110 protein-coding genes, 2 tRNA genes and 1 other annotated feature (2 of these 113 only partly in view) are annotated in these 115,343 nt (G+C 38.0%); of the genes, 15 read left to right on the top strand and 97 right to left on the bottom strand.

The annotated features are described in order from the left end of the window. The 23 genes from IGI79_RS04400 to map form a co-directional block, all read right to left on the bottom strand. Positions 1-692, bottom strand: partial view of a glycosyltransferase gene (locus IGI79_RS04400; protein WP_104775519.1) — the 5' portion only. 292 nt of this gene lie to the left of the window's left edge; only the first 692 of its 984 coding nucleotides appear in the window; the start codon lies at positions 690-692; its stop codon lies off the left edge, out of view. Between the two features lie 11 nt (positions 693-703). Further along, on the bottom strand, positions 704-1,519 hold the full coding sequence (locus IGI79_RS04395) for a LicD family protein (protein ID WP_104775518.1): 816 nt from the start codon (positions 1,517-1,519) through the stop codon (positions 704-706). 12 nt (positions 1,520-1,531) lie between these two features. Beyond that, entirely contained in the window at positions 1,532-2,614 is a 1,083-nt protein-coding gene (locus IGI79_RS04390) for a glycosyltransferase family 1 protein (protein WP_181265045.1), read from the bottom strand. A 62-nt stretch (positions 2,615-2,676) separates the two neighbouring features. Continuing rightward, entirely contained in the window at positions 2,677-3,738 is a 1,062-nt protein-coding gene (locus IGI79_RS04385) for an NAD-dependent epimerase/dehydratase family protein (protein ID WP_066025919.1), read from the bottom strand. Between the two features lie 13 nt (positions 3,739-3,751). Beyond that, positions 3,752-4,468, bottom strand: coding sequence for an IspD/TarI family cytidylyltransferase (locus IGI79_RS04380; RefSeq protein ID WP_010735933.1), 717 nt, complete (start codon positions 4,466-4,468; stop codon positions 3,752-3,754). 44 nt (positions 4,469-4,512) lie between these two features. Then, positions 4,513-5,553 (bottom strand): glycosyltransferase family 2 protein, encoded by a 1,041-nt coding sequence (locus IGI79_RS04375; RefSeq protein WP_104775517.1) that lies wholly within the window; start codon positions 5,551-5,553, stop codon positions 4,513-4,515. Between the two features lie 17 nt (positions 5,554-5,570). Beyond that, positions 5,571-6,962, bottom strand: coding sequence for a sugar transferase (locus IGI79_RS04370; RefSeq protein WP_066025917.1), 1,392 nt, complete (start codon positions 6,960-6,962; stop codon positions 5,571-5,573). A gap of 214 nt (positions 6,963-7,176) precedes the next feature. Then, on the bottom strand, positions 7,177-9,315 hold the full coding sequence (locus IGI79_RS04365; protein WP_438845725.1) for a glycosyltransferase family 2 protein: 2,139 nt from the start codon (positions 9,313-9,315) through the stop codon (positions 7,177-7,179). A gap of 31 nt (positions 9,316-9,346) precedes the next feature. Beyond that, positions 9,347-10,933, bottom strand: a complete 1,587-nt coding sequence (locus tag IGI79_RS04360) for a class I SAM-dependent methyltransferase (RefSeq protein ID WP_438845724.1) — start codon at positions 10,931-10,933, stop codon at positions 9,347-9,349. After that, positions 10,923-12,143: an ABC transporter ATP-binding protein gene (locus IGI79_RS04355; RefSeq protein ID WP_010735938.1), complete on the bottom strand. Its 1,221-nt coding sequence runs from the start codon at positions 12,141-12,143 to the stop codon at positions 10,923-10,925. The genes IGI79_RS04360 and IGI79_RS04355 overlap by 11 nt, the downstream gene beginning before the upstream one ends. Before the next feature lie 11 nt (positions 12,144-12,154). Then, positions 12,155-12,961: an ABC transporter permease gene (locus tag IGI79_RS04350; RefSeq protein ID WP_019722596.1), complete on the bottom strand. Its 807-nt coding sequence runs from the start codon at positions 12,959-12,961 to the stop codon at positions 12,155-12,157. 338 nt (positions 12,962-13,299) lie between these two features. Beyond that, a complete protein-coding gene (locus IGI79_RS04345; RefSeq protein WP_438846063.1) occupies positions 13,300-14,529 on the bottom strand; it encodes an EpaQ family protein in 1,230 nt (409 codons plus the stop codon). A gap of 119 nt (positions 14,530-14,648) precedes the next feature. Next, on the bottom strand, positions 14,649-16,664 hold the full coding sequence (locus IGI79_RS04340) for a DUF7657 domain-containing protein (RefSeq protein ID WP_438845723.1): 2,016 nt from the start codon (positions 16,662-16,664) through the stop codon (positions 14,649-14,651). A 46-nt stretch (positions 16,665-16,710) separates the two neighbouring features. After that, positions 16,711-17,562 (bottom strand): dTDP-4-dehydrorhamnose reductase, encoded by an 852-nt coding sequence (gene rfbD / locus IGI79_RS04335; RefSeq protein ID WP_104871470.1) that lies wholly within the window; start codon positions 17,560-17,562, stop codon positions 16,711-16,713. A 461-nt stretch (positions 17,563-18,023) separates the two neighbouring features. Continuing rightward, positions 18,024-19,052 (bottom strand): dTDP-glucose 4,6-dehydratase, encoded by a 1,029-nt coding sequence (rfbB, locus tag IGI79_RS04330; RefSeq protein WP_438845722.1) that lies wholly within the window; start codon positions 19,050-19,052, stop codon positions 18,024-18,026. A 23-nt stretch (positions 19,053-19,075) separates the two neighbouring features. Continuing rightward, positions 19,076-19,648, bottom strand: a complete 573-nt coding sequence (gene rfbC / locus IGI79_RS04325; RefSeq protein ID WP_010735944.1) for a dTDP-4-dehydrorhamnose 3,5-epimerase — start codon at positions 19,646-19,648, stop codon at positions 19,076-19,078. Positions 19,649-19,661: 13 nt separating this feature from the next. Then, positions 19,662-20,528: a glucose-1-phosphate thymidylyltransferase RfbA gene (rfbA, locus tag IGI79_RS04320; protein ID WP_010735945.1), complete on the bottom strand. Its 867-nt coding sequence runs from the start codon at positions 20,526-20,528 to the stop codon at positions 19,662-19,664. 98 nt (positions 20,529-20,626) lie between these two features. Beyond that, positions 20,627-21,337 (bottom strand): glycosyltransferase family 2 protein, encoded by a 711-nt coding sequence (locus IGI79_RS04315; RefSeq protein WP_023519364.1) that lies wholly within the window; start codon positions 21,335-21,337, stop codon positions 20,627-20,629. Positions 21,338-21,341: 4 nt separating this feature from the next. Next, complete coding sequence (locus tag IGI79_RS04310; RefSeq protein ID WP_065096426.1) at positions 21,342-22,169, bottom strand: glycosyltransferase; 828 nt, start codon at positions 22,167-22,169, stop codon at positions 21,342-21,344. Beyond that, positions 22,169-22,969 carry a glycosyltransferase gene (locus IGI79_RS04305; protein ID WP_065096427.1) on the bottom strand — a complete coding sequence of 267 codons (801 nt, stop codon included), beginning with the start codon at positions 22,967-22,969 and terminating at the stop codon, positions 22,169-22,171. The genes IGI79_RS04310 and IGI79_RS04305 overlap by 1 nt, the downstream gene beginning before the upstream one ends. Next, a complete protein-coding gene (locus tag IGI79_RS04300) occupies positions 22,969-24,099 on the bottom strand; it encodes an MraY family glycosyltransferase (RefSeq protein WP_019722606.1) in 1,131 nt (376 codons plus the stop codon). Before IGI79_RS04300 ends, IGI79_RS04305 begins: the two co-directional genes overlap by 1 nt. Positions 24,100-24,176: 77 nt before the next feature. Further along, complete coding sequence (locus IGI79_RS04295; RefSeq protein ID WP_010735950.1) at positions 24,177-25,100, bottom strand: YihY/virulence factor BrkB family protein; 924 nt, start codon at positions 25,098-25,100, stop codon at positions 24,177-24,179. A 573-nt stretch (positions 25,101-25,673) separates the two neighbouring features. Beyond that, on the bottom strand, positions 25,674-26,438 hold the full coding sequence (gene map / locus IGI79_RS04290) for a type I methionyl aminopeptidase (RefSeq protein WP_019722607.1): 765 nt from the start codon (positions 26,436-26,438) through the stop codon (positions 25,674-25,676). A 162-nt stretch (positions 26,439-26,600) separates the two neighbouring features. On the opposite strand from map, the gene IGI79_RS04285 reads away from it, so the two are divergent. Next, positions 26,601-27,044, top strand: a complete 444-nt coding sequence (locus IGI79_RS04285; protein WP_010735952.1) for a flavodoxin — start codon at positions 26,601-26,603, stop codon at positions 27,042-27,044. A gap of 113 nt (positions 27,045-27,157) precedes the next feature. Here IGI79_RS04285 and IGI79_RS04280 read toward each other — a convergent pair whose 3' ends face one another. Further along, the gene (locus tag IGI79_RS04280) at positions 27,158-27,727 is read right to left on the bottom strand and encodes a TetR/AcrR family transcriptional regulator (RefSeq protein WP_010735953.1); all 570 of its coding nucleotides are present in this window, start codon (positions 27,725-27,727) and stop codon (positions 27,158-27,160) included. A gap of 260 nt (positions 27,728-27,987) precedes the next feature. On the opposite strand from IGI79_RS04280, the gene IGI79_RS04275 reads away from it, so the two are divergent. Then, positions 27,988-29,220: an aminopeptidase gene (locus IGI79_RS04275; protein ID WP_065095678.1), complete on the top strand. Its 1,233-nt coding sequence runs from the start codon at positions 27,988-27,990 to the stop codon at positions 29,218-29,220. 60 nt (positions 29,221-29,280) lie between these two features. Here IGI79_RS04275 and IGI79_RS04270 read toward each other — a convergent pair whose 3' ends face one another. After that, on the bottom strand, positions 29,281-29,445 hold the full coding sequence (locus tag IGI79_RS04270) for a hypothetical protein (protein WP_010735955.1): 165 nt from the start codon (positions 29,443-29,445) through the stop codon (positions 29,281-29,283). A 122-nt stretch (positions 29,446-29,567) separates the two neighbouring features. Here IGI79_RS04270 and IGI79_RS04265 point away from each other — a divergent pair. Continuing rightward, positions 29,568-29,641 (top strand) — tRNA-Arg (locus tag IGI79_RS04265). Positions 29,642-29,932: 291 nt separating this feature from the next. Here IGI79_RS04265 and IGI79_RS04260 read toward each other — a convergent pair. The 12 genes from IGI79_RS04260 to sfsA all read right to left on the bottom strand — a co-directional run bounded on the left by IGI79_RS04260 (position 29,933) and on the right by sfsA (position 40,818). Further along, positions 29,933-30,211, bottom strand: a complete 279-nt coding sequence (locus tag IGI79_RS04260) for a zinc ribbon domain-containing protein (RefSeq protein WP_019722905.1) — start codon at positions 30,209-30,211, stop codon at positions 29,933-29,935. 34 nt (positions 30,212-30,245) lie between these two features. Next, positions 30,246-31,424 (bottom strand): GNAT family N-acetyltransferase, encoded by a 1,179-nt coding sequence (locus IGI79_RS04255; RefSeq protein WP_019722906.1) that lies wholly within the window; start codon positions 31,422-31,424, stop codon positions 30,246-30,248. Between the two features lie 260 nt (positions 31,425-31,684). Further along, complete coding sequence (locus tag IGI79_RS04250) at positions 31,685-32,098, bottom strand: DUF3284 domain-containing protein (protein WP_010735958.1); 414 nt, start codon at positions 32,096-32,098, stop codon at positions 31,685-31,687. Next, a complete protein-coding gene (locus tag IGI79_RS04245) occupies positions 32,098-32,280 on the bottom strand; it encodes a DUF3188 domain-containing protein (RefSeq protein WP_010735959.1) in 183 nt (60 codons plus the stop codon). The genes IGI79_RS04250 and IGI79_RS04245 overlap by 1 nt, the downstream gene beginning before the upstream one ends. Positions 32,281-32,303: 23 nt before the next feature. After that, the gene (locus IGI79_RS04240) at positions 32,304-32,525 is read right to left on the bottom strand and encodes a hypothetical protein (protein WP_019722908.1); all 222 of its coding nucleotides are present in this window, start codon (positions 32,523-32,525) and stop codon (positions 32,304-32,306) included. A gap of 107 nt (positions 32,526-32,632) precedes the next feature. Beyond that, the gene (locus tag IGI79_RS04235; RefSeq protein WP_010735961.1) at positions 32,633-34,093 is read right to left on the bottom strand and encodes a PTS sugar transporter subunit IIC; all 1,461 of its coding nucleotides are present in this window, start codon (positions 34,091-34,093) and stop codon (positions 32,633-32,635) included. Positions 34,094-34,202: 109 nt separating this feature from the next. Continuing rightward, a complete protein-coding gene (locus IGI79_RS04230) occupies positions 34,203-34,523 on the bottom strand; it encodes a PTS lactose/cellobiose transporter subunit IIA (RefSeq protein WP_019722909.1) in 321 nt (106 codons plus the stop codon). Between the two features lie 26 nt (positions 34,524-34,549). After that, the gene (locus IGI79_RS04225; RefSeq protein WP_010735963.1) at positions 34,550-34,867 is read right to left on the bottom strand and encodes a PTS sugar transporter subunit IIB; all 318 of its coding nucleotides are present in this window, start codon (positions 34,865-34,867) and stop codon (positions 34,550-34,552) included. 151 nt (positions 34,868-35,018) lie between these two features. After that, positions 35,019-37,721 (bottom strand): sigma 54-interacting transcriptional regulator, encoded by a 2,703-nt coding sequence (locus IGI79_RS04220; protein WP_019722910.1) that lies wholly within the window; start codon positions 37,719-37,721, stop codon positions 35,019-35,021. Between the two features lie 62 nt (positions 37,722-37,783). Next, positions 37,784-39,061 carry a DEAD/DEAH box helicase gene (locus IGI79_RS04215; RefSeq protein WP_019722911.1) on the bottom strand — a complete coding sequence of 426 codons (1,278 nt, stop codon included), beginning with the start codon at positions 39,059-39,061 and terminating at the stop codon, positions 37,784-37,786. Then, positions 39,061-40,074: a Gfo/Idh/MocA family protein gene (locus tag IGI79_RS04210; protein WP_010735966.1), complete on the bottom strand. Its 1,014-nt coding sequence runs from the start codon at positions 40,072-40,074 to the stop codon at positions 39,061-39,063. Before IGI79_RS04210 ends, IGI79_RS04215 begins: the two co-directional genes overlap by 1 nt. A gap of 15 nt (positions 40,075-40,089) precedes the next feature. Then, the gene (gene sfsA / locus IGI79_RS04205; RefSeq protein WP_019722912.1) at positions 40,090-40,818 is read right to left on the bottom strand and encodes a DNA/RNA nuclease SfsA; all 729 of its coding nucleotides are present in this window, start codon (positions 40,816-40,818) and stop codon (positions 40,090-40,092) included. Positions 40,819-40,991: 173 nt separating this feature from the next. Here sfsA and IGI79_RS04200 point away from each other — a divergent pair, with 173 nt between their 5' ends. From IGI79_RS04200 to zwf, 3 genes are all read left to right on the top strand, one after another. Beyond that, on the top strand, positions 40,992-41,336 hold the full coding sequence (locus tag IGI79_RS04200; RefSeq protein WP_019722913.1) for a DUF4828 domain-containing protein: 345 nt from the start codon (positions 40,992-40,994) through the stop codon (positions 41,334-41,336). 379 nt (positions 41,337-41,715) lie between these two features. Further along, complete coding sequence (locus IGI79_RS04195) at positions 41,716-42,363, top strand: metal-dependent transcriptional regulator (RefSeq protein WP_010735969.1); 648 nt, start codon at positions 41,716-41,718, stop codon at positions 42,361-42,363. 14 nt (positions 42,364-42,377) lie between these two features. Further along, positions 42,378-43,901, top strand: coding sequence for a glucose-6-phosphate dehydrogenase (zwf, locus tag IGI79_RS04190; protein ID WP_029593992.1), 1,524 nt, complete (start codon positions 42,378-42,380; stop codon positions 43,899-43,901). A 91-nt stretch (positions 43,902-43,992) separates the two neighbouring features. On the opposite strand, the gene ileS is transcribed toward zwf, so the two are convergent. The 17 genes from ileS to IGI79_RS04105 all read right to left on the bottom strand — a co-directional run bounded on the left by ileS (position 43,993) and on the right by IGI79_RS04105 (position 62,136). Next, entirely contained in the window at positions 43,993-46,785 is a 2,793-nt protein-coding gene (gene ileS, locus IGI79_RS04185) for an isoleucine--tRNA ligase (protein WP_195273379.1), read from the bottom strand. Positions 46,786-47,030: 245 nt separating this feature from the next. Beyond that, on the bottom strand, positions 47,031-47,738 hold the full coding sequence (locus IGI79_RS04180; protein ID WP_019722916.1) for a DivIVA domain-containing protein: 708 nt from the start codon (positions 47,736-47,738) through the stop codon (positions 47,031-47,033). A 20-nt stretch (positions 47,739-47,758) separates the two neighbouring features. Further along, on the bottom strand, positions 47,759-48,541 hold the full coding sequence (locus tag IGI79_RS04175) for an RNA-binding protein (protein ID WP_065095675.1): 783 nt from the start codon (positions 48,539-48,541) through the stop codon (positions 47,759-47,761). 35 nt (positions 48,542-48,576) lie between these two features. Then, positions 48,577-48,846 (bottom strand): YggT family protein, encoded by a 270-nt coding sequence (locus tag IGI79_RS04170; RefSeq protein WP_019723315.1) that lies wholly within the window; start codon positions 48,844-48,846, stop codon positions 48,577-48,579. A gap of 30 nt (positions 48,847-48,876) precedes the next feature. Next, positions 48,877-49,476: a cell division protein SepF gene (locus IGI79_RS04165; RefSeq protein WP_065095674.1), complete on the bottom strand. Its 600-nt coding sequence runs from the start codon at positions 49,474-49,476 to the stop codon at positions 48,877-48,879. Next, a complete protein-coding gene (locus IGI79_RS04160; protein WP_019723317.1) occupies positions 49,476-50,162 on the bottom strand; it encodes a YggS family pyridoxal phosphate-dependent enzyme in 687 nt (228 codons plus the stop codon). Before IGI79_RS04160 ends, IGI79_RS04165 begins: the two co-directional genes overlap by 1 nt. Positions 50,163-50,177: 15 nt before the next feature. Next, positions 50,178-51,425 (bottom strand): cell division protein FtsZ, encoded by a 1,248-nt coding sequence (gene ftsZ / locus IGI79_RS04155; protein ID WP_104775502.1) that lies wholly within the window; start codon positions 51,423-51,425, stop codon positions 50,178-50,180. 21 nt (positions 51,426-51,446) lie between these two features. Beyond that, positions 51,447-52,775, bottom strand: coding sequence for a cell division protein FtsA (gene ftsA, locus IGI79_RS04150; protein WP_019723318.1), 1,329 nt, complete (start codon positions 52,773-52,775; stop codon positions 51,447-51,449). A gap of 154 nt (positions 52,776-52,929) precedes the next feature. Continuing rightward, a complete protein-coding gene (locus tag IGI79_RS04145; protein ID WP_065095672.1) occupies positions 52,930-54,105 on the bottom strand; it encodes a cell division protein FtsQ/DivIB in 1,176 nt (391 codons plus the stop codon). Positions 54,106-54,119: 14 nt separating this feature from the next. Further along, positions 54,120-55,208: an undecaprenyldiphospho-muramoylpentapeptide beta-N-acetylglucosaminyltransferase gene (murG, locus tag IGI79_RS04140; RefSeq protein ID WP_065095671.1), complete on the bottom strand. Its 1,089-nt coding sequence runs from the start codon at positions 55,206-55,208 to the stop codon at positions 54,120-54,122. Between the two features lie 18 nt (positions 55,209-55,226). After that, on the bottom strand, positions 55,227-56,597 hold the full coding sequence (murD, locus tag IGI79_RS04135) for a UDP-N-acetylmuramoyl-L-alanine--D-glutamate ligase (RefSeq protein WP_065095670.1): 1,371 nt from the start codon (positions 56,595-56,597) through the stop codon (positions 55,227-55,229). 12 nt (positions 56,598-56,609) lie between these two features. Next, entirely contained in the window at positions 56,610-57,572 is a 963-nt protein-coding gene (mraY, locus tag IGI79_RS04130; protein WP_066026042.1) for a phospho-N-acetylmuramoyl-pentapeptide-transferase, read from the bottom strand. Between the two features lie 16 nt (positions 57,573-57,588). Continuing rightward, positions 57,589-59,781 (bottom strand): penicillin-binding transpeptidase domain-containing protein, encoded by a 2,193-nt coding sequence (locus IGI79_RS04125; protein ID WP_195273377.1) that lies wholly within the window; start codon positions 59,779-59,781, stop codon positions 57,589-57,591. Further along, a complete protein-coding gene (gene ftsL, locus IGI79_RS04120; protein ID WP_010735984.1) occupies positions 59,782-60,180 on the bottom strand; it encodes a cell division protein FtsL in 399 nt (132 codons plus the stop codon). Positions 60,181-60,184: 4 nt separating this feature from the next. Then, entirely contained in the window at positions 60,185-61,144 is a 960-nt protein-coding gene (gene rsmH / locus IGI79_RS04115) for a 16S rRNA (cytosine(1402)-N(4))-methyltransferase RsmH (RefSeq protein WP_065095669.1), read from the bottom strand. A gap of 21 nt (positions 61,145-61,165) precedes the next feature. Further along, on the bottom strand, positions 61,166-61,597 hold the full coding sequence (gene mraZ / locus IGI79_RS04110) for a division/cell wall cluster transcriptional repressor MraZ (RefSeq protein ID WP_195273410.1): 432 nt from the start codon (positions 61,595-61,597) through the stop codon (positions 61,166-61,168). Between the two features lie 170 nt (positions 61,598-61,767). After that, on the bottom strand, positions 61,768-62,136 hold the full coding sequence (locus IGI79_RS04105) for a DUF3397 domain-containing protein (RefSeq protein ID WP_019724001.1): 369 nt from the start codon (positions 62,134-62,136) through the stop codon (positions 61,768-61,770). 209 nt (positions 62,137-62,345) lie between these two features. On the opposite strand from IGI79_RS04105, the gene IGI79_RS04100 reads away from it, so the two are divergent. Then, positions 62,346-63,302, top strand: coding sequence for a magnesium transporter CorA family protein (locus IGI79_RS04100; protein WP_010735988.1), 957 nt, complete (start codon positions 62,346-62,348; stop codon positions 63,300-63,302). 71 nt (positions 63,303-63,373) lie between these two features. After that, positions 63,374-63,490: a DUF4044 domain-containing protein gene (locus tag IGI79_RS04095; protein ID WP_010735989.1), complete on the top strand. Its 117-nt coding sequence runs from the start codon at positions 63,374-63,376 to the stop codon at positions 63,488-63,490. A gap of 81 nt (positions 63,491-63,571) precedes the next feature. Here the strand turns inward: IGI79_RS04095 and IGI79_RS04090 are convergent, their stop codons facing one another. From IGI79_RS04090 to rplU, 22 genes are all read right to left on the bottom strand, one after another. Further along, on the bottom strand, positions 63,572-65,611 hold the full coding sequence (locus tag IGI79_RS04090; protein WP_410300633.1) for a hypothetical protein: 2,040 nt from the start codon (positions 65,609-65,611) through the stop codon (positions 63,572-63,574). Positions 65,612-65,756: 145 nt separating this feature from the next. Next, positions 65,757-68,003, bottom strand: a complete 2,247-nt coding sequence (locus IGI79_RS04085; protein WP_438845721.1) for a hypothetical protein — start codon at positions 68,001-68,003, stop codon at positions 65,757-65,759. An 852-nt stretch (positions 68,004-68,855) separates the two neighbouring features. Continuing rightward, positions 68,856-70,535: a DNA repair protein RecN gene (recN, locus tag IGI79_RS04080; RefSeq protein ID WP_010735994.1), complete on the bottom strand. Its 1,680-nt coding sequence runs from the start codon at positions 70,533-70,535 to the stop codon at positions 68,856-68,858. A gap of 17 nt (positions 70,536-70,552) precedes the next feature. Then, positions 70,553-71,002 carry an arginine repressor gene (locus tag IGI79_RS04075; protein WP_010735995.1) on the bottom strand — a complete coding sequence of 150 codons (450 nt, stop codon included), beginning with the start codon at positions 71,000-71,002 and terminating at the stop codon, positions 70,553-70,555. Between the two features lie 99 nt (positions 71,003-71,101). Continuing rightward, positions 71,102-71,923: a TlyA family RNA methyltransferase gene (locus tag IGI79_RS04070; protein WP_010735996.1), complete on the bottom strand. Its 822-nt coding sequence runs from the start codon at positions 71,921-71,923 to the stop codon at positions 71,102-71,104. Between the two features lie 8 nt (positions 71,924-71,931). Further along, on the bottom strand, positions 71,932-72,819 hold the full coding sequence (locus IGI79_RS04065; RefSeq protein WP_108145737.1) for a polyprenyl synthetase family protein: 888 nt from the start codon (positions 72,817-72,819) through the stop codon (positions 71,932-71,934). Further along, a complete protein-coding gene (locus IGI79_RS04060; protein WP_010735998.1) occupies positions 72,816-73,043 on the bottom strand; it encodes an exodeoxyribonuclease VII small subunit in 228 nt (75 codons plus the stop codon). The genes IGI79_RS04065 and IGI79_RS04060 overlap by 4 nt, the downstream gene beginning before the upstream one ends. Position 73,044: 1 nt before the next feature. Then, the gene (xseA, locus tag IGI79_RS04055; RefSeq protein WP_108145738.1) at positions 73,045-74,385 is read right to left on the bottom strand and encodes an exodeoxyribonuclease VII large subunit; all 1,341 of its coding nucleotides are present in this window, start codon (positions 74,383-74,385) and stop codon (positions 73,045-73,047) included. Then, positions 74,382-75,236 carry a bifunctional methylenetetrahydrofolate dehydrogenase/methenyltetrahydrofolate cyclohydrolase gene (locus IGI79_RS04050; RefSeq protein ID WP_438845720.1) on the bottom strand — a complete coding sequence of 285 codons (855 nt, stop codon included), beginning with the start codon at positions 75,234-75,236 and terminating at the stop codon, positions 74,382-74,384. The genes xseA and IGI79_RS04050 overlap by 4 nt, the downstream gene beginning before the upstream one ends. A 94-nt stretch (positions 75,237-75,330) precedes the next feature. Next, positions 75,331-75,780, bottom strand: coding sequence for a transcription antitermination factor NusB (gene nusB, locus IGI79_RS04045; protein ID WP_010736001.1), 450 nt, complete (start codon positions 75,778-75,780; stop codon positions 75,331-75,333). After that, positions 75,773-76,198 carry an Asp23/Gls24 family envelope stress response protein gene (locus IGI79_RS04040; RefSeq protein ID WP_010736002.1) on the bottom strand — a complete coding sequence of 142 codons (426 nt, stop codon included), beginning with the start codon at positions 76,196-76,198 and terminating at the stop codon, positions 75,773-75,775. The genes nusB and IGI79_RS04040 overlap by 8 nt, the downstream gene beginning before the upstream one ends. A gap of 213 nt (positions 76,199-76,411) precedes the next feature. After that, on the bottom strand, positions 76,412-77,476 hold the full coding sequence (locus tag IGI79_RS04035) for a M24 family metallopeptidase (RefSeq protein ID WP_104776846.1): 1,065 nt from the start codon (positions 77,474-77,476) through the stop codon (positions 76,412-76,414). A 152-nt stretch (positions 77,477-77,628) separates the two neighbouring features. Beyond that, complete coding sequence (locus IGI79_RS04030; protein WP_010736004.1) at positions 77,629-77,874, bottom strand: GlsB/YeaQ/YmgE family stress response membrane protein; 246 nt, start codon at positions 77,872-77,874, stop codon at positions 77,629-77,631. 77 nt (positions 77,875-77,951) lie between these two features. Then, positions 77,952-78,326, bottom strand: coding sequence for a DUF956 family protein (locus IGI79_RS04025; protein WP_019724013.1), 375 nt, complete (start codon positions 78,324-78,326; stop codon positions 77,952-77,954). A gap of 315 nt (positions 78,327-78,641) precedes the next feature. Continuing rightward, a complete protein-coding gene (locus tag IGI79_RS04020) occupies positions 78,642-79,556 on the bottom strand; it encodes a PTS system mannose/fructose/sorbose family transporter subunit IID (protein WP_019724014.1) in 915 nt (304 codons plus the stop codon). Positions 79,557-79,572: 16 nt separating this feature from the next. Beyond that, a complete protein-coding gene (locus IGI79_RS04015) occupies positions 79,573-80,379 on the bottom strand; it encodes a PTS mannose/fructose/sorbose transporter subunit IIC (RefSeq protein WP_010736007.1) in 807 nt (268 codons plus the stop codon). Positions 80,380-80,411: 32 nt separating this feature from the next. Then, positions 80,412-81,383 carry a mannose/fructose/sorbose PTS transporter subunit IIA gene (locus tag IGI79_RS04010; protein WP_010736008.1) on the bottom strand — a complete coding sequence of 324 codons (972 nt, stop codon included), beginning with the start codon at positions 81,381-81,383 and terminating at the stop codon, positions 80,412-80,414. 100 nt (positions 81,384-81,483) lie between these two features. Continuing rightward, positions 81,484-81,975, bottom strand: coding sequence for a mannose/fructose/sorbose PTS transporter subunit IIB (locus tag IGI79_RS04005; protein WP_019724015.1), 492 nt, complete (start codon positions 81,973-81,975; stop codon positions 81,484-81,486). Positions 81,976-82,138: 163 nt separating this feature from the next. Beyond that, complete coding sequence (locus tag IGI79_RS04000; protein ID WP_195273374.1) at positions 82,139-84,994, bottom strand: sigma-54-dependent transcriptional regulator; 2,856 nt, start codon at positions 84,992-84,994, stop codon at positions 82,139-82,141. Positions 84,995-85,374: 380 nt separating this feature from the next. Beyond that, positions 85,375-85,668 carry a 50S ribosomal protein L27 gene (gene rpmA, locus IGI79_RS03995; RefSeq protein ID WP_010736011.1) on the bottom strand — a complete coding sequence of 98 codons (294 nt, stop codon included), beginning with the start codon at positions 85,666-85,668 and terminating at the stop codon, positions 85,375-85,377. 12 nt (positions 85,669-85,680) lie between these two features. Next, entirely contained in the window at positions 85,681-86,025 is a 345-nt protein-coding gene (locus tag IGI79_RS03990; protein ID WP_010736012.1) for a ribosomal-processing cysteine protease Prp, read from the bottom strand. A 28-nt stretch (positions 86,026-86,053) separates the two neighbouring features. After that, positions 86,054-86,362, bottom strand: coding sequence for a 50S ribosomal protein L21 (gene rplU / locus IGI79_RS03985; protein ID WP_019723824.1), 309 nt, complete (start codon positions 86,360-86,362; stop codon positions 86,054-86,056). Between the two features lie 20 nt (positions 86,363-86,382). Next, positions 86,383-86,462: a sequence feature (ribosomal protein L21 leader region), on the bottom strand. A 127-nt stretch (positions 86,463-86,589) separates the two neighbouring features. Here rplU and IGI79_RS03980 point away from each other — a divergent pair. After that, positions 86,590-87,234: a uracil-DNA glycosylase gene (locus tag IGI79_RS03980; RefSeq protein ID WP_438845719.1), complete on the top strand. Its 645-nt coding sequence runs from the start codon at positions 86,590-86,592 to the stop codon at positions 87,232-87,234. Positions 87,235-87,304: 70 nt separating this feature from the next. Here IGI79_RS03980 and IGI79_RS03975 read toward each other — a convergent pair whose 3' ends face one another. The 4 genes from IGI79_RS03975 to IGI79_RS03960 all read right to left on the bottom strand — a co-directional run bounded on the left by IGI79_RS03975 (position 87,305) and on the right by IGI79_RS03960 (position 90,771). After that, positions 87,305-87,679 (bottom strand): MerR family transcriptional regulator, encoded by a 375-nt coding sequence (locus IGI79_RS03975; RefSeq protein WP_065096685.1) that lies wholly within the window; start codon positions 87,677-87,679, stop codon positions 87,305-87,307. A gap of 84 nt (positions 87,680-87,763) precedes the next feature. After that, positions 87,764-89,398 carry a SulP family inorganic anion transporter gene (locus tag IGI79_RS03970; RefSeq protein ID WP_065096686.1) on the bottom strand — a complete coding sequence of 545 codons (1,635 nt, stop codon included), beginning with the start codon at positions 89,396-89,398 and terminating at the stop codon, positions 87,764-87,766. 124 nt (positions 89,399-89,522) lie between these two features. Next, entirely contained in the window at positions 89,523-89,882 is a 360-nt protein-coding gene (locus IGI79_RS03965; RefSeq protein WP_010736017.1) for a DUF1304 domain-containing protein, read from the bottom strand. 283 nt (positions 89,883-90,165) lie between these two features. Further along, positions 90,166-90,771: a GNAT family N-acetyltransferase gene (locus tag IGI79_RS03960; protein WP_065096687.1), complete on the bottom strand. Its 606-nt coding sequence runs from the start codon at positions 90,769-90,771 to the stop codon at positions 90,166-90,168. 146 nt (positions 90,772-90,917) lie between these two features. On the opposite strand from IGI79_RS03960, the gene IGI79_RS03955 reads away from it, so the two are divergent. Continuing rightward, complete coding sequence (locus IGI79_RS03955; protein ID WP_065096688.1) at positions 90,918-91,454, top strand: TetR/AcrR family transcriptional regulator; 537 nt, start codon at positions 90,918-90,920, stop codon at positions 91,452-91,454. A 71-nt stretch (positions 91,455-91,525) separates the two neighbouring features. Here the strand turns inward: IGI79_RS03955 and IGI79_RS03950 are convergent, their stop codons facing one another. Continuing rightward, the gene (locus tag IGI79_RS03950; protein ID WP_065096689.1) at positions 91,526-91,876 is read right to left on the bottom strand and encodes a hypothetical protein; all 351 of its coding nucleotides are present in this window, start codon (positions 91,874-91,876) and stop codon (positions 91,526-91,528) included. 373 nt (positions 91,877-92,249) lie between these two features. Here IGI79_RS03950 and IGI79_RS03945 point away from each other — a divergent pair, with 373 nt between their 5' ends. Further along, positions 92,250-92,939, top strand: coding sequence for a CPBP family glutamic-type intramembrane protease (locus IGI79_RS03945; protein ID WP_181265233.1), 690 nt, complete (start codon positions 92,250-92,252; stop codon positions 92,937-92,939). A gap of 116 nt (positions 92,940-93,055) precedes the next feature. Here the strand turns inward: IGI79_RS03945 and IGI79_RS03940 are convergent. The 3 genes from IGI79_RS03940 to IGI79_RS03930 all read right to left on the bottom strand — a co-directional run bounded on the left by IGI79_RS03940 (position 93,056) and on the right by IGI79_RS03930 (position 94,756). After that, positions 93,056-93,129, bottom strand: a tRNA-Arg gene (locus IGI79_RS03940). 333 nt (positions 93,130-93,462) lie between these two features. Then, positions 93,463-94,146 (bottom strand): O-methyltransferase, encoded by a 684-nt coding sequence (locus tag IGI79_RS03935; protein ID WP_010736023.1) that lies wholly within the window; start codon positions 94,144-94,146, stop codon positions 93,463-93,465. Positions 94,147-94,228: 82 nt separating this feature from the next. Continuing rightward, positions 94,229-94,756 (bottom strand): signal peptidase I, encoded by a 528-nt coding sequence (locus tag IGI79_RS03930; RefSeq protein WP_023519280.1) that lies wholly within the window; start codon positions 94,754-94,756, stop codon positions 94,229-94,231. A gap of 201 nt (positions 94,757-94,957) precedes the next feature. Here IGI79_RS03930 and IGI79_RS03925 point away from each other — a divergent pair, with 201 nt between their 5' ends. Beyond that, a complete protein-coding gene (locus tag IGI79_RS03925; protein WP_195475895.1) occupies positions 94,958-96,790 on the top strand; it encodes a hypothetical protein in 1,833 nt (610 codons plus the stop codon). 226 nt (positions 96,791-97,016) lie between these two features. Here IGI79_RS03925 and IGI79_RS03920 read toward each other — a convergent pair whose 3' ends face one another. The 11 genes from IGI79_RS03920 to IGI79_RS03870 form a co-directional block, all read right to left on the bottom strand. Next, a complete protein-coding gene (locus IGI79_RS03920; protein ID WP_019723714.1) occupies positions 97,017-98,021 on the bottom strand; it encodes a lipoate--protein ligase in 1,005 nt (334 codons plus the stop codon). A gap of 13 nt (positions 98,022-98,034) precedes the next feature. After that, entirely contained in the window at positions 98,035-98,775 is a 741-nt protein-coding gene (locus IGI79_RS03915) for an MBL fold metallo-hydrolase (protein ID WP_062805527.1), read from the bottom strand. Positions 98,776-98,836: 61 nt separating this feature from the next. Next, on the bottom strand, positions 98,837-99,631 hold the full coding sequence (locus tag IGI79_RS03910) for a DUF975 family protein (protein ID WP_065096692.1): 795 nt from the start codon (positions 99,629-99,631) through the stop codon (positions 98,837-98,839). Continuing rightward, the gene (locus IGI79_RS03905) at positions 99,631-100,713 is read right to left on the bottom strand and encodes a M42 family metallopeptidase (RefSeq protein ID WP_065096693.1); all 1,083 of its coding nucleotides are present in this window, start codon (positions 100,711-100,713) and stop codon (positions 99,631-99,633) included. Before IGI79_RS03905 ends, IGI79_RS03910 begins: the two co-directional genes overlap by 1 nt. A gap of 221 nt (positions 100,714-100,934) precedes the next feature. Continuing rightward, entirely contained in the window at positions 100,935-102,200 is a 1,266-nt protein-coding gene (gene dltD / locus IGI79_RS03900; protein WP_195273372.1) for a D-alanyl-lipoteichoic acid biosynthesis protein DltD, read from the bottom strand. Between the two features lie 2 nt (positions 102,201-102,202). Continuing rightward, a complete protein-coding gene (gene dltC, locus IGI79_RS03895; RefSeq protein ID WP_010736032.1) occupies positions 102,203-102,436 on the bottom strand; it encodes a D-alanine--poly(phosphoribitol) ligase subunit DltC in 234 nt (77 codons plus the stop codon). A 27-nt stretch (positions 102,437-102,463) separates the two neighbouring features. Further along, on the bottom strand, positions 102,464-103,669 hold the full coding sequence (gene dltB / locus IGI79_RS03890; protein ID WP_065096695.1) for a D-alanyl-lipoteichoic acid biosynthesis protein DltB: 1,206 nt from the start codon (positions 103,667-103,669) through the stop codon (positions 102,464-102,466). After that, a complete protein-coding gene (dltA, locus tag IGI79_RS03885; RefSeq protein ID WP_065096696.1) occupies positions 103,669-105,168 on the bottom strand; it encodes a D-alanine--poly(phosphoribitol) ligase subunit DltA in 1,500 nt (499 codons plus the stop codon). Before dltA ends, dltB begins: the two co-directional genes overlap by 1 nt. Before the next feature lie 10 nt (positions 105,169-105,178). Beyond that, entirely contained in the window at positions 105,179-105,328 is a 150-nt protein-coding gene (locus IGI79_RS03880; protein ID WP_010736035.1) for a teichoic acid D-Ala incorporation-associated protein DltX, read from the bottom strand. 210 nt (positions 105,329-105,538) lie between these two features. Continuing rightward, the gene (locus IGI79_RS03875; RefSeq protein WP_065096698.1) at positions 105,539-107,599 is read right to left on the bottom strand and encodes an ABC transporter permease; all 2,061 of its coding nucleotides are present in this window, start codon (positions 107,597-107,599) and stop codon (positions 105,539-105,541) included. Continuing rightward, on the bottom strand, positions 107,589-108,356 hold the full coding sequence (locus IGI79_RS03870; protein WP_019723768.1) for an ABC transporter ATP-binding protein: 768 nt from the start codon (positions 108,354-108,356) through the stop codon (positions 107,589-107,591). The genes IGI79_RS03875 and IGI79_RS03870 overlap by 11 nt, the downstream gene beginning before the upstream one ends. A gap of 323 nt (positions 108,357-108,679) precedes the next feature. Between IGI79_RS03870 and nrdD the strand changes: the two genes are divergently transcribed. Together nrdD and nrdG are read left to right on the top strand one after the other, a co-directional pair. Further along, entirely contained in the window at positions 108,680-110,869 is a 2,190-nt protein-coding gene (gene nrdD / locus IGI79_RS03865; RefSeq protein ID WP_019723769.1) for an anaerobic ribonucleoside-triphosphate reductase, read from the top strand. 488 nt (positions 110,870-111,357) lie between these two features. Beyond that, positions 111,358-111,960 carry an anaerobic ribonucleoside-triphosphate reductase activating protein gene (gene nrdG / locus IGI79_RS03860; RefSeq protein WP_019724134.1) on the top strand — a complete coding sequence of 201 codons (603 nt, stop codon included), beginning with the start codon at positions 111,358-111,360 and terminating at the stop codon, positions 111,958-111,960. Between the two features lie 102 nt (positions 111,961-112,062). Here the strand turns inward: nrdG and dinB are convergent, their stop codons facing one another. Then, positions 112,063-113,199 (bottom strand): DNA polymerase IV, encoded by a 1,137-nt coding sequence (gene dinB / locus IGI79_RS03855; RefSeq protein ID WP_029594210.1) that lies wholly within the window; start codon positions 113,197-113,199, stop codon positions 112,063-112,065. Between the two features lie 244 nt (positions 113,200-113,443). Between dinB and IGI79_RS03850 the strand changes: the two genes are divergently transcribed. Further along, entirely contained in the window at positions 113,444-114,694 is a 1,251-nt protein-coding gene (locus IGI79_RS03850) for a collagen-like triple helix repeat-containing protein (protein ID WP_438845718.1), read from the top strand. 261 nt (positions 114,695-114,955) lie between these two features. Here the strand turns inward: IGI79_RS03850 and rsmI are convergent, their stop codons facing one another. Then, positions 114,956-115,343 carry the final stretch of a 16S rRNA (cytidine(1402)-2'-O)-methyltransferase gene (rsmI, locus tag IGI79_RS03845; protein WP_065096084.1) on the bottom strand. 482 nt of this gene lie beyond the right edge of the window, so the window shows 388 of its 870 coding nt (coding positions 483-870); the start codon falls outside the window, past its right edge; it ends in the stop codon at positions 114,956-114,958.

Raw genomic sequence — 115,343 nt, 5'->3', positions numbered from 1 at the left:
GTTTCTTCATTTTCAATTTGCATGGCACTACTTCCATGTTTTCGCCATAATCCTGTTTTTTCATCTAGTAGATATAACTTGTCTGTTAAAACACCTGTAGACCACATCGCCATATCATGAACTGGATAAAGTGATGTTTCGAGAAACTCATCGAAAGTCGGAATAAAGTCTTTTTGAAAAGCATAAACCCATCCTGGTCGATTTAAAAATACATTTTTTTTAGAAAAATAAATATAATCATTTGGTTTTTTTGTCGGTATCTTTCTCTTTTCACATGGATAAGAGACACCATTTTCTTCAAGTAGCTCATCATAATTAGAAACTAGTACTTTTATATTTTCCGGGTCCGACATAATCTTTTCAGACATATGTTTAATTTTGTGCGGGTACCAAATATCATCTTGGTCACTAAAAAAAATCACATCCCCCTTTGCTTGGTGAATCAAGCGGATGAAATTTTCTCTCCAACCGATGTTTACCTCATTGATCAACAACTGCCATCCAGATAATTGGTTTTCTTCTATAAAATTAGTTACGATCTCAACCGTGCGATCGGTTGAACCATCATCACATAATAATACTTCATCAGGCATACGTTCTTGATTTTTGATTGATTCTAATTGTTCAATGATATTTTTTTCACCATTATAAGTCGGCATAATCACTGAAACTGTAAAAGATTTATCTCTCATATTTATATTACCTACTTTTCTTTCTTATGTCTTTTTATTTTATAGTGATCTCCTTTTTGCTTTTCTAAAGGTGGCAATTGCATGTAATCTCCATATAGACTCTCTAAATAAACTTTGTAATTTTTTGGGATCGATAACTTCGTGTCTTCAAACTCTACATAGACAGCTTCAGAAAAAGTACTAGATGGCAAAAATTCTCTCACTCCATAAATTGTTGATACACTTACTCCTTTTAAACTAGAATCAATCTGTCGCTCATTCGTAATTTTAGCGAGTTGATCCATCTTCCTAGCAAAGTGATTCGCACCCTTACGTCTAGCATACTTAGCAATCATTTTTTTGATAAAAATAAATTTTTCTTCTGGTTTAAACTTTTTCTTACTCTCTGCACCTCTAAAAACATCTAATAACTTCATTCTTTTTACTAAAAATTTCTGGCTAAAAGTTTTTTCTGGTACAGAATCAATCGGAAAAATATCTAAAAATAATCCATGCTGGGCAACTCGATAATCATCATCGATATACGTTCGTGTATCGTTTATTTTTGTAAAAGCATATTCCCATTTATTATCGATTTCTAAAGCTTTTAATTCTAGAAAGTCTGGCAATTTATGTGCTAAGCTGATAAGTTTATTGTAATCTTTTCTTGGCATAATGATGTCTGCATCATCATCCCATGGAATAAAACCTTTATGTCTAATGGCCCCTAGTAAGGTTCCTCCAGCTAAAAAATATGTCATATCGTGTTCTTGACAAAACTGATCAAAAAATTTTAATAAATCTAGCAAACCTTCATGGATTTCTTTTGTACTTAAATAATCAGACATTGCTTACTCCCTCTAATAAACCTTATATACCTTTAACATTTGTTGTAATGTATGGCTAACATCATATTCCATTAATTCTTGTGTTATTTCATTATTCAAAGGCTGACTTAAAATTGCTTCACACCAAGTTGCCTTAGCTTCATCAAGACTAATAAAAGTAACGTTTGGAGTCAATTTCGTGTCTGGAGAAATCGTACTCGATAATACGAGTTTTTTTCTACTTGCCTGAGCCTCTAAGCCGACCATTGGAAGACCTTCGTACAAAGATGTCATACAAAATACATCCATAGCTTGAAACAACTCTGGAATGTCATTTCTTTCACCTAGCAAGTACACATTTTTTGATAGGCTCAATTCAGTTATTTGTTTCTCTAAACTTTTTTGCAACGAACCCGCTCCAACAATCAACAATTTTGCATCTGGTTTCTTTTGTAATAGTTCGCTAACGATATCAATGAGATAGGTTTGATTTTTTTGCTTTTCGAGACGTCCAATATTCCCGATAACAAAATCATTTGGGGAAAGTCCCAGCTCCGCTCTTTTCTCCGCACGTACATCTTCATCCGTCTTATACAATGATAAATCAATACCATTATGAATAATCTCATAATGATGACCTTGAAATAAGCTATCTCCAGCTTCTTTACTAACAGCTAAAAAATCAGTTGCTTCTTTAATAAGTAAATGATGTAAATATTTCCTTAGTAAATTCATTAAAAAATTAGACGATTTTCCGTCACTAGTGGCATGACTATGTGCTATTCGTTGTGTTATTCCTCGTTTTCTAGCTAATAACAGGTTGATGCCTCCGCCAAAATACACTTCATTATGAACGATATCGAAATGCTGTTCTGCTAAAAGTTTTCTAACCTCAAACCAATACTTTATGATGTTTTTTTTGGGATTAGTCACTACAAATATTCTTCCACCCAGTTTTTTTATCTCTTCATGATAATCTGTCACATGTGCAAAATCATCATAAATCAAAAAATCGAACTGTACTTTATGACGGTCGATTCTTCTATATAGATTCATCATGAAGGATTCGGCTCCACCTTTGCCCATTCTCCCCTGAAAATGTAACACTCTTTTCACTTTGTTCACTTAATCACCTATTTTTCTATATTTAATACTCTATAACGGTTAAAAGTATAGAATTATTTTGAGATACTTTCTGATAAGATATCCAAAGTATTCTTAAATCCATCTTTTGCATCAAAAAATGCTTTCCATCCTAAAGCACTCAGCTTTTCGCTATTCAAACTGGAGTTATTCATAGGATTGAATTGTTTTGCTTCACCTGCAGTAGGCAAATCAAACTCCAAATCAACATTCCCAATTTCCGCAATCGTTTTAGCCATCTCTGCAATACTGATAATTGAACATGGATTGGATATATTGTAGGCTTCTCCAGGATTTCCTTTAACAAGTGCATATAGCATGGCAGTAGCACAATCCAGACTATACGTATAGGATCTTATTTGGCTACCTGTGCTTTTCATAATAATTTTTTTACCTTTCAAAGCATCTAAAACAAATGCTGAGGAAACACGTTTATCTTCTTGTTTTGCTGAAGGACCATAAATATGTCCTGGACGAACAATTACACTCTTGACTGAGTATTCTTTTAAATAACTAACACATAATGTTTCAGCTGCACGTTTCCCCATAGAATAAGAAGATCGTGGATTCAATAGGTCAATATAACCATAATCAGTTTCAAGTAAAGGTCTATCTGTACTAAATTCTCCGTAGACTTCACTTGATGATACATATAACAGTCTATCAACTTGTTCTTTCTTTGAAAATTCCAATAATGAATTTAGCCCAAAAATATTGCCTTGCATTGTCTCTACAGGTTTTTCTGAATAAAGTTCAGGACTCGCATGACTCGCGCCATGAATAATATAATCTACTTTATTAGTAAAAGTGAACTCTTTCGTCGCATCATACAATACTGGTACAATGCATTTACTTGCCGAATAAGTAGAAAAACGTGTTTTTAATCTTTCGATATTTCTTCCAAGAGTATATACTGTCATCTGCAAATCAAGTTCTTGATTAGCGATAATTAATAAATCGACCACCGCAGAACAAATCAATCCGCTTGCTCCTGTGATCATGACAGATTTATCTTTGAATTTTTGAAATATATCAGTAGTTTCTTGAACACACATTTTTAGATTTGAAAGATAAGTTTCGTTTTCTAATAGATTCATTTTCTTACCTTCCTTACTTGATCCAGTCATCATTTGTTGAATTCAATAATGCTTTAAAAATTTCTAAATCTTCTAAAGTAGTGATTTTTAAATTTTTCTCTGATCCAGGTGAAAAGTAAGATTTTTTTCCTAAAACTTGCATCAACTGACATGAAGCTGCCATATCATTAATTCCTTTTTCTTCTGCTAATTGGTAGGTTTCGATAATTTCACCCAATTGATACGTGTGCGGTGTTTGTGTACGAACTAAAAGATCTCGATTCAATGAATTTACTGAACTTGTCTCTCCTTTTTCTTCTAATGTGAAAACAACTTCTGTACAAGGAATAACAGCTACAGCATTTCCATTTTCTTTATAAACTGCAATACTCTCACTGATGATTTTTTCACTGACCATAGGTCGATTACCATCATGGATCAATACAACATCATCTTTTGCTCTTTTTTTGTAGATTTCTTTCAATCCATTATAAATTGATTCTTGTCCAGAATTACCACCTTCAACAATATACTTTAGTTTTGTGATATTGAATTGCTTAGCATAAGCAGTCAGCATTTCTTCCCAACCTTTTAAAATAACCACACAAATTTCATCAATCTCTGGATGTTCTTCAAAAGCTTTCAGTGTATAAACTAGGATTGGAATATTATTCACATGGATGAATTGCTTTGGAATATCTTGTCCTGTTCTAGTTCCAGTACCTGAAGCAGTTAATAAAGCAATATTCATAAAATGTTTTTCTCCTTTTTGTGATCTTAACTAACTGTAAGAACTTAATATTTTCTTTTTAATAAAGCGATTAATCGCGGGCTAATTCGCTGGATCTTATTTGCAAAAATAATAGTATGATAAGCGATTGTACTTGGTAGGTTGAAATAAAACTTTGTCAATTTTTTAATGATCGAATCAGTACACGCAATCGAGCGCGCTTCTCTTATTACATCACTATTTAAAATTTCTTTTATTGCATGTCTCTTTTCAATATTAGTTAACTGATACGTTTCAGCAATCGATAAAAGAACTGACGTTGTTCCTTTTAATAAAAGGGAAGCCATTCCTGCTTTATTATTATTATTTGTCACTTCATTTGCTCGTAAATAAAAGTCTTCAAATGTTTGAAACTTATTTTTATTATATTTATTTGTTATTCCTTTGCCACCTTGGAATTCATAGGTATAAACAATACTAGGATTCATTAGGACCTCATCACAGTATTCAAAATAATCTAAATTAAAAATTCGATCTTCACAACTACTATAATTTTTGAATCGAACACTATATTTTTCTAACAAATCTTTACGGTAGCATTTATTCCAAACAACATACATCAGTTGCTGATTCATCAATGTGTACATGTCTTGCAAAAATTCTTCTCGTTTCGTATATCGATGTTCGGTGACCTGATTTATCTTTTCAGAGATTACTTTTTCATCATCAATAGTTCGAAATATGAAGGAACTCACAATCAAATCAGCATTCGGTTGTTTTTTCAAAAGTTGTTCATATTCTTTTAATACTGCTCGATTCGGAGTGTCATCTGCATCAAAAAAGAGGATGTATTCCCCCCTCGCACGATTGAGCCCCTCATTACGTGCAAATCCTGGTCCTTGGTTTTTAGTTGTCACCCATTGAAACTTAGGATTTTTGTCGACTAATTGATGGATTAACTGTTCTGTTTTATCCGTAGAGCCATCATTCACTAATATCACTTCATAATCATTAAATTCTAACGATTGCAATCTATTAATCGAACGCTCGATTGTATCTTCGGCATTATAGACAGGAACGATAATACTGAAAATCGGTTTTTTCATTTTTCAGCTCCTCCAACTCAACTATAAATTTTTTCTCGGGGAAAATCTATTTCTTTTAATGAGCTGGCATTTTCATCCTCTTCTAATCCTTGGGAAGACATTTTATCAAAAAGGATCTTGATCGTTTGCAATAAGATCTTTAGATCCATCATTAACGAATATTTTTTGATATACAACAAATCAAAGCGTAACTTGCTGTTATAGTCAGAAACATATTTCCCATATACTTGGGCATAGCCGGTGATGCCTGCACGGACATTATGTCTCAAATAATAATAAGGATTTTCTGCATTGAATTGATCCACAAAGAAAGGTCTTTCTGGGCGTGGACCGACGATCGACATATCGCCTTTTAACACATTAAAAATCTGTGGCAATTCATCAAAACGTACAGCACGGATAAATTTACCGACTGGTGTTACTCGAGCATCATTACTTTTCGCTAAGACAGGTCCTGATTTTGCTTCCGCTGTCGCTGTCATTGACCGGAATTTATAGATTGAAAATTCTTTTTGATTTTTAGTGATACGGACTTGTTTATAGATCACTGGTCCTGGTGAAGTCACTTTGACTAGTATTGCTGTAAGCAACATGAAAGGTGATGCAAGGATCAGTAAGATAAAGGAAATGATAATGTCGAATAAGCGTTTGAACAATTCATCTTCTGGTTGTATCTTGAAACCAGAAGCTTCAATGATACTTTCATCTTCAAAGTTCATAATGTTTGGATTGATCATTGTTAAATTCTCAAAAGTCGTATTCAAAAATAATTTTTTTTCCTTCTTAGTAACTAATTGATAAATCTTGATTTTTTCATTTTCTTCAATATGTGATGACAAGTAGACGATATCGATCGTATCGATCATCTTCTTGATGTTTTCATAATAGTTATCGATAACGACCGCTTCAACTTTATGTTTATTATTTTTTTTAGATTGGAAATTTTGGATTGCTGGAGCAACATCTTTTTCAAGTCCAACGATCACTACTTTCTTGTCTCTACTGACTTTCAAATATAATTTGTAGACCAAGATACGGTATAAGCTCAGTAAAACTGTTCCTACTACCAAAGATAAAAGAATAACTGCCCGTGGAAAGGCAAACCATCGACCAGCGAAAGTCACCACCATTACACCTAAAGACATCAATACTTGCCCTATTACAGTCACAAATATAATGTCACTGATCATCCGATTATAGAAGACGTATGCCCCTAATAAAATATTCAAGACGATAAAGATGATAGATATAAACACTGCAGAATGTTGAAAGGTCTCAAAATTCCGTGTGGGAATTTCTCCTTGAAATTTCAATAAGAAACTTATATATATCGCTGCATTGTAAACTAAGACATCCAGCATGATAATGAATATCCGACGAGCAGCATTCCATTCTCCATTTTTATTCATGTATACACTCCTAACCACAAAATAATACCTCTATCATCTTACCATAGCACACTTTAAAAACATAGTGAATAACCAAATTGTAACCTAAATTCAAAGTTTCTCTTAGTTGCTTTAGCAACATTGTTGTGTCAAAAACAGTCCCCATAAAATATGCCTTCAACAAGACTTGATGAGGCATCAAGTTTTGTTGAAGGCATAGCATAATATGCAAGAATCATTCTGGTCGTAATGAAAAATCGCCAATTCCTTGTTTGGTCAAATTGTCATTATAGAAAGGATCATGTGCGATATATTTTGGCCATTTATCTTGCATTTTTTTGATTTCACCCGCAAAGCGTTTCTGCTTTTCTGGCGTATCTTCGTACCCGCGAGATTTTGACTCAAAGTGATATAGTTCAACCTGATGAGCATACACATTGTTTCTGCCCAGTTCATAGACTTTAAGACATAAGTCTACATCATTGAAAGCAACTTGTAATGTCTCATCGAAGCCACCCACCGCTTTGAAATCATCCGCTTTGACCATCATACAAGCGGCGGTCACTGCTAAATAATCGACGTCGATCACTAATCGTCCGAAATAGCCACAATGTGTGCGGTCATAATTATTCAACGCGTGACCAGCGACGCCACCGATGCCAACGAGTACACCCGCATGTTGCGTCGTATCATCTGGATAGTAAAGTTTTGCACCCACACAGCCAATTGAATCAAACTGAGCATATGAGACCATCGTTGTCATCCAATTAGGAGCGATCACTTCCGTATCATTGTTCAAGAATAAATAATACTTTCCACTAGCTTTTTCAGCAGCAAGGTTATTGATACGGGAATAGTTGAATGGGATATCGATCAATTCGACAATAAAGCGTTCTTTTAGTTGTTCCTTATATGAGTCGAAAAGATTTTGCATCTTCGGATCAGTACTACCATTATCAGCTACAATGATCTCGTAGTTAGGATAAGTCGTTTTTTCGATGATCGAATCAATACACATTTTCAAATCGTCATACCCATTTTTGGTTGGGATGATGACGCTGACTAGCTCCTCTTGTAAGACGTCATAGTTGATCTCATAAAATCCTGAGATTCTACCTGGTCGCACTTGCCCTTTGATATTTCTACGAGCCAACGCATCGGTCAAAGCTTTCACACCAGAATCGTAAATATAACTTTTAGCTTCTCCACTACTAGCTGTTGATCCTGGAATCGTACGCCAATGGTAAAGGACACGGTCGATATGATAAATATGATCTGCTGGGATCTTTTCGGTAAAACGAAGAACTAGGTCATAATCTTGTGAACCTTCATAGCCTTTTCGGAACCCACCTAGTTCTTTGACAATACTTAATCGATAGACGCCTAAATGAGAAATATAGTTATTTCCCATCAAAGTATTGGGTGACCAGTCTGCTTTAAAATGAGGATCGAAGCGATTGCCATCAGCATCGATCTTATCTTCATCACTATAGATCAAATCAAGTTCTGGCCGATCATTCAAGACATTGACTACTTCAAACAATGCATTGACAGGAAGTTCGTCGTCATTATCAAGTAATGCCATGAATTCCCCTTCAGCGATCTCAAGTGCAGAGTTCGTGGCTAAACTGATATGCCCGTTTTCTTCACGAAAGACAACTTTGATCCGTGGGTCTTTTTGCTGATAACGTTCTAAACATTTATGGATTTTAGGATCGGTAGAGGCATCATCACTGATACATAATTCCCAATGGTCATATGTTTGAGCAATCACAGAATCGATACATTTTTCTAGCCATTTGATTTCTACGTTATAAACTGGCATCACGACAGAAATCAACGGGCGATAGGCAAAGGCTTGCGCTTTTGTTTTTTGTGCTGCAACGTCGATTTGTTCATGCTTAGCGATCCATTGTGCATAGTCGATCGAACCTGGTTTCAATTCCATTTTCACACGACGTACAGCCTTTTTTAGGCCATGCGTTCGAGCATAGTTCAACCCTTTTTTCAACAATCGTTTTTTCTTTTCCAAACTCGACTCGATGCCATCATCATAAGGATAGCGTCCATTCAATTTGACGGCTATTCCATTTTGATGATCTTTCGTTTGAAAATCTAAAATTGCTTTTCCCTTCATCTTTCCAGATAATCGAAGATTAAAACCACTTTGCGTTTTTACATCCAAATCATAGAGATGATTGATATCTAAACGTACGACTGGTGTATTTTTTTCTATAATATTTTCTTTTTCAACTTGGATCGTCGGTATTTCTTTCGTTACTTCATCGATTGCCCAACCAACGATCAATAAATCGCCGGTCGCCCGCTCACGAGTGATTTTATCGATAAATACAGCAATTTCTTTTTTTTGCACTGGTTTGGTACTCCTTTACCTAATAAGTTATTTATATTTCAACTAGCCAAGACTGCCCATTTTCTGCAATCAATTCGATCAAAAATGATTTTTCTTGTTCACACGCTATCTGGATCTCAAAACCAGCTTTTGTGTGGGGAGGAAGTTTTTCGGCTTCATTCACTTCGGCTCGCTCAATCTGCTGAACCTCGAAGAATGGTGATTGATCTACAGACAACTTATATGATAAAGGTTTACGTTCCGCATTTGAAATTCCCCATCCAATGATTTTGAGTAATTTTGTTTCTGGATCCCAATTTTTTTCATCGATACAAAGAGAAAGATCTTTGGCTTGGATTTTCTTTGCCGTTTCTTTTGGTCTCCCTAATCGTCCTTTTGGCTTTATTGCCCAATTGTTAGGCTGCAACAAGTCAAAATATCGACCAGTCGTAGTCTTTAAGACTTTCGTCAGCTCTTCATTCTCTATTTGTAAGTGCTGGTTTTCTTTTGTTAATCTCTCGTTTTCAGCAGATAGTTCTTTTTGAACAGCAGCCATAGGTTTGATTTCTCTAAGGACTTCAGCCATCGTTGCTGGTAATTCACCAATGAATCGATAATGGCAAGAGATTTTGATCGTTTCTCCACTTATATCGGTCAATTCTAGTCTTGGTGTTTCTGATCCATCAAAGATATAACAGTCTGTCGCTGTTTTGATGACCGCATTCGATGCGATAAAATCAAGCTTTACTCCGTCTACTTCAACACTGAACTCAAGGTAACTTGGTTGCTTTTCAAATTGAAAAATAAAACTTGCCGGTTCTTCTGTCAGTGGAAAAGTCAATACTTGGTTTTCTCCCGTATAATTATTGAACGGGATCTGTAATATTTCTTCTTGCGTACTCTTTTTGATGATTTCCATCATTTTGACATAATTTGAATTTTGCGGTGAATTGATTTTAGCTTCCACATTTGGGTGTTTTTTCAATGAAAAGAAGTACTGATACACTTCGCCAAATGGGCGCATTTTGAAATCATAACGAACTGCTTCTGGTAAGTCAGTATATGCTGACTTCAATTCAGTGTCCCCTACTGCTAGATATAAATAATCTTCAATGTTGATGTGCAGATCAGCGTTTGCAAATACTTTTTGAAAGCCTTCGTGGGTATAAAATGAATTATGTGTTTCATCTAGTAGCCCAAACGAAGCCCACGGCAATTCGTTATTAAAGAGGTGGATCAATACAGAGTTATGCACGAGATTAGGAAAAGTAATCAAAATCTCGCCTTCTTCATTTAGAAACTCTCTGACTTTTTTTAATGTCTTCAAAGGATCCACTAAATGTTCCAAGACATCAGCAAATAATATATAATCAAACGTTTGACCAGCATAATATTTTGCCCATTCAAAACTTTCAATATCGCCATAAAAACCATCTTGTGCAATTTCATTGACGTAATCAAATAGTTCTTTGTCCAGTTCAACGATGCTTACTTCACAGTTTTTTGCACCGATCAAATGTTTCGTCATGCGTCCATTGCCTGGACCAAATTCCAAGACTTTACTTCCCGGTTTGATTTGTCCGACAATCTTACCTACGCTACTTTGTTCATCTAAGTCCATCTCGAAATCATACTTCATTGTTTTGATCTCCTTCTTTCCACTGGTGATCCAAGACCACGATCCCTTCACCAATATAAGAACCTGTCACAAATAAGTTCATATACTTCGTCTTATAAACTAATGGAACAGTGGCATTTTCTTCAAAAACCGCCACATCGAAATAGTATTCACCAGCAAGTAAGCCTAACTTCTTATACTTGAGATAAAAGACATTTTTTCCTTTTTCCCAAGGAATCGTGATATCGTCCAGTAAGGTATTCAAGCCACAGACATAGAAATTATCGACCGTTCGCAGAGCAATCCCTAACACAGGTTTCTTGATGGTATCATCTTTTACTTCATAAGTAACCTTGACATAAAGATCTTCCCCTTGTTCTAACATATCGATTGGTTGCTTGTTTTCATCTAGTAACTCAGCACTTAACACATCGACGATATCTGGGGCAGCAAAACGCTCCACTTGATTTTTGTTACGATCCACTGTTTTTACTGATTTTTTCTTTAAGAAGTTTTCGTAATTGGTTGTCACATCCATCGTGTCACCAAATTCTACGACTTCACCATTTTTTAACCAGTAAGAGCGATCGCAGAAACGACGGATCGAACTGATATCATGGGAAACAAATAAAATCGTCTTTCCAGAATTTTTGATTTCTGTAAATTTTTCCATACATTTCAATTGGAACTCTAAGTCTCCAACTGCGAGTGCTTCATCAACGATCAGAATATCTGGATTGACGTTGATCGCTACCGCAAAAGCTAAGCGAACGAACATCCCACTTGAGTAAGTTTTGACTGGTTGATAAACGTGGTCTCCGATATCTGCGAAATCAATGATGTCATCCACCATCGCATCGACTTCTTCACGGGAAAAGCCAAGAACCATTCCATTTAAATAAATATTTTCATACCCAGAATATTCTGGATTAAAACCTGAACCCAATTCAAGTAAGGCAGAAATCTTTCCTTCGATCTCCATGGTTCCACTTGTTGGAGTCAAAACGCCTGTAATGATTTTGAGCATCGTCGATTTACCAGAACCATTTTCACCGACAAAACCAATCATTTCACCTTTTTTGATCTCTACATCAATATTTTTCAATGCATAGAACACATCGTGATACGATTTCTTGAAAGGATTCAAAGCTTCTCTAAAACGATCCGTCGGTTTCGCATACATATTGTATGATTTAGTGATGTTGTTTAATTTAATTGCGTATTCTGTCATAACTATACTCCTTACAGCACATCTGAAAAATGTGGTTTCAATCTACGGAACACTAAGGAACCGATTACGAACATGATTAATGTAACTACCCAAAAATAGATTGTATAAGTACCATGTTCCCAGAACCAAGCTTGACTTAAAAATGATTCACGGTAACCTTGAACAACATAATACAGTGGGTTTAATTTTAGAATCTTTATGATTGCTGGATTAAATTGACTAGGACTCCAAAGAATCGGCAATGTCCACATAATCAGCTGTAGCAAAATTGTGATAAATTGCATGATATCTGGTATAAAAGGTTGAATCGATGCGGTCAACCACGTCAATCCGGTCAAAAAGGCAACCATACAAAATAGATAATAAATCAATTGTAAAGACATGACCGTTGGAAAAATACCATGTCCCATTGTTACGACTAATCCAATCAAAATAAAGAACATATGTGAGTACAAGTTTGAAAGGATTTTAGTTGTTGGTAAGATACGGATATTGAATACCACTTTTTTCACTAAATAGGTGTATTCCCGGAAAACAAGTGTTGTAGAGGTAAATGCATCTGAGAAAAAGAACCATGGGACCATCCCTGTGATCAGATAGACGATAAACGGATACTTCCCGTCAGTCATTGCCGCTTTCAAGCCGAAGCCAAAGACTAACCAGTAAATGAGAACCGTAAACACGGGATTGATGAACGCCCATAAAATCCCTAAAAATGAACCCGCAAAACGCGATTTAAAATCGTTTAACGAGAATTGAAGTAATAGCTTTCGATTTTGATAGATATCCTTCATAAATAAAAACAAATCTTTCAACATTTGTGTTCCTCCAAGCAGTTTCAATTAATTACAGTCAACAGCCATTTTACCACATATTGAGCCAAGGACTGCGATATTCGTTGTTTCTTAATTTTCTATTAAGCAAACTTTTTGTCAACGTTACTATTTTACAAAAGATGATACTTAATTGCAATGAAGCAAAAAACGTGGGCCTGCCAAAAAAGGCTTACCCACGTTTTTATTTTTTTGTTTGAGGTTGGAACAGAAGTGTTTAGCCTTATTTCCAAAGTGCTTGCTCCTGTTTCCACCATTTATTCGATTCTAAGGTGACAGACAAAATAATTGTTGCTGTTGTCTCACACCCCTTATTTTCAAATTCAGTGATAGCGTGCAAGTCTTGAAGTTGACAGTTGATTTTCCTCTTGTATTTTTATTTGCTTACCTGGTGGTTGATCGTAACGATGACTTGCCATCGCTAACAACAAGTAGCCGATAGGTACCCAAGGGAAAGAAGTCAATGTATCTTCCATAAACGATTGGATCATTACTGCCATGAATGCCCATAAGAACGTAAGCTGTCCATTCGAATAATCAGCTTTCAGTGTTAGTCTTCCAACAAAAACAAGTAATAAAATCCCTACAATTGCGATTCCTATCAATCCATATAAATTCAAAATAGAGTTATAACTATTGTGATTACCTAAAACCTCATCCCCACGAAAATATAGAAAAGGTTTCATTCCAACCAGTAGTTGCTCCGTACTCTCGGAAATCGTTTGATAAAATTTCAGCCATATGCCCTCTCTTCCAGTGAAGAGATTGATCTCTTCAGAAGTGGCAGCTAAATAGGATATCGGTAGCGCCAAGCTAAAAATAGCTAAATAGCCGATAAAAGGTGCACGAATAAATTTAAAGAATCTTTTAGGCCAGATATCCAATAAAGCAAAAATGATGATCGCAATCAATGCCGAGCGTGATTGACATACCCAGATCCCTAAAAATGCAGCAATGATCGCTGGTATCCCAAGAATCCGAATATACCAACGTTCAAATGAACTGGCGAAACCACTGATCAGTAGTCCAAGCATCATCAACGAGCTACCGATCGTATTTGTATTGATCCAAATATCGGATAATTTATTATCTTGGTTCCATATACTTTGTCCTTCAGGTACTTGAATCTCTGTAAATACTCGATATACCGTAACAGCAAGGAAAAATGAGAAGACAAGCAAATAAATTCCCCGATCTACTTTGTCAAATCCGATCCACTTTACACTCAATCCAATCAGAATCAAGATCGGGATCAACAGATTACCTGCCAAAGAACCTTCTCGTATTCCACTGAAATACGTATAGAAACAGAAGATTACAACTGCTACTCCTAGATAAAAAAAGTCAAATCCTCTTGCTTTATAGATATTCAGTCCTGTTAAAACAAAGACACCAAACGTGACGAATTGTGCGCTATGCTCATATAAAAATAAAGTAGTTGGTGTTCCTATACCGATCGTCCAGACAGAAAAAAGGGCGATCAGCATCAACAACAAAATCCCAGTACTCATTTTATTTATGAATTTTTCGACAAATGTTTGAATGGTTTCCACCTCCTCTTCTAAATAATACTTTTTAAGAATGGATGATTGGATCAGCGTAACCAATAAGGTCTCTGGCTAATCCAATATCCCCCTTTTTTTGCACACATCTTCTTCAAACTATATGTTTTTTATTGACCTGTTGATTGTGTTTGCCAAATAGCATAGTTTGGATAGGCAACTTCATAGATCATGTGCCCATCGTCGTCTGGTCCATATAATTTAGTGAACTGCGCTTCATTGCGCTGGTTATAGTCATCTAAAGGACGCTTGGTTACGACATATTTGATGCCTAACTTTTCCGCATCATCAAAATTCAGAGTCACTGAGAACATGTCTGGACGATCTAGCTTGAAGGCTGTATCTTCTTTGGCAATAAAAGCTCTAGTATGGGCATAACGATTGTAGAAACGCTCATATTCGCCTTCTGGATCAATCAATTGCCATGCAGCTTTGTCTGGATAAAAGCGGACCGTATTGAATGCCTTTACCCCTAAAGCCGGTGTGAAATTATAGAGCTCATCTTCGGTCAACCATACTTGACCAGGATCTTGTTGATCGATTTTTTGGATTTCCTTGGCTAACGTTTTTTCAAAAATCGCGCCTGTTCCTTGGACGACTGGATTCACAAAGAAACCAGAAGCAATGATCAATGCACTAAATGAAAGGTAGAAAAGTACACGTTGTCGAAACAGTACAAATGCTAAAAGGAGTGTTCCCAATACAATTACACTGATCAGCTCAAGGTCTGAGAAATACCCTTCCATCTTGGAACCTTGTAACGCATAGTAATAGATTCCTGCATTAGCAATCAATAAGACGAATTTATACCATGTAGGGATGACATCGTGTTTCCAAATATATGCGATAAACCAAATCGATAGTAGGAATGCCGCAAAACTAAAAGTCAAGATTGCACGAAACGGTGGGACAAATGATAACAACGTCAATTGAGCCATCGTTCTAGACAAGCCAACGGTGATCCAAAAAATCGCGAAGAGACAAAAGAGCATTAAGATCCAACCAATGATTTTTTGATCGTCGTCTTTTTTCCCAAACAAGACAAATGGACTTGCTAAAAAGACAGTTGGGAAGAAATGGTAAAATAATGCTACTTCTGAATTATTTGAGAAACTGATATCCTCGAATGGGATTTTCCAGTTCGTTAAGAAATAGAAAAATTCACTAAATTTCCATTTACCACCTGTACTTACTCGATTCCCAGGATACAACGTATTCAAAGAGGCGAGTAACGCATCTTTAGAAATTGACCAAAAATGCCACATGACAATACCAATAAACAACAACGCAGCAGTAATCAATACAGCGTCAAACCAATCCCATTGTATTTTTTTGCGGTAATAGATCAGTAAACCGACAAAATAAAAAACTAATAGATAGGCGAGCATCACTTGATGGGCCGGATAGATGACTAAGATAAATCCGAGACCGAATATGACTACTAGTAACATCATCAATGCACGCAGCCACTTTTTTTCATGTTGATAAAAATAATGATAAAAGGCGACCATTAAACCAATCGTAAAGAAGATCAAATCGCCAACGTGTTGCATGAACCACCATTGAACAGCTGGTGAGAAGGTCAATGCAAATGAACCAATCAACGAAAGTGGTTTGTTTCGTTTCGTCAAGATCATCAGGAGTTCAAATCCTAACAAAACCATGACTACCAGTTTCATTGCCCAATAAAAAGATAACCCTCGATCCCTTCCTAAAAAGAAGAATCCCCAGTTAAATGGTTTACCGATAACAGTGATATCTTTCACTGGTGAATTGTAGGCAATGATCATATTTTGACCATTCAGTGAATAATCTTCGTTGATGACCGGATAACCCGATTCTGCTTGAGAGAAGTAAAAAGGCGTTTGTACCAGCCATTCATCTGAGCGAACTTCTCGATTTTGACCAAAAATCACATCCGTCTTTTTCCCATCATCTCTTTGGGACACATAGTTATCCCAACTGCCGATCGAGCTACCATTCAAGTTGAAGGTCACAACGATAACGATCACCAGTAAGCCGATCACATAACGCAATTTCAATAGGATATCTAAAAATAGATTCGTCTGTTCTGTCTCCGGTTCTCGTGATTTATCTCGCCTTGCACTTCTTGTTTGTTTTTCCATAAAATTCTCCAATTTCTTCGTTGTTTCTTTTTTCTAAGGAAAAACCTTATTTGTTTAATTTTTCAGAAGCTTGTAACATTTGTTCAAGTGCTTCTTGCCACGTTGGGATTACAAAACCAAGATCTTCCGTTTTTTTCAGGCTCATCACTGAATACTGCGGACGTGTCGCTTTTTGTGGATATTCGGCTGAAGTAACAGGAGCTACTTCTACTGCTGTATCTTTTAAGATCTCTTTTGCGAATTCATACCATGAACAGCTATTCTCATTTGATAGATGATAAACACCATATGGTACTTTTTGTTCAATTACATAGACCATAAATTCAGCCAATGTGCGTGTCCATGTCGGACGTCCAAATTGGTCATTGACTACAGTTAAACGATCATGGGTTTGTGCCAAACGTTGCATCGTATAAACAAAGTTATGACCATATATGCCAAATACCCATGACGTACGAATAATATAATAATCTTCTAAAATTTCCTGCACTGCTTGTTCACCTAGTAATTTTGTACGACCATATTCATTCAATGGATTCGTTGCATCATCTTCTAGATATTCTTCATTTTCTTTTTTACCATCAAAGACATAATCGGTACTGATATAAATCAATTTTGCATTCACTGCTTTCGCTGCCAATGCAACATTTCTCGTTCCGTCTACATTGATTTTTTCATCTAGTTCTTTTCCTTCGTCTTCTGCTTTATCGACAGCGGTATAGGCTGCACAATGGAAGATGACTTCAGGCTTTAAGTCTGTGATATAAGTCATTGTTTTTTCTGCATCCGTGATATCCAGTTCTTGGGCATCAGTCGAAACATAATCTAACCCTTTCTCATCTAATAAATGACGTAACTCGGTACCAAGTTGACCATTTCCACCTGTTAATAAAAACATAACGCAATCGCTCCTTGATTTATTTATTTTTTTAAAGTGTTTTTGTAAAAATATCATTAGCTATCTTGTTGTATTTAATGAACGCTTTATCTTTTGAAGCCGATTCATTCAACTGTTTGTTCGGAGTAGCGGAAAAAATAACGGTATCTTTTTCTCCCCTTATCCCAAAACAACGGCAGAACAGTTATGTTCTAACCATGTTCTAACCACGTTCTAAGAACCAAGCTTATTCTACCATATCGGTTCTCGCTTTTCGAGAGGATGTGCATCCATCAGGTACTCTTAAAAACATTTCCATGAAAAAAGGGGCAGCGTCAGTTAAACGCAGTGCCCCTTCAATGACTATTTAAAAGAGGTTGAGTCTTTCAAGCTATCTATTCAAGCAAGAAAAACATCTGATAAGAGACAATCCCTTGCTCTTATCTACGCAGCTTGTCCGAGGGAGTTTGTTTTCTCGTCTCTTATTGTCCATTTTTAGCGTAAGCTGCTTCAACTGCTTCTTTTTCTTTTTGCCACCATTCTTGGTTTTCTTCGTACCACTTGATTGTATCTGCTAAACCATCACGGAAATTAGTGAATTCTGGTTGCCAACCAAGCTCTTGACGAAGTTTGGTTGAGTCGATTGCATAACGCAAATCATGCCCGGCACGATCTTTGACATGTTCATAGGCATCTTTAGGCTGACCCATCATTTCTAAGATCATTTCCAATACGGTTTTGTTGTCTTCCTCGCCATCAGCGCCAATCAAATAAGTTTCCCCAATATTCCCTTTGGTTAGGATCAACCATACGGCAGAAGAGTGGTCATTCGTATGGATCCAATCACGAACATTTTTTCCTTCTCCATATAACTTAGGTTGGATACCACTTAAAATATTGGTGATTTGACGTGGTATGAATTTTTCAATGTGTTGATAAGGTCCATAGTTATTGGAACAATTTGAGATTGTCGCCTTTAGTCCAAATGAACGGACCCAAGCTTTCACTAACAGATCAGAACCAGCTTTTGTTGAAGAATACGGGCTGGACGGGTTATAAGGTGTTTCCGCAGTGAACTTCTCACCTTCACCTTCGCCATGACCTGGTAGATCCTCACGTAATGGTAGGTCACCGTAGACTTCATCCGTAGAAACATGATGGTAACGAACATCGTACTTACGGCAAGCTTCTAGCAATGTATACGTACCAATGATGTTCGTGTGTACAAATGGAAACGGATCTTTAAGTGAATTATCATTATGTGATTCAGCAGCATAATGAACCACTGCATCTGCTTTTTCCACTAATCGATCGACTAATTCTGCATCTGCGATATCTCCGACAACTAGCTCGACACGATCAGTTGGCAATCCTGCTAGATTTTCTTTGTTTCCTGCATAAGTTAATTTATCTAAGACTGTCACATGTACTTCTGGGTGGTTTTGTACAACATAATGTACAAAATTTGATCCAATGAAGCCTGCTCCACCAGTAACAATGATATTTTTCATTTAATATTTCTCCTCATCAAATGTTAGATTTCACCATAAACAAATGGGTTTTCCGCTTCAAATTCTTTCAGTGTAGGATGATTATGATCTTTTTCAGACATGATTGCTTTTGAAAGATCGATCGGCCAATCAATCGCTAACTCTGGATCATCAAATGCGATTCCACCGTCTGCTGCGGCATCATAATAATTATCGCATTTATAAAGGAAATTCACATTTGGTGTCAACGTCACAAAACCATGTGCGTATCCCTTTGGAACAAGTAATTGACGATGATTGTGTTCAGATAAGATATAACTTTCCCACTGTCCATAGGTCGGACTACCTTTACGAATATCGACGATCACATCTAAAACTGCTCCTGAAGTGACACGGATCAATTTTGTTTGAGCGGATGCCCCTTTTTGAAAATGCAAACCACGAATCACTCCTGCTTCAGCAGATAGAGAGTGATTGTCTTGGACAAAATCAAAATCTAATCCATGTTCCGCGAATTTTGCTTTTGAATAGCTTTCTGTAAAGAAACCACGATGGTCCCCAAAAACATCCATTTCGATAATTTTAACATCTGTTAATTTAGTATCAGTCACTTTCATCACTAAAAACTCCTTATTCAGCCGCCAATCTTAATAAATATTGACCATATTGATTTTTTTTCAGTGGTTCTGCCAAAACAGCTAATTGTTGTTTGTCGATATAACCCATTCGATAAGCCACCTCTTCTAAACAAGCAACTTTTAAGTTTTGACGCTTTTCAATCGTTTCAATAAATGTAGAGGCTTCAAGTAAAGATTCATGCGTGCCTGTATCTAACCAAGCAAAACCACGTCCCATAATCTCTACAGAAAGTTTGCCTCTTTCTAAATATGCTTTGTTGACGTCAGTGATCTCTAGTTCGCCACGCTCAGATGGTTTGATTTCTTTTGCAATTGAAATCACATCGTTGTCGTAGAAATAAAGTCCTGTGACAGCATAATTTGATTTTGGTTCTGTTGGTTTCTCTTCAATAGAGAGAGCTTGCATATTTTCATCAAATTCGACCACACCAAAACGTTCCGGATCATTCACATGATACCCGAAAACAGTCGCTCCACTTTCTCTAGAGGCAGCACGTTGCAACATTTTTGATAGTCCGCCACCATAGTAGATATTATCTCCTAAAACAAGACAAACACTATCATCGCCAATAAATTCTTCCCCAATAATAAAAGCTTGAGCTAAGCCATCGGGACTCTCTTGAACCGCATATTCAAGGTGAATACCTAGATCATGGCCATTTCCAAATAATTCTTTAAAGCGTGGGGTATCTTGAGGTGTTGAAATAATCAATATCTCCTTGATACCTGCCAACATCAAAATAGACATTGGATAATAGATCATTGGTTTATCGTAGACTGGCATCAACTGTTTCGAGGTTGCCTTTGTTAGTGGATACAAGCGTGTTCCGCTTCCTCCCGCAAGGATGATTCCTTTCATGAATATAAGCGCTCCTTTTTCTTTAAATTTTCACTTTCGTTATTATCTCATCAATCCTACTATTTGTCATGGATTTCTTGAGAATTTAACAATATCTTTTAGGGATATTTTTTCCATTTCCGCTGAATGAGTGCTTGGATCAAATGAATCCGCCAAGTGATTTTCTGGCGCCAACTACTCTTCGTTTCAATTTCACTTGCATTAAAATCGTGTCGCCGATAAAGAGTCAGCGGTTCTCGAATAAAGCCCGCATGATTCCCCGCCAGCAAACCGATCCACATATCATGCATCGGTACATTGTCAGGTATCGGTAAGATCGTCTCTTTTAATGAAGAGCGAAAAGCCATCCCTGCACCGATATAGTTACTACGAATCAAATTCGTCAACCAGCCTTCTTTGGATCTTCTAAAGGTAAAGTATGAGGAATGGATCTCATTCAACTGGCTATCTACGATCACTAAATCTGAAATAACTACTAGTTGTTTTGGATGAAGACTAAAGTATTGTGTGATTTTCTCTACTTTCCCATCTAACCATACATCATCTTGATCTGCTAAAAATATCAGGTCTCCCTGAGCTTGTTCAATCGCAAAGCCAAAATTTTTGATCAAACCTTGTTTAGGACCTTCAAAAAGTTTGATACGTGGATCATTATGTGCATATTCTGTTAAGATCGACCAAGTATCATCGACTGAACCATCATCCGAGATAATCACTTCATCTTCTGGAGAAAGTTGCTTTAAGATACTATCCAATTGTTCTTTTAAATACGCGCCACCATTAAAGGTTGCTATACAAACCGATCGCATCATTTCACACCTTCCAATTATCAACAAACGAACGTAAAGTCATTCGCCAGATTTGACGATTCTTGACAGTCAAAAATTGCTTTGTCATTCTTAATACTAACTGCTTCCGATGTTGCATTAAATGCTGACGGTCGTATTCTTGGTAAAAGATCGACTCAGCAGCCAATATCGACTGATAGCGTGTTACGTTGACTTTTTTATCATCTAATACTGAGAGATCATGAGTCATGCTAGTGGCTAAAACTACAATTTCTTTGTTTAATTGTTTGATTTGCCAAAAAAGCCAATGATCTAAAAAATCGAGTGGGAACACTGTATTATAGCCATTGATCTCTCTTAAAAATGTGAGCGAGAATGCCGCGCCAGAATTGATTGCCATAATCCGTTGACGTGTTACTACTGGCTCTTCGATCACTTCGAAGTGGCGGTTGATATAGTGGTCTGCCCACACCGGAGAGATTTGTTTTGTACCAGAAAATACTAAGGGGACCGCAGCTACTCGCTCCTTTGTCCAAGTGAGTTCGGCTACAGTTTCTAAATAATCAGTACCTAACTGAGTGTCCTGATCTAATGTTACAAGTGTCTGTACCGTATCTGAAATGTGGTCAATTGCATAATTGTAAGCAACCGCTAGGCCTGGATTTGCTGGATCATGATGATAATGGACGTTCTTTTCTGAATAAAGCACATCAGCATGTGCAACAGGACTATTATCAAAAATAACTAACTCCACTGTCCCAGCTTGGGTAGCTGCTTTTAAATAATCGTAAGAAGGCGATTGGTTGATTTTTTGGTGATACAATACGATCACTACTGCTATTTCTGGTGTCATTAGAAGAAAGTCCACCCCCACTTATGGAAGAATTTCATCATTGAATTTAAAAATATTCGAAAAAGTTTGAAGTTACGATGCGCCCCTTTTCCATATAGATGGATGGCACTATAACGTGGAGTATAAAGGATCTTTTCGTTTGCTTTTTCAAAACTTAAACAAAGATCATTATCTTCAAAATACATAAAGTAGCGAGTATCAAACCCATTGATTGATTTGAATTTCGCAACATCTACTACCATAAAACTACCAGAAATCATGCGCACATAAGAATCACGATCCTCTGGCAAATCACGACATTCAAAGCGATTCAATCGCCGATCAAACATTTTTTTGACAAATTTGAAAGGAATGAAACGTAGTACGTAGTCGAATAGAGCTAAACGCTGTCTAATCAAGTATTGAGTCGTCCCATCTTCATTCAAGATTTTAGGTGCCAACATCGCACATTCAGGATGCGTTTCTAAGAGCGCAACCAGGTCGATCACCGTCTGCTCATCTACTAAAATATCTGGATTAAAAATCACCGCATATTTTGCAGCGCTTTGGAGCAAGGTATGGTTATGACCAAATCCAAAGCCTCGGTTTTCATTATTGAAATAAATATTCATGAACGGATATTTTAAATATTCGCGTAATCGTTTTTGGTATTCAGGTGTCGAGTTATTATCAAAAATTTGAAATTCAATTGCCGGTTCTTCACCGATCGTCGCAATGATCGTATCTAATGTCTGGAATATTTTTTTACTATTTGCTGTCACAATGCTAATTAAAATCGGCTTTTTTTTATTGTTCTCCATTAAGGTCTTTTCCATTTCTTAAAGTATTTCTGCATCACTTGTGTACGGTATTCTTTATTCCCTAAAAACCGTAATGTTTTTAGAATGAATTGGTATTTTTCATTGATCAATCCGATCAATTCAAATAATAAAATAGCAGCAAATAGCATCACTAAGAACAAAGCAATCGTTCCAAGACTTCCCGTATAATTCATGATCATTGCAGTAAATGAAAACATCAAAGCGATGGAGTAGATCGTCAAAACAGCTCCTTTATGGGTAAAGCCTAAAGCAAGCAATCGATGATGCAAATGCTTCTTATCTGCCGTAGAAAATGATACTCGATTCGCTTTTCTACGAATGATTGCAAAAAAAGTATCTGTAACAGGTACCCCCATGATGATCAACAAAGAAATCGATGAAACGAAAGTAACATTCTTTAATCCTTGCAATGATAAAACCGCCATCATAAAGCCTAAGAAAAGTGCACCTGTATCCCCTAAATATATTTTGGCAGGATAAAAATTGTAAGGAAAAAAGCCGATGATACTTGCGACTAAACAAAAAATAACTATAGGTATATAAACTGTTGAGGCATGTAAAAAAAAGTAACCAATAATACCAATGGTAATCAAGCCAATCAAAGATATCCCTGCTGCTAAGCCATCTAAACCATCAATCAAATTGACTGCATTAGTGATCCCAAAAATCCAAAAAATGGTGACAGGAAAACTAAGCCAACCTAATTGGATATATCCTAAGAACGGTAAGGTAAAAGAATCGATCCTGATATCAGCGACAAAATAGATGATCAAAGCCGCTAATAAAATCCCAATACTTTTTTGCTTAGGTGAAAGTTCATATTTGTCATCAAGTAATCCGGTCAATACGATGACGGATGCAGCCAATAATATAGGTAGAATATAAAATTTAGGGATGATATCTTTGAACAAAAACAAACTAGATATCACGAAGGAAACAAAGATAGGTAAGCCACCAGCTGAAGGCATCGGCACTTTGTTTATTCGTCGTTCATTCGGTTTATCGACCATTCCAGTTTGAACTGAAATTATTTTAAAAATGGGGGTCAATATCAAAGACAATAAAATTGTCAAAAAAATCTTTATTACAATACTAAAAGAAACCAGCATACGGGCACCTACTTTATTTAAAGAGTCATTAATAATTATAAAACACTGTCGCTATTTTACAATAAGAACTCGTGTTTCTAATTCTTTTTTTGAGAAAATTTATTTTTTAGTTTACCAAGCCATGTTGATGTGATGCTTCTTCGTTCTTTTATTTCGTTTCCTGTTATGTACTCTTGCACAACAGCATTGATGATTCCACCAAGAATAATGATCGTCGCAGCAAAGTTTAACCAAAGCATCAAAACGATAAAACTTCCGATGATTTGATAACCGCTCACACGCGTTGCAAAATAACGAGCATAAATTCCAAAAACTTGTGACAACAACATCCAACCAGTCGTTGCAAATACAGCACCAGGAATCACTGCTTTAAATTTCAATTGCGCGTTTGGTACAATCCAATAAATCATAAACATGATCACAAATAAAGCCACCAAAGTAATCGGCCATTTCAATGTTTGGAATTGGTCAATAAAGTTTACAGGTATTTTAAAGATCGGTTGAATCGCCTCTAAAATCATTTGTCCTAATCCAAGTACTAAAGTGACACCACTAATCGCAATCATGAACAAGATGATAACTATTAAGGAAAAGAAACGGACAATGATGAAATTTTCTCTATTTTCAACTCCATACGCTTTATTCATGGCAATCTGTAACGCATTGATACTCTGACTAGCTGACCATAAAGCTGCAATAGCTGACAATGATAACAAACTACCAGAACTTTGTGTCAACAAATTTTTTACCGCCGGTCCAATAAACTGATAGATCGTTTCAGGAATCACTTGGCGAATATAAGTCAAGACAGTTTCTTGATCGATTTGAAGGTACGGTAGAATATTTCCAAGCGCAATAATCAATGGAAACAAAGATAAGAGTAAATAATAAGCCACAACTACTGAAGTCGTTCCCATTTCAGAATCAACGATCCTCTTTTGCGTCGTCTCAATAAAACGCATTAAATTCTTATGTTGTTTTATTTTATTCAAAATATTCATAGTAATCTCCTGTTCAAGGTTGTGAAAGAAGCGGTCTACACTGAGTAATAAGGCAGAAAAATCGAAAATGGCTTTTTCATTTTGGATTTTTTTGACTTATTATTGAAGTGTTGCTTCTTGAACACCGTTTATCATAGGTTGTGAAAAAGCCGGTCAGCTCCAAGTATTAAGAGCAACATTGAGAAAATAGCTTCTCATATTTTTTCGATGTTGCTCTTAATATCGTAGGAGTTGGCTTTTGAACACCGTTTATCATAGGTTGTGAAAAAGCTGCTTAGCTCCAAGTATTAAGGCAGAATTTGAGAAAATAGCTCTCCATATTTTTTCGATGTTGCTCTTAATATCGTAGGAGCTGGCTTTCGAACACCGTTTATCTAGGTTGTAAAAAAAGCTAATAACACTGAGGAAAAGGGTGGCAAACCAGAAAATAATAGACATATTTTTCCAATTGCCACCCTACTATCTTAGTTACTAGCTTTCCTACAACTTTTATCCATTATTTGAAGAAGAAGGTCATCCACAACTTTCTCCATTTAATTAAACAGTTTGCAAACTGTTCGTTGAAAGAAGAACTTAATAAGTTCCTTCTTCACCTTGAGAAGTCAAGATTCTTGGACCATCTTTGGTGATAGCCAATGTGTGTTCATATTGGCAAGATAATCCACCATCTCTGGTATAAGCTGTCCAACCATTTGGGTCCATTTTCATTTTCCATGTTCCTGTATTGACCATTGGCTCGATCGTAATGACCATACCTTCTTTTAAACGTAATCCTTTACCTGGTTCACCATAGTGAGGAATAGTTGGTTCTTCATGGATCGTTGGTCCTACCCCATGTCCAACAAAGTCTCGTACGATTCCTAGATTTTCTCCTTCGACGTACGTTTGGATCGCATGACCAATATCCCCAATACGATTACCAACTTGCGCTTGCTCAATGCCGATATATAGTGCTTTTTTTGTCACTTCCATCAATCGATCAATTTCAGGTGTAGATTCACCCACCACATATGCCCAGCAAGAATCAGAGATCCCGCCTTTTAAGTCAATACACATATCCACTTTCACTAAGTCGCCACTTTTAAGTGGTTTTTTCCGAGGAAAACCATGACAGATCTCATCATTGATACTGATACACGTCGCATATTCATATCCTTCAAATCCAATTTGGGCAGCGACTCCGCCATGACTTTCGATATAATTACGTACAAATACTTCGATATCCCAACTAGTTACTCCTGGTTTAATGAAGTCTCGCAGATTTTTATGGACATCTGCTAATAATGCACCAGACTCTGCCATTGCTTCGATCTCACGTGCTGATTTTAATGTTATCATCTATTCTCGTCTCCTTTTTACAAATCCTTTTTATTTTAACATAGTAGGAAGTATTTAGCCAAATCCCATAGTACCTTTATAAATCTCGCTTCCTTTTTCTCAAACTTTTGGTATAATTGGTAGTTGTTGAAATGCTATTCATTAAAATTTAGGAGGCGCCTTATGGCTTTAGCAAAAATCGTTTATGCAAGTATGACTGGTAACACGGAAGAAATCGCCGATATTGTTGCAGAGGCTCTGGAAAATATGGATATCGATGTTGAAATCAATGAATGCACACAAGTAGATGCAGAAGACTTTCAAGAAGCAGATATTTGCGTAGTTGCTACTTATACATACGATGACGGTGATCTACCGGACGAAATCGTTGATTTTTATGAAGATTTACAAGAACTTGAATTACCTGGAAAAATCTACGGTGTGTGTGGCTCTGGAGATACTTTCTATGATGAGTTTTGTAAGTCAGTGGACGATTTTGATGCTGCCTTTGCAAAAACTGGTGCTGTTAAAGGTGCCGAAAGCGTGAAAGTTGATTTAAACGCTGAGGAAGAAGATATTGAAAATCTTGAAGCGTTCGCAAAATCTCTTGTATCCATGTTATCTTAATCACAAAAAGAAGGATGTGTTTACCACATCCTTCTTTTTATTTAGAAGCATTACGTTTTGTAAATCAAGGCATTACTATCAAATGGGGTCGATCAATTTTTCAAATAAGCAGATCAGTCTACTTCAATCGGATCTTTTAAGCTTAAAATGGCATTGATGCTGTCTTGGATCATCTTTTCGATTTGTGTATCCGTCGGATGGATGATATTCGATGACATCAAAGCTGCGATACCTGTTGCAATGATCCAAGTCCCATTGTGAAGCGAGACTAGTTTATCATCTGACAAGTCCATGTATTTTGGATCTTCTTTCACTACGTCCATAAAGTAATTATAGGAGAAATTTTGCATCTCTCTTCCGCCGCCATACTCTTCCAAGTAAAGTGAGCTATATAATTTCTTTTCACGATTTGCGAAATGGATGTAATTCAACGCTAGATCGACAATCGTATTGCCGGTATGTTCTACAGGAAAGACTTCGTATTTTAGATAATCGTAGATTTGCTCAAATAGCGCGTGTTTCAAATCATCCATATTTTTAAACTCTAGATAGATTGGTTGAGTAGAACAGTTCATTTTATTTGCAATGTTTCTCGCAGTGAATTTTGAAAATCCTTCATTGGCAGCAACTTCATAGGCGGCTGCCAAAATCTGCTCCTTTGTTATCGTTTTTTTTCTTGCCATAATTTTCTAATCTCCTTGAAATTTTTTATAACGCTTCCACCATTGATTAATACTATTGTACCATTTTTTTTCAATAAGCAAAACTTGTTTTTTTATTTTTTACAAATTTTTCTGTCATTATACTCGGATATCAACGCTTTTTTGTGTTTTCTAATTAAAAACAAATGATTATTTTATCAGATGTTTATTTGTTTCACTTCTAATAAAATGTTATCATACAATGAGGAATTACAAAAAATACGATGAGGAGGAATTTAATTATGTTAGCTGATTTTAATGTTAATTTAAAAAAATACGCCCGTTTAATTGCAGAAACAGGGGTCAATGTATCGAAAGGGCACACAGTAGTCTTACAAATCAATGTAGAGCAAGCGGAATTAGCCCGATTGATCACGAAAGAGGCTTACCAATTAGGTGCAGATGAGGTGATCGTTCAATGGACAGATGATGTCATTCAAAAAGAATTTTTGGCTCACGCTGCAGATGATCGAATCTCTACAGTTCCACAATATAAAATCGATCAAGCAGATGATTGGATTGAAAAAGGTGCGAGCAGAATCAGCGTTGTTTCTTCTGATCCAGATGCATTCGCAGGAGTTGACAATGATCGTGTAGCCACTTATCAATCAGCAGTTGGAAAAGCATTGATGAATCTAAGAAAAGCGACACAATCAAATAAAGTAAGTTGGACAGTTGTCGCAGCTGCTGGGAAACAGTGGGCAGCAAAAGTATTCCCTGATTTACCAGAGGAAGAACAAGTCGACGCATTATGGGATGAGATTTTCAAAACGACTCGCATTTATGAATCTGATCCTGTAATTGCTTGGAAAAATCACGATGAAAAACTAGCGACAAAAGCAGAAGAATTGAACAAAGAACAATTTACAGCTTTACATTATACTGCCCCAGGGACAGATATCGTAATTGGCTTGCCGAAAAATCACTTGTGGGAAGGCGCTGGAAGCTATAATGCTCGTGATGAAAAATTCATGGCAAACATGCCAACAGAAGAAGTCTTCACCGCACCTGATAGTCATCGCGTTGATGGGTATATCTCAAGTACGAAACCTTTAAGTTATGCAGGAACGACCATTACTGGAATGAAATTTACATTTAAAGACGGTAAAGTCGTTGATTTTTCAGCGGAACAAGGACAAGAAGTCTTGGCAAAACTACTAGATACCGATGAAGGTGCACGTCGTTTAGGCGAAGTTGCTCTAGTTCCTGATCCTTCACCGATTTCACAATCTGGTATCATTTTCTATAACACATTATTCGACGAAAATGCTTCAAACCATTTAGCACTTGGTTCAGCCTATGCGTTTAGTGTGCAAGGGGGAACAGAAATGACCGATGAAGAATTGGCAGCTGCTGGTTTAAATCGAAGCCAGACGCATGTGGATTTCATGGTTGGTTCAGATAAAATGGATATTGATGGTATCCGCGAAGATGGCTCACGCGTACCGATCTTCAGAAATGGCGACTGGGCGTAATAATAAAACAAAAAAAGATCTGGAAATCTCAGATCTTTTTTTGTTTTTCCATAGATATGTTTATAATAAATCTTCTTTTTTAGTAAACGTAAATTTGCGACTTTCTTTTTCTACAGGTTTTTCTTCTTCGTGTTTTTGGATTGCCTCTTTCGTAATTTCTTCACGTTCTCTTTTTGCTTCATCTAAACGTTCTGCAATTACTTCTTCTTTTGGCTTATCAGACATAATCAAAACCCCCTTTATCACCCTCATTCTACCACTCAGGATTCCTTTATTGGAAACGTTTTGCTCTAAAAATCAGCTTGCATGTATGCCTTCAAAGCGCTAAAATAATAGTATTGATGCTTGTTCCTGTAGCTCAGTAGGATAGAGCGATCGCCTCCTAAGCGATAGGTCGCTGGTTCGATTCCAGTCAGGAACGTCTTAAACTTATCATGAGTTTGTGATAGTGATGTTCAGCTCCGAGAAATAAGCCCGCTCCCCAGAAATTTGTTCTTGTATTTTGGGGGACGGGCTTATTTCTTATGGACACTGTTTATTCAGTTTTAATAATCATGAGATCCCTCAAGTCACAATCCCCTATTATATTTCTGCTCTTTAAAAAATAGCGACAAAAGTAAAATCCCATTTTTTACTTATTACCAAATACATTATATGAAGTCATTTTATTCGATAATGAGGTAGCATCCATCTTTTGCTATTGGAATAAACTTTATTGATGTTTCCACCTTTTTAAATCTGGGAAAAAGTGATGCATGAATTCCCGTGCTTCTTCCTTTGTCTTGCCTTGTTCTTTCAGCATGCCTGATTCATTCATGTGCTTGACACTCTCTTCAATCATTTCATCCATTGTACAATCAGTTAAAAATGCGCCATCTTTGTAGCAGTAAATGCAATATTCTTCACTCTTGCTATTGTTTTTGTTTGTCCCTAAAATCTCAACTGAATCAAGTGGCATCCCACAACTTTGACAATACGTCATTGCTTCCATTTCTATGCTCCTCCTATCATCTGATTGTCTTCACTCAGAAATAATCATTGAGAATTGGTTGTTGGTTAGGCAGTGCTTGACTAAGTTCAGCCACCAATGCGCCTTCTACTTTGATTTTTTCATGGAAATTAAGCTCTTCAACTGTTTGATATCCTAACAATAATTGTGTCAAGCTTTGAATCGTTCCACTGACCACAGGTAATTCTGTCTGTTGGACTTTCTTTACTTCAAGTACTCCATTGACATAAGAAATATCAAAAAATCCTTCGTTCCATTTTGCATACGGATCTTCTGTCACATGGATAGAAAAGTTGATTGCATGTCGGAATGGATAAGTCTGCATAAATTTCTCAACATCTACGATTCTCCCCATCATATAAGGCGTGATCGTGGTTTTAGCAAATGGATTATCCAATAAATAATTTTTACTGTAGCCAGAAAAACCACATGTATACTCAAACGAATCAAATGCGCCACTATGTGAACCAACGAAACGCATCAATCCTTTCAATGCTTCATGATTCAGATAACCCATTTCGACGATGATAAATGTAGGGGCGGCTAATTTATAAACGACATATCCTGTAGCATTCCCCTCACGGTCGTAATACAGTGCATATTGATTCTCTTTTCGTTGTTTAAACTTGTAGGAATACCACCATTCTTCTCGGACCAAACCGCCTCGCGTACTCTCCGGCATATTTGTATAAATGGATCGTATGGCATCCACTGATTCTTCAAAACTTGTCCGTTTCATATAACCAGTTGTTTTCTTTACAGCTGGCATATCACGGCTCGCCAACTCATAGCTGATTCGATCAAATAATTGTTCGTAGCCATAGCGACGATAAAAAGGATAAGAAAATGGTGCTAGATAAGACAGCGTGACATTTCTTTCTCGACAGTCTTCAAGGATTTTTTCCATGATTCGATTGATACCGCCCTGCCCTCGCGCTTCAGGATAGGAAGCAACGTATCCAATCCCAGCCATCAAGTAATTTTTTCCATAGAAATCCACTGAAAAAGGTGTGGCCATTACTTGACTTGTCAAATGGCCCTCTGGATCTAAAAAGCCGTAGTTCCATGAATTCTCAACAATCATTTTAAATCGTTCACGTCGTTCGTCTGTATCTTGTGAATTAAAAGCATAGGTTGCTAAAGCGTACATTTCTTCTAGCGCTTGGTTCCCTAATTCTTTTATAACATTCGTCATACTTTCCCTTCTCCCTTTAAATATCTATACCAATTGTACTATTATTTTCTTTATAATAGCAAGCGGACCTTCATTACTTTCACAAAGTAGTATCTCTCAAAAAATGATTTACAAAAAATAGCGCTAAAAAGCCAAAATAGAACAAACGATTTTGGTTTTTAGCGCTTCGTTTTTTTGATCCAAACGTTGTTTCCACAACTTATTCTCATTTTGACCATTAGTTATCCTCTTGGATGGACGATTTGATTTACCATCCTCTTTTAATAGGATTCTTCAATCATCCCTAGCATCTTTTTAAAACGTCTCTTTTTAAAATACATCAACATCGTTCCTAAGATCATATCATTCATTTTCTGCAACATACCATGTGATTCCATTTGTTCCGTATAGTGGACTTCACACGATTTTTCATCAATTGGTTTGATTTGATAATGAACGACAAAATCATTTTTAGTCGTTGAGGTACGAAATTTATAAGATTGGTTATCAATGACTTCCTCAATGATAATGCGTGCACGATTATTTTGAGAGAATTGTTTGACGTATTCAAGATTCTTTAATTGTTTGCGTGTCACTGATTTCCCAGTGGCTTTGCGGACATCAAAAAGAACAGAATCCATCACTTTATCATAGAAAAACGATGCCGGAATGTTTAGTGTTTTAATTATTTCCATTAGTTCTTTTTCTCCTTTGCTTCTTCTTTTTTCTTACCTTTTAAAAAGAAGTAAATCCCTAGTCCTGCAAAAAACAACCCAGTGACCATACTATAAATGTCATATTGTTGTGTTCCCGGATTTAAACTATATAGTATGATCAGTGAACCAATACTACACAAAAACAATCCATTTTTTATCATTTGAACCACCCTTATCTTGTTTCTTAGACTGCTGCTGCTTGGAAATATAATACCGTGCCCCATGGTTGAGCTTTGATCAATTCTTTTGCTGTTTTGGCAGCTGCTTCTTTATCTTCTGCACTTGTTTCAAAGAATAATTTGATTCCTTGTTTTTCTTTGAATGTAAAGGTCACGCCTTCTTCATTGTATCCTTCTAATAATTCTTTGATTGCATCTTGTTGCATAGCACTAGCGATTGAAATCATTTGTTCTCCTCTTTTCTTTTTTATTGATTACTTTTAGTTTTACTCGAATGAAGCGAGGGCTAGGGATTTGACGGATCGTCATCGCCCATAGCCCCTACTTCAACTGATTATTTAGGTTCCCCTGCTGCTGGATCCATTTTATTTGCTGACATCACAAATGGTGCCCAGATCAGGAAGGTCACGACCATACATACTAATGTGACAATCGGCGCCCGCCAGTCTGCCCCTGTTGCAAGGAACGATAGCAAGAACGGTGGGACGACCCAAGTCACTTGTTGGGATACCGGTGCGACTAATCCTAGATAAGTAGCTACCCAACCAATCGTTGTCGCAACAACTGGCGCAACCAAGAATGGGATAAACATGATCGCATTCAAGACGATTGGTAAACCAAACATCACTGGTTCATTGATATTGAAGATACCAGGTCCAATCGAAAGTTTTGCTACAGTCAAGTAGTCTGCACGTTTTGATAATAGTAAGATAGCAATCAATAGAACGATTGTTCCACCTGATCCACCAAACCATGCAAACGCATCAAATGAGCCACGTACCCACATGTAAGCTTTACCATCTTCAATCGCATCTAATACTGCAGGTGTTCCTGTTTTGCCATTGTAACCTTTTTGGAAGATATCGATGTTGATCAATTGTGCTTGACCCCAAATACCTTCTAATACTGGTGCTAATACGTTCGGACCATGGATACCAAAGAACCAGAAAATCTGAACGAAGATCGTAACGATTAATACAGCACCAATACCTTGTGATAAGCCTAAGAAAGGTTCTGCAATATATTTTTGTACTAAATCAATGATCAGTTGACCATCTGCCACACGTCCAACAACATAATTAATGATAGCGATGACATATAATGAAATCGTTGCTGGTAGGATTGCTGCAAATGCTTTAGAAACTGCGGGTGGTACTGAGTCAGGCATTTTGATCGTGATATTAGCAAGCATCAATTTACAGAAAATGATAACAGAGATTGCACCCATGATCATTACTGTAAAGTAGGCGTTACCGTTTAAATGATCTAATTTCAACCATCCCCACAAACCAACTGATAGAGTGCCATCAGCAATCGTTGCCCCAATTTCCGAGCCATTGATCGCATCTGCCACATTTTGTGGAACATTGACATTCAATGCAGCTGATAATGACGGGCCAAAAGCGATTCCTTGGATCAGTGTTGCTAAACCAACGATCCCTCCTGCTAAATCATTCACGCCATATGCACGGGCTAAATTATATCCCCATGAAAAGGCAAAGATCAGTCCGGCGATTGCTAAGGTACCATTCCAAACGAACCCATTGATGCCGATGATCACATTCAATACAGCAAAAAAACCTTTGTCTGCTGCTAAGCTGTCAGCATACGTACTAATAAATTGCTGTGGTAAATCACGAATAATTGCGTTGATCATTACAGCTACTGATCCAGCCATCGTTGCAGGCATCGTACCGATAAAAGCGTCACGCAATGCCACTAAGTGCTTTTGCGCGCCGATTCTTCCGGCAACTGGAAGGATGTATTTTTCCATCCAACTTGTTAATCCATTCATTATTACTTCCTCCTATAAGTTTTTATATAAAGAATAACTCCTTATACCAAATTAAAAAAATCCGTTCAAAAATTTTTTTCTTCTTCCGTTCAAAAAAGAAGTGTTTTGGTTATTCAACGTAAGTTCTACGATATAAATCAATGATTTCTTTTGCAAGGTCTGTAAATGCGATCGATGTCATCAAGTGATCTTGACTATGCACAGTCAACAGCGTTACTTGCATATGATTTCCTTGTGCTTCTTGCGTGAGCATTTGAGTTTGTGAATGATGTGCTTCTACCAGAGAGGCTTCAGCATCGCGTATTTTTTTCTCCGCTAAATCAAAATCTCCTTTTTTTGCCGCAGAAATCGCTTCCATTGCATCGCTTTTTGCATTTCCACCATACATGATCAATCCCATGATGGCTTCTAGATTTTGTTGATCTTCCACTATTCTACCTCCAGCTTCACGATTGATTATTTCATTAATTTTTCAGCTTGTTCAAGTACTTTTGCACCGTTCATCATGCCATAATCTTGCATATTGATAACATCCAATGGAATTCCTTTTGGCGCTAATTTTTGTTCAAATTGTGCTTTCATAAAGCGAACTTGTGGACCTAATAATAGAACATCTACATTTTTTGATTCAAGGTTATTGTCAGCATCTGAAGCTGAAACCGCAAAGATATCTGCTTCCATTCCTTTTTCTTCTGCTGCTTTTTGCATTTTTGTTACTAATAAACTTGTACTCATTCCTGCAGAACATACTAACATGATTGTTTTTTTCTCCATTTTTTCCACTCCTTTAAATTTGGTTTTACACTATAACTATAATGCAAGAAGCATGCCAAACACTAAACAGCTAAAATAGCGTTTTCATAACACTAATCAAACAAACACAGTGTACACACTAATAGTTAGTGTGTACACTGTGTAATTTCAATCATTTTTTTATTTTATTTTCTATAAACATTTGTGTGATAAAAGCAATTTCATGTTCTGGGATTTTCACACCATATTTACGTTCGATCCCGATCAAATTCGTTCGAACAATATCCATTTCTAAGCGATACATTTTTGCAAAAATGGGGAAATCATCAAATGTACGCAATTTTTCATGTTTGATTAGACCATCAATCAAAAAAGCAACATGGATCACGATACCCGTATCCACACCTGGTTCAACGATGATCGATAAGTCTGTTTGGATTTGTTGGATCGCTTTTTGCAAAGCTTGAATCAAACGCTCAACAGATGATATCGCATTCAATGAATCTTTTAATGAATCAACAATTTTTGCTGTCGGAACTTCGTCATCTGCGATACGTTTCAATGTATTGAGTTTTTCATCATCGAATACGTCATAGGCAGAAAAGAATGGGATATTTTGATAATCTACCTCAACAGTTCCGGCAATCGCCTTGATTTCATATTCTTCCAATAACGCATCAATGTGGCGTTTAAATGATTCACGTTCCAAAAACTGCATTTGGATCACTTCAACTTTATCCTGATTGATAACGGGCACAATTCGTTGATACAGTTTTGCTGCCACACCTTCTCCAGTAAAACAAGTCACGATCACTGCTTTTTTCCGTTCGTTCATTTCCTGCTTTTCGATTTTAAATTGATCTTTGACAATCGATTCAAAAGACATTTGGATACTTTGGTAGATATCTTCTAAGCTTCTACCAACATTTGCCATCCGGATTGCTTCGATGACGATCATGGTACTGGTCATTGTGATTGCTTTTGTACGTATCCCCGTCTCTTCATAGATCAAATCGCTGAATGTGTTCAGTGAACCCATATCAGTCAGTAAAATCAACCCATTTGTTAAATTGCTTTGACGATTCTTTACATATTTCAATACTTCTTCGTACATGGATTGAACTTCCATCTCTAATGGCATATTGAACGCTTGACCGATCGTTGTTCCGAGTAAAGCTTGCGCCATCTCCAACATACTTGAAGCGGTTTGTCGCCCGTGCATCAAGACTAACACGTCGACTTTATTTTCTTTGACTGGTTCACTTTCTCCGAGGTTGATCGATAAAAACATACTGATAAAGCCAATTTCATCAAATGGTATCTCTACTTGTTGATCTTCTTCAATGATCGTAGACAAATCGATTGCAACTTGAAATTCTTTTTTGAACTTCTTTCGTATATTATTCAAGTCTGGATGAACGATCATATGTCCATCTTTCACACGATCCAACGTACTTTGCAAATGTAAGGCAAAGGCAAAGCGTGCTTTTTGGTTATAGATTCGGTCTAGTCGTTTCTCAGCAACATCGTATAGCTCATTTGTCAAACGCCAGATGTCTTCTGGAAGTAAATCTTTAGGAATCGTACTTTTCGTCAATTCTTTGACATACGTTTGAAAATAGGCATCAACATCTTTCGAGATCAACGCCTCAAGATCAATATTTTCGCCACCCGTTTCAGAAAGCGACATCACCTTTTCTTCAATATCATTGTACACTTGCATATTTCTTTCTGGGTCCCGAGACCAAACCACATCAGCGAATCCTGGCTCAAATGTCAAATATTGACTCTTACTATCCATGAAGCGATCTAATCGTTCAGGGACTTCTTTGATTCGTAATAATCCTTTTTGGACTTGCAGGGATAACTCTTCTTTTCGAATAACTAATTTTTCTTCTTGGTGCATACGATAATGAAGAAATGACTTAGCACAGACTAATTTCAGGTCACGTTTCACTTGCCCGATATTTCCCTCTGCGTCGTATAACATAAAAGCTAAAATCGCTTCTTTTTCAATATCGATCCGCTGATTCAAGCGATTCGCTTCTTGCTTGATAAACAAGGAAATGATTTCATACCGCTCATCTAATGAACGAGAGGCCAGATTTGGCAAAGTGATTGCCATCGGTATCCTGCGGTTAAATGTCGTCAAAAAACTTTCAGATGATTCTGTCGTTGCTCCGATGATCTGAACAGACGCCTCATGGACTTGTGCGCTCTCCCCTAATGGGCGATAAACGCCTTTGTCGATAAACGTGAAGAGCATCTCTTGCCCTTCTGGAGGTAAGCGATGGATCTCATCTAAAAATAAGATCCCCCCATCTGCTTTAGCCATCAAACCTTGGCTATCTTGTGTTGCACCTGTATAAGCACCTTTTTTTATTCCGAAGATATGTCCAAACAACAACTGTGGGTTTTGCGCATAATCTGCACAATTAAATGAAATAAATGGGGCATCTGGAGAAAGCATTTCCGAATCGATTGCAAAATGGTACATACATTCAGCAAACATCGATTTCCCTGTTCCTGTCTCCCCAAAAATAATCGTATGCAATCCTCTTGGCGGATATAAAATCGCTGCTTTAGCCTGTTGGATACTTACTTTTAATGATTCATTCTCCCCTACTAGGGTTTCAAAAGTGACTTGTGTAGAAGCGTCCACATGAACTTTATCTGAAGCTGTTTTTTTGGGAGGCATAGAATAAACTACAGGTCTGCCAGTGCTTTTCACGATGTAATGCGCTTTATATAAATCACTTAGATAACGACTTGCATTACTACGATCAATCTCTAATTGCTTCGCAACATCCGTTGCTGTCAATCCTTGATGATTTTCCGTAAGTAAATCCAAGATTTCTTCCTGTCTTTCGTTCATGCTAACTCTCCTTTAACCAAACGACCTGTTTCCATTTTCAATATAATAACACAAAAAGGCGCTTATTTGCGCCTTGCTCCTTTATTTTTATCTTTTTTATGCTTGTTTTTGTGTTTTGTTTTAGGAGAAGAAGCAACTTTTTTTGTAACTGTTTCACTTGCTTCTTTTTTTCCTAATTCTTTCTTTTTTGGGAGCATTTTTGTTGGGGCTTTTTCAGGAGCTTCTGTCTGTAAGCCTCCCCCATAAATAAATAATTCAGTGAGTTCTGTTTCTGTTTGTCGAGCCATTTTTTTTAAGTCTCTTAGTGTATGTTCATTCACAAAGGTGATGACTTGTCCTTCTTGCCCCATTCGACCAGTTCTACCTGCACGATGCAAATATGATTCTTCTGTCATTGGAACGTCGACATTGACAACATAAGGCAGTTCCGCGATATCTAGCCCACGAGCAGCTACATCCGTTGATAACAACATGCTGATTTTGCCTTCTTTGAATTGATTCAATGCCGCTTTTCGTAACAGCTTGTTTTGGTCAGATGCTAAACTCGCCACGCGGATTCCTCGATAACTCATTTTTTCTTCCATCATGCCTAACTCACTCAACTGGTTGAAAAAAACAAGAGCTTGGAAACCTTCTACATGGGCTAGTCTTCTTAAATAATCTTCTGTTTTTCGTGCCGGGACACGAATGAAGTAGTGACTAAGTCCTTTTCTTGAATCATCCATTTTAGTGACATCGATGACTTTCAGCGATTGTTTAGTCAACGCTTCGATTTGCTCGATCGAACGATCGGCTGTAGCTGAAAAGAAAGCTAATTGATAGTCTGTTGGTGCTTGATGCATGATTTGATCGATAAATGGTCGATTTCCTTCATCAAACAGCTGATCCGCCTCATCAAATACGATTGTTTGGATTTGATGAGCCTTTATTTTTTTTTGTTTCATCAACTCTAATACACGACCTGGTGTGCCTACCAATACTTCCGGTTTCTTTTTTAGTCCTTCGATTTGGCGTTTGACATTTGCGCCGCCCACAACAGATTGGACAGAGATTGCTAAATCTTTTGCCCATTCACGGGTGACCTCAGCAACTTGGATCGCCAATTCTTGCGAAGAAGCAAGGATCAATAGGGTACTTGCCTCTCCTTTTTTCACATTCAATAGTAACGGCCATAGATAAGCTAAGGTCTTACCTGAACCGGTTGGAGAAACAGCAATTAAGCTTTTACCTTCTTTTAAGTCAGTGAATACTTCTTGTTGGATAAACGATGGGACAGTGAACCCTTTTTCTTCCCATTTGTTTTGCCAATTAGTTGGAAAATGTTTTACAAAATCAGTCATTACTCAGTTCCCTCTTTATCTGCATCGAATTCGATCCCACCACTGATTCGCAAATCATAAACGACTTGATTCACGTTTCGTGCAAGTTCGACCCATTCTTCATACTGTAATCCCCATTGTGGATCTTTAGGGTTCATGATCACATTCGCAAAATCTTCTGCCTCTTCACTCATTGGATTTTCAGAAGCTACGATCTCTAATTTTTCAATTTGTTCGTGGTTACGATCATGGTACTCTGCTTGCTCAATTGCATTGACGCCATTCATGATCACTGTTCCACTATCAAAATAAATCTCGGAAGGTAGATATGAATCACCAATTTTGCCCGGTTGGATTGCTACATCAAAAGTAGCATAGCGCAAGATCCCCCAACCTAATCCATCAACACCTGTAGCTATTTTTCTAGGGAAATAATGGACTTCTTGCGGCTTGCCAAACCAACCTACAGCTGCGTAGACAAGGTAAACGCCGAGATCCATCATTGCTCCACCTGAAAAACGCGGAGAGAAAATATTCGGTTCTTCCCCATCTAATACTTGATCATAACGAGAAGAATATTTCATATAGCTGAAATTTGCGCCAATGATCTCATCTTTCAAAGGTAAAAATTCTGCAATTTTTTTAAACCCAGCTTCATGGATATTTCGCGCGGCTTCAAAGAAAAAGACTTTCTCTTGGTTTGCCAAATGAATGATCTCTTCCATTTCTTTTGGTGTACTAAATGCCGGTTTTTCTACAATCACATTTTTTCCTGCCAAAATTGCTTGCTTCGCATGCTGAAAATGCAAACTATTTGGCGAAGCAATATAGACCGTATCCATGTGTTCTAACTCAAAAAAAACAGTTAAATCTGTTGCGAATGCGATATCGCCTTCATATTCTGCGCCAAATTGTTGCGCTTTTTCTAAATGTCTTGAATAAACAGCTGTTAGTTCATACTTACGTGTCGCTAATGCTGCTTGAACAAATTGATGGGTAATCCAATTTGTACCGATTATACCTAAATGGATCATCTTTACGCCTTCTTTCTATAAATTAGGATCTTCAAAAACTGTATTTAGGTCAAATGGGATTGCTTGTTTCAATACCACTTGTTTTTCTGTTACTTGACAATTATATACGATTACTTGAACACCTGCTTGTTGAGCAAAACGAAAAGCAGTAGCTAATTCTGGTTGCATCTGTTCATGGATCGTTGCTTGATGCAAGTGTTCAAATTGTGCAATAAAAAGAATATAGGTCTCATAGCCTTCTTGATGCGCGCGGATCAATTCATTGACGTGTTTAAGTCCACGAATGGTCGGTGCATCGGGAAAAGCACCTATTGCTTTGTTTTCCAGGGTCATCCCTTTGACCTCTACAAATGCTTTTTGACCGCAACTTGTTTCTAAATAAATATCGAATTTAGACTTTCCAAAGGTCACTTCACGTTTGTAGAACTCAATATCACCATTTAAATTTGGTAAGTGGATCGTCCCATCTAAAATTCCATCAATCGCTAATCGGTTTGGTAACTGACTATCGATATTGAACCACTGCTGCTCTTTTTTTACAGCAATTAGATCATAGGCAGTTTTACGTTTTGTTCCAGGAATGTGTACTAACGCCACCTCTGCACCAGGAAGCAACAACTCTTTGCCTCTACCTGTATTCTTAACATGAGTTTTGACTACTTCTCCTTTTTTGTTCAAACAAAAAGCAATAAAGCGATTTGGTCGTTCAATGAAGTAAGCAATTTCAACATCTTGGTAGTCCAATAGTCATCACCTGTCTCCCTACTACTGTATCCTACCATATTTTTACTAAAAACACTTGAAAAACCAGTCGAAAGTCTTAGAGAAATCATGCACTTTCTTTAGTAAACTATAAGAAAAGGAACAATAAGCAAAATATGCTTTTATCATAAATGAAGACAAAGGAGTGGAAAAAAATGAAAAAAAGAATCATCTATATCCTACTTGCCGGTATCGCAACACTTGCTGGAAAAAAAGTACTCGATCATAAAAAGAAAGAAGCACAGGTCGATCATTTGAATAAATACTGTGGAACTTGGTCATTTACGGATACCAGCCAAACACACCATGAACTGACCATCCATTCTGATTATTCTTTTTGGCTTGATGACCGTTCTTTAGGAACACTATTAGTCGAAGTAACCTCCGAAAAATTGATTGTTAGAGATCAGTACGGCTTTTACCTAACGTTTTCTTACAACGACATGTTACTGTACGATGAAGCAATTGATTCCGCTTATTTATTATCAAAAAAATCATGATTATCCTAGCTTAGTAGATGTTACACTGCCAATCACTTCATTAACGTACTTCTTTTTTATAAAAACGAGACAAAGGGTTTAGAAAATTGCTGTTTTCTAAACCTTTTGTCTCGTTTTACAAGTTTCATCCATGCAATTTCCTCTAGGTCACAACGATCGAACAAATTATGCTATGATAAGAGCAAAGTACTTTTTAATTAGCGGCTATTTGATCACTACACATCTCAAACAACTACTTAGAAAGATGGACAAACGATGGCATACGAAAAATAAAAAAACCGACATTTCCGTCCTATTTTTTTCTCATAAAATAGTCAATTTGTGTTTTTTTTGTTACACTTACAAGTGATGGTTTCTTACCATGAAAGGATGATCGCATATGACACCAAACCGAGAAGATTATTTAAAAATCATTCTGGAATTAGGCGGTGACACAACAAAAGTCAATAATAAACAAATCGTTTCTAGCCTAGCAGTGTCACCTGCTTCAGTAAGCGAAATGATTTCTAAACTCGTTAAAGAAAAACTAGTCGAACACTCTCCTTACCAAGGTGTACAATTGACTGATAGCGGACTGATAAAAGCAAGTAGCCTGATACGTAAACATCGGTTATGGGAAGTTTTTTTAGTCGAACATTTAGATTACAACTGGAATGAGGTTCATGACGATGCTGAGGTCCTTGAGCATGTGACTTCTGAACAGCTTGCGGATCATTTAGAAAGTTATTTAAATCATCCTAAACATTGCCCACATGGAGGCATTATCCCTAAAAAGGAACAGGTTGTCCATGAAGAGCGTCGTCAAACACTGGAATCCTACCCAGTCGGTACCAAAATTCGGATTGCTCGTGTCCTTGATGAAAAGGAATTATTAGACTATTTAGTCACAATCGATGTCAATATTGATGAAACTTATGAAATTACTGATGTAGCGGCCTATGAAGGACCAATCACCATCCAAAATAAAACTAAAAAAATTCCTGTCAGCTTTAAAGCCGCCAGTACAATTTTTGTTGATAAACTGTAAAGGAGATTACCCAAATAATGAATGAAAAAAACGTATTATTTACTATATTTGGCGGTACAGGAGATTTAGCACAACGTAAATTGTATCCTTCCCTTTTTCGTTTATACAAAAAGGGCAACTTGAGCGAACATTTTGCTGTGATCGGTACAGCACGTCGTCCTTGGAGTGATGAACACTATCGTGAAGTGGTTAAAGGAACAATCGAAACATTGAATCCTTCTGCCGAAGAAGCCGAACGATTTGCTAGCCATTTTTATTACCAATCTCATGATGTCAATGATTCTTCTCATTACCAAACATTAAAAGAATTATCTGATCGTTTAGATGAAAAATACCACTTGAATGGTAATCGAATGTACTATTTAGCCATGGCTCCACAATTTTTCGGTACGATCGTTTCACATTTGAAATCTCAGAAAATCATCACTGAAACTGGCTTCAATCGATTGATTATCGAAAAACCTTTTGGTTCTGATTTCCATTCAGCCTTTGAATTGAATGAAAAAATTCGACAAGTCTTTCCAGAAGACGATATTTTCCGTATTGACCATTATTTAGGTAAAGAAATGATCCAAAATATCTCTGCGATTCGCTTTGCCAATAATATTTTTGAGTCTCAATGGAACAATCGTTACATTGACAACATCCAAATCACTTTTGGTGAGAGTTTAGGTGTTGAAGATCGTGGCGGCTACTATGACCACAGTGGTGCGTTAAAAGATATGGTCCAAAATCATATCCTTCAAGTATTAGCATTACTTGCGATGGAACCACCCGTTGCCTTTTCCGAAAAAGAAATCCGATCAGAAAAAATCAAAGCGTTAAAAGCGATTCGTATTTATGAAAAAAAAGAAGTCTTAGAAAATTTTGTACGTGGGCAATATGCTGCAGGTCAACTAGATGGCCAGACATTCAAAGGCTATCGTGAAGAAGACAACGTTGATCCAGAATCAACAACTGAAACATTTGTTGCTGGAAAATTCACGATCGATAATTTCCGTTGGTCTGGCGTACCGTTTTATGTACGTACTGGGAAACGTCTTACTGAAAAAGGTACACGAATCAATATTGTCTTTAAACAAGTACCTGTCAATGTATTTAAAACATCGATCGACGAACCTTGTAATGATCCAACGTTACCACCAAATGTTTTGACTATCTATATTCAACCAACAGAAGGTTTTTCATTTACATTAAATGGAAAAAAAGTTGGTCAGGGTTTTGCAACAGATCCAATCAAATTGGAATATCGCAATAGTGCTGAAATGGTCGAAAATAGTCCTGAAGCCTATGAAAAGCTTATGTTAGATGCGTTGAATGGCGATAGCACAAACTTCTCTCACTGGGAAGAAGTCGCACAATCTTGGCACATCGTTGATGTGATCCGCCAAGTTTGGGATCAAGTACAACCAGATTTCCCAAATTACAAAGCTGGTTCTATGGGGCCTGAAGCAGCATTCGAGCTTTTAGAAAAAGACGGGTTCGAATGGATCTGGCAACCAGATCATTGGTACCGTGAACGTGGAAAATTGGATTAGTCACCAATCACTTGTTATTCGCTTAAAAATACTTTTTTATATATCAAAAACAACCAAACACAAAATGTGTTTGGTTGTTTTTTGCTTACTTTTATTCAAAACCTTCTGCGACTGCTTCTGGGTAGAACGCTTCAACAAGCTGTGCACAACGTCCGCATAAGTGTGGTAATTTTTCATCAGTTCCAACATCTTTACGGATTTGACGGCAACGATCACATGTTTCACCTTCTGCTTTTTCGACTAAAATCGCTACATCATCAAAGACTAAAGCATTCTCAGGCGCTTCAGTGTTTTCTGGCATAATCGTAAAGTAGTCTGGTGAGACGATCAATAATTGAGGAATGTCAGCAGCAACTGCTGTCAATAATTGATTCACCTGTTGATTCGGATAGATCGTTAATTTTGCTTCTAATGATTTTCCGATCAATTTACTATTTCTTGCTTCTTCTAGTGCTTTTAAGACTTTATCACGGAAATCCATGAAGGCTGCCCATGTATCTAACAACTCATCTTGGTTAGCATATTCAACATATCCTGGTAGCTCACTTAATTGAACATAAGCTTCTTCTTCTTTTAAGAATGACCAGATTTCCTCTGTTGTATGAGGAATGATCGGTGTCAATAATTTCGTTAATGAAACAGCCGTTTCATAAAAAACAGTTTGCATACAACGACGTTGATGATCATTTTCTGCTTCAATATAGACCACGTCTTTCGCAAAATCCAGATAGAAAGAAGAAAGATCCACTGTCAAGAAGTTCATCACCGTGCGATAGATTTGCATAAAGTTATACTTATCATATCCTTCTTCACGGATTTCTTTGATGACTTGATTCAAACGAACTGTCATATATTTATCAACTGAACGACGATCTTCATACGCTACTGCATCTTTCTTAGGATCAAAATCATCCGTATTTGCTAATAAGAATCGCATCGTATTTCTGATTTTCCGATAAACTTCAGCAACCTGACCTAAAATATCCATTGATACACGAACATCTGCTTCGTAGTCCACACTAGATACCCATAGACGGAGGATATCCGCACCAAATTGTTTGATCACTTTATCTGGAACGATCGTATTGCCTAATGATTTACTCATTTTTCGACCTTCACCATCTAATGTGAAGCCTTGTGATAAAACTGATTTGTATGGCGCAACGCCATTGATTGCGACACTTGTTGTAATACTTGAATTGAACCAACCACGGTATTGGTCAGAACCTTCAAGGTACATATCCGCCGGGAAAGATAACTCAGGACGTTGACGTAAAACAGCTTCATGAGAAGAACCTGAATCAAACCAGACATCCATGATATCTGTCTCCTTCGTAAATTCGCCATTTGGTGATCCTGGATGCGTAAAGCCTTCTGGTAGTAAGTCCTTCGCTTCTTTTTCAAACCAAATGATTGAGCCATGTGCCGCAAATAATTCAGCGACATGTTCAATCGTCTCAGGTGTAATGATTGCTTCACCATTTTCAGCATAAAAGATTGGTAGCGGAACGCCCCAAGCACGTTGACGTGAGATGACCCAATCGCCGCGATCACGTACCATATTGTAAAGACGTGTTTTTCCCCATGGAATGATCCAATCAACTTTTTCCACTTCATCAAGGATGTTTTGGCGGAAATCATTGATTGAAGCAAACCATTGTGGTGTTGCACGATAGATGACAGGTTTTTTAGTACGCCAGTCATGTGGGTAACTATGGGTGAAGAAATCTAATTTCAGCAAAGCACCTTTTTCTTGTAATAGATCCGTGATCATTGGATTGGCTTTGTCATAAAAGATCCCTTCAAATCCAGGTGCTTCATCAGTAAATACACCTTTAGAATCAACTGGCGAAACCACAGGTAATTTGTAACGATTTCCAGCAATATAGTCATCTTCCCCGTGCCCAGGTGCAGTGTGGACTAATCCAGTACCTGCATCCAAGGTCACGTGATCGCCTAAGATCACTAAAGATTCACGATCATAGAATGGATGTGTCGCTGTCATGTATTCCATCTCTTGTCCTGCAAATTCTTTTAAGACTGTGACTGTTTCCCAGCCAATTGCCTGTTGCACCGTTTCCATCAAATCTTTGGCAACGACAAATTTGCGACCATCAGCTTCTACTAAGACATACGTAAATGTTGGATTTACAGCAATCCCTTGGTTAGCTGGTAATGTCCATGGTGTCGTTGTCCAAATAACGAAAGCAGTATCTTCATCCAAAAGGTCTTTGCCATCTTTCACAGTGAAAGCGACATAGATTGAAGGAGATTTGACATCTTTATATTCAATTTCAGCTTCAGCTAATGAAGATTCACTAGATGGTGACCAGTAAATTGGTTTTAATCCTTTGTAGATATACCCTTTTTCAGCCATTTTACCAAACACACGGATCTGTGCAGCTTCATAGGAAGGATCTAAAGTGACATAAGGATTTTCCCAATCACCAGCAACGCCTAAACGCTTAAAGTCTTCCCGTTGTTTGTCTACTTGTGAAAGGGCGTATTCACGACATTTTTCCAAGTATTCAGCCATCGTCATTTCTTTTCTTTTGATCCCTTTGTTCGTCAGCACTTGCTCAATCGGCAAGCCATGCGTATCCCAACCGGGAACGTACGGCGCACGAAAACCAGACATTGATTTTGAACGGATGATGATATCTTTACTGATTTTGTTTAAAGAATGCCCTAAATGGATATTTCCGTTTGCATACGGGGGGCCGTCATGAAGAATAAAGCTCGGTTTGCCTTCATTCAACGCTTGTCTTTGTTGATAGATTTGATTTTCTTCCCATTCTTTTTGCCACTCACCTTCACGGTTCGGCAAATTCCCACGCATAGGAAAACTTGTTTTTCCTAATTGCAAGGTTTCTTTCATTTTCATATAAACACTCCTTAGCTTTAGTTTACAGAACGCAAAAAAGGCATGTTCATCCTAGGGACGAACATGCCGTGGTACCACCCAAATTTAGTTACGATCGTAACTCTCAAAGACCGATAACGAGGTTAACCGCTATTTCTTACTATCGTTCAGAAATAAAACAAGTAGAGGATCTTTCACTTTGCAGGGTCTTACCAATCTTACACTGTCATTGGCTCGCTTTAAGAATGTCAAAATGCTTTTCTGTTCTACTCTTCTTCGTATTCTCCAGGAATGATCGAAAGATCGATTGCTTGCGTATCAAAAGCAGTCACTGGAGACTCGTATACTCCTGTTTCAGAGTGTACATCACTTTCAATTTCATTGTCAAGCTGTTTTGCCAAAACTTCTTTGATTACTTCATGGCTGTCCGTTACATAACTAGAGAATGGTTGTAAGATCTCATCCCATTCTGGACTTTTCACTTGTTCAAGTTGTGATTCTAACATCAAGCTGATTCGTTGATGGAATACACGTGTTTTCTTCTTCAAATCTTCTGTTTCTGTAGCTAGTTGTCTTGCTTTTTCAGTTGCGTCTGTCAAAATACGACGTGCTTTTTCTTCTGCATCCGTTGTTAATTGATGTGCGCGTTTTTCAGCGTTTGCTACCATTTCGTCTGCTTTATTTTGCGCAGAAGTCACGATCACTTCTGATTCTTTACTTGCGCTTGTTTTTACTTTGTCGGCTGTATCTTGTGCCACGATAATCGATTGATTCAACGCATCTTTCAGTTCATTGAAGTATTCAAGTTTTTCTTCTGAATGCTTCACTGCTTTTTCTAACTCACGATTTCTTTGTGTTACTTCTTCGTAATCACGAACAACTAAATCTAAGAAATCATCTACTTCGTCTTGATTATATCCCCGCATTTTTGTTGGGAATGTTTTATTTTGAATATCTAATGGAGTTAAAGCCATGAGTAAACCACCTTCTTGTTTTATTTACGTAATACACCAAACAACACCCTGCACTTGTCTTTCTTTGTTTTCCCCTCAAGGTCTTGGATTTGTATTCTACCATATCCTCTGATCGAAACAATATCTAATAACTCAAGCAAAAAATCCGGTTTCGTATTTTCTGTCCAATTCACTTTTACTTTCCCCGATTCGATCAGTTGCTTTGAACGCTGTCTTGAAATATTATAAATTTCCGAAATCACACTATCCAGTCTAAGTGAACTGACCGTACCTCTTTCTTGAGTCCAGCTGTCTTTTGGCAAGATCATATCTGTGTAATTGATCTCCTCTAAGCGAACAGCCACTTTGCCAATTTTAGTCACTTGATTAACGACAAAATGATCGATTTCGTCTGCAATGAAAACTTGCCATCGGTCATCATCTGAAATAATATCACCGAAGTAAGAACGTTTGATCCCTGTGCCAACTAGTGTACCTAAAATCTTTCCATGACTCAAACTGGCAAATTTACTTGGGTAATGGATTTCATATAACGACATTTCAAAATCATCGTCAACTGGTTCATAGTAGTCTGGGAAAATCAAGCATCTTTTCCGTTCTGCTTGCTCATAGCCACCGTATAATTGAAAACGCAAGTCACTATTTTGACGAATCAAGGTCTCCAAGATGTAACATTGTCTTGGGTCAAGAAATTCTGTCAGATAAGGTGCATACTGACTCTGGACCTGTTCGATCCAATCTCCGACAGAGTCAATAAACGGACGTTCATCTACTCGGAAATGCTGATACACATTCGTATCCACTTGATTCCCTCCTATATATCCCTGGTTGTTCTACACTAAATAGCGAACGTAATCATCCATAAAACGATATGCTGCAATCCTTGGACAGCAAGATTTAAAATCACAATTGATGCTAAGATCGTAAAATCCATTGGTCCAAATCTTAAAGGCAAACGATCGAATAGGCTGATATATGGTTCACAAATCTTTGCTAATATACGTCCAAGGCTAGATTGATACCCTCCTGGAAACCAAGATAGTAACGCATAAACTACTAGGATCATGCTATAAAAGTATGCAGCACGTGAAATTAAATTAAGTAACATAAAAAGAATATAAATGTTTGCTCCTCCTCTTTACAGATCAAACATACTTCCATCTGCGAAAGATTGAGCCGTTGAACTATCGATTTCCAGACCAGCTGGTGTGCAAAGGAAAATCTCATCACCTACTCGTTTGATATCGCCGTCTAACGCATAGACTGTCCCTGTTAGGAAATCCACGATACGTCGAGCCTGCTTTTCTTCTACTAACCGAAAGTTGACTAATGTTGCTTCTCCCGCAATGATCCTTTTAGCAATCGTCATTGCTTCAGAGTAGGCACGAGGTTCCATCACTGTGATTTTTCCTGCTAACTGTGTGTTAGGTTGAACAGATGGTCTCGTTTGTCGTTGGTCTTTTTGCGTATTTTTTGTAGAAGTTTGATGTAATTCGATGACTTTTTTTGTTTCGTTCGTCGGCGCATTCTCACGACCAACCGGACGAGATGTCGTCGTTGGGCGTTGTTTTTTTTCAATCGGCTGTGAAACAGCTGGAGAATGTTGTTGATACTGTGTGTTTGATTTAGTTGGCTGCTTAGCAACCTGTTGTTGTTCAGGATAATCTTCGTATTCGTACTCTTCTTCATCAGCTAATCCGAAAAAATTAGCAATTGCTCCCCTGTTTAAAAGTGGCATTATTCTTCCTCCTCGTCTTTGAATAGCGCTGTTCCTACACGGATAAATGTAGCTCCTTCTTCAATTGCAAGTTGAAAATCTTGGCTCATCCCCATGCTCAGTTCGGTACATGGTGCATGTGTGTATTGTTTTGATTGGGCAAGATCACGCAATTCTCTCAGCGTTTCAAACACTTTACGAATTTGTTCAGCAGAAGCGTCCTTCGGTGCCATAGTCATAAGTCCCACTACCTGTATATTTGGATAGGCTGCTAAAGATTCTAAGAAAGGTAGAAGCTCCGCTGGTGAGATACCGTGTTTCGATACTTCACCAGACACATTGACTTCCACAAAACAAGCTAGCTGTTTTTCTAATCTTTTTTGGATTTCTTCTGCTAATTTCAAACTGTCTAACGCATGAAAGTAATCAATTTCATTTACAATCAATTTTACCTTTCTGCGTTGTAAATTACCAATTAAATGCCACTTCACTTCAGAATATTTAAGCAAATCTTGTTTTTTTTGCAACAATTTATCGACACGATTTTCTGCACAATGTGTGACTCCAGCATTGATTAATTCTTCAGCTTGGAGTGATTCTACAGATTTTGTAACAGCTACTAATGTCACTTCTTTCGGGTCACGATGAACAAGAGCACACGAATCCTGAATGTCTTGCTTGATATTCTGCAAGTTGTCAGCAATCATGTGCTCTTCCTCCTTTTATTTTTTACGACGGAAAAACGGCGGTGTATTCAATTCGTCGTCACCTTTTGTTTTTGTTTCTTCACGATTGAATGTATCAAATTCTTTTTTCTCAATAGTTTCGTAATTAGACTCATCCACTTTTGGACGAACATTTTGTTCGCGACGGATGTCCCAATCACCAAAACTGCTTTCATCTTCAGCAGTAATTGGTTTTGCTTGGTCCATGTCTAATCGATTGCTTTGAGCAGAAGATTGCGTTTTAGTTGACGTTTGTCTAGCTGGACGACTAGACTTCCGTTCCTTTTTTGTTTCATCAATACCTGTAGCAATGACCGTTACACGGATTTCATCGCCCATTTCTTCATTGATCGATGTACCTAAGATGATATTTACATCGCCAGTTGCTGCATTTGCTACGATATCTGAAGCATCTTGTGCTTCGAATAACGTCATATCCAAGCCACCAGTGATGTTCAATAGGACTTGTTCTGCCCCATCGATCGATGTTTCTAATAATGGAGAAGAGATTGCTTTCTTCGTTGCTTCGATCACGCGTTCTTCACCGCTTGCTACTCCGATACCCATCAAAGCAGTACCTTGGTTTGCCATCACTGTTTTCACATCAGCAAAATCCAAGTTTACGTAACCTGGTGCAGTGATTAGATCAGAGATACCTTGCACACCTTGTCGTAAGACATTATCTGCCTCGCGGAATGCTTCAAGCATTGGTGTCTTTTTGTCAACGACTTCAAGAAGTCGGTTGTTTGAGATGATCAATAATGTATCTACGTTTTCTTTCAAACGTGCGATACCTTCCGCAGCAAAACGGCCACGTTTTGGTCCTTCAAATGTAAATGGACGAGTGACAACACCTACTGTTAATGCGCCTAATTCTCTAGCGATTCCAGCAACGATCGGTGCAGCACCAGTACCAGTTCCACCACCCATACCAGCAGTGATGAAGATCATGTCTGCGCCTTCTAATGCTTCACGTAAAGATTGTTCACTCTCTTCAGCTGCTTTTTGGCCAACTTCTGGTTGTGAACCTGCTCCTAAACCACGTGTGTATTTAGGGCCTAATTGGATCACTGTTTCAGCTTTTGAATTTTTTAATGCTTGAACGTCTGTGTTGGCAGTGATAAATTCAACACCTTTAACGTTTTCTTCAATCATACGGTTTACAGCGTTTCCGCCTCCACCACCGACGCCGATTACTTTGATGACTGCGCCGTCATTGATGTTATTATCAATTGAGAATTCCATGTTTTTTTCCTCCCACGATGATTAATCAAATATATTGGTAAAAAATCCTTTGATTTTACTTGTTACGTTTTCGCCAGAATTTTTTTCTTCTGGTTCTTCGTTATACGTTGTTTCTTCTGCCACATCGTATTGTTCATAAGATGTGTGAGCTTCCGGCTCATTGGTTGTATAATGAACAGGTGCTGATTCCCCCATAACAGCGATTTTAGCTAATTGGTATACTTCACTTAAATTCGCCGAGTAATCAACAATACTGATCACGTTTGTAAATACTGGATTTCTTAGACCCATTTGATTTGGTACATAAAGCTTCACATTTACGCCAAATATTTCCTGTGCCAAATCAACGACACCTGGAAGGCTAGCTGCCCCACCAGTTAATACGATACCACCAGGCAGCTCTAACGCTTCGATTTGATCTAACGCTTCTTTTGCTTTATTGAAGATTTGTTCCATTCGAGCAGAGATCACTTCTGATAGGTAATGTTCATCGACTCGAACAGGTTCTGTTTGGCCGATCACATCTACCGGAAATTCTTCTTGCTCTGAGGTACGTTCTGGATATGCATCCCCGTAATTTATTTTTAATGCTTCTGCATTGTTGAAGGAAGTATTTAAAACAATGGAGATATCTTTTGTGACAAATTCGCCACCTTCTTGATCTAGGCTCGTGAATTTCAACTGTTTGTCATGCATGACAGCTGTTGTTGTTTGTCCGCCACCCATATCGATAACGATTGTACCAAAATCTTTTTCTCCATCCGAAAGAATTGATTCAGTCAACGCTAAAGGTGTGATCACTAATTCATTGACGATCAATCCCGCATTTTCAACACATTTACGAATGTTATGAATGATTGTTTTTGGTCCAGTAAATAATAGACCATACATTTCTAATCTGACACCGATCATCCCACGAGGATCTTTGATGCCTTCGAATCCATCTACCGTAAAGTCCTGTGGTAAAATTGACACGATTTGACGTTCAGGAGGTATTGAACGAACCAGTGCAGCTGAAGCCACATTGCGGACATCTTCATCGGTGATTTCTTTTGAATCTCCGTTTACTGCAATCATCCCTTGGCAGTTTTCTACTTCAAGCATGTTTGCTGGTAGACCCACGCTTACACTTTTGATTTGAATGCCGGCTTTTTCTTCTGCTTGACGCACTGCTCGCTGTATCGCTTGTACTGTTTTATCGATATCAACGATGATGCCTCGGTTAATCCCTTCTGATTTTGCGTTCCCTACTCCAATAATATTCATTTGGCTGTCGATATATTCAGCCACGACAACTTTGACAGATGTCGTTCCAATATCAAGGCCTACGTACATTCCTGTTTTTGCCATGAATGGGATTCCCTCCTACTTAACTATTCCATATACATGCGAACCAATAACGTCCGTTTTAAAAATATACTTTATAGATATATTCACTGTTTCCAATTTTACCATAAATTACCAGTTTTTAGAAAGTAGATTATCACATTTTACAGTGGTTTTCTTAATTTTCATCTAAACTTGACGAAGATGGGGTCGTATTTTCATTCGTTGGATTCATTTCGTCTTGATTCTCACTTATTTGAGGCTCATCAACGCCTGTTTCTGGAGTAGAAGTTTGATCCGCAGTTTGCGGACTTTCATCTGTACTTTCTTCTGATCCATCTTCTTGCGCTTCTTCGCTATTATTTGAGTAAGGGTAAGAAAAAATCCCTACTTCCATGTCGATCACACCATTTTCTTCCATTTCGCTAGCTACTTGCGCATAAAAATTCATTTGCGTTGCTAAGTTAGTAATATTGACGATCACTTGGTTCCCATCGTTCATATTCAGCTGGATCAAATTTTGATTCGTATTACGCGGCGTATATTTGATTTCCGAAATGGCTTTTTGTAACTCTGGAGATAATTTATTATATTCTTTTGCTAAATCTTTGATTTTTGTTGAGTCAGTAAATCCTTCTAGGATCGGCAAATTTTTTGTTGGACTTTCAACTATTTCATCCAACACTGTTCCATCTTCGATCACAGGGCTATATTTTCCGTCCGTTAAAATCAAAGCAATCTCTTTATATTCAGTGACAGACAGATCAAATGTATTGACACTACTAAAACCGATCGTAGCAGATTTTATTCGAGGCTGCTCTTTTTTCAAATGATCGATGTAACTTTGGCGCTGCCAATACTGTCCCCAAATATGCTGATTCAATGCCAATTGCGTATCCTTCAATATTTCTTCTTTCGAAACAACTTCATTTCCGGAAATAGAAACGCCTTCTAATTTGCTCAACGGGGAAACGTAATAAATCAAAAATAACAAAGGAATCAAAAGAATGGAAATGATTAAACTCAGCCTTTTGTATAAAACTTTGTTTCGATAATTTTTTAAATTAGGCAAGCGATCGATAAACGAACCATTATACGGTCCCCCGTCTTTCTTATGTTCGATTTCTTCATAGTCTAATAAATCATCTTCTTCAACAAGCAGTTCTTCTTTTTTAGGAGGTGTAGGTTCTTTTTGTCCCTCTTTATGCTCGCTTTTTTCACTTGTTTCTGTCTGATGATCTGTGTGTTCTTTATGTTCTTCTAAGTATTTTCGGTTGGCCATTTGCCAAGGCGTCAGCGAGTTTTCATCGTTTGACTTCTCAGGCATTTTTTTTGTTTCTTTTTTCTTACTCATCTATGACCACCACCTTATTCTATGATTAACGATTTTGCTAGTTGATACAAGCGCTCAGACGCATCCGGAATACCTAATGTTTTAGAGGCAGTTGACATGTTTTGTTGCAGTGATTCATCTGTCATGATCTCATTTATCGCGGCACCCAACGAATCACCATCCAACTCTCCATCCGCAATCATCTTAGCCGCCCCAACTCGAACGAGACTCATCGCGTTTTTTGTTTGATGATCGTTTGTCACATAGGGACTCGGGATAAGGATCGCAGGTAACCCTAAGGCAGTCAATTCAGCAATCGATGTTGCTCCTGCTCGACCAACTAACAAATCACTTGCCGCCATCACTTCAGCCATATCATTGATATAAGGTTGGATGCTGATGTTTGCTTTCGTTTCTCCAAGTGTTTCCTTGATGCTTTGATAATAGCGATCACCTGATGCGTAGAGGATCTGATAGTCAGTAGCAGTAAACGTGCCTAAATAAGAAGTAACGGCTTGATTGATTTTTAATGCCCCTTGGCTCCCGCCAAAAATCAAAACTGTTTTCTTCTCAGGATCAAGATCAAATTTTTTTAGAATATCTGTTTTCATCGTATCTGCAACTTCTTGTGCTCGCGGGTTACCGATTAAAACTGATTTTTCCTCCGGGAAAAAAGTTGCTGCATCTTTAAAAGAAAGCGCGATTCGATCCACATAACGACTTAGAAATTTATTTGTCATCCCCGGCACACTATTTTGTTCATGGATGATTGTCGGAATCCCTAACTTAGCAGAAGCATACACAACTGCCCCAGAAACATACCCACCGGTTCCGATCACGATATCTGGTTGAAATTCTTTTAGTATTTTTTTCGCTTGATGGATACTTTTTAAGAATAATTGGATCGTTTTGACATTAGCTAGTGAAAACTTTCGCTGAAATCCTTGGATCTCTAAGGTATGAAAAGGAATCCCAGTGGTTGGAACGATTTTGTTTTCCAAACCACGTTTTGCACCTACATACATAAACTCGGCGTTCGGCTCTTGTGTTTTCACATAATTGACGAAGGCTAGCGCGGGATAGATATGTCCACCGGTTCCTCCACCTGTTACCAAAATTTTCATAGTTATTATCGCTCGTTTCTACTTTTCTATTTTCAATTTTCTAACGGCTTCCATAAAGCGATCACCACGGATCTCAAAATTAGGATATTGATCCCAACTTGCATTGGCTGGTGATAATAAAACCACCTCTCCTGGCTCGCTATTTTCTAAAGCTACAGGAACCGCAGCTTCCACAGACTCTGCTGTGCAGATCGTTGGTATGCCCGCTTTTTCACCAGCATCCTTCAATTTCTCTTTGGTTTCACCAAAAGTGATCAATCCCTTCACACCTTCAAGTGATGGAATGAGTTCATCAAAGCTATTGCCCCGATCAAGTCCACCGGCGATCAGAATCAATTTTTCTGGTTGAAATCCGCTTAATGCCATCTTGGTCGCTAAGATATTTGTGGCTTTCGAATCATTGTAAAATTTACGTCCTTGGACCTCACCGACATATTGTGTACGATGTGGTACGCCATGAAAATGACTCAATGTTTCTTTAATTTCTTCATTTGAGATATTGTATTGTTTTGCAACAGTAATAGCTGCTAACGCATTTTCGACATTGTGTGCCCCTGGAACACCTATTTCTGAGATCTCCATGACTTTTTCTTTGTCGTAATAAATAACTCCTTCAAAAGAATAAGCACCTGTCTCTAAGACTTGATCTGTCGCAAAAGGTAACACTTTCGCTTTTGTTTTTTTACTTAGTTCCTGTAATTCTTTCTGATTCCAATTCAGTACAAGATAATCCTCTGACGTCATGTTTTTTTGCAAATGCCATTTAGCTTTGACGTAGGCTGGACGAGAGCCATGATAGTCGATATGTGCTTCATAGATATTCGTGATCACTGCAATGTGGGGACGAAGATCAGTAATCCCCATCAATTGAAAACTTGAAAGTTCCATAACAATCTTGTCTTCCGGATTAGCTTCTTGTGCCACACTACTTGCAGGGAAGCCAATATTACCAGCTAAACGAGTGATACCTGCTGATTTCCCCGCATTCAACAATAACCCAGTCATTGTTGTTGTCGTCGTTTTTCCGTTGGTGCCTGTTATGCCGATAATTGGGCATTCCGCTACTTCGTAAGCCAGTTCAACTTCCGTAATTACCGGAATACCCATTTCTTGAGCTTTTGCAACTAATGGATGTGTGTAAGGAATACCTGGATTTTTGACCAGCATTGAAAATTTTTCATCTAATAATTCAATTGGGTGACTACCAGTCACTACTTTGATCCCTAAAGAAAGCAATTCTTGTGCTTCAGGATTTTCATCAAACGGTTTTCCGTCATTAACGGTGACAAGTGCGCCCAGTTCATGTAATAACTTGGCCGCACTGAATCCACTTTTTGCTAATCCTAATACAAGGACTTTTTTATTTTCATAAGTTGTTATTTTTTTCATTCTCGTCATCTCCTACCATACGATCCACAATGTGATTAATGAAGTAATTACACTTGTTATCCAAAAGACAGTATCTATCTTCCATTCAGACCAACCACTCATCTCGAAATGATGATGGATCGGTGACATTTTAAAGATTCTTTTACCAGTCAATTTGAAAGAAGATACTTGTAACATCACGCTAGCTGTTTCGATGACATACATCAGACCGATCAATAGTAATGTCCATTCCTGATTGAGCATGATCGAGATTGCTGCTAACAATCCTCCTAATGCTAAGGAACCGACATCCCCCATGAATATTTTGGCAGGCTTGCGATTATAGACGAAAAATCCTAGTAAACCACCTAAAACACTCAAGCAGATAATTAAGACATCATACTGCTGTTGGTGCCAAGCGATAACTGCGTAGGTCAAAAAAGAAATACTTCCTAATCCAGCTACTAAGCCATCAATACCATCTGTTAAGTTAACAGCATTGGAAAAGCCAACTAACCAGAAAATCGCGAATAATCCGTACAACCAACTTAATGGAAGATCAATTCCAAAAAAATTCAGTGTTCCAGGGTATCCTTCACCACGATAAACGAGATAAAAGATGATTCCCCCAACAATTTGGCCAATCAATTTTTGCTTTGAGTTCAATCCCATATTTCTTTTCTTGAAGATTTTGATGAAATCATCTAAAAAACCAATTGCTCCATATAGGGCAAGTACAAAAAGTAGGATGAAAAGAGTAGGCGTCAACTGTTGTTGCCAAGCGCCTACCCAGATACCAGTCAAGAGCGCACTGACTAAAAACACCAATCCCCCCATCGTTGGAGTTCCGGCTTTTACATTATGCCATTTAGGTCCTTCCTCACGAATGGCTTGGCCTTGTTTTTTCATTTGAAAATAACCAATAAATAACGGCATTGTTGCAATCGTCATTGCACAACTACTCGCAATGGGAATTAATGTTTGTGTCAAATCCATGCTCTCTTCTCTCCTATTATTCTTTTAGATGGAAACTTAATGTTTCATCAGATATTTTTTCATAAGGTGCGAGGCTTTGTTCTGTACAGTAACCATCACCGTGGAACGTCACTTCGACACCAAGTATTTTTCCTAATTTCATGATATCCGCCTTTGACCAACCTGTCACATCAGGCATCAACGCAGTACCACCACTATATAGAATCAATTTTTCTCCCGATATCAGCTCATCCCCATTTGCTGTGGATTGCGCTTCTACCTTATTTCCATCGCCAATGACTACTGGTTGCAAACCACTCTTTTGTGCATCAGCAGCGGCAATATCAGGATTTAAATTACGATAGTCAGAAACAGTGATATTTTCCGTCTTTTTCTCTTCTGGCGTAGCTGTTTCCGCTTCTTTGAAATCCATTGCTCGTTTCAGTAATGGGTTCGCAATTTTTGCTAAAGCCGTGCGTTCATACGTCTTAGGATGTTTCATTGTCAGATAAAGGACATATTCGGGATCTTCAGCTGGTACCATTTCGACGATCGAATACAGATATGCGGTATCACCTGTTAGATAACCTCCTGTATCTGAAGCAATCTGGGCTGTTCCTGTTTTAGCTGCAATATTGTATCCCGGAACATTATATACTCCGTAAGCACTACCGTAATTTTCATTTTCTATGACATCTCGCATATACTCACGAACTTTTTCTGTCGTTTCTTTTGAAAATGGCTGTCCTAACACTTCCGTTTCAGTAGAGACTTCTTCTCCAGTATTTGGATCAACGATCTTACTAATGTAACGTGGTTGGATCATCGTGCCGTTGTTGGCGATCGCAGTGAAAGCTTTCATCATTTGGAAATTCGTCACACCAATCGCTTGACCATACGCACTCATCGCTTGGTCAACGATATTAGCAGTTGGTAAAGCACCCGCAACTTCATCATCCAAACCAGAGTGAGTACTTTGCCCAAATCCTAGTTTTTGCAAATAGTTATACCACTTGCCACCTAAACGCTGTTCCAGCATTACCATACCCACGTTACTAGACCATGAAAGAGCTTGACGCATGGTCAGCATTCCTTTTTTACCAAAGTCATGGTCATTGATCGTGGCATCAGCTACTTTGATCTGTCCGGATAGGAAAGACTCATTTTCATCGAATTTACCTTCTTCGATCGCTGCTGCTGTCGTGAAGACTTTGATTGTTGAACCTGGTTCATAAGAATCTTGTACAAGGATGTTACGCCACACAGCATCTTCACCAGTCAACCCTTCCATCGTCTCAGGATTGAACGTCGGGCGTTGACTCATCGCAGTGATCTCGCCAGTTTTAGCTTCCATCAATATCGCAGTCAATTCTTCAGGTTGATATTCTTCATTGACTTGATCCATCAATGTTTCTAAGTAACTTTGCAGACGACTATCAAGAGTCGTATACACATCTTTACCGTCTGTTGCCTTTTCTTCTTCTGCTACAGTACCTGGTAATGGATTTTGGAAATTATCTTTTTGATAGTAGATCTTTCCGTTTTGTCCACTCAAAATATCATTATAAGCAGATTCGATCCCAAGTCGGCCGACCAAGCCATTTTCTTTTTCATCCGGTACCGCGTAACCAATAAAATGGGAAGAAAATACTCCACTAGGATACATACGTGCAGGGTGGTTATCGAAATAAAGCCCAGTAACATCGGCTGCTTTCATTTCTGCTTCGATGTTTTGTTTCGTCTCTTGGGTGATATTACGTCCATAATTCCCAAATTCTACTTGGTAGAGATTTTGCTCGGCTCCATCGCGTAGCACCTTCAAGGCTTTACTTTTTTCCATTGAAAGGTTTTTGCTGATAATATCCGCAAGTGTATCGAAATCTTTTTCTTGTGCATATAATTTTTTGTTTCCAGTCGTGTATGTTTCGGAAAGAATTGCTTTGATCGAGTAAGACGTGGCATCTTCTGCTAGTGCCACCCCATTACGATCAAAGATCGTGCCTCGTTTTGCCTTGACCTCTTCACTACCTTGATAAAGCTGGTTCGTCTTTTCTTCTAGTGATGTGCCAGCCACATGTCCACCGATCACGATGTATGCAAAACGAACGGCAAATAAAAAGAACAATCCAATACTCGTAGCAAATAAAATGATACCTACTTTTTTGCGATTGTTCATCGGATTTAGATTTTTCTTTTCCATAAACCGCCGGAATTTATTTTTAAGACTCATTTACTTCACTTTCCTTAAATTGTCGTCATTGATTGACAACCCTTTTTCTTCTGCGATTTTTTTAACACGCTCGGTACGAGAAAGTTCACTTTTCTCTTGTTCCAAACTGATTTTTTCTTGATTTTTTTCGTTATATTCAACCTGTAACGCACCGATTTGCTTTTCCATACCACTAATATTGGTTCGTAACATCACTGTTAATACGCAAAGTGCGATGACAGAAAAAGCAATACACACTACGGCAAGCTTTTCGAAAATAGAGATTTGCTTCAAGCGTTTTGCTGGAGATTGAGGAAGAACGATTTCTTTCTCTGAGGGTGAATCTGGCAGAGGTTGCTCTGGTAGTTCAATTTCTTGTAAATCATATGGATATTGTTGGACTTTCTTTAGTTCTGCCATTCTTCTACTCCTCTTTCTCTCGTATTTTTTCAGCGATACGCAATTTTGCACTACGAGAACGATTGTTTTCTGCCAATTCTTCTTCAGATGGCAACATCGGTTTTCTCGTTATCACTTTTAATTCAGGTTGGAACTCATCAGGTACGACCGGCAACCCTGGTGGTAAATCTTTGACCGTACTATATTCTTTGAACATGTTTTTGACGATCCGATCTTCTAATGAGTGGAAAGTGATCACACTGATCCGGCCACCGACCTTCAATAAGCGGATTGCTTGCTCTAAAGAGGCTTCCTCCGCACCTAGCTCATCATTGACTGCAATTCGCACAGCTTGAAAAATGCGTTTTGCAGGATGACCGCCTTTTCGTCTTGCTGGGGCAGGAATCACCTGTTTGATGATTTCTACTAATTCCCCGGTTGTTTCAATCGGATGATCTTTTCTCACCCGTTCAATTTCTCTGGCAATTTGTTTTGAAAATTTTTCTTCTCCATAACGAAAGAAGATCTTTACTAATTCGTTGTAAGGATATTCGTTGATCACATGATATGCTGACAAAGGTGCCGATTGATCCATTCGCATATCCAAAGGCGCATCTTGATGATAACTGAATCCACGTTCTGCTTCGTCTAATTGTGGCGAAGACACGCCTAAGTCGTAAAGTATCCCATCGACCTTAGGTACGTATTCAGTCAAGCGCTCTTCAAGCTCACGGAAATTTGCTTTGATAAAAGTGACCATACCTTTTTCGACATACTCAGCCAAACGGATTTTTGCGTGATCGATTGCTATTTGATCTTGATCAAACGCATAAAGATGACCCTCTGTATTCAGTTGGCTTAATAAGTATTCGCTATGCCCGGCTCCGCCGAGTGTACAGTCCACATAAATTCCGTTCGGTTTGATTGCAAGTCCATCTACCGTTTCTTTTAACATGACTGTATAGTGTTGAAATGTTTCAGTCATTGGTCAGCCTCTTCCTATTTCTTATAATCCGAAATCAATCATATTTTCAGCGATTTCATCAAAGTTTTCTTCCGCAGCTTCTGAAAATTCTTGCCATTTGGCTTCATCCCAAATTTCGATCCGGTTTGACACACCAACAATGACACACTCTTTCGTTATTGTTGCGTAGTTTCTTAATGTATTAGGGATATTGATACGTCCTTGCTTGTCCAACTCACATTCTGTAGCTGCTGAGTAGAAAAAACGGACAAAGGTTCTAGCGTCTTTCTTTGCTAGGGGCATATCATTGAGTTTCGACTCTAATTCGTTCCATTCGCTTATCGGATAGCCAAAAAGACAGCCATCTAATCCACGAGTCAACACGAATTGTTCGCCTAATTCTTCGCGCAGTTTTGAAGGCACGATCAAGCGACCTTTTGCATCAATATTATGCCGAAATTCGCCCATTAACATCGAAACTACCCCCAATCCTCCACTAACTAAAATCAGTCTACCACAATCCCCCACTTTCTACCACCTTTTATGGGAAATCTGAGAATAACTTTTTGATTAGTAAAAAAAATTTTAACAATCAGGCTGCTAAAAGATTTTTTAAAGTCTTTTAACAGCCTGATTGCGCCATATTAGAGAAACGAAAGGATGTTTAGGACGATCAAAACGATATACATGACTAATGTCACCAAAAAAGTAAGACGCCAAGTCATTTTGAAATAACGTGAATACACAAGTTCGTCATAGTAATAAGCTTGGAATAACGCGATACAGATTGCCATTAAAAGGATGGTGATCAATAAAAAGGGCAAAAATGAAGACGTAGCGGTATTACGAGACAATGCGTGGATGCCTCCCCACAAAAAAGGAACGGCTAAATCAGGTGCTTTGACTTTGAAACGACGAGTCAATGCAAACATTTTTACTAGAAATTGACAACCAAAAATCACGATTGCCGGAAAGATGTACCAAAACAATACAAGTGGTGAAAAACTGCCCATTCGACAAATCTCCTTTTTTATCGTTGCGTTCAGTATACGTGATTTAGTTTACACAACGATTTCATTTAGTTTAAATTTATACTGTTTTATTATTTTGTTGCAGCCATTTTTTGACCAATCAAGATTGATGATCAGTGGGTAGTCTCTTTCAATGTGTTCTTTTCAAGAATTGGTTATAATAGAAGAAAGAAGTATTGAGGAGGTTCCCAATGATAAAGTATTTCACACTTGAAGACCAGAAATTGGTTGATTCAATGGAAGAAACGGCTGAAACCATTTGGTATTGTGTCGAGCGACCAACAGAAGAAGAAATCAATCAATTGATCAAACAGTTCCAAATACCTAAAGATTACCTCACGTCTGTCTTAGACGATGCAGAAAACTCCCGGGTAGAAGAATTTAATCAAGAAAAGCTAACAAAACCAGCATTAGTATTATTACAATACCCTTTTCCAAAAACTAGTCCTAGCGGATATTTCCAAGTAGATACTTATCCGTTTTCGATTATTCTCACGCCCAAAAAGAAGCTTATCACAATTACGAATCACGAACCACTTTTTTTGAAAAAAGTCTTTCATCAAACGTTTCAAAGAAACGATCTTTCGACAACTCTAAATATTTTTATGCAGTTACTTTGGCAGATCACTCAGTCCTATAACACCTATCTCTCTACCTTACTTGCCCAATGCGATCTGTTGGAGACACAACTAAAAGTGTCAACTGAAAATAAACAATTGTATCAAATCATGGATATCCAAAAAAGCTTGGTTTATTTCAAAGAAGCGACTGCCTCGAATCTTGAAGCGTTACAACAATTAGCCGAGAACCAATCGGTAAAAAATAATCACGCGATGATGAATCACCTCAGAGACGTGATCATTGAAACAGAACAAGCAAAGACCACCGCTCGTATCCGCTTGAAGCTTGTCGAACAGATGAACCAAACTTTTTCAGCCATTATTTCAAACAACTTGAATAATATTATGAAAATTTTAACTTCTTTAACGATTATCTTAACGATTCCAACAATCATTGGAAGCATTTACGGCATGAACATTAAACTACCAATTGCCGAAAGGGATGATGCTTTCCTTTGGTTGATACTATTGACCGTGATCATTTCACTTCTGACCACTTATTATTTAAAAAAAGGTAAGTTTTTATAGAGATGCCCTCTTGTAGAATCAGTGAAAAGCATGTAAAATCAAGATAACAATAATAAATCGAGGTAATCACGATGCGAGAAAAAAAACAAACAAGCACTTTTGCGAAAGTCACAAAATTAGTGATTTGGACAATGTTGATTTTGACAATCGGTTCAGTCGTTCTAACTGCTGTAATCAGTGTTATGTAAAAATAATGGAGGTTGCGCCAAATTTGGCGCAACCTCCATTTCCTGTTATTAGCTGTTATCAAGAGTCTGTCACATTGATGACTACATACTTAAACTAACCTCTTTTTTGTTTGTTCTTTGTTGCTGCCTTGCTTGATTCGATATATTTTTATGTTGGCTTTTTACTCTCGCATCACTTGTTAGCATCGAAAAACTTTGCTTGTTTTCATTTCGAACTCCAGCCCCCGACCGTGTTGAATGACCCACTTGTTCGAATCTTACTTGATTACTTCCTTCTTTTTGCTTTTTCTGATATTGAGCCCCACTATTCTCTAAGGTTGACACTTTTTTACCTGTTGCTGTTTGAGTAGATTGTTGATTCATCAAAGTATTGGGCAATGGATTCGAATGTCGATTATTTAAAGCCAAATTCTGCCGAGAATTTTTCTGTGTTCCTATCATAGCTTCTTTAAATTTATTAAAGTTTTTTTCTAATCTCGTATCGAAATTATTCGGATCGATTCCCACTTCTTTATTAGTCGTCATTCTTTCCACACTGTTTGCCAGATGTGAATTTTCGCGATCTGCGGACATTTCTCTTTGATTCTTCACTCTATCTGGCTCATCCCATTGCTTTATCACTTCTCTTCTTCTTTTTAAGTACTCTTGTTCTAATTCTTTCTTACTTGAAACAGGGATATCAGTAGCCTGAGGATGAAGAATTACCTCAGTATTTTTGAAATTGCTCATTCCAGGCTGAGAATCAAATTGACGTTGATTGGATTGGCTTGAAATCTTCGCTTCTGGCGTAAGCCCTGAATTTTGCTCATCCCTCAGGTTTTTGTAACTTGCTATCTCCTTCGATAATCTTTTAGATAAATCATGGTTCGTAAACACATTGATTAGCGTTTTTGTTGCATCCAAAATTTGAGTTGCAAAATTTTCTTGTCCCAAACTATGGTCAGAGGAAGTAGGTTGATCAAACGATTGGGGTGATATATTGTCTTTATTTGCTTTCCCTAGATTAATAGTAAATAATTGGAGATCAGGTAATGCAAAAGACATCAAATTTGAAACATACGACAACATGGATTGATCCTTTGCTCCTTGCCCACCACCTCTATCAGTTGGTGTTTCATATTGCTTGAAAAAATCAGTAAAGACTTTAGTTACTTTATCCCAAAATGCCTCGTTTATCTTGGGAGGGTGATCCAATCGTTCAAGTGCTGTGCTAGGCTTGGACATTTCCTCAAACGTTTTTTTAACTGGTCCAATCGCTGTTTGAGGCTTCTGGGCTTCCCCAAATGGTAGATTTACTTGTCCAACCGCTGTCGGGGGTTTCTGGATTTCTTCTAAGGGTAGGTTTGCTGCTCCAATCGACGTCGGGGGTTTCTGGATTTCTTCTAAGGGTAGGTTTGCTGCTCCAATCGACGTCGGGGGTTTCTGGATTTCTTCTAAGGGTAGGTTTGCTGGGCCAACCGACGTCGGGGGCTTCTGGATTTCTTCTAAGGGTAGATTTGCTGCTCCAACCGACGTCGGGGGCTTCTGGATTTCTTCTAAGGGTAGATTTGCTGGGCCAATCGACGTCGGGGGCTTCTGGATTTCCTCAACAATACCTTTCAAAGTATTTTTAAGTTGTTCTGCAGCATTTTCTGCTGTAAGATTTCTAAATTGGCTTCGCTGATTTGGTGTTCTTCGTGATCTCTGAGGAACATTTTTATTAATATCCTTTTTATTTGAAACCATTAAATTGTTAAGTTCAACGTCCCAGTGGTTAAGTGTATTTTTTAAATCAATTGTCATGTTGTGAGGGGAAACGTTATTGCTCTGTGTATGACTAGTTGTGATGTTGGAGGTGCGTAGATAATCCATTGATTGTTCGGAAGTTCTTTTCATTTCGTTGTTTTTTTCTTTTGGTACATTCAATCGATTAGGGCCATGCGCAACCACTGGTGTTAACATACTTAACACACTGGTTGCGTATACCGCTCCCGTGAAAGCAGAAAATTTCCCTCTATTCAGATGAAATCTTCTTTGATTACTCAGAGCCCTTAACTCACGCTCTAACCCATGCGGATCTTGCTTGTCTATAACACTGTTGTTGAATCGTCCTATTCTCTCGTTATGATTTTCTCCTGGCATTCCTTTCACTCCTTCTATTTATTTAATTGGCATTCATTATTTACCGTAGTTAACATTCTGTTTTCCCGTTAGCCTTGATAACGTTTGTGGTAGAAAAGTACTACTATCCTAATTTTTTAGTCATCTTTTTATTGTCTTCAATTAACTATATGCTCAAACTTGGTTCTTTTCGATTTGCTCTTGGACGCTGTTTTTCTTGATTAATTATATTTTGACTTTTTACTTTAGCATTCCCTACAAGCATAGATAACCTTGGCTTATTTCCGTTTTGTTTTTCAATAAACGTTTGTGGGTTTTTATCAATGTTGTTTTTTTCTTTGGCTGACGAAAATTGATCGATGCTTAGCCCATCTGAAAACTTCTTAAAGATTCCTGGATTCTCTATATTCGTTAGTCGATCGAGTGATTCTGCTCTCTGATCCCCCTTGGATGCTCTGGCTTCAAATTTAGGCGTTCCATAAACAAAAGAAGTCACATCTTTTTTTTTGCTGCTCGTGCCGTGTACCAACTGATCATATAGTTCCCTTGACTCTTTCTTCATTGGTTCTAAACTTTCCTGTGACAAATGAGACTTTTCTTTTTGCCAAGAATCGATCCCATTGCTTGCTATATGATGTTCTTCTCTCAATCTAAAGTCTGGAATTGGAATGTCTTTTGTCTGGGATGAAGGAGCTTGCTGTAAATCTTTCAAAAAATCCTTCAATTCTGCGGGGAAATTCTGTCCATCCGATGATTCTATCATTTTTAAAATATATTCACCTGTCCGCGTATCTTTTAAATCAATAGTTTTTTGATTCGCCAAGCTGTGATACAGATCCTGTGATTTATTTTGAGACGGTTGCGTAGGAATCGCCTGTTGATATATTTCATCCTTAGAACGATAAGGGTATGCTTGCTCTCCGAACTTGATTAGACTTTCTCCTATACCGTGTGTTAAGCTTTCTTCGTTTTCACCTCTTATATTTCTTGCTTCAAATACAGGATTATCATTGAGATTGCGCAGTTTAACTGTGTCAATTTCTTTTTCTCCATGCGTTGTAAAACTGACCTCTGAATTCGGATTATCTTTTGTTTGGGATGAAGTGGCTTGCTGTAAACCTTCTACAAATTCCTTTGTCATTCTCTGTTTTTCTATATAGATTGTCCGATTACGTGAGTCTGTTCCCTGATTTCGCTTGGATGGTCTTGCTTCAAACTTAGATATGTCATCATTTTGAATACTCTTCAAACTTTGTATTACCTTATCCTGTAGTTCAATCGTCGATTTCTGAGTTGTATCTAAACCTTCCTGTGACAAGTGATACTTTCCTTTTTGCCATGACGCTATTCCAGTGCTTGTTGACTCATTTTCTTCTCGCAATCTAAAATCTGAATTTGGACTATCTTTTGTTTGGGATGAAGAGGCTTGCTGAGAACCTTCTACAAATTTCTTTGTCATTCCCTGATTTTCCATATTAGTTGTTCGATTACGAGAGTCTGTTCCCTGATTTCGATTGGATTGTCTTGCTTCAAACTTATGGATTTTATAAACAAAAGAAGTCTCATCTTTTTGAATAGTATTCAGACTTTTTACTTCCTGATCATGTAGTTCACTTGTATCTTTCTTAATTGAATCTACACCTTCCTGTGACAAGTGAAACTTTTCTTCTTGCCAGGAAGTATGCCCATTATTCGTTAGCTCATTGTCTTTTGTTTGGGATGTTTGCTCTTGGTTGGATGATCTTACTTCAGACTTAAACATTTCATCTTTTTGAATACTATTCAGAATTTTTACTCTCTGATCATGTAACTCACTTGTGAATTTCTTGATTAAATAGGAGGATTTCTTGGAGAGCGCACGCTGTTGTCTTGGATTGATCTGTCTACTTTCATTTAGGGATTGTTGCAATACATCACTTGTATTGCGAGATGTATTGCCCTTATATTCACTTGATTCTTTACGTTTAAATTTCAATTTCTTTTTAGAAACATACTCACTATTAAATTGTTTAGGAACCGTACCTGTCACATTAGCTAGCTCATTTGGCGCTGTAACTCTTTGATCTATACTGACTTGGGGAATGCTCTGTAATACATTACGATAGCTTTGAGTTGCATTTGCTCTAGTATTTAAATCAAACGAAGGATTTTCTTGATTTCTTTCTCCAAATGAGGTGCTTGCATTTCCTACAATTCGATCATTCCTTTGATTTATCGGCTGTAGTGTTATATTTTGAAGAATACCTGTCGAATAATAAAGATAAGAAATAATTGGGTTTGCTCTCACATTTAAGGATTCATTTCCTATGCGAACAGCTAATCTACTCAAATCTTCTTGAGTATTTGTCTTATTAGCGTCATGCATTCGATTAATGAACTTTCCACCGGTTTCTCTGAAATCAATTATTGGCATATCTTACACTCCTCGCATTTTTATATATTTGTTTTGTTCCAATCCTTTTTCTTAGGAAACTTCTAAAGTGGATGTTCCTAAATCACCCATTTACAAAAAAATTTTAAATGAATTGTCCCTTCCTCCCTTTCTTGTCGGTATTCTCTATGAGTAAAAATACGACGTAACCACCATTTAGACAAAAACAACGAACAATAATCATTGAGTTTGCTATTTCTATAACAAATAAATCACCAGCGGAAACGAATCATTTACATAGACGATATGACGATACTTTTAATACAATACTTTAAGTGAATCAATGATAGCTTTTATTGATCTAAGAATATTCGTATTATTCATTTACTAATCTATTACATTCTTACAAACCTATCTTTTATCCGTAGTAGTTACACAGATAATATTTCTTGTTTATTTACAGAAATACTTTAGACTATTTATGACATCCTTTTCCTACTAACCTCAAGTATCTATTCTTAGCGTTCAAAAAAGAATTATTTTCAATAATCATACGTTTAAACTAATTTATGTGTAGTGCTTTTTTTTCAAACATAATCAAAATCTGGGAAAACATTACTACTGACTTTATCTTTTTGTCATTAAACAAAATTTTTATGCTTAAAAATGATAGGACTTTGTAAGCGAATTAACTATTGATTGACTATCGACAGCTTTTGGATTTACAAATTTCATTCTCAAAATCAAAAAAAAAATATAATAAAATACAATATAAAAATAACTAATTATTTTTTCTGTCGGGAAAGATTTCAACTGTTTTTTACCTCTATTCCCTAAAAAGCAAAATAAAATCACCCTAGCCAATGTAGGCAAAGGGTGATTTTTATTTTTTATTTATTTTTTCGCCAAACGTAACAACTCTTTGGCGTGTTCGATCGTTAAAGGCGTGATTTCACTTCCCGCTAACATTCGTGCGATTTCATTTTCTCTTTCGGCTGCAGCTAATTCGGCGACGGATGTTTGTGTTCTTCCACCGACGACTTCTTTTACAATGTAATATTGATAATCCGCTACCGCCGCCACTTGAGGGAGATGCGTGATACAAAGTACTTGGGAATATTTGGATATTTTCAATATTTTATCTGCAATGGCTTGTGCCACTCTGCCACTAACACCAGTATCAACTTCATCAAAAATGATACTAGTCACACCTTGTTCCGAAGAAAAAATGGTTTTCAGAGCAAGTAATACTCGTGACAATTCCCCACCTGATGCTACCTTGACTAGTGGCTTCAATGGTTCTCCTGGATTTGTCGTGATATAAAATTCGACAATATCAAAACCTTGCTCATCTAAGCGTCCATTTGCTTGTGTTGAAAAACGAACTTCAAATTCGGTGTTTTCCATATAAAGACTCTTTAATTCGCGCAGAATTGACTGTTCTAAGTCACTGGCGATCGCTTTTCTTGCTTGATGGAGTTCTTCTGCACATTGAAACGCCCACTCTTCTTTTTGGGTCAGTTCATTCTTCATTTTATCAAGTTGACCTTCTGTAAAATCAGATGAATCTAATTCTTCTGTGATTTCTTCATAGTAGGCTAAGATAGCTTCAACTGAATCGCCATATTTACGCTTCAATTGACGAATCGTTTCCATGCGTTGCGTCACTTCTTCCAAACGATTCTCATCCAGTTCAAGCAGATCGATTTGCCTGCTCATGTCCCCTACTGCATCTTGCAATAAATAATAGGCACTCTGGATATTATCAAAAATTGCTTCATACTCTGAATCAAGGTGGGCAATACTTTGGATCTCGGAAACAGCCATTCCCACCCCATCAAGACTGCTTTGTTCGCCTTCACTGAGCGCCCCATAAGCAGTAGCTAAACCATCGACGATTTTTTGATAATTACTTAATTTATCGCGCTCTTCTCGAAGTTTTTCTTCTTCACCAACTTCTAATTGGGCGGCTGCGATTTCTTCTTGTTGGAAATTCAACATATCGATACGTTGGACATAGTTTTTTTCGTTTTGTTGGATCTTACGTACTTTTCTTTCAAGTTCACGATACGCTTGATAGGCTTCTTGGTACGCTCTTTTTTTCTGTTGAAATGTCGAGTCTCCAAAACGATCAAGTAACACAAGATGTGATTCAGGTTGTAATAGTTCCTGATGTTCATTTTGACCTTGGATATCCACTAAATAACTACCTACGCGTCGCAAATTCGCTAATGTCACGATATGTCCATTCACTCGACAAACATTCTTACCTGCTAAAGACATATCTCGACGGACGATCAGATTTGAACCATCGGACTCAATCCCTAACTCTTCCATCAAAGCTTCAAAACCTTCTTGTTTAGGCCATTCAAACAACCCTTCCAGAATACATTTATCGGCACCTTGACGAATATAATCACTTGATCCGCGACCACCTGCTAATAAGCCCAAAGCATCAATAATAATTGACTTGCCGGCTCCGGTTTCTCCTGTTAATGCTGTCATTCCTTCATGAAACGACAAACGCAATTCAGGAATAATCGCAAAATTGGTGATACTGATTTCTTGTAGCATTGCAATCACTCCTTAGATTAAAGGTAATGCAGAAAATCTTTCTTTAATTGAACAGCATCTTCTTCCAATCGTGTGATCATCAACACATTGTCATCATCGTTGATAATCGAGAATAATTCTTTTTTGTAACGTTTATCGATTAAATTTGCAGCTGCAGAAGCATTGCCCGGTAAAGTCTTTAAAATAACAAATTTTTCCATCTGGTCAACTGCTACAAATGCGTCCTTCAATAGTTTTTCTAGCTTTGTGCTCACATCTTCACTTGTTTCAGCAGGCAGACTATAGCGATAGCCACCATCAACTGCGGGAACTTTGATCAATTTAAGCTCTTTGATATCTCTTGAGATCGTTGCTTGTGTAACAGAAATCCCTTTATTTTTTAATATTTCAACAAATTCTTCTTGTTTACGTATATCTTGTTCATTTAGTAATCGAGTAATCAAACGATGTCGATCTTTTTTTCTCATGCTCAATCCGCTCCTTCACCAATCCTTCTTCTTTCAATGATAGCTTATTTTAAGCGCTTAATAAAGAAGAACTCATAGTCTTTTTTGTCAATTTTCAGACTACCGCTTATGCGTGAATTGTTCATGAGCCATTTCAACGATGTGAGCTGGATCAACGTTCGCATAGATCGTTCCTTTATCTGATACTTTTTTTAAGTGCGCTAAAAATTCAATATTTCCTTCTCCACCTGTAATAGGAGAGTAACTTAGATCTAATACATCAAACCCTTGCTCTGTGGCAAACGTCAAAATTTGTTCGATGACTTGTTGATGGGTTGTTGCTTCTCGAACAATGCCGTTTTTACCGACTGCTTCTCTACCTGCTTCAAATTGTGGTTTGATCAATGCAATGACTTCACCCTCTGGCTTCAAAATTGCATGTAATGGCGGTAGCATCAGCTTCAAAGAGATGAATGATACATCAATGACAGCGACTTCTGGTACACCTTGATCAAAGTCTTCAGGTTTTGCATAACGAAAGTTAACACGTTCCATCACGACCACTTTTGGATCTTGTCTGATTTTCCATGCTAACTGATTGTAGCCTACATCTAAGGCATAGCTCATTTTTGCTCCATTTTGTAAGGCAGCATCGGTAAACCCTCCTGTGGATGCCCCAATATCAAGCAATACTTTATCTTTGACTGTTAGATCAAATTGTTTTAATGCTTTTTCTAGTTTCAACCCACCACGAGAAACATACGGCAATTTTTTCCCTTTGACTTTTAATTCACTACTAACGGGGATTTTTTCTCCTGGTTTATCAAAACGTTCATTTTTTTCATTATAGATCAACCCTGCCATCACGGAACGTTTTGCTTGTTCCCTTGTTTCAAATAGCCCTTGTTTGACGGCTAATACATCTACTCGTTCTTTTTCCATCCTCTTCCTCACTTCTCATCAAATCGTTTGACCAACTGACGAAGAATCTCTCCATCAAATGAACAAACTTCTTGTTCTAACTCGGCAATGATCCTATTGGCGGAATGGATTTCTCGTTGCAACGCAGCTCTTGTCTGCTCGATCCCTAATAAGCGTGGATACGTATTTTTGTCCGCTCGTTCATCCTTGCCAGCTGTTTTTCCTAATGCTTCTGTCGTACTAGTCACATCCAATAAATCATCACGGATCTGAAAAGCTAACCCAAGATGAGCGGCAATTTGTTGTAATTGTACCAAAACTTCTTCTGGTTGTTCTGCTAAAATCCCACCTGCTAGCAAAGCATAACGTATCAAACGTCCAGTCTTTCGTTCATGGATCAATGCTAGTTCTTCTAGCGTCAAATCTTTCGTTTCCCCTTGGATATCTGCCGCTTGTCCTGCAACCATGCCTTGTGTCCCAGCACTAACAGCCAATTGTTGCAATAATAACAATTTTGGTGAGTTCGTTAAGTGGGTCATGCTGATCAACTGGAAGGCACCCGTCAATAATCCATCCCCTGCTAAAATTGCGATTGCCTCCCCATAGACTTTATGGTTGGTTGGTTTTCCTCGACGCAAGTCATCGTTATCCATTGCTGGAAGATCATCATGGATCAATGAATACGTATGGATCATCTCTAATGCTGCTGCTACTTGATAAGCTGAAGCATCGATCTTGGCATCAAAAGAAGCCACGGTTGCTAATAAAGCAAGTGGGCGGATTCTTTTTCCTCCTGCATGGATCGAATAGATCATACTTTCTTTCAAGCGTTCATCCGAAGTATATTCCGTAATGAAAGAAACCATTTCTTCTTCTACCAAAGGAAGGTGCGTCGCAGAAAAATCGGTTAGTTTCATTGTGTCCCCTCTTTCTCGTCAAAAGTGATCTCTTCATTCGTCTCAGTCATCATTTTTGTAAGGGTTTCTTCTGCTTTAGAAAGAGTATCTTGACATTGCTTACTTAATTCCATTCCTCTTTTGAACGCATCTAACGCTGATTCTAATGGAACGTCTCCTTGCTCTAATTGCATGACGATTTTTTCTAATTCTTGCAATGATTCTTCAAATGTTGGATTTGCCATCTTATTCTGTCTCCTTTTTGATCTGTTCCACTTTGCCTTTGACCTGTCCATCTGCATAATGAATGACTAACTCATCACCGACTTGGATCTCATCGACACTTTTTGCCACCTGATCATGCAACGTGGTGTAGCTATACCCTCTACCCATGATTTTTAAAGGACTAAGTAAATCAAGTGATTGAACCGTCTGTTGAAACTTTTGTTGCTGTTGTTGCATATATTGGTACATTTTTTCTTCTAGTCGTTTTTCTAAGTAGCTCGTTTCTTGCTTGGCTGATTTCACTCGATAAATTGGTGCAACTTGTTGCAACTGATGTCTTAAGGTCATGGTTTGTTTTTCTTTTGCATGGTAAATTTGTTGCGTTGCTTGATACAAGCGTTGCCGCAATTGGTCTAGTTTGATCGTTTGTCCCTCATAAAGTCGTTCAGGTTGGCGAAAGACATAGGATTGTCTTGAGCGGGCAAACCGCTCTTGTTTTCGTTGGATTTGGCGTAAAAACCCTTGCTCTAAGCGGGCTTGTCTTTCCTTGATCCGCATCAACTCTTCCGATAATACTGGAACAGCCAACTCAGCTGCTGCCGTCGGTGTCGCTGCTCGAACATCAGCCACTAAGTCAGCAATCGTCGTATCTGTCTCATGACCGACAGAAGAGATGCTCGGTGTTTTTGCTTGATAAATCGCACGAGCCACCCGTTCTTCATTGAAAGGCCAAAGATCCTCGATCGACCCACCACCACGTCCGATGATCATTGTATCGAAATTTCCTAACGCTTCAACGCGTTGGATATTGCGGACGACATCATCTGCTGCTTGGTTTCCTTGCACAACAGTTGGGAACAAAACAAGTTGCGCGATTGGGTAGCGGCGTTTGACCGTCGTGATAATATCACGAATGACCGCACCACTAGGACTTGTTAAAACGGCGATGCGTTTTGGAAATCTCGGCAATGCCTTTTTAGGTCCAGCAAATAGACCTTCTTTCATCAATTTCTCTTTTCGTTCTTCTAGCTCTTGATATAACGCACCGACGCCATCAGGCTCCATATGTTCCACGTAAATTTGATAAGAACCGCTGGCTTCGTAAAGGGAGATCCGACCGATCACCAACACTTTCATTCCCTCTTTTGGTTGAAAACGTAACTTTTGGAAAGCACCTTTGAACATGATCGCAGAGATTTTTGCATGATCATCTTTTAAACTGAAATATTGATGCGCATTCGCTCGCATACGGAAATTCGAGATTTCGCCAGTTAGATAAACTCTTTCCAGATATGGATCTGCTTCAAATTTTCGTTTCAAATATTTGGTTAAGGTGGTAACTGTTAAATATTCTTGCGTCATAACTCTCCTCGCTCTGCTTCAGCTGATTGGACCGTTTGTGCCATCAACATCGTGATCGTCATTGGACCTACTCCTTTAGGGACAGGCGTGATATAGCTTGCAAGAGGAGCGACTTCATCGAATTTGACATCACCGATCAGTTTTCCATCCTCATTCCGATTCATCCCTACATCGACAACTACCGCACCTGGTTTGACGAAGTCTTTTGTTACAAAATGGCCACGCCCGATCGCTACTACGAGTATATCTGCTTCACGAGTTAACGCTGGAAGGTCTTTCGTTTTTGAATGAGCAATGGTGACTGTCGCATCAGCCATCAACAAAAGTTGCGCCATGGGTTTACCGACAATATTACTGCGACCGATCACTACTGCACGCTTGCCAGTCAAATCAATATCATATGCTTCAAACATCTTCATGATCCCATAAGGCGTACAAGGGATCTTATCAGGATTCCCTGCAAATAAACGTCCTAGATTCAATGGATGGAAACCATCAACATCTTTTTTCGGATCGATTGCTAATAACACTTTCTCTTCATCAATATGTTTTGGTAAAGGCAATTGCACAAGGATCCCATGGAAGCGTGGATCATTGTTATATTTTTCAATTTCATTTAGAAGCTCATCTTCGGAGATTGTTTGACTATAACGCTCTACTTTTGAATAAATACCTAATTGATTCGCAACTCGTTCTTTGTTACGAACATAGACTTGACTTGCTGGATTTTCTCCAACTAATAAAACAACTAATCCGGGATTGATCTGTCGTTCATTAAGCTCTTTTACTTTTAACGCAAGTTCTGCTTGCATTTTTTCTACTAATTCTTTTCCATTCATCAATTCTGACATACGATCACTCCCAGATATTTTTGCTTTCATTCTACCATATAAACCACTTGTAACATAACCAGATTTACTAACTATCATAGAAAAAAGCTAGGACTTACGCCCCAGCTTCTAATTCTTTTAACACATTCGATAACATACCATTTACAAACTTACGTGAACGGTCGTCACTGAATGTTTTAGCTAACTCGATTGCTTCATTCAATGCAACAGTTGCAGGCACGTCATCCACGTACATCATTTCGAAAATCGCGATTCTTAAAATAATCAGATCCATTTTGGAAATGCGGTTGATCCGCCAATTATTTTTTAAATGCTTTTCGATGATCGTGTCTAACGATGCTTTTTTTGCACAGACGCCACCAACTAGTGTGTCTAGATATACTGGAACAAATTCTGATTGCTCTTCATTGATCATCTCTTGATGGTCCAACTCGATCGCATTGAAAATTGCATCTTCTTTTGTCAGATCAGTGTTGAAATCTAATGGGAACAATGCCTGTAATGCCATCTCGCGGATCTCGTGTCTTGATAACTCTTTATTCATTTTCTTCCTCTTCGTCCTCAAAAAGTTCATCGATTGCTGGTTGTTCCAATTTTTCTGGTACAACTGCTACGACATGGATATTGACTTCAGCTAATGCAATGTCGGTCATGAAAAGTACTTCTTGGTGAACACGATCCTGCATTTCCATCGCTACTTTTGGTACTGATACGCCATATTCTAAATAACAATATAAGTCAACTTTCAAACCTTCTTCGTCATTGACTAAATATACACCTTTACCATGCGCTGCGCGACCTAGCAATTCTGTGACATTGCTAGCAAAAGTCCCACGCATTCCGTAGACCCCTTCGACTTTAGAAGCTGCAATACCGATAATGACTTCGATCACTTCTGGTGCAATCACGATTTCTCCTAAATCTTGATTAGCATGTAAGACTAAGTTTTTTTCGTCTGCCATTTTTATTTATTCCTCCTTTTGCCTACATACATCTTTCACTTCAAAAAGCGAAGTCATGTACCTAGGAAAACTGTCGCCTGTAAATCAGTCATGCGTGAAAAAACGCGCCGTTTACAATCGCTTGATTTCTCTTATAGTGTATCATTAAATGAGCCCATTTTCTATAACAAAGTCTGAGTTTTGACATTTACATTTATTGAAAAACGCTGATTATCACAAAATGATCAATTCTTTTGGTGAGTGAGTCAATACCCGGTTTCCTTCAGCAGTGATCAATAAGTCATCTTCGATTCGGACGCCACCGATTCCTGGTAAGTAGATTCCTGGTTCATCCGTAATGACATTGCCCACAACAAATGGTTTCTCTGCTCGCGCAGATACATTAGGACCTTCATGGATCTCTAAACCGATACCATGGCCAGTGGAGTGTCCAAATGCTTCTCCATAGCCGTATTTGCTGATGTAGTCTCTTGCTACTGCATCCAGTTGGATACCTGTCACTCCAGGTTTCGCTGCTTCTAGAACTGCCAATTGGGCATCTAAAACGATTTGATAGATTTCTTTCAATTGTTCTCCAGGATCGCCGATTGCAAACGTACGTGTCATGTCAGAAACGTATCCTTCATAGTAACAACCAAAATCGATCGTGATCAAATCACCTTGTTCAATGATCTTTTGGCTAGCCACTCCGTGTGGCATTGCTGAACGAACACCACTTGCCACGATGGTTTCAAAAGACACACCTGATGCACCTAGTGAACGCATATAGAAATCTAATTGATTCGCGACCTCGATCTCTGTCATCCCTGGTTGGATCATTTTAAGGATATGATCATAAGCCATATCAGCGATGCTACAAGCTTTTTCAATGATCACTAATTCATCTTCATCTTTTACTTCCCGTAATTCTTCGATCATGTCAGAAACTGGGATCAACTCTGCATCCAGTAATTCTTCCAATACTGAATACTCTAAAAATGAAACTGTACGTTCTTCAAATGCTAGATTCTTCAATCCTTCTTTTCGAGTCAAATCAGCGACTTCCTCAAAAATCGGCGCGACATTTTTGATGATCTCAAAACCTTGCGCTTGCGCAGCTGCTTGTTCTGTATAACGGAAGTCCGTAATAAAGAAGGCTTTCTCTAATGTGATGACCGCTAACCCAGTCGTTCCTGTAAAATTAGTCAAATAGCGGAGATTGTAAGGACTTGTCACTAAAAATGAATCTAGATTCGCTTCTCGCATTTTTTTGCGTAACTTTTCTACTCGTAACATCATGTGTAAATTCCTTCTTTCTTTGCACTCTTTTTATCATTATAGCAAACTTTCTTTTTTAAAGGCATAGGAAAGATAAATTCCTTCAATAGAAACGAACAAAGCGTTTTGACTTGAGCTTTCCCCTCAAGTCAAAACGCTTTAGACTTTCATTTCTAAGATCTTTTACCAAAGAAAAATGAAACAACTGCAACTAAAATCACTGCCCCTAAAATAGATGGAATAAGTGCCATACCAGCAGCGCTTGGTCCCCAGTTGCCAAAAATCGCTTGACCGATCGTTGAACCAATCAAACCAGCAATAATATTTGTGATGCATCCCATTGAATTTCCTTTACTTGTGATTGCTCCAGCAATCGCTCCAATGATTGCACCAACAATCAATGTCCATAACCAACTCATCGTATAACCTCCCTCTTTACTCTTTAATTTTATCATAAGAAATAAATAGCAGGCAAACGATGAGGGCTAACTACAGATCATTTACGCTTGAAAATACCGATCACGCCTCGTTTGACTACGTCAACTAAACTTAACGAGCGGACCATGTGACTAGGATCGACATACTTTCTAACTGCTCGCAAAACTTCTTTAGGATGCTTTGCAGAAAATGAATAAGTTCCGTTTTTCTTTGTGCGAATCGCAAAACGTGGAATCCATTTTCCTTTGAACATCACTGAGGCAATCACGACATCTACCTCTTCCCATGGGATCTGGACGAATTTCCGCGCATCACGATCATTGTAAAATTCAAAACCTTTATCACCAATCATGATCTTCCCATATTCTGCCACACCTAGATAAGATGTCGCATTCATCGTTAAGTCAACTTTTGTATTCAGGGATTGTACCATTTCAAGCACTCCATTTCTAATCAATCTAAAGTTACAGTACTTAGAAGTCGTACCGTTTCAATGATTTGGCTATTCGTTCAGCTTAGCCATCCTTTTAATTTCACGTTTTTTACTTCTATATCAAAGACATCTTATCATAAATAGTATACCTTTTCGAGCATAGATACTATCTCCAATAAACGGTTCTCCACAATCGTCCACCATTCGATCAGAAGAAAGCTGAAGTAAAGTCTCGTCGCATTCTATGAAAAAAGCTGCAACAAAAATCAATGATTGATTTCTGTCACAGCTTATTTAGTCTTTTATTGCCTTAGATTACATTAATCCGATCAAGTGGAAAACGATACCCACTACGAATAATCCAAGAATGATAACGATTGGTGAAACTTTTTTCTTCAATAACCACATACAGAACAATGTTAGTAACAACGCAGCTAATCCAGGGATCAAGCTGTCTAAGTTGTCTTGTAATGTTGTTACTTTGTAGTCAGATAGAGAAAGTCCAGCTGCTTGTTGTTCCAACGCACTCTTGATACCTTCTGCACCTGCAGGTAAACTACTCCAATCAATGTACGCACCTTCGTCAAGTTTAACGCTTGATACTACTGGCGCAAAGCCGATTGATACCCAACGGTTAACTAATGAACCTAAGATGAACATACCTAAGATCGAAGCACCTTTAGTGATGTCTTGCAACAAACCACCAGATAAATCTTCTGTGATTTTAGAACCCGCTTTATAGCCGAATTCTTGTGTGTACCACATAAATGCCATACGGATGATATTCCAAGCGACGAAATAAATGATTGGACCTAAGATATTTCCAGCCATCGCTAGAGAAGCAGCTAGAGCTCCAAGGATTGGTCTTACTGTAAACCAGAAGACTGGATCACCGATACCAGCTAAAGGTCCCATCATACCAACCTTAACCCCTTGAATCGCCACATCATCAACAGGTGCGCCATTTGCACGTTCTTCTTCCAGTGCAAGAGTCACCCCTAGAATTGGTGAAGCAACATATGGGTGAGTGTTGAAGAACTCTAAATGACGAGTCAACGCAGCCGCACGGTCTTCTTTTGTTTTATATAATTTTTTGATCGCTGGGATCATTGAGAATGCCCAACCACCATTTTGCATACGTTCGTAGTTCCATGATCCTTGAAGGAAAGTCGAACGCAACCAAACAGAAATACGATCTTTTTTAGATAATTGAATTCTTTCTTCTGCCATTTCGTGAACGCCTCCTTTAATAGTTATCGATGATATCGCCTAGTGGGTCACCAGTGTTTGAGCTTCCGCCGTTACCTGAACCACCTTGTTTAGAAAGTGCCAAGTAAATAAGAGCTAAAGCAACACCGATTGCGCCTAGACCGATAAGAGTGATTTCTGATACAGTTGCCAATACAAAACCGATTGCAAAGAATGGCCATACTTCTTTTGTAGCCATCATGTTGATAACCATTGCGTAACCTACGGCAACGACCATTCCACCACCGATAGCTAAACCGTCTGTCAACCAAACAGGCATAGATTCAAGCAAGCTTCTTACTGGACCTTCACCAATAGCTAAGATCAAACCAGCAGGGATCGCAATACGAACACCTTGCATACAAATTGCAACAATATGCCATAATTCAACTTTTCTAAAGTTACCATCTTTTGCAGCAGCATCCATCAAATGAACAAACGCTGTCGCAATCGTACGACAAATGATTGTTAATAATAAACCAGCAACAGCAAGTGGCACAGCAATCGCGATTGCTGAAGAAACGCCGGCTGAACCTTGACCACCTAAAACTAAAATAATTGCAGATGCAACAGATGCTAATGCAGCATCGGGAGCGACAGCGGCACCGATATTTGCCCAACCTAAAGCGATCATTTGTAATGTACCACCTAAGATAAGACAAGGAACTAGATTTCCAGTTACTAAGCCGATCAACGTACATGCAACAACTGGTTGATGGAATTGAAATTCATCAAGAATTCCTTCCATACCAGCTAAAAATGCAACGATGATGACTAAGATCACTTGAATAATATTTAAATCCATGATAGTAATCCTCCATTTTTTCTGATAATTAATTAAGCACGATTTTTTAGTTCTTCTTGCGCTTTTTTCAAAATTTCATCCATGTTTCCTTTAGAGTCATTCGGTACTTTACGTACATCGAATTTCACGCCAGATTCTTTCAATTTATTGAATGAATCAATATCGTCTTGACTGAAAGCAAGTACTTTGTTCGGTTGTACTTTACCTGGAGAATGTGCCATTGATCCGACGTTCACTGTTTCTAATGGTACGCCACCTTCAACTGCACGCACGACATCTTGAGGATTTTCAAACAATAGCAATGCGCGTTGTCCGCCAAAGTGTTGATCATCTTTTGCAAGTTTGATCATTTGTTCAACTGGTACAACGTGTGCTTTTACACCAGGAGGTGCAGCTTGTTGGATCAATTTTTTACGTAACTCATCTTTTGCTACAGCATCAGATACAACGATGATCCGTGTTGGATTTGTTGTTTTTGTCCAAGCAGTTGCTACTTGTCCATGCAACAAACGTGAATCAATACGTGCTAAAACATAAGTGAACTTACCAGGTGTTCCTGAAGGTGCAGCTTCTTGTGCCGCAGCTTTTGTTTCTACTACTGGTTCTAATTCTTCCGGTTTGACTTTCACGCCTTCTTTTGCTGTTTCAATGATATGAGCAGCAATTTCATGTGCTGATTCCATTGAAAAACGTGAAGCATATGCTTCGATCAGCATAGGCAAGTTCAAACCACTTACGATTGCCCACTTATCTTTGTGTTCTTCAAATAATGTGTTTGATTGATTGAACGGTGTTCCGCCCCATAAATCAACTAAGAATAAGACTTCGTCTTGGTTATCGAAGGAAGCGACTGCTTCTTCTAATTTGGCTCTCAAGTCATCTGGACCTTCACTCGGTTGTAAAACAACAGCTTTGACGTTTTCTTGTTCGCCAAAGATCATTGAACCCGACTGTAAGATTCCTTCAGCAAATTGCCCATGACTTGCTAGGATAATCCCTACCATATTTATACCTCCTACTTCTTTTTGTTGTAACAAAATCAAAAATAAAAATAAGTGCTTGCCTTTTACAACAGATACATTTGACCGTTACGCAACAACAATTTTATGCTTTCTTGGCTTTGGTCAGTAATTCCATTAAAAAGATTTTCCGATCAGCGGGTACCTTCCGAATCTCCAACTCCACACCTTGACCATCCAAAAAATGAAAGGCTTCGATATCTCGTTGATCGACGGACACAAAATTTGTGATCATGGTCTTCCCTTCAGAAAAACTCATTCCCCCGATATTTAGAGAATCAATTCGGATACCACTTCGGACAATTTTCTCAACGTCTTTAGGATTAGTAAATAAAAGCATCACTTTCGTTCGCGCTAAGAGTCCACTCTCAAAGATCTGGATCATCTTTTCAACAGTGATGACATTTGCCATGATCCCTGGTGGAGCAGCTTCTTTTAAAAGAAACTTTCTTAACTTGTCTTTCGCTACTACGTCACTTATGACGATGATACGTTCAACGCCAGTCAATTTAGACCAGACAGTTGCAACTTGCCCATGGATCAAACGATCATCTATACGTGCTAATCGAATATCCATTCGTAAATCTCCTTTTTATTAAATCACTACTCAAAACATCTTCCCACTTCTGTCGGAAGCATTTCCGTTAAGCACACTTTATTAAAAGCAAGAACCGTGCCAACTTTTTAAAGATACACTGCTTTATTTAATGGTTTCTTATACAATACACAAAAACGATACACTATTTTAGTGTATCGTTTTTGTGTATATCTTCATTAGTGTATTCTTTTTTCTCCAAATGGTTAGTGATCATTTTCAATAGATAATACACTTCTTCTAACGGAAACTTCACTTTGATCTTTTCTTCTAAATCATTTAGTGGCTCAACAATTTTAACATAGAGCGGATCGTTTTTAATCGAACGATTATCTTGATTTTCTAAAGAGAGCGGTTCATTTAAGATGACACGCTCAATCATTCCCGCCGCATGTAGAACAAGGTTGATCATAAATCCGTATTCTTTTACATCAATGCTTGCTGAATCCATTAACCCATCTGCAAATTTCCAGAGAGGATCGATTAACTTTTCTCCATTGATAAATGTAAAATTATCTGCGATAAATGACACACATGTACTTTTGGCTGTTTCTTCATTTAATAAAACATCTTCGGTTTCATCTAACTCTGATTCTAACAGTAATTGATCTAAAATCACCTCAATGTTTTGATCAATAAATCTTTCCAAAGGAATGAATGGTGCATCGATATGTGGGTCCGTGATCCCAGTTGTCGCAATGATTTGATAATTTTTTTGGATATTTGGTAGCTTAGTTTTCAAATCAACGATGGACAAAGCAATTACTTCCAATTGAGCTTCTTGTCTTTTACTGACTGCACGCTCGATCAACGATTTGATTCGTTGTGCTGTTCCCTCTCCTGAGGCACAGATCGCCACTACGGCCTTTCGTTGTTTGTCGTCCGCTTCTGCAACATTTCCACTTGAGACTTCAGCATACCCTCGGAAATTCTTCAAGGATTCATATAGCAAGTCAAGATCTGTTCCCAGCACCGACACTTTACGTACTGTTTCTAAAACTAAAGAAGTCGTGACCATATCGACTGTTCGGACAGGGATACCCGTATCTTGCTGTATCTGAGCATTGAAGGACGCAAGCGAACCCATGTCCACCAGAAGAATCGTTCCACTCCCCTCATCTACTTCTTGCACACTACGCTCAATCCGACTTAAAGCAGTTTTAGGGTCCATGTCTAGTGGCATATCCACTGCCCGGACGTTATCCGCATCTAGCAACTGTTGAACCACTTGCACCATACTGCTTGCGGTACTATTGCCATGTGCAGCCACAACGACCCCGATCCGACCACTTGCTTGATTGGCTCGTAATGAAACAAGTAATACAGTCAAATAGTAATCTTCACTTTCTGGGATCTCCACTTGGAAATACATTTCGATATGTTTCCGTACTTCTTTCGCCAGTGCGTATTCCTCAGGAAAATCAATGGCCATTTCTCGGATATTATCATTTGTATGCCGCTCTTCTCCTAAATGGATTCGTTTTAGAAAAGAACTGATATGCAGACTCATCGCATAAATAAAATTTTGTTGAAACTCATATGGTAAAGATTGCTTGACCATCATATAAATCTGATTCGTTACTTCAATGATTTTAGGATCGACAAACTCTGCTAACTTATTGTCTGCATTAAATGAAAATCCATGATCTTTGTAGAATGACTTTAAATGGATATTGATATCCGTTGAGATAAAATGATTGATGGCTTCTTGGTCCAATCCGTCTGACTTCAGCAATGCTGCTTTATCGCCAATAATATCGTATAAATTGTAAGGTAACTCATAAGAGTCCGCTTGTAACTGCATCACATCATCGTTCGGATAAACCGTGATTTTTGGATCAAGAATCTTAGATAACTCTGCCATCTCTTTCCGATTACTTGCCAATTGGATCAACCCACTACGAATCCCTTCCGTCAAATCATCGATCGTGATCGATATTTCAGGTTTATTCATGTGATTCAAAAATCCACGCGCACAAACTAATTGGATATTCGACTTCAACTGTCCAATGTTTCCATAAGTAACACTGCCTATTAGCGCTTTCACAACATCTTCTGTTAAAGAAATTTTTCTTTGCGTACGATTCGCTTCGTGAGCGATCATGATTTTGACTAAATCGATTTTTTCATTCGCTGGACGTCGGTCAAAAGCAGGCAACTTGATATTGATCGGAATACGGCGTACAAATGTCTCAAGTAATGCCGAACCTGGATCTTCAGTCGTTGCACCGACGATTCGAACATTCGCTTCATGAGATTTCGTTGTTTCGCCCAATCGACTATAGGTACCATGGTCCATAAAGTAAAAAATCATTTCTTGTCCTTCGGGTGGTAGTCGATGAATTTCATCCAAAAAAAGCATCCCGCCATCCGCTTGATCTATGATTCCCATTTTTTCTTCTTCCGCACCTGTAAACGCACCTTTGACATACCCGAAAAGATGACTCATCAGTAATTCAGGGTTGTTAGCATAGTCCGCACAGTTAAAGACGATCAACTCTGTGTCTTCTTCCACCACATGGTTGGTTTTAGCAAAATGAAACATCGCATGAGCAAAATAAGTCTTTCCAGAACCAGTCGGACCAGTGATCAAACAGTTCAACCCTCTGGGAGGATACAAAATGGCAGCTTTTGCTTGTTCCACTGAATTTTTCATACTACCATTGGCGCCAATGATTTTGGCAAAAATATCTTTTGTATCTACTTGAAGACTCGGTTTTTTCACGTGAGTCAATTCTTCTTTATAACTAGGTACATATTTGGATAATGGTTTCTCAATGGTCGGTCTTTCTTGATAGACATACCGAACTGGACGACCATCCATTTTCTTTAGTTTTCCTTCACGTACTAATTTATTGAGATCTTTACTACTATTGGTACGTTGAATACCCAAAACTTCCGCGATCTCTTGGGTCGTTACACCTTGATCGTTTTCATCTATAGATAAATGAGCGGTCTTTTCTTTGACATACGTATAAATTCGGTCAATTCGTTTTGCCAATATTTTCGCCCCTCTTCTCTTGTCCTTAAAACCTAATACTATTGATTTAATCACTATTCGTCAACTATTTATATCAAAAAAGAAAACAAGACACGCTTAAAATAAAAAAGAACATTCGTTGTTTATTTATTAAGCAATTTAGACAAGTCTAAACGTGTACTATTTTTTCAGATAACAGATAACGATTATCTCTTTTTTACTTTGCGCGATATCTTTTTCCAGTTAGAACTAGCGAAAATAGTAAACCAACTATTTTTACAGCCAATCATTCTCCTAACGCAAAAAAAGCCTGACTCTGTTTGAGCCGGAAATCATTATTGATTCAGAAAAAATGAAAAAACTCTATTCCTCGCTAGGCAAGGAATAGAGCCAACTGTTCATTAAGCTTCTTGAGCTACTGGATAAACAGACACTTGTTTTTTGTCGCGGCCTTTACGTTCAAAACGAACAACACCGTCAACTTTAGCAAATAAAGTGTCATCTCCACCAATACCTACGTTCACACCTGGATAAATTTTTGTTCCGCGTTGGCGGTAAAGAATTGATCCACCTGTAACTGTTTGTCCGTCAGCACGTTTTGCACCTAGACGTTTTGATTCTGAGTCACGGCCGTTAGATGTAGAACCGCCACCTTTTTTGTGGGCGAATAATTGTAGATTCATTGTTAACAACATGGTCTGCACCTCCTATTTATCATTAATTGTTTTTGTTTGGATATATTCTGGGTTTTCAGCTTCGATCGATTGTAAACCTAATAGGAGATTCTCCAATAAGATTTCCGCAATATTGTTTTGCTCTTGTGTCAATCGTGAAATTACTTCGACGTACAAATAGCCGCCTTCTTCTTCATTCATGTCAACAATCGGTTCAAAACCAGCTAATGATGAAATCCCATTGACAGTGCTGATCGCTAAGGCAGAAACACCTGCACAAACGATATCACTTCCGTAAGGACCGGCATCAGCGTGCCCAGTCAAAGTAAATGAAACGATTTGACCAGCGTCATTTCGTTTAAAAGTCCCTTTGATCATTGTTTAGGCCTTCTTTCTCAAACGCAGATTAAGCGTTGATCGCGTCGATAACCACTTTTGTGTATGGTTGACGGTGACCTTGTTTACGGTGTGAGTGTTTTTTAGGTTTGTATTTGAAAGTAACGACTTTCTTTTGTTTGCCGTGTTTTTCAACTGTACCTTCAACTGTTGCACCAGAAACGGTTGGAGCGCCTACTTTCGTAGTTTCGCCACCTACTAAAATAACTTCGTCAAATACAACCTTTTCGCCTGCTTCAACGTCAAGTTTTTCGATGTAGATTGTTTGTCCAACTTCAACTTTTACTTGTTTACCACCTGTTTTAATAATTGCGTACATGCTTTAAAGCACCTCCTTATTTTCATACTTAGACTCGCCATCCAGAGTGACAGGGTGTCCTGCACTTAATCAAACTCATTCTGTGCGGTTGTAGCTGTGGAGACCACAATTACAACATTACTAGAATAACAAATCCTACTATAATAGTCAACAACTTTTTTATTTTGCCAATCATTCGTCAATTGAACGATTTCTTTCTATAATGGACAAGAATAGGAGTTGATACTATGGATTACCCAAAACATTTGATTGACGAAGCAACTCGGCGTATTCAAGGACACCGTGTGGAAGGATTTGTCGCTGGGCAAGGTCCTATCCGACCCAAATTGATGTTAGTTGGCGAAGCCCCTGGTAAAACAGAAATTGAGAATCACATTCCATTTAGCGGTCAAGCTGGCAAAGAGTTGATGAACGCACTAAAATCAGTCGGTTTATCTCGAGATGAAGTGTATATTACTAGCGCTGTCAGAAGCCGTCCTTATCGAATCGTCCAACGCATTAATGGACGGACAAAAAAAAAGGAGATCGTTTATCCGAATCGAACGCCCAGTAAAACGGAAGTTTTTGCTCATGCACCAATCTTAGATTACGAACTGCAACATATACAGCCCTCTTTGATTGCCACACTAGGCAATATTGGGCTACAACGTTTATTAGGTAACGGCTATACGATTTCAAAAAATCATGGAAAACTGTATACCGGACCAGTCTTAGAGTTGAATCCACAGCATGATACTTATCAATTTTCCACTAAACAGTATCGTGTTCTTCCCCTCTTCCACCCAGCGGCCATTTTTTATAATCGAACACTGACAGAAACGATTTTAGAAGATTGGCAAGAACTTGGAAAAATACTTGCTGAAAAAAAGTAAAAGCAACAAAATAACCAACCAGTCTTTCAAATCATGATCGATTGGTTGGTTATTGGTTTTAGCGACTAAATCAAACTAAGATTGGATCTCCTTTGACCAAATCTTGGTTATAACGCGCGATTTTCTTTTGGAGACGTTCCTGACAAGCTTGCATCTCTGCAATTTTTTTTGCCAATTGTTCACTTTCTTTCATAAGAAGATCCCTACGAGCAAGGATTGTTTCATCACCCGCGCTATATAAACGAATATATTCCGTCAAAGATTCAATCGATAAACCCGCACTACGCATACATAAGGTGAAATCGACCCAACGTAAATCTTCTTCCGTATAGTCTCGGATACCTCCGTTTGTTCGGTTCACCGGTGGGATCAAACCGATTCGTTCATAGTAGCGTAACGTATCCGCAGAGATTCCTTTTTCTTCACTCACTTGTTTGATATTCATCCATTCCTACCTCCCGAACGTCTATAAACTTATTTTACCTTAGAACAGGCGGCAGCCACAATTTTTTTTTAGCGAATCCACTGACTATATTTCACTGTCTAACATATATTGTTTGTGTAAAGAGGTCAGCGCATGAGCCACCGTCAGATGTTGTTCTGTCTTTTGTTTTTCCCAAAGATGTTGCAATTGCTTTTCCACTTCTGGTTGTAACGAGGTGTAAATAATCGTTTGTTCTTTCATAGCAGCTTTTTCTTGAAATTCTTCAAATAAACTTTGCGCCGTCAAATCAATACTTGGCACCCCGCGCATTGAAAAAATGATTCCTTCTTTATCTGCTAATTCTGTTAACGTCGCTTTCAATCGTTCGGCGGACATGAAGAATAAAGGACCACTGATATAAACAACTGCCCAATTATCCAACTTTTTCGTTTCCGGTAAGCTCATTCGCTGCCAGTCGATTTCCTCCACTGAGATCGTGATGGCTGCACTCTTAACAATAAAAAATACACACCCACTAATAATTCCTATAACGATTGCAATACTTAGATCAAAAATCACTGTACACCCCATTGTCAAGAAAAATAGAAGAAGCGCTGACCAGTATCTTTTAGCGAATAGTTCTTTGATCGTTTCCCATTCATTCATACGCCAAGCAGTGACGATCAATACACCTGCTAATGCTGGCATCGGAATGTTCGACATGATTGGTGCAAAAATAAGCATGGATAGAAACAATACGATTGCATGGATCATTCCAGCTACTCTGGTTTGAGCACCGGATTTGATTGCGACACTCGTTCGAGCAATGGCTGCTGTAGCTGGAATCCCACCAAAAAATGGTAACAGTAGATTACCAATTCCTTGTGCGACCAACTCCTGATTACTATCTAACTGACGATTCGCCATTCGGCCTGCCGAAGCACCACACAACAAACTTTCGATCATACCTAACAGTGCAATGCTGATTGCTGGTACAATCACTGTTTGGATCGCTGACAAACTAAAATCACCAAGTACCAAACGATTACTACTGAACAACGTTTGGGGAATTTCCCCTACGGTCGCAATTGGCCAATCAACGATCATCATCAATGCAGTTGTGAGGATGATTGCCAACAATGAGCTTGGGATCTTTTGCCCCCATTTTTTGGGATAAACCAACATCCCAATAATGACCAAACTTCCCATTAAAATCGTTGGAAAGGAAATTTCAAAGCCTAAGTTTTGATAACTAGCCAATTTTTCCATCACATTGGCCCCTTCTGAATGAACACCGAATAAATTATCGATCTGACCTAAAGCAATAATGATTGCAATACCAGAGGTAAACCCTGTGATGACAGGTGCAGGGATAAATGAAGTCAGCGTTCCTAATCGTAAGACACCTGCAGCGAGTAAAAGAACTCCAGCCAAAAAAGTAGCCAGTAAGACGCCTTGCATTCCTTGTTTTGCGGCAATCGACATCAAGATTGCTGCCATCGCGCCAGTAGGACCAGAAATCTGATAGAACCCACCAGATAAACCACCAATGACTAGACCAGCAATTACAGCAGTGATCAGACCAGCAGCTGCGTCTGCCCCACTTGAAACACCGAAAGCTAAAGCGAGTGGCAAAGCAACCGCCGCGACTGTAATACCTGCCAATAAATCTTTTTGAAATACTGAAAGATTATAACCAGAAAATTCTTTTTTCAATAAACCAATATAATTCTTTAACAACACTACTACCCCATTTTCATAAAAAATTGATAAAATGCACGTTACAGGATAGCATATTTTGTTGATTAAAGTAAGTTTTTTCACAAACTTTCATAATTTTTTTCAGCAGTTATTCTTTTATATTCTAAAAGAATAACGTAATGAGTGCAATCGCTGCTAACCCACCTTGTTTGACGATGATCAAGCGATCACTAGTAAAGCTACCATAAGCCGCCACCAGCAAAATATAGATCAATAATAGCCCCGTGATTTCTTTTGGTGCATTTGAAAAATAAGCGCCGTACACCAATGCTACACCAAGTAACCCATTATAGATCCCTTGATTCTTAAATAAAGTCTGTACGGACTGACGTCCTAATTCTTCCTTCGGCATGTTGAAGACTCGACTAGTTGTTGCAGATTCCGTCGCAAAAGTTTCAATATACATGATATAAAGAAATTCCAAGGCAACAAGTGTAACTAAAATTTGAGATAATAATGTCATCTGTTTTCTTCCTTTCTAAAATCGGCGATCGACCGTCTTTTTTTAGCTGGATCATTGCTATAAGTACCAAACGAAAACGATCTCTCTTTGATTATAAAGGAACTGTTGTTTTTTTTCTGTAACTTACTCTCAAAAATCAAGAGTGTAACAATACAAACAAGTGACGGGAACATTACTCCTTTTGCATATTATAAAACTGAATAAACGGCGGGAACAGAAGTAACCTCTTCGGAAATAAGACTAAACACTTCTGTCCCGACCTGTAGCAGTAGTCTTTATTTAGTCATAAGGTCGTGCTTAGTAAGTAGCAGGTCATTGATTCTCCTCCATCTAGATCGACTGGTTGGCGACCAAAAATGGTAAATCCTTTTTTTAAGTAAAATTGGTAGTTGCAGTTAGAGTCTGTATAGAGAAATATTCGCTTATTTTTATAGCGTCTCTCTATTTCTTCTAACAAGCGTGAACCAATCCGCTTACCCATCAATGTGGGATCAACAGCGAAATAAGTGACTTCGCCTTCTGGATGAGTGGATGCAAATTCATGATACATTGTTTGATTGGCTTGGTCATAAGTTCCTATCGCCTCTCGATATCCGGTCAATCCCATCAATTTTTCTGCTACGTTGACAAACAAGCGTCTCCCCCATCCAACAGGAACTTTTGTTTCCCCATCGAAGCGAGCAAAAAGAAAGCCGACAAATTGACCGTCTAGATACGCACCTAATGTGACGGTTGATTTCATCAATGCGCCTGTAAATGCATACTGACGATAGAGATAAAGTGCAATAGGATTTTCTGTATAGCTCGAAAAATTCATCCCTTGTGCTGCAAATTCACTTGCTTTGTTTAAGTCTTTTCTATCAATTGAACGAATCGTTAATTTTTCCATATCCATCTACTCCTTTTGAAACAAAACTTTCTTTCTTTACGTAACTTTATTATAATTACTTAAAAAGTGACTTCCTATAGGCAATGATTCAACATCTGTCCAATAATGAACACTTAGAAAGATACTGTCTAAAAAAGGAGATACAAATGGATCGTCGAAGCAAAAGAACGAAGTACGCAATCAAACAAGCCTTTTTAGATTTAACGAAAGAAAAACCCATCAATAAAATCACGATTGCGGAGCTTTCACAACAAGCAGATATCGGGAGAGGGACGTTTTATACTCACTATGAGGATATCTATGATTTGCGTTCAAAAATCATTGAAGAATCGATTTGTACACTGACAGATATCTTCGATCAAACTTACCCCAACAAAGAGCAATATGACTTTCGCCGATTCGTCCATACTTTAGTCAATCATGTAGATGAGAACAAAGCTGTTTTTCACTTTTTCTTCAATGATTTCATGGATGATGAACTCTCTGTCCAACTTACGCAGATCCTGATAAAAAGAATCATGGACGAAGAACAATTAGATATGAAAGATATCAAAATTAAAGTAGAGGTTCTTTTTTCTATTTCCGGCACTACCAGTGTCCTGACTGAGTGGATCAATGGAAATCTAAACGTGGAGAAAGAAGAATTGATTGCTATTTTAGATGACATCATCACACGGTTTTAATAAAAAAGAAGAACGACTATGCAACGACAATATCGTTGCTAGTGTTCTTCTTTTTTTCGTAAGTGATATCCTTACTCGAGTTGCATCAAAAATTCTCTTTGTTCATCACCTAAAGGGATGATTTTTTTGATGATTCGAAACCGCCAATGTTTACTGCCAGTGGAAAAACGCCAGATAACTGATAAACCGCCACCTAATGTTACTTGTTCCTCTTCGATCGCTGTGCGTTCATACGTGAGATGATCAATAACCTTCGTTTGAAAAAAATTCAAAAATAAAATCGTCACTTTGGTCTCATCGATCAATAAAATCACTTTACTACTGATACTGTCCAAACTCTGAGATTCCGCTAAACAGCGAAGCATTCCTGATGTTCGATACGGACTTGTTAAACGATCCATCCATTTTTTGGTGATTAACATAAGCGCTCCCCTTTATCCTCTCTTGAAATACACCCATTCGATTTTCGATCTAAGGAACATCAGTCCTTATTAATCGTCCAGTTGATGTTGTTACTTTATTTTATCATAGATATCTACTTTCCCTATATTGATCCAAATGAAAAAACTTCAAAAAAAATAGGTAATGATTAAAAAGATCTTTTTTTCCTTTTGATAAGCAAATTATTCTATTGTCAAAAAAGGCTAATTTACTGAGTACTCGTATTCATTCCATTTTTATCTACTTATGATGTCTCTAATCAAACGCTAAAAATGACAGCAAATTATTTCTCGATATTCCATCTCAATGTTACAATCGCCCTTTGTTGATTTTATTTATAGGAGGAGTTATTTAATGTTCGCAATGTTTAAAACTGTCAAATTCAATCTGTGGCGGTCACTCTTAGCACTCATTATTTTAATTTTTGCTGATTGGGGAATGATGACATCTTATCCGATCTTCTCAGGTAGGTTAGATTGGACCTTTTTACCTATAGGGGGAGCGCTTGCTTTAATCATACTGATTGGTTGGAACAACACAAACACTTTATTCAAAAAACTCAATAAGAGAGATTGGCGTTGGATTGCTTTTATCCTTATCCTTGGTTCACTACTTTCAGATATTTTTATCTTGACTGGAAAACTGCTGAATCAAACCATGGCCGCAAATGCTGGTGGAGATAACTGGTACGAAGGGTTAAACGTTGGTGGAATAATTCTATATTTATCACAGCTTAGCGTGAGCCTGATTGGAGAAGAACTTTATATTGCTGCGATTTTTGTTTTGATCTTTCTTTTACTTTCTACATTTATGCGTACTAAATTTTCTATTTGGGGCGCTAGTACGATTTCTCTATTGGTTTTTGGTCTCAGCCATTATGCCGTATACGATGGAAATCTCTATCAATGTATTTTTGTTATTGGTTTGGCTCATGCCCCTTCTCTCTATGCCTGGTTAAAAACACAAAACTTATTGATCCCTATGCTTGCGCATATCTTATATGATTTGATTTTACTTTTTATCATTTTACTTTTTGGAATTTGAACCATCGATTGTTTATCCGATCAAGTTAACACCCTCAACGCTCAGCGATGAATCAATCTTATTTAGCACAAGAGACAAAAAAACCGCTAGAAACAAAAGTTTCTAACGGTTTTTTACGTCACAGGAGGGATTCGAACCCCCGACCGTCCGCTTAGAAGGCGGATGCTCTATCCAGCTGAGCTACTATGACAGCTTTAGCGGAACAAAAATAATTATAGATAAATTGAAAGCTTATGTCAATACAAAATAGTTATTTTATGAAACAAAAATTTTTATCGTACTTTTTTCTTACAGATTTTACTATAAAAATACAGCCACGATTTTCATATTATAATTTTTTGCTACGATCGACTTGTCATTTTAACATAGAACATGAAAGTCTGTTTCGTTCAACATAGTAAGGCAGAACTTGATTGGATAGATTTCCTACTTTCAACTTCTGCCTTGCTATCAATGAAATTGACTTAGCTACTCGCTTAGCTTAGCTAGCATTCTTTTGAATCTTTACTAAAAAATCTGGCAATTATAAGTCGATTGTTTCTGCCTCTTTCGTGATCAAAATCACACCATCACCCAAAGGTAACAACGTAGAGGTCAAATCCGGATGTTCCATGACCACGCGTAGAAATTCATTCAATTTACGATGGATCGCTCGTTTTCCTCTTGGGATCTCTTCATCTGACAGAAGAATCGTCCCTCCTTGAAAAATATCATCAACCATCAAGACGCCGCCTTTTTTCAATACACGAAGGCATTCAGGCAAGAATTCGATATATTTTGATTTTGCACTATCCATAAATATAAAGTCATACGGACCTGTCAATGTTGGCAAAATATCAGCCGCTTGGCCTTCTAATAATGTCACTCGATCCGTCATCTCTAAACGCTCATACGTTGCTTTCGCTTTTCTGATCATCACGTCAAAGCGATCGATCGTCGTCACATGACCTTCTTTTCCAATGACTTGTGCCATCAAACTAGAGGAAAAACCAATCGCAGCTCCAATTTCAAGCACTTCTTTTGGTTTGATCTGTCCTAATAAAAACTGCAAAAAGACGACCGTCTCATGAGGAATGATCGGCACTTCCGCCGCATGTGCTTCCTCTTCAACTTTCCCCAATTCTCCAGTTAACTGTTTTTGTTTTGTCCGCATAAAATCCAATAACTCTTCTTTTACAACGGGACGATGCATCATTTCATTACGCATACTTCCCCTCCTCTTCCAAACATTATACGAAGAAACCTATCTTTCGACAAGAGGGAGAAGCTGGTAAATAAAAATATGATTATTACATGTCAGAAAAAAAATCAGTTTCTTTCTCTCGACGTTGTTTCAGCTCAAGGTAGGTATGCCAAGCTGTAATGGAGGACAAGCACACAGCGATTCCTAGGAATACCCATTTCATCCAATTGAACGCATGCCGTGAGAACAATAACCCTATGTACGGGATCTTGAATATAGGCGTGCCAATAATATTACGATCTCGTACTGCTTCAACTTCGATTTGCGTTTTTCCATCAGCTTTCGTGTAAAAATACTGGTGTTGATCTTCAATAGCAACGACCCTTCTTGTCACGATATGTTTACCTGAATTTTCATAGTAGGTGATCACATCTCCAACTAAAATCGTATCTGTCTTTCTTTTCTGTACATAGATCAGACTTCCTTCTGCATAAGACGATGCCATCGCTTGATCATCAATGATATGCGGTGTCAGCCCAAATACTCGAGGGAGTAGCACGACACACAAAATGATTGCTAAAAGAACCACTAACGAAATCGAACTGAAAAAAGTTATTTTTTTATAGATAGGCACATTGAACCTCCTTAAAAAACATTTTATTAAATCTATAATATAATAACGAAATTTTTTTGACAATATTAATACTCAGTTTGAGGATTCTCTATAAAAAAATAAACAAGCAAACAAAAAAAACGATAAAAATAGCTAAAAATTGACTGTTAAATGAAAAAAGTTTACTCTGGAATTAGATAATTGATTAAAGGAGATTTGTCTATGGTTCTTTTTAATAACAGACTTAATAAAATTATACCATTCTCTATGAAAATCAAATGGAGCGTACTTATTATATTTGCATCGTTATTTATAATAAGTATCGCTTATTTTTTTCATTACCTCTTCACGCCAATCGACAATAAACAAATGTCTCAGATTGATGATTCATGGGTCTATTATTCCGAGCACGATCCTTATTTTCAGTTCGACAGTAACCATATCGACTACATGCCGTCCATCGACAAGAATGAACCATTTATAATGGAAACTACTCTACATAAAGAATTGGCGGATGCCAATCTCTTGATCAAAGGCAATCATCAATGGTTAAGTGTCTCATTAGATGACACGCTACTCTACAGTCGCTCCAAAGAAAGCGCACGAAACAATCCTGGATTGTCTTTATCGATCATCGATCTACCAGAGCCCTATGTAGGCAAGACGTTGAAAATCGTTGTTTCCTCGCCTTATCAAAATTATGCTGGTCTAACACCCAAAGTTTATTTGGGGACCACCAGTCCAATGATCAGCTTCATTTTTTCACAATCGATCCCACAAGTCATCGCGATGATCTTGGCTTTCGTTATCGCCATCGGATTGTTGATCTGGACTAGCTATATTCTCTACAGGCATAATAGATTAGATCGTTCATTATTGATTTTGAGCCTATTTTCTTTCGTGCTTGGATTTGAATCGATTTCGGAAGATATCTTGAGCGGTGTTCTTTTTGAACCAATCGTACATTCGATTTTTTCACACTTATTTGCAATCTTGACTTCTATACTGATTATTTTTTACTATCAGTCCAAAATGACAAACTATCAGAAATGGTATGGTTATTTCTGCTATTTCCAAACATTTGTTTTTGCCAACATCTTACTTTATGCATTATTTTCAGATTTTGAATTACCTGAATTGATGCCCTTTGCTAGTGTTGTTAGTGTTGTAAGCACTCTAGTTACTTCTATAGCAAGTATCGGTGAAGCATATAAACAAAATCGTTTTTTCACTGTATGTAGTCCTTGGATCGTTTTGATCGCTATCTTTCATTGTATGTTTTATATTCAAACTGCCTTAGGGATTGGGCATTCGATCATCAACTGGTCCACGCTCTTATTTGTGATTCTCCTGATTGTTATTGTCGGGTACAATATCATGGAGAATATCATGAAAATCGATAGTTATCATAAAGAACGTCTTTTCTTACAAACTAAAACAGATCTGATCGAAACACATTATGCAAAAATCCAAGCACAGATCCAACAAATCGATCAAGCAAAAAATGACTTTGTTGTACAAATGGAAGAACTGAGTCAATTGATTGATACAAATGAACAAGCCGAAGTGAAAACTTACTTAAAACGCATCGTAGACGAAACAAGACGATTGGATTTGTCTCTTTTTCCGACAGGTCACCAACTAACAAATTTGATTTTGGCTAGATATCAAGAAGTCGCTGCTAAAAAGAATATCAAGGTTGATTTTCACACCCACATCCCAGCTTCTTTACCGATCCATGATGAAGATTTCACACAATTACTCATCCATATTTTAGAGCATTCGTTTCGCGAAACACAAGCCATTGAAAATCCTTTGCATCGAGAAATCTATTTATCGATCCAAGAAATCAATTCTCACATCCAGATCCACTGTGAGCACAGTACACACTATGAGAAAAATATTTTTTCCAAACATGTGACAGAAGAATTGATACGACAGGAACAGTATGACTTGATGATGATCCAGACCACGCTCGACAAATACAGCAGCACCTTGGTCCAAGAAAAAGATAAGTGGGTCGATCGCTTAAAAATCAATATATCTCCTGGCTAAATAAAGACCTTCAAAATCAGTCAACAGACTGTTTTTGAAGGCCTTTATGTTATCTTACAGATTTGTCGGGTATGAGACATTGGTCATCTTATCCCCTAGAACCAAATAAACGGTGTTCCAGAAGCTGACCTTCAACATTAAGCTAACAAATTGTAAAATATGAAAAAAATATTTTTCAATTTTCTATCTCACTGCTCAGATCAAGTCGCTTCTGTCACAATCTCATTTAGTACAGTAGTTCCAATAAATCTTGTGCTTCGATCGCACCAAAGTATTTCTTGATATCGATGGTTTCAACTGCTTCTTGTAAGGTAGATTTGTCATATTTTAACCCTGTCAACACTTGTTCAACATCTTTGATATCTCCTAGACCAAAGAAATCGCCGAAGATTTTTACATCCTCGATTATCCCTTCTGAGACATTCAGATGTACCTCGATCGACCCAATCGAAAAGCGTTTTTGGCGTGAAAAGTTGAAATCTGGTGATTTTCCATAATTCCAATCCCAATTTCGATAATACTGCTCAGAAATTTGATTGATTTTTTCCCAATCTTTTTCTGTCAATTCATAGGTCTTTACGTCTTCTACTGAAGATACGCCGAAAATTTTCAAAAGAATGTCTTCACGAAATTCTTCGGTTGTCATCCCTTGTTTTTCCTCAGGTAAGAATGGTTTGATATTTGTAACTCGTGAACGAATCGATTTGATTCCTTTGGATTCGATTTTTTCTTTTTTCACTTTCAGCGCATTGACTACCTCATCAATGTCTGAATCGAACATGATCGTTCCATGTGCAAACATTCGACCATTTGTAGCATACATAGCATTCCCTGAAAACTTCAAGCCATCGATTACCAGGTCATTACGTCCTTTTAATTCGGCACCTGAAATACCTAATTCGTGTAACGCTTGGATGATTGGTTTAGTCACCTTCGCAAAGTCACGGAACGAATCCCCATCATCTGGCATGATGAAACTGAAATTCAAGTTACCAAAATCATGATATACTGCTCCACCACCGCTTAAACGACGTACCACATGGATGCCATGTTCTTCAACATATTCACGATTGATTTCTTCGATCGTGTTTTGATTTCGACCAATAATGATTGACGGTTCATTGATGTAAAAAAGCAAGATTGGTTCTTCTAATGGCATCTCTTGGAGTAAAAAGGTCTCGATTGCTAAATTTACTCTTGGATCATGGTTTTCATTTGGTACAAAAATCATTCTGCTCGTCCTCCTATATATCAAACACTTTATCGACTTCAGCTAAAGCAACTTCGATTTCTTCTCCAGCCGCTTCTTTTGCTTCATTCTCTAATTGTGTTAGGTCACCGAATTGTGGCAAGTGTGTCAAAACCAGTTTTTTGACTTTTGCCGCTTTTGCGATTTCTCCAGATTCTTTTGAAGTGAAATGCGCTTTGTGTCGCTCATTTCCTGCAAAAAGATACGTGTCTGCCAAAAAGAGATCCGCCTCTTTAGCGAAGGGAATAAAACTCTCTAAATAGCCAGAATCTCCTGTAAAAACAAGTACTTTTCCGGTGGCTCTTTCGACAATACGCATGGCATAACAAACCACTGGATGAATCGTTTCCAAGAACGTGATCGAAAATGGTCCGACTTCAAGTTCTTGGGTTGGATCATATGCCACTCCTTGGGACACTCCTGGCATCGTCAATTGTTCAAAATGACTGGCATCTTTCGTATGTCCATAGATTGGTAATAGCTTTTCCTGATCTCTGTTTGGATGCAATTGCCATTCATATTGCAAAACACCTAGATCTGCGATATGGTCATGATGATAATGGCTGATGATCACAGCATCTAAAGCAAGCGGATCAAGATGGTCTTCCAATTTCACAAGCGTTGCGCTCCCTGCATCAATCAACAAATTAAATTGATCAGCTTGCAACAGATAACTCGTCGTTCCTTGTTTTTTATAAGGATATGCACCTAAGCAACCTAAAACGGTTAATTTCATGACTGATTCCCCCTCAAAAACTTATGCTACCACAATTTCTTAATTTCATAAGAAAAACTGCTTATTCGAAGTGAAAGTATTCCATTGGGCTGCCTTTTTCAATACGAGCTTGTTCGTAAAATTGTGCAATCGACACATTGACATAAGCAATTACCCAAAGTAAACCAAAGAACAGCGCAATAAATCCGAGAATATACCAACCAATAAATGAAAGTTGTAGAAGAAGATAGGTCCCAATACGATCTTTCAATAAAAACCAGGCATATTTCAAACTTTGGATAACTGTCAGTTTCGGATAGTCAAACTTTGTCCAAGCAGCAAATTGGAATAATCCTGCAACGATCGTCATCACAAATAGCGACACGAAGAATAGTAAAGTTGTAAAGACTGCAAAACTCAGATCAATCGTAAAATCATTCATCATCCCTTGCGGTGACGCATTTCCATTAAAAAGTAGATTGATATACGTATTGAATCCGCCAATCAAAAAACTAGGCAAAAGTATAATACCGTTGATTAACCAATTAAATACGGTATTTAAAAGATTGATAAGCAGAATCGGTACAAAATATTCTTTTTGAAAAACAGCAAACAACAGATTGGATTTTGCTCGCCCACCTCTGACCACAACTAATGAGATATAATAGACCCCATAAGTAAACGCAAAGATCAATACGTGTTGGAGCAAAAAATTGAGTATGTTTGCCTGTGTGCTATCTGTTGGGAAGATACCTACAAAAAGCTGCTGGATGATCAACCCAATAAAGACTGAAAGGAAAATGATCCAAGCATTGATCCCCCACTGTCCTTCTAAAGATGCCCGGGCTTTTTTTCGATATTCAGAAACATTCTTCATTACTCATAACTCCTGATTTCTGCTACTTTTTCACTATCCAAACGTTTGACTACTTCAGTAACTAACTTCACTGTGTTGAAGTAATCTTCTTCATGGATGATCGATGTATGTGAATGCAGATAACGAACGGGTACCGTGATTGCAATAGATGGCACACCATTACGTGACACATGCATTTGGCCTGCATCTGTTCCCCCACCGGTGATGACAGTATATTGGAATGGAATAGCCATTTCTTCTGCCACTTGGATCACAAAATTCAATAATTTTTTATGTGGGATCATCGAAGCATCGAAAATCAAGATTTGTGGTCCTTTACCTAAAACTGAATCTGCCTCTTTCGGTGTCATCCCTGGTGTATCTCCAGCAGTACCTGTATCTAAAGCGATCGCAATGTCAGGGTCGACCAAATGAGTACTTGTGCGCGCACCTCTTAAACCAACTTCTTCTTGTACATCACTTCCAGCAAATAAGACATTCGGATGTCCTTCTTTTGCTAGATTTTCAAGTACACGTAAAGAAACAGCTGTCCCAATACGATTGTCCCATGCTTTTGCTAACAAGAATTTTCCATCATTCATTCGACGATATCCAATATAAGGAGTGACCATATCACCAGGACGAATGCCCCATTCCGTCGCTTCTTCTTTGCTTGTCGCCCCGATGTCAATAAACATATCTTTGATATCATAAGGTTTGTTACGAACTTCAGCAGTCAAGACATGTGGTGGTTTTGAACCAATCACGCCATGGATGATTTTTCCCTCTTGGGTCTTGATTTCTACTTGTTGTGCCAACATGACTTGGCCCCACCAACCACCAAGTGTTTGAAATTCAATAAATCCTTTATCTGTGATCTTTGTAACCATAAAACCAACTTCATCCATATGTCCGGAGATAAATACTTTAGGGCCCTTGCCAGAATCATGTTTTGCGATGATACTACCTAAACCATCGTAAAAAATATCATCTGTGAACTGCTCTGCATATTTTTTATAGACTTTTCGTACCTCTTCTTCATTTCCTGGTACGCCACGCGCAGTTGTTAAATCAATCAATAATTGTTCTTCATTTTTATTCAAACGCTTTCCCTCTTTTCCATACTTAATAGTAGAATTATATCATTGTTCACTGATTTTTGGGCAGCATATTTGTTTGATTTATGCAGTCATATTATAACACCAGTCTTCTTTTGAATCTGCTAACATCTAAAAAATAACCCATAACATCCTCTCTATTGGGACGTTACAGGTCATTCCTCGAATTTCTTCATTCGTCTTTTCTTTTGGTTCCAATGCATCGTTTATTTTTCTGGTAGTGTATCTGGGGTTTGAAATTGCCAATCCTTACTATAGAAAGCATCATCCATCTGATAATGAGACACAGGTTGTTTCTCTTCTAGGAAAGGTTGGATATACTGATCTGCAGTCAACCAGCCTTGCCACCCAAGATGGATCGTATCTTCCATAAAGTAGGGAACACTAGCCATTTTGGTTAGATCTGCGATGTGTTGAAATCCTTGTTTCTTTAATTGATACTTGATTTTTTTAGCAAATCCTTGCAACATTTCTTGAGACAAACCGGTATAATCACTCCACTTTTCATTCACTGGCGGAAGAATGAATAATGCTTCAGTATGTTCATTTGCTAGTTGCTGCAATAATAATTGAAAATCAGAATATTCCTTTGAGAAACGATAATCCCAGTCTTTCTGTGAGTCTTTCAACTCAGCTAAATGGTGTTTGATTCGGGTATTATAAAAATCATCTTTTAGCGCAAAAGGATTATTCTTAGTTTTACTAGCACCAATCTGCGTAGCGAGCTTATTTAGTTGTTCTTTTTCATAGCTAGTCGGTAATGGTTTAGTCGCTTGATCGATCTGTTTTTGTTTATCCGTCAAACCAATCCCACTAAATAATTCATCCTCACGCTTCAAGATGTTCCATTTATCTTCCAAGCCCGCTAATTCTTTATCATTGGGTTTGATTCCTTTTTGTACTGTACTTAAAATCCGCGTAATGTCCTCATCTTTCGAAACGATTGAAAAACTTAATAAACGTCGCGCGAAATAGCGATCTGAAGCGGTCACTTTTTTTATTGAAAACAGCCAATCCAATGTCTGTAACTCTGAATAGTGGGTACTGAAATAGTCTTCCTTCACCCCGTCTTTTACGAACCACTGAGGAGACACGATGACCACTACTTTTTTATTTCTGAGATCCTTACTAGCTGAGCGCATCATCATGAACTGGCTCAGCGATTGAGTCCCAGGGGCACCTAATAAAAATGGTTCGTAGCTCCGTTGATATTTCTGGGCTAAAACAGAAGGATGAAAAGGACTGATCCTACTCAATTCACTCGAACCAAGAAAAGGCACATACTGTTTTTCAGCAAAAGCTGTATTTTTGATTACATCCCCTCGTAAGACGTTGTCTGACATCGAACTGGCTGCTCTATGAATGATTTCTGGGTCAGCTACATTCACGCGATAAGATGAAGTGAAAAAAATCGCAATCAGTATAAACGCAAGTATCACTGGACCAAAAATCGCAAACAGCTTTTTCTTCATCATTATCCCTTCAATTCGTTGACTTGATCAATGATTTTGTTTGGTGTTGCCCATTCTTCCCGATCAAATTCTGATACAGGAACTTGTACATCAAGCTGTCCATCCAGCTCAACTAATAATTGAACAGACCCTAGTGAATCCAATAAACCTTCACCAAACAAATCGATTTCTTTATTTTCTTTCACTTCATCTGTACCTGTAATCTCTGCTAAAATCGTTAAAACTTGTTCTTCCATATCTATTCTCTCCTTTAAACTCGTCATTTATTTAAAAAATAGTTGATCTAAAAATCCTGAAAAAATCAATAAGCTAGCACATACTGCTTGAAACGTCATGAAAACAGAAAATGCGTGGGTCAAGCGATTGGAAGGAAGTTTTTTCTTCCGTTTTTTCTTATAGCGAATCCATGCATCTGTCACACAAATCAGCGTTGCATGATAGATACCATACAAAATGTAGTACCATGTCAAACCGTGCCAGACACCCATCAATAGAAACAATGCAAAGTATCCGATATTTGACGTCACGATCTTACTCTTGAACAATTTTTTCTTCATCAAGAAGAACATCAACCGCATATACACGTAATCTCTGAACCAGAAGGACAAAGACATATGCCAACGATTCCAGAACTCTTTGATGTTCCAAGCTAAAAATGGTTTGTTGAAATTGATCGGGGTATCATAGCCCATCAAATAACTCGTACCAACTGCAAACAAACTATAGCCAGCAAAATCGAAAAAGAGATACAAACTATAGACATACATGTAACCCAATAGCCACCATGAGATTCCGCCATGAGCCAAGGCACCTTTTGATACGATGGGTAACAGTACCTGTCCGAGATAATGACCGATGATGAATTTGTATAAAAAACCCATAAACAAATGATGGACCCCTTTTTCCAACATTTCCAGATATTGTTCCTTTGTTGGTGGTTGGAGCTGATCTTTTTCAAATCTTCGATAACGATCGATTGGTCCTGAAGAAATGGTTGGAAAAAACAACAAGAACTGAATATAACGGTAAGGATGATAGGTTTTGATCATACCGTCTCTCATTTCCATGATCATTTGTACCGATTTGAATGTTAAATAGGAAATACCCAGAAAACTAAGCAGTGATCCCTTACCAGATGTTAGAAATGGTGTGACTTTCGTAATCGCTAAAGGTAGAATTGCTAGAACTACCGCTAGATAAAACCATACACTCTGATTTCTTTTTTTTCGATAAGTGAAATAACACCAAACAAGTATACTTTGCCAGACCACATAGCCAATCAAAGCAAGCCCTTGTTGCCAATACGTTCCTCCAAAACTGATGAACAAGAAAAAGAAAGTTACAAGAACTTGATAAGTTCCTAAACGTTTCTGGAAAAATAGTAGAGAAAAAATGATTGGCGCTAACGCGAAACTCAGTAATAGAAAATAATACGGCTCCGCATAAGGAATCATATGTGGGAGACTCATCACCTATTCACCTCAGCTGTCAATGCTTTTCGATCAATTTTCCCATTGTTCGTTTGTGGCAATTGGTCAATAAACGCCACTTTTTGTGGGATCATATAGTCCATTAGAAAATCGGTCAACCTTTGTTTGATCGAACGTATCAACTGATAGTTAGTATCCGGAATCGCTTGGTTCAGTACAACAAACGCCACTAATTGTTGGACTTTCGACCCTTGATATTTGGGAACAACGATTGCTTGATTGATTCGTTCATCTTTAAGCAACGCATGTTCAATATCACCTAATTCAATGCGGTAGCCATGTAATTTCACCTGTTGATCGATTCTTCCTTCAATAAAAAGCAAACCGTCCTCTGCTAAATATCCTGCATCTCCTGTTCGATAGTTTTGATGCCCAGTTACTTGAAAGAACACTTCCTTCGTTTTTTCAGGATTGTTCAAATAGCCTTTTGACACGCTAGGACCAGTAATCAAAATCTCGCCACGATCACTTTCGCCATTTTTCAAAATGGATACGGTCGTATCGGACTTGACATAGCCAATTGGTAATCGTTCATACGTAGCCAATACTTCTCTTGTGATCAATATACTAGAAATGGCTACTGTCGCTTCTGTCGGCCCATACGTATTGAAAATTTTTGCTGAAGGAAACCGTTCGAGTAACGCTTGCGCCGTTTTCTTCGTCAATTCCTCGCCACAGAAAATGAACGTAGTCAGCTCTGGTAAATGCCCCTCGTCAAATGATGCGTCCATCAAGCAAATATCGACAAACGAAGGAGTCGATACCCAGATATCCAGTTTTAATTGTGGTAAAATAGCAAATAATTTTTGAAAATCTTGGACGTTTTCCTTGAATAAAGGCTTGATGATCCCACCAGAAACTAATGCTGGATACAAAGTGAACACAGATAAATCAAAAGAAAAAGGTGCTTGTGCTAAAAAAGCTTGTCCCTCTTTGATTGGAAAGTCGCGCAAGACCCAATCGACAAAGCTCACCAAGTTATCATGACTGATTTGCACGCCTTTGGGTTCTCCTGTGGTGCCCGAAGTAAAAATAAGATAAAAATTTTCATCACCTTTCACTGCATGCTCAAATGGATAACCAACTATTGAGGCGATGATCGAGCGTAAACAATCTTTTTGGATGATTGGTATATCTGTCTCAATCTCCCAGTCACTTAAACTAATGATCATACTAGGCTGTGCGACACGTAAAATCGCTTCGATCCGTTCCTTCGGTGTTTGGGCATCAATCGGTAGATACGCATGTCCTGCTTTCACTACGCCCAAGAATGATACCACCATCTCAAACTCTAGATTGCCGAACACGACGATTGGCCCCTTCGTAGTCAAACGCTTCTCTAAGTAATAGCCTAATGCATCTGAGGAGTGCTTCAGTTCTTGATATGTGTGTTGCTCCTCTGCTGTCTGATATGCGATTCTATCTGGGTCTGCTATTCCCCAAAAATCGATCGCAGCCACGATTCCTTTTTTCTTCATCGTTTCCCTCCTAGAATTCGTTATATATAAATGTTCCACCTTGAATATTTTTGTAATGATACAAATAAATGAGTAATAATAGTATCGTCGAATAAACAAGGGTTCGAAGCATAAAAGTTCGCCAATATCGAACCTGTGGTTGCTGCCACCATTGTTTCATCTCTTTTTCCTCCTATTTAGATCCTTAGTCAAATTCTACTCATTCTATCCACAAAAAAACATTTGTTTTACTAACAGAATGCGCTTTACAGCTAACAGTTTTGTCACTAACTAAAGAGAACAAAAAAAGAGCCGTACGAAAATAAATTCGTACAACTCGATTCTGTCCTTCGTTCAGCTAGAATAAGATCCCCTTTTTGCTCTATTTTTCTTATTCCTCAATGATCCGACAATATAAACGACTAGTCATAAAGTAAAAGAGTAGGTAAATGACGATCAATAAGCCACAGACAAAGTATGCCAACCAATAGTCTGCCCCTTCTACATATTGAGAAAACACATTGATGGCAAATACTGCATGAGTGATGCCCAAAATCATCGGTGGAAAAAACATCAACGCATTTTGTTTATAGATCATCCGATTTGTTTTGCGTTGAGCAATCCCTAATTTTGTCAGCAATTGATAATTGGTTCGTTCAATTTCAGCTTCGGATAATTGTCGCACCATCAAGATACTACCGGTTGCGATGATCACGATCATTCCAACAAAAAGGGCAACAAAGATATTAATCCCAATTTGGCGGTCGATGGCACGCAACCTAGGATAGCGCGCATTATAATTCAAACGTGATGTTTGTCCTGTCAATTTATTTTCTGAATATTCGTTTTCCTCTTCTTTAGAAGCATCTGTATGGATCGTCCCAACTATTCCTTGGTCAGTAATCTCATAACTATAATAAATCGTGTGTGTCCAATTAGTAGCTATTTCTTTATTTAATCGTTCGGTCATTTTTTCTTGATTACCGCCAGTCACATTCCAATTGATGATCTGATATTCTAATCCAGTGACACGGTCAAAGACTTCTTGAGCAACGACCAATGTCGGTCCATAATAGGTCATGCCCTCATCTCCTAAAAATCCAGGAAGAACCTGTTGGATCAAAAGTTCTTGTTTATCCGGCAGATAGATCTTTTTCCCATAACTGGAAAAATTACGAAACATCGTTTCTACTGAATCTAACATAATTGCATGGTCTTTCTCTGTAAGTTTGATGTTTGGCAGACTAGGTTTGATTTTGCGAAAGGCGCGGTATTCTTTTTCTGAAATCAAATTGACTGGCTTGATTTCATTGCCACCAGATACCGAACCGATACTCAGGTTATAATAGCTCCCTACTACTTTGTAATGAAAGACTAATTCGTCGCTGATTTTCTGATTCTCTTCTGTTAAGATTGGTCGCAGTTTATCTGCCGTTTGAGTATCTAATTGATAAGAAACAGGCGCATCAATTTCCTCACGATGAGCAATGAGCGTCGAGATTCCAATCATTCCGCCGATCATTGCCAAAGATAGGCCAATAACTAATGTGATCAACGAATTCATTCGCCAGCCTTTTAACAGATGGATTTGTGTATTCCCAATCAACAAAAAATTGGTTCCCCGGTACTTAAATCTCGATTCACTCAACAAATGGAGCAGTAATCGAAAAGAATAACGAAAGAACAGGTAGGTCCCTAATATGCAGACAAACAATATTGAAAAGGGAAAAGCAATCATCAATCCTAGATTGACTTTTTTTTCAAATAGCTGGCTAATTGTTTCTCTGAAGTTCAATGCAGCGAAATAGCTGCTAGAAATCATCAATACTCCAATCACGCCCAATAAACGATGCCTTGTGCGAATACGCAACATTGAACTTTCCACTTGTTCTCTTTCCCCAAAACTACGATTCATGGGATAACTCCAAATCTTCCATAGTGAATAAAGAGAAACTGCCGAAAGAATAACAAAAAATACCACAACGGTTTCAAAAATGGACGGGATAGAAATAAAAAAACGACTAGTAATGTCCATCTTCATCATTCGTACTAAAATCATTTGAAACAATTTTGAGAAAATACTTCCCAATAAAATCCCTAACATACAAGCAAAAAAACCAATGGTCATCGTTTCCAACACATAGATTGATGAAATCTGGAATTTGCTGATTCCGAATAATTGATAGATCCCAATCTCTTTTTGTCTCCGATTGAGAAAAAAGCGATTAGCACTGAGTACGAAAAAGAGTAAGACAACAGTAATGATCCAACTACCAAGCTTTAAAATATTATCTATCGAAACATCTTGACTTGCCCTTCGAATCAGTGATTGGTCATAGGTCATCGCGCTAAATGAGTAATAGATCATCGTCGATAAGGTCAAACTGAAGAAATAGACAAGGTAGCCCCTTGATTGTTTTAAAAAACTTTTTGCGGCTAATTTATAAAGCATTGATTTTACCGCCTCCTCCAATCGTCGCCTGCATATCGATGACTTTTTCAAAGAATTCTTTTCTCGTCCCACGGCGGATCACTTCTGAAAAAATCACCCCATCTTTGATAAATAAAATACGGTTGCAATAACTAGCTGTATAAGGATCATGTGTCACTAATAAGATCGTTGATTTTTCAACTTCGTTCACTGTTTTTAAATAATTCAACAATTCTGTTGCTGATTTTGAATCCAATGATCCGGTTGGTTCGTCTGCGAAAATCACCTCTGGTTCTACTACTAAAGCTCTAGCTGCCGCAATGCGTTGTCTTTGTCCAACTGACATTTCATCAGGATAACGTTTTAGTAATTCTTCGATCCCCAAAAGCTGGGCAACATGTAAAACTCTTCGGTCCATTTCATCTTTCGCCATATTTTCAACAGCCAAAGGAAGTAAAATATTATCTTTACCATTCAATGTATCAATAAGATTGAACGTTTGAAAGATAAAGCCAATTTTTTTTCGTCTGAAATCACTCAATTCATGTTTTTTCATTTTTGTGATTTCATTTCCTTGGATCATCACACTACCCATCGTCGGTAGATTGATCGTTGATAAGATATTCATCAGAGTAGTCTTTCCCGCTCCACTCGGCCCCATGATCCCAATAAACTCTCCTTCTTCAACTGAAAAAGAAACATTGTCTAATACTTTGACCGGTGATTTACTACTTCCATAACTTTTACTTAAATGTTTTACTTCGATTATTTTACTCATGCTAGTCCTCCACCTTTATCCTTAATTGAATAGTAGCACATCCTTTCCTTTTTTTCCCTTTTGATTTTGTCACCTGATCACTCACGAAAATTATCCTGGAAATTTTTTTATTCAATTTTTTTATTCAAAAAAAAATAATTCGTATTTTTCAAAAGCTGATACTGCACGTTTTCACTTTTTTTCACAAGATAATATACACCATATATAGTATACTCATTCAATTATACAGCGACAAAACACTATATGTAGCAGATAATTAGTTGCTCCTTTCTTCAATTTGTTTTATGATAGACAAGAACTATTTTTTGTAGGAGCTGAAGAAAATGAAACGAACAGATCAAGAAATGGCTGTGCTAGAAAAACAGCCTGAAACCAAAAAAATGACTGTCATCAAACGCGATGGACGCGAGGTACCATTTGATGAACAGAAAATAAATGCCGCACTGATCAAAGCAGAAAAGAAAATTCACGGTTCCTTATCTCCTATTACGTACGAAAAGATCCAATCAATCGCAGAACTTGTGATCAAAGAAATCAAAGATCGCTTCGCAAATAACGTAAAAATCTATGAGATCCAAAACATCGTTGAACATATTTTGTTAGAAAAAAACGAATATGCCTTAGCAGAAGAATATATCCATTATCGAACAAAACGTGATTTTGCTCGTAGTAAAGCAACTGACATCAACTTTTCGATCGAGAAACTGATCAATAAAGACCAAAGTGTTGTCAATGAAAATGCGAACAAAGATAGTAATGTATTCAATACGCAGCGTGACTTGACTGCTGGCATCGTTGGGAAATCGATCGGATTGAAATTACTTCCACCGCATATTGCCAACGCCCATCAAAAAGGCGATATCCATTATCATGATCTCGATTACCATCCGTATACACCAATGACAAATTGCTGTTTGATCGACTTCAAAGGTATGTTGAACAACGGGTTTAAAATTGGAAATGCAGAAGTCGAATCACCAAAATCGATCCAAACAGCAACGGCACAGATCTCACAGATCATTGCCAATGTTGCATCTAGCCAATATGGCGGATGTTCTGCCGATCGCACAGATGAATTGCTTGCTCCTTTTGCACAATTAAATTACAAAAAACATTTAATTGATGCCAAAGAATGGATCGACACACCCGAACGGCAAGAAGCCTATGCAAAAGCAAAAACCAAAAAAGATATTTTTGATGCCATGCAAAGTTTGGAATATGAGATCAATACACTTTTCACTTCCAACGGACAAACGCCTTTTACTTCACTCGGCTTCGGTCTAGGTAAAAATTGGTTTGAACGAGAAATCCAAAAAGCGATTTTACAAATCCGAATCAATGGATTAGGCAGTGAGAAACGGACAGCGATCTTCCCCAAATTGATATTTACACTAAAAGACGGAATCAATCTGAAACCAACTGATCCAAACTATGATATCAAACAATTAGCCTTAGAATGTGCCACAAAAAGAATGTACCCAGATATTCTAAATTATGACAAGATCGTTGAATTGACAGGAAGCTTCAAAGTACCAATGGGCTGTCGCTCCTTCTTACAAGGTTGGAAAGACGAGAACGGTGAAGAAGTGAATGTCGGAAGAATGAATCTAGGTGTGGTTACGTTGAACTTGCCGCGGATCGCCTTAGAAGCAGACGGTGACCAAGAAAAATTCTGGCAATTACTTTCAGATCGCTTGTCGATTATGAAAGATGCCTTAGTTTATCGTGTCGAACGTTGTAAAGAAGCGATTCCAGCAAATGCACCGATCCTTTACATGTATGGTGCATTCGGTAAACGACTATCTCGTACAGACGCCGTAGATGAATTATTTAAAAATCGTCGAGCAACTGTTTCATTAGGCTACATCGGACTTTATGAAGTCGCTGCTTCTTTCTTTGGCGGTGAATGGGAAAATAATGCTGAAGCCAAAGACTTCACTCTAGATATCGTGAAAAAACTAAAAGCCAATGCAGACGCTTGGGGAAATGAATATGGCTATCACTTCAGCGTATATTCCACACCAAGTGAAAGCTTGACGGATCGTTTTTGCCGTTTAGATACAGAGAAATTCGGTATCGTTGAAAATATCACAGATAAGGAATATTACACTAACAGTTTCCACTATGATGTGCGTAAAAATCCAACGCCATTTGAAAAGCTTGAATTTGAAAAAGACTATCCAAAATACTGTTCTGGTGGCTTTATCCATTACTGTGAATATCCAGTCTTGCAACAAAACCCTAAAGCATTAGAAGCTGTTTGGGACTTTGCCTATGACAAAGTAGGCTATTTAGGAACCAATACACCGATCGATCATTGCTACCAATGTGGTTTTGAAGGAGATTTCCAACCAACTGAACGTGGCTTTGAATGCCCAGAATGCGGCAATCACGATCCAAAATCATGTGACGTAGTCAAACGAACATGCGGCTACCTAGGAAACCCACAAGCCCGCCCAATGGTCCACGGCAGACACAAAGAAATTTCATCACGCGTGAAACATATGAAGTAAGGTTGTGAGAAAGCCGTTCAGCTCCAAGTAATAAGGCAGAAGATGGAAAAATAGTTTTCTATATTTTTTCATCTTTTGACTTATTATCGTAGGAGTTGGCTTTCGAACACCGTGGATAAGGTTGTGAAAGAAGCGTTTAGCACTGAGTAATAAGACAGAAAAATCAAAAATGGTTCTTTCATTTTAGATTTTTTTGACTTATTACCGAAGTGTTGCTTCTTGAACACCGTAGATATGGTTGTAAGAAAAGCGCCCTGACCTGAGCAGTAAGATGGAAAATCAGAAAATAGCTTCTCATATTTTTTGATTTTTCAGCTTAATGTTGAAGGTCAGCTTTTCGAACACCGTAAATAAGGTTGTGAGAAAGTCGTTCAGCTCCAAGTCATACGAGAGATAGCATCCCTTCCTCTGGCGATTTTCTTATGTCTCCTACGACCGTCAAGAATTTTTTATAACGGATACCATTTTATAATGAAAGAAGTTTTACTATGAGAAATCCTAAACCTAAAGAATGGCTGGCTCAAGATTATAGTCATGACTATATCGCCGATTATAAACCGTTCAACTTTGTGGATGGCGAAGGTGTTCGTAATAGCTTATATGTAAGTGGTTGTTTATTTGCCTGTGAAGGTTGTTTTAACAAAGCCGCTCAGAATTTCCGTTACGGCAAACCATTCACTCCAGAACTGGAAGAACAGATCATGGCTGATCTACGTAACGATTACGTCCAAGGATTGACACTCTTAGGTGGTGAACCTTTTTTGAATACGAATGTTTGCCTACGTGTAGTTGATCGAATCCGGCAAGAATTTGGTCACAGCAAAGACATCTGGTCTTGGACCGGTTATACCTTCGATGAATTATTACAAGATTCGGAAGATAAATTAGAACTGCTCTCGAAAATCGATATTCTTGTTGATGGCCGTTTTGAATGGTCAAAAAGAGATTTCAAATTACAATTTCGTGGAAGCAGCAATCAGCGTATCATTGACGTGCAACGATCGCTTGCTGAAAAACAAGTCGTCATCTGGGAAAAATGTACAGATGCTACACAAACATATGAACAAATAAAAAAACAAGAACTGATTTAACTATACTCAGTTTTGATTGAACACAATAAAGAATGCTCCATCTAAAAGACCAAGACAGAAGTGGATTCCGCTTTTGTCTCAAAGTCTAAGATGGAGCATTCTTTATTCTATTTCTGGTTCTATCGCTTGCGTTTCCCACAAAGGTAACACAATATTCTCATAAGTCATCGGATCTAAATTCGTCAGTGTGATACCTAATAAACGAATCCCCTTCTCTATCCCTAAAATCTCTTCCCATATCAGACTGGCTTGATAAAACAGCGCTTCTTTTTTATAGACATATTCTGGTAATGTTACTCGCTTCGTTACTGTAGAATAATCGGTATAACGGACCTTCAAGACAACTGTTTTTCCATGTTTCTGAACACGCCGGAGAGAATCTTCCACTTTCTCAGCCAGCTGACGTAACTGACCAAGAACTTCTTCTTCTGTTCTTAGTGGTTGTCCATACGTATGCTCTTTCCCAACTGACTTACGCTCTCGGGTAACATTGACCGGCGAATCATGGATACCTCGTACTTTTCGATACAACGAATACCCCATTTTACCAAACTGTTGGATCAACATCATTTCAGTACATTGATACAGATCTTCTCCTGTAAAAATACCTAATTCATGCATTTTAGGAACAGTTTTCTTGCCGACACCATGAAATTTTTCGATTGGTAATGCTTTTAAGAAATCGACAGCTTCTTCGGGGGTGACGACCGTCATTCCTTTAGGTTTTTGAAAATCTGATGCAAGTTTCGCTAAAAATTTATTATAGCTGACACCAGCCGAACAAGTCAGATGCACCGTTTGCCAAATATCAAGTTGGATCATTCGGGCGATCTTAATCGCTGATTTACAATTGATTTTATTATTCGTGACATCTAAATAAGCTTCATCAATACTAACTGGTTCGACTAAGTCTGTATAGCGATAAAAAATCTCCCTGACTTCTTTTGATATCGCACTATATTTTTGGTGGTCTCCCGGTTTGAAAATCGCTTCTGGACAAAGTTCATAGGCTTTTTGGGCACTCATTGCTGAATGGATGCCGAACTTACGTGCTTCATAGTTAGCCGTCGTCACTACCCCACGCCCGCCAGTATCACTGGGATGTCTGGCGATCACTAAGGGTTTTCCACGAAGTTCAGGGTGATCTCGTTCTTCAACGGACGCGAAAAAAGCATCCATATCGATATGAATGATTTTTCTAGACGTATCATTATGTAAAGGAAACTGTAATTCCATCAGACTCACCCCACTATTATTATACACGAACTTTTGTTCCCTTTCAAGAAAAGATCTTTCCTTAAATCCTGTGAATACGCGCTGTCTTTTCTTTGGCACACGTCTCTATTTGTGCAAGTCTACTTATTCGTTTGGACATGCTCAATATTAAATAACAATTCTTATGATTTTAAAACATCATTATATTATGCTATTATCTGTTTGTAAAAGACTGGCCAGTCTTAATTAAAATTAAAGGAGAGTAACCATGTTAAATAACTTAAAAAATAACGTTAGCCCCGTTTTAGAAAAAGAGTTTAAAAAAATCAATCAGTTCAGAACTAAATTCTTAAAAAAAAATTTGACAAGAACTACTCCCGATAATACTCTACCATCCGATCATATTGTGAGTACTTCTGATATTTTTACTTTAACTCCTGATAGTGCAAAAAAAATTGGTATAGCGTATCAGCAAATCAAATGTCCTGATGTTCAGACTCTCAAACTATTGACTGGAACGCCAGATTTTCTATTTGAAAATGAGTTAACAACCGAAGATGAACGCTTCAAAGTATTACCAGATATCAATTTAAAAGAAAACCGTACAAGTCAAAATCTATGTACTGTTCTAAAAGCTTATGTATATGGTAATTCTAATGATGCTCAGGTGTACGAGGAAATGTTGAATCGCTTTATCTTCCCTATGACTCTCCAGCATTATGGCAGCAAGGAGCAAAATCTCACAATCAAAGAAAACACTAGTTTTGTGATTGATTCTGGCGATACTGTCTCCCTTTCTTTTAAGTCGGTGACATTAGAAAAGAACGCTAGTCTCGTTTGTGCACACACACATGTCCACTTTCAAACTGAACAGATGACTCAATTGGAGCATACTTCCTTGAATAATGGAATTGTCGTCATTGGGACACATGGCGGAAATGGCGGGAATGGCGGCAATGGCGCAGCTGGAGCAAACGGCGGAAACGGTGGTTCCGATATTAATAAAAAATTGGGTGGAAATGGGACTGAGGGTGCAGATGGCTCTCCCGGAACAGAGGGTGGCAACTCATCTGAATGTACGTTTTATATCAAAAAACTTACAGGAGATACTCCTTTTGGCAGCTATGGTGGGAATGGCGGAAATGGTGGAAATGGTGGCAGTGGCGGAGACGGCGGAGACGGCGAAGACTCAAAGAGCTGCACGGATGGCGGAAACGGTGGAAACGGAGCAAAAGGTGGAAATGGCGGAAATGGTGGAAAAAGTGGAAACGGAGCAAGTATAGTTATCTATATAGATGAAGGAGTGGAATATATTCTTACAGGTATACATGACGTTTCCCCAGAAAGTGGTGGACAAGGTGGAAATGGCGGCGCTGCTGGAAAAGGCGGGTCTAAGAAAAGTGATGGCAAGCCGGGTTCGCCGGGAACAAGTGGCAGTGCTGGAAAAAGTGGTAGCGCTGGGCAAGCCGGGCAAAGCGGGAATATCTCTATTTTACCTTATCGTGATCCTGTAGATTAATCCGGTTAACCATTCTTATATCACTTAGATGCAATCAAACGAACAAGCTGTCGAAATAATTTCTGCATCAAAAAAGAGTGGATTCATCGCAGTAAACTAAATAGCTGTATTGTTCCCTTCTACTCTTTTCAAAATACGAAAACTAAAATTTAAGAAATGATTCATCAATAATAAGAGGAGAGACGAAAATCTAAACCTGATTTACGTCTCTCCGCTTCATTTATCTAGAATAGTGGATGTAGCTTGTTCTTCTTATTTCGTTTAATTATCTAATTCATGGAACTGACGATAAACTTCTTGTTTCTTGATTCCGTTTTTGACTGCAATCGTTTTGATTGCCCCATTCGGTTTTTCTCCTTGATCGATCAATTGTTGTACTTGTTCTTTCAAGGTACCTTGAAGCTGTTCAGTTGGAACGATCTCTTCGTTACTTCCCTCAACAAGTAAACAGCATTCTCCCTTGATCGGCTGTTTTTCTAAATAACCAAGTAATTCTTCGATGTCTCCGCGTAGGTATTCTTCATGGATCTTCGTCAATTCTCGACAAAGCACCACTTGACGATTGCCGAACACTTCCAACATGTTAGTCAACGTTGCGGCTACGCGATAAGGTGATTCGTAAAAAATCAATGTTGCTTTCTGTGCGACA

Origin of the sequence: Enterococcus sp. AZ084 (assembly GCF_051714905.1) — a bacterium.
Classification (GTDB): Bacteria; Bacillota; Bacilli; order Lactobacillales; family Enterococcaceae; genus Enterococcus_B; species Enterococcus_B pernyi.
This window is presented reverse-complemented; position numbering and strand designations above follow the sequence as displayed.

Bases quoted from the DNA above. Each gene is read 5' to 3' on its own strand.
- IGI79_RS03955 (WP_065096688.1), top strand. From the start codon at position 90,918: ATGGATCGTCGAAGCAAAAGAACGAAGTACGCAATCAAACAAGCCTTT.
- IGI79_RS04300 (WP_019722606.1), bottom strand. From the start codon at position 24,099: ATGCTGGTTTCTTTTAGTATTGTAATAAAGATTTTTTTGACAATTTTA.
- dltA (WP_065096696.1), bottom strand. From the start codon at position 105,168: ATGAAGAAAAAAGGAATCGTGGCTGCGATCGATTTTTGGGGAATAGCA.
- IGI79_RS03980 (WP_438845719.1), top strand. From the start codon at position 86,590: ATGGATTACCCAAAACATTTGATTGACGAAGCAACTCGGCGTATTCAA.
- IGI79_RS04075 (WP_010735995.1), bottom strand. From the start codon at position 71,002: ATGAGAAAAAAAGATCGACATCGTTTGATTACTCGATTACTAAATGAA.
- IGI79_RS04085 (WP_438845721.1), bottom strand. From the start codon at position 68,003: ATGCCAATAATTGATTTCAGAGAAACCGGTGGAAAGTTCATTAATCGA.
- IGI79_RS03850 (WP_438845718.1), top strand. From the start codon at position 113,444: ATGTTAAATAACTTAAAAAATAACGTTAGCCCCGTTTTAGAAAAAGAG.
- IGI79_RS03935 (WP_010736023.1), bottom strand. From the start codon at position 94,146: ATGCGTAATGAAATGATGCATCGTCCCGTTGTAAAAGAAGAGTTATTG.
- IGI79_RS04170 (WP_019723315.1), bottom strand. From the start codon at position 48,846: ATGTTACTTAATTTAATTTCACGTGCTGCATACTTTTATAGCATGATC.
- murG (WP_065095671.1), bottom strand. From the start codon at position 55,208: ATGAAAATTTTGGTAACAGGTGGAGGAACCGGTGGACATATCTATCCC.
- dltC (WP_010736032.1), bottom strand. From the start codon at position 102,436: ATGGAAGAACAAGTTTTAACGATTTTAGCAGAGATTACAGGTACAGAT.
- ftsL (WP_010735984.1), bottom strand. From the start codon at position 60,180: ATGGCAGAACTAAAGAAAGTCCAACAATATCCATATGATTTACAAGAA.
- IGI79_RS03915 (WP_062805527.1), bottom strand. From the start codon at position 98,775: ATGAAATTAACCGTTTTAGGTTGCTTAGGTGCATATCCTTATAAAAAA.
- IGI79_RS04165 (WP_065095674.1), bottom strand. From the start codon at position 49,476: ATGCCACTTTTAAACAGGGGAGCAATTGCTAATTTTTTCGGATTAGCT.
- IGI79_RS04280 (WP_010735953.1), bottom strand. From the start codon at position 27,727: ATGGCAAGAAAAAAAACGATAACAAAGGAGCAGATTTTGGCAGCCGCC.
- IGI79_RS04395 (WP_104775518.1), bottom strand. From the start codon at position 1,519: ATGTCTGATTATTTAAGTACAAAAGAAATCCATGAAGGTTTGCTAGAT.
- IGI79_RS04180 (WP_019722916.1), bottom strand. From the start codon at position 47,738: ATGGCTTTAACTCCATTAGATATTCAAAATAAAACATTCCCAACAAAA.
- rsmH (WP_065095669.1), bottom strand. From the start codon at position 61,144: ATGACTGAAACATTTCAACACTATACAGTCATGTTAAAAGAAACGGTA.
- IGI79_RS04310 (WP_065096426.1), bottom strand. From the start codon at position 22,169: ATGACACCAGAAATAGCAGTAGTGATCGTATTGTATCACCAAAAAATC.
- IGI79_RS03975 (WP_065096685.1), bottom strand. From the start codon at position 87,679: ATGAATATCAAACAAGTGAGTGAAGAAAAAGGAATCTCTGCGGATACG.
- IGI79_RS03920 (WP_019723714.1), bottom strand. From the start codon at position 98,021: ATGATTTTTGTACCAAATGAAAACCATGATCCAAGAGTAAATTTAGCA.
- IGI79_RS04225 (WP_010735963.1), bottom strand. From the start codon at position 34,867: ATGGAGAAAAAAACAATCATGTTAGTATGTTCTGCAGGAATGAGTACA.
- IGI79_RS04270 (WP_010735955.1), bottom strand. From the start codon at position 29,445: ATGTCTGATAAGCCAAAAGAAGAAGTAATTGCAGAACGTTTAGATGAA.
- murD (WP_065095670.1), bottom strand. From the start codon at position 56,597: ATGAAAAAAATAACAACTTATGAAAATAAAAAAGTCCTTGTATTAGGA.
- IGI79_RS03950 (WP_065096689.1), bottom strand. From the start codon at position 91,876: ATGTTAATCACCAAAAAATGGATGGATCGTTTAACAAGTCCGTATCGA.
- IGI79_RS04210 (WP_010735966.1), bottom strand. From the start codon at position 40,074: ATGATCCATTTAGGTATAATCGGTACAAATTGGATTACCCATCAATTT.
- IGI79_RS04125 (WP_195273377.1), bottom strand. From the start codon at position 59,781: ATGAGTCTTAAAAATAAATTCCGGCGGTTTATGGAAAAGAAAAATCTA.
- ileS (WP_195273379.1), bottom strand. From the start codon at position 46,785: ATGAAAATGAAAGAAACCTTGCAATTAGGAAAAACAAGTTTTCCTATG.
- rplU (WP_019723824.1), bottom strand. From the start codon at position 86,362: ATGTACGCAATTATTAAAACAGGTGGTAAACAAGTAAAAGTTGAAGTT.
- IGI79_RS04255 (WP_019722906.1), bottom strand. From the start codon at position 31,424: ATGACGAATGTTATAAAAGAATTAGGGAACCAAGCGCTAGAAGAAATG.
- IGI79_RS04380 (WP_010735933.1), bottom strand. From the start codon at position 4,468: ATGAATATTGCTTTATTAACTGCTTCAGGTACTGGAACTAGAACAGGA.
- xseA (WP_108145738.1), bottom strand. From the start codon at position 74,385: ATGACGCAAGAATATTTAACAGTTACCACCTTAACCAAATATTTGAAA.
- IGI79_RS04240 (WP_019722908.1), bottom strand. From the start codon at position 32,525: ATGATTTCAATCGCTAGTGCTATGCAACAAGATGCAATCAAAGAATTA.
- IGI79_RS04315 (WP_023519364.1), bottom strand. From the start codon at position 21,337: ATGCGATCGGTTTGTATAGCAACCTTTAATGGTGGCGCGTATTTAAAA.
- IGI79_RS04245 (WP_010735959.1), bottom strand. From the start codon at position 32,280: ATGATAAAAAATGGATTGTTTTTGTGTAGTATTGGTTCACTGATCATA.
- map (WP_019722607.1), bottom strand. From the start codon at position 26,438: ATGATAACATTAAAATCAGCACGTGAGATCGAAGCAATGGCAGAGTCT.
- ftsZ (WP_104775502.1), bottom strand. From the start codon at position 51,425: ATGGAATTCTCAATTGATAATAACATCAATGACGGCGCAGTCATCAAA.
- IGI79_RS04020 (WP_019724014.1), bottom strand. From the start codon at position 79,556: ATGGCAGAAGAAAGAATTCAATTATCTAAAAAAGATCGTATTTCTGTT.
- rfbB (WP_438845722.1), bottom strand. From the start codon at position 19,052: ATGAAAAATATCATTGTTACTGGTGGAGCAGGCTTCATTGGATCAAAT.
- IGI79_RS04160 (WP_019723317.1), bottom strand. From the start codon at position 50,162: ATGATTGCTGACAACTTGCAGAATATCAAGCAAGACATTCAGGATTCG.
- IGI79_RS03925 (WP_195475895.1), top strand. From the start codon at position 94,958: ATGGTTCTTTTTAATAACAGACTTAATAAAATTATACCATTCTCTATG.
- dltB (WP_065096695.1), bottom strand. From the start codon at position 103,669: ATGAGTCTCCCACATATGATTCCTTATGCGGAGCCGTATTATTTTCTA.
- IGI79_RS04050 (WP_438845720.1), bottom strand. From the start codon at position 75,236: ATGTCAGAATTGATGAATGGAAAAGAATTAGTAGAAAAAATGCAAGCA.
- IGI79_RS04275 (WP_065095678.1), top strand. From the start codon at position 27,988: ATGTTAGCTGATTTTAATGTTAATTTAAAAAAATACGCCCGTTTAATT.
- rfbA (WP_010735945.1), bottom strand. From the start codon at position 20,528: ATGAAAGGAATCATCCTTGCGGGAGGAAGCGGAACACGCTTGTATCCA.
- IGI79_RS04070 (WP_010735996.1), bottom strand. From the start codon at position 71,923: ATGGAAAAAGAACGAGTAGATGTATTAGCCGTCAAACAAGGGCTATTT.
- IGI79_RS03910 (WP_065096692.1), bottom strand. From the start codon at position 99,631: ATGAAGAATGTTTCTGAATATCGAAAAAAAGCCCGGGCATCTTTAGAA.
- IGI79_RS03875 (WP_065096698.1), bottom strand. From the start codon at position 107,599: ATGCTTTATAAATTAGCCGCAAAAAGTTTTTTAAAACAATCAAGGGGC.
- IGI79_RS04305 (WP_065096427.1), bottom strand. From the start codon at position 22,969: ATGGAGAACAATAAAAAAAAGCCGATTTTAATTAGCATTGTGACAGCA.
- IGI79_RS04260 (WP_019722905.1), bottom strand. From the start codon at position 30,211: ATGGAAGCAATGACGTATTGTCAAAGTTGTGGGATGCCACTTGATTCA.
- IGI79_RS04010 (WP_010736008.1), bottom strand. From the start codon at position 81,383: ATGGTAGGGATTATCCTAGCAAGTCATGGGCAATTTGCTGAAGGAATC.
- mraZ (WP_195273410.1), bottom strand. From the start codon at position 61,597: ATGTTAATGGGCGAATTTCGGCATAATATTGATGCAAAAGGTCGCTTG.
- IGI79_RS03965 (WP_010736017.1), bottom strand. From the start codon at position 89,882: ATGACATTATTATCTCAAATTTTAGTTACACTTGTTGCCTTGGAATTT.
- IGI79_RS04220 (WP_019722910.1), bottom strand. From the start codon at position 37,721: ATGAACGAAAGACAGGAAGAAATCTTGGATTTACTTACGGAAAATCAT.
- IGI79_RS04360 (WP_438845724.1), bottom strand. From the start codon at position 10,933: ATGAAGTATGATTTCGAGATGGACTTAGATGAACAAAGTAGCGTAGGT.
- dltD (WP_195273372.1), bottom strand. From the start codon at position 102,200: ATGAAGAAAAAGCTGTTTGCGATTTTTGGTCCAGTGATACTTGCGTTT.
- IGI79_RS03945 (WP_181265233.1), top strand. From the start codon at position 92,250: ATGTTCGCAATGTTTAAAACTGTCAAATTCAATCTGTGGCGGTCACTC.
- nrdD (WP_019723769.1), top strand. From the start codon at position 108,680: ATGAAACGAACAGATCAAGAAATGGCTGTGCTAGAAAAACAGCCTGAA.
- IGI79_RS04295 (WP_010735950.1), bottom strand. From the start codon at position 25,100: ATGAATATTTTGAATAAAATAAAACAACATAAGAATTTAATGCGTTTT.
- IGI79_RS04040 (WP_010736002.1), bottom strand. From the start codon at position 76,198: ATGGCAGACGAAAAAAACTTAGTCTTACATGCTAATCAAGATTTAGGA.
- ftsA (WP_019723318.1), bottom strand. From the start codon at position 52,775: ATGGCAAAAACAGGAATGTACGTAGGCCTTGATATTGGAACGACATCT.
- nrdG (WP_019724134.1), top strand. From the start codon at position 111,358: ATGAGAAATCCTAAACCTAAAGAATGGCTGGCTCAAGATTATAGTCAT.
- IGI79_RS04025 (WP_019724013.1), bottom strand. From the start codon at position 78,326: ATGGTACAATCCCTGAATACAAAAGTTGACTTAACGATGAATGCGACA.
- IGI79_RS04100 (WP_010735988.1), top strand. From the start codon at position 62,346: ATGATAAAGTATTTCACACTTGAAGACCAGAAATTGGTTGATTCAATG.
- IGI79_RS04235 (WP_010735961.1), bottom strand. From the start codon at position 34,093: ATGAATGGATTAACAAGTTGGATGGAAAAATACATCCTTCCAGTTGCC.
- IGI79_RS04090 (WP_410300633.1), bottom strand. From the start codon at position 65,611: ATGCCAGGAGAAAATCATAACGAGAGAATAGGACGATTCAACAACAGT.
- IGI79_RS04285 (WP_010735952.1), top strand. From the start codon at position 26,601: ATGGCTTTAGCAAAAATCGTTTATGCAAGTATGACTGGTAACACGGAA.
- IGI79_RS04060 (WP_010735998.1), bottom strand. From the start codon at position 73,043: ATGGCAAATCCAACATTTGAAGAATCATTGCAAGAATTAGAAAAAATC.
- rfbD (WP_104871470.1), bottom strand. From the start codon at position 17,562: ATGTTTTTATTAACAGGTGGAAATGGTCAACTTGGTACCGAGTTACGT.
- IGI79_RS04145 (WP_065095672.1), bottom strand. From the start codon at position 54,105: ATGAGTAAGAAAAAAGAAACAAAAAAAATGCCTGAGAAGTCAAACGAT.
- IGI79_RS04005 (WP_019724015.1), bottom strand. From the start codon at position 81,975: ATGGATATTCGATTAGCACGTATAGATGATCGTTTGATCCATGGGCAA.
- IGI79_RS04250 (WP_010735958.1), bottom strand. From the start codon at position 32,098: ATGGAAATAATTAAAACACTAAACATTCCGGCATCGTTTTTCTATGAT.
- nusB (WP_010736001.1), bottom strand. From the start codon at position 75,780: ATGAATAAAGAGTTATCAAGACACGAGATCCGCGAGATGGCATTACAG.
- IGI79_RS03880 (WP_010736035.1), bottom strand. From the start codon at position 105,328: ATGAAACAATGGTGGCAGCAACCACAGGTTCGATATTGGCGAACTTTT.
- rpmA (WP_010736011.1), bottom strand. From the start codon at position 85,668: ATGTTGTTAACAATGAATCTACAATTATTCGCCCACAAAAAAGGTGGC.
- rfbC (WP_010735944.1), bottom strand. From the start codon at position 19,648: ATGAAAGTGACTGATACTAAATTAACAGATGTTAAAATTATCGAAATG.
- IGI79_RS04385 (WP_066025919.1), bottom strand. From the start codon at position 3,738: ATGAATCTATTAGAAAACGAAACTTATCTTTCAAATCTAAAAATGTGT.
- IGI79_RS04065 (WP_108145737.1), bottom strand. From the start codon at position 72,819: ATGAAACTAACCGATTTTTCTGCGACGCACCTTCCTTTGGTAGAAGAA.
- IGI79_RS03960 (WP_065096687.1), bottom strand. From the start codon at position 90,771: ATGGAAAAATTAACGATTCGTTCAATTGATAGAAAAGACTTAAACAAA.
- recN (WP_010735994.1), bottom strand. From the start codon at position 70,535: ATGCTACAAGAAATCAGTATCACCAATTTTGCGATTATTCCTGAATTG.
- IGI79_RS04200 (WP_019722913.1), top strand. From the start codon at position 40,992: ATGAAAAAAAGAATCATCTATATCCTACTTGCCGGTATCGCAACACTT.
- IGI79_RS04195 (WP_010735969.1), top strand. From the start codon at position 41,716: ATGACACCAAACCGAGAAGATTATTTAAAAATCATTCTGGAATTAGGC.
- IGI79_RS04370 (WP_066025917.1), bottom strand. From the start codon at position 6,962: ATGAATAAAAATGGAGAATGGAATGCTGCTCGTCGGATATTCATTATC.
- IGI79_RS04340 (WP_438845723.1), bottom strand. From the start codon at position 16,664: ATGGAAAAACAAACAAGAAGTGCAAGGCGAGATAAATCACGAGAACCG.
- IGI79_RS04030 (WP_010736004.1), bottom strand. From the start codon at position 77,874: ATGAGTTGGTTATGGACATTGATTGTTGGTGCAATCATTGGAGCGATT.
- mraY (WP_066026042.1), bottom strand. From the start codon at position 57,572: ATGGATTTGACACAAACATTAATTCCCATTGCGAGTAGTTGTGCAATG.
- IGI79_RS04375 (WP_104775517.1), bottom strand. From the start codon at position 5,553: ATGAAAAAACCGATTTTCAGTATTATCGTTCCTGTCTATAATGCCGAA.
- IGI79_RS03990 (WP_010736012.1), bottom strand. From the start codon at position 86,025: ATGATCAAAGGGACTTTTAAACGAAATGACGCTGGTCAAATCGTTTCA.
- IGI79_RS04350 (WP_019722596.1), bottom strand. From the start codon at position 12,961: ATGTTGAAAGATTTGTTTTTATTTATGAAGGATATCTATCAAAATCGA.
- IGI79_RS04015 (WP_010736007.1), bottom strand. From the start codon at position 80,379: ATGGATTTAAATATTATTCAAGTGATCTTAGTCATCATCGTTGCATTT.
- IGI79_RS04105 (WP_019724001.1), bottom strand. From the start codon at position 62,136: ATGGGCAGTTTTTCACCACTTGTATTGTTTTGGTACATCTTTCCGGCA.
- IGI79_RS03870 (WP_019723768.1), bottom strand. From the start codon at position 108,356: ATGAGTAAAATAATCGAAGTAAAACATTTAAGTAAAAGTTATGGAAGT.
- IGI79_RS04355 (WP_010735938.1), bottom strand. From the start codon at position 12,143: ATGACAGAATACGCAATTAAATTAAACAACATCACTAAATCATACAAT.
- IGI79_RS04035 (WP_104776846.1), bottom strand. From the start codon at position 77,476: ATGATGTTACGAGTAGAAAAGTTACGCAAAAAAATGCGAGAAGCGAAT.
- IGI79_RS04215 (WP_019722911.1), bottom strand. From the start codon at position 39,061: ATGACTGATTTTGTAAAACATTTTCCAACTAATTGGCAAAACAAATGG.
- IGI79_RS04095 (WP_010735989.1), top strand. From the start codon at position 63,374: ATGCGAGAAAAAAAACAAACAAGCACTTTTGCGAAAGTCACAAAATTA.